Source organism: Acinetobacter sp. YH01003 (genome assembly GCF_013420525.1).
In the GTDB taxonomy this organism is placed as follows: Bacteria; Pseudomonadota; Gammaproteobacteria; order Pseudomonadales; family Moraxellaceae; genus Acinetobacter; species Acinetobacter towneri.
On sequence record NZ_VOXY01000001.1, the window covers coordinates 576,111 to 691,453 of the forward strand.

Annotated in this window: 108 protein-coding genes and 4 pseudogenes (2 of these 112 cut by a window edge); 82 read left to right on the forward strand and 30 right to left on the reverse strand. The window is 40.0% G+C overall.

Going from position 1 to position 115,343, the window contains the following annotated elements:
- From FTT70_RS02745 to FTT70_RS02790, 10 genes and pseudogenes are all read left to right on the forward strand, one after another.
- A protein-coding gene (locus FTT70_RS02745) for a UvrD-helicase domain-containing protein (RefSeq protein ID WP_180168250.1) crosses the window boundary here: on the forward strand, positions 1-285 show its 3' end. The gene continues 1,809 nt to the left of window position 1, outside the view; 285 of the gene's 2,094 nt are visible here — the last part of the coding sequence; its start codon lies off the left edge, out of view; the stop codon is at positions 283-285.
- Between the two features lie 135 nt (positions 286-420).
- Entirely contained in the window at positions 421-2,796 is a 2,376-nt protein-coding gene (locus FTT70_RS13770) for an AAA family ATPase (protein ID WP_180168251.1), read from the forward strand.
- A gap of 1 nt (position 2,797) precedes the next feature.
- Positions 2,798-4,114 (forward strand): McrC family protein, encoded by a 1,317-nt coding sequence (locus FTT70_RS02755; protein WP_180168252.1) that lies wholly within the window; start codon positions 2,798-2,800, stop codon positions 4,112-4,114.
- A gap of 394 nt (positions 4,115-4,508) precedes the next feature.
- A complete protein-coding gene (locus FTT70_RS02760; RefSeq protein WP_180168253.1) occupies positions 4,509-4,985 on the forward strand; it encodes a helix-turn-helix domain-containing protein in 477 nt (158 codons plus the stop codon).
- A gap of 255 nt (positions 4,986-5,240) precedes the next feature.
- Positions 5,241-5,614, forward strand: a pseudogene (locus tag FTT70_RS13610) (transposase).
- A gap of 94 nt (positions 5,615-5,708) precedes the next feature.
- On the forward strand, positions 5,709-6,251 hold the full coding sequence (locus FTT70_RS02770) for a hypothetical protein (protein ID WP_257229347.1): 543 nt from the start codon (positions 5,709-5,711) through the stop codon (positions 6,249-6,251).
- Positions 6,252-6,288: 37 nt separating this feature from the next.
- Positions 6,289-6,456: pseudogene (locus tag FTT70_RS02775) on the forward strand (helix-turn-helix domain-containing protein); the annotation flags it as partial.
- Between the two features lie 365 nt (positions 6,457-6,821).
- A pseudogene (gene ssb, locus FTT70_RS02780) lies at positions 6,822-7,193 on the forward strand (single-stranded DNA-binding protein); the annotation flags it as partial.
- A 238-nt stretch (positions 7,194-7,431) separates the two neighbouring features.
- Positions 7,432-9,651: an McrB family protein gene (locus tag FTT70_RS02785; protein ID WP_180168255.1), complete on the forward strand. Its 2,220-nt coding sequence runs from the start codon at positions 7,432-7,434 to the stop codon at positions 9,649-9,651.
- A 2-nt stretch (positions 9,652-9,653) separates the two neighbouring features.
- On the forward strand, positions 9,654-12,287 hold the full coding sequence (locus tag FTT70_RS02790; RefSeq protein WP_257229348.1) for a hypothetical protein: 2,634 nt from the start codon (positions 9,654-9,656) through the stop codon (positions 12,285-12,287).
- A gap of 65 nt (positions 12,288-12,352) precedes the next feature.
- Here FTT70_RS02790 and FTT70_RS02795 read toward each other — a convergent pair.
- The 3 genes and pseudogenes from FTT70_RS02795 to tehB all read right to left on the reverse strand — a co-directional run bounded on the left by FTT70_RS02795 (position 12,353) and on the right by tehB (position 16,161).
- A pseudogene (locus tag FTT70_RS02795) lies at positions 12,353-13,574 on the reverse strand (IS256 family transposase).
- 129 nt (positions 13,575-13,703) lie between these two features.
- Positions 13,704-14,972, reverse strand: coding sequence for an integrase family protein (locus FTT70_RS02800; protein WP_180168257.1), 1,269 nt, complete (start codon positions 14,970-14,972; stop codon positions 13,704-13,706).
- Positions 14,973-15,294: 322 nt separating this feature from the next.
- Positions 15,295-16,161 (reverse strand): SAM-dependent methyltransferase TehB, encoded by an 867-nt coding sequence (tehB, locus tag FTT70_RS02805; RefSeq protein WP_180168258.1) that lies wholly within the window; start codon positions 16,159-16,161, stop codon positions 15,295-15,297.
- A gap of 283 nt (positions 16,162-16,444) precedes the next feature.
- On the opposite strand from tehB, the gene FTT70_RS02810 reads away from it, so the two are divergent.
- From FTT70_RS02810 to FTT70_RS02835, 6 genes are all read left to right on the forward strand, one after another.
- Positions 16,445-17,071, forward strand: coding sequence for a 2'-5' RNA ligase family protein (locus tag FTT70_RS02810; protein WP_180168259.1), 627 nt, complete (start codon positions 16,445-16,447; stop codon positions 17,069-17,071).
- A complete protein-coding gene (cobU, locus tag FTT70_RS02815; RefSeq protein ID WP_096901203.1) occupies positions 17,068-17,589 on the forward strand; it encodes a bifunctional adenosylcobinamide kinase/adenosylcobinamide-phosphate guanylyltransferase in 522 nt (173 codons plus the stop codon). The genes FTT70_RS02810 and cobU overlap by 4 nt, the downstream gene beginning before the upstream one ends.
- On the forward strand, positions 17,586-18,644 hold the full coding sequence (gene cobT / locus FTT70_RS02820) for a nicotinate-nucleotide--dimethylbenzimidazole phosphoribosyltransferase (protein WP_004976913.1): 1,059 nt from the start codon (positions 17,586-17,588) through the stop codon (positions 18,642-18,644). Before cobU ends, cobT begins: the two co-directional genes overlap by 4 nt.
- On the forward strand, positions 18,641-19,246 hold the full coding sequence (locus tag FTT70_RS02825; RefSeq protein WP_131261637.1) for a histidine phosphatase family protein: 606 nt from the start codon (positions 18,641-18,643) through the stop codon (positions 19,244-19,246). The genes cobT and FTT70_RS02825 overlap by 4 nt, the downstream gene beginning before the upstream one ends.
- Positions 19,243-19,986, forward strand: a complete 744-nt coding sequence (locus tag FTT70_RS02830; protein ID WP_004976907.1) for an adenosylcobinamide-GDP ribazoletransferase — start codon at positions 19,243-19,245, stop codon at positions 19,984-19,986. Before FTT70_RS02825 ends, FTT70_RS02830 begins: the two co-directional genes overlap by 4 nt.
- 665 nt (positions 19,987-20,651) lie before the next feature.
- Entirely contained in the window at positions 20,652-20,861 is a 210-nt protein-coding gene (locus FTT70_RS02835) for a hypothetical protein (RefSeq protein WP_004976903.1), read from the forward strand.
- 85 nt (positions 20,862-20,946) lie between these two features.
- Here the strand turns inward: FTT70_RS02835 and bioB are convergent, their stop codons facing one another.
- Together bioB and queG are read right to left on the reverse strand one after the other, a co-directional pair.
- Positions 20,947-21,939 (reverse strand): biotin synthase BioB, encoded by a 993-nt coding sequence (bioB, locus tag FTT70_RS02840; RefSeq protein ID WP_104851863.1) that lies wholly within the window; start codon positions 21,937-21,939, stop codon positions 20,947-20,949.
- A 279-nt stretch (positions 21,940-22,218) separates the two neighbouring features.
- Positions 22,219-23,328 carry a tRNA epoxyqueuosine(34) reductase QueG gene (gene queG, locus FTT70_RS02845; protein ID WP_218951307.1) on the reverse strand — a complete coding sequence of 370 codons (1,110 nt, stop codon included), beginning with the start codon at positions 23,326-23,328 and terminating at the stop codon, positions 22,219-22,221.
- A 21-nt stretch (positions 23,329-23,349) separates the two neighbouring features.
- Here queG and FTT70_RS02850 point away from each other — a divergent pair, with 21 nt between their 5' ends.
- Positions 23,350-24,870, forward strand: coding sequence for an NAD(P)H-hydrate dehydratase (locus FTT70_RS02850; RefSeq protein WP_104851865.1), 1,521 nt, complete (start codon positions 23,350-23,352; stop codon positions 24,868-24,870).
- A 24-nt stretch (positions 24,871-24,894) separates the two neighbouring features.
- On the opposite strand, the gene ruvC is transcribed toward FTT70_RS02850, so the two are convergent.
- Positions 24,895-25,440, reverse strand: a complete 546-nt coding sequence (gene ruvC / locus FTT70_RS02855) for a crossover junction endodeoxyribonuclease RuvC (protein WP_004976895.1) — start codon at positions 25,438-25,440, stop codon at positions 24,895-24,897.
- A gap of 200 nt (positions 25,441-25,640) precedes the next feature.
- On the opposite strand from ruvC, the gene FTT70_RS02860 reads away from it, so the two are divergent.
- From FTT70_RS02860 to FTT70_RS02870, 3 genes are all read left to right on the forward strand, one after another.
- Positions 25,641-26,024 (forward strand): YkvA family protein, encoded by a 384-nt coding sequence (locus FTT70_RS02860; protein ID WP_180168260.1) that lies wholly within the window; start codon positions 25,641-25,643, stop codon positions 26,022-26,024.
- Positions 26,025-26,192: 168 nt separating this feature from the next.
- Positions 26,193-26,768 carry an FxsA family protein gene (locus tag FTT70_RS02865; RefSeq protein WP_004976892.1) on the forward strand — a complete coding sequence of 192 codons (576 nt, stop codon included), beginning with the start codon at positions 26,193-26,195 and terminating at the stop codon, positions 26,766-26,768.
- Positions 26,769-26,927: 159 nt separating this feature from the next.
- Entirely contained in the window at positions 26,928-27,563 is a 636-nt protein-coding gene (locus FTT70_RS02870) for a LysE family transporter (protein WP_004976890.1), read from the forward strand.
- A gap of 20 nt (positions 27,564-27,583) precedes the next feature.
- Here the strand turns inward: FTT70_RS02870 and FTT70_RS02875 are convergent, their stop codons facing one another.
- The gene (locus FTT70_RS02875) at positions 27,584-27,793 is read right to left on the reverse strand and encodes a hypothetical protein (RefSeq protein WP_154320816.1); all 210 of its coding nucleotides are present in this window, start codon (positions 27,791-27,793) and stop codon (positions 27,584-27,586) included.
- Between the two features lie 315 nt (positions 27,794-28,108).
- On the opposite strand from FTT70_RS02875, the gene FTT70_RS02880 reads away from it, so the two are divergent.
- Complete coding sequence (locus FTT70_RS02880) at positions 28,109-28,339, forward strand: hypothetical protein (RefSeq protein ID WP_372238839.1); 231 nt, start codon at positions 28,109-28,111, stop codon at positions 28,337-28,339.
- Positions 28,340-28,491: 152 nt separating this feature from the next.
- Here the strand turns inward: FTT70_RS02880 and FTT70_RS02885 are convergent, their stop codons facing one another.
- Positions 28,492-28,803 carry a monooxygenase gene (locus tag FTT70_RS02885; protein ID WP_004976884.1) on the reverse strand — a complete coding sequence of 104 codons (312 nt, stop codon included), beginning with the start codon at positions 28,801-28,803 and terminating at the stop codon, positions 28,492-28,494.
- Positions 28,804-28,961: 158 nt separating this feature from the next.
- Positions 28,962-30,128 (reverse strand): methionine adenosyltransferase, encoded by a 1,167-nt coding sequence (gene metK, locus FTT70_RS02890; RefSeq protein ID WP_004976883.1) that lies wholly within the window; start codon positions 30,126-30,128, stop codon positions 28,962-28,964.
- A 749-nt stretch (positions 30,129-30,877) separates the two neighbouring features.
- Here metK and tkt point away from each other — a divergent pair.
- From tkt to FTT70_RS02910, 4 genes are all read left to right on the forward strand, one after another.
- Complete coding sequence (gene tkt / locus FTT70_RS02895) at positions 30,878-32,866, forward strand: transketolase (protein WP_004976881.1); 1,989 nt, start codon at positions 30,878-30,880, stop codon at positions 32,864-32,866.
- Positions 32,867-33,018: 152 nt separating this feature from the next.
- Positions 33,019-33,234, forward strand: a complete 216-nt coding sequence (locus FTT70_RS02900) for a hypothetical protein (RefSeq protein ID WP_004976879.1) — start codon at positions 33,019-33,021, stop codon at positions 33,232-33,234.
- A 221-nt stretch (positions 33,235-33,455) separates the two neighbouring features.
- A complete protein-coding gene (locus FTT70_RS02905; protein ID WP_180168261.1) occupies positions 33,456-33,896 on the forward strand; it encodes a GNAT family N-acetyltransferase in 441 nt (146 codons plus the stop codon).
- Positions 33,897-34,032: 136 nt separating this feature from the next.
- A complete protein-coding gene (locus FTT70_RS02910) occupies positions 34,033-34,617 on the forward strand; it encodes a YceI family protein (protein WP_180168262.1) in 585 nt (194 codons plus the stop codon).
- 176 nt (positions 34,618-34,793) lie between these two features.
- Here FTT70_RS02910 and FTT70_RS02915 read toward each other — a convergent pair whose 3' ends face one another.
- Entirely contained in the window at positions 34,794-36,305 is a 1,512-nt protein-coding gene (locus FTT70_RS02915) for an aldehyde dehydrogenase family protein (RefSeq protein WP_045795779.1), read from the reverse strand.
- Between the two features lie 245 nt (positions 36,306-36,550).
- On the opposite strand from FTT70_RS02915, the gene FTT70_RS02920 reads away from it, so the two are divergent.
- Complete coding sequence (locus tag FTT70_RS02920; RefSeq protein WP_004976871.1) at positions 36,551-37,732, forward strand: hypothetical protein; 1,182 nt, start codon at positions 36,551-36,553, stop codon at positions 37,730-37,732.
- A gap of 64 nt (positions 37,733-37,796) precedes the next feature.
- Here the strand turns inward: FTT70_RS02920 and FTT70_RS02925 are convergent, their stop codons facing one another.
- The gene (locus FTT70_RS02925) at positions 37,797-38,792 is read right to left on the reverse strand and encodes an alpha/beta hydrolase (RefSeq protein WP_004976869.1); all 996 of its coding nucleotides are present in this window, start codon (positions 38,790-38,792) and stop codon (positions 37,797-37,799) included.
- Positions 38,793-39,038: 246 nt separating this feature from the next.
- The gene (locus FTT70_RS02930) at positions 39,039-40,211 is read right to left on the reverse strand and encodes an iron-containing alcohol dehydrogenase (protein WP_004976867.1); all 1,173 of its coding nucleotides are present in this window, start codon (positions 40,209-40,211) and stop codon (positions 39,039-39,041) included.
- 456 nt (positions 40,212-40,667) lie between these two features.
- Here FTT70_RS02930 and FTT70_RS02935 point away from each other — a divergent pair, with 456 nt between their 5' ends.
- The 5 genes from FTT70_RS02935 to FTT70_RS02955 all read left to right on the forward strand — a co-directional run bounded on the left by FTT70_RS02935 (position 40,668) and on the right by FTT70_RS02955 (position 48,121).
- Positions 40,668-42,671, forward strand: coding sequence for a hypothetical protein (locus tag FTT70_RS02935; protein WP_180168263.1), 2,004 nt, complete (start codon positions 40,668-40,670; stop codon positions 42,669-42,671).
- A 103-nt stretch (positions 42,672-42,774) separates the two neighbouring features.
- Complete coding sequence (locus FTT70_RS02940) at positions 42,775-44,487, forward strand: AAA family ATPase (RefSeq protein ID WP_180168264.1); 1,713 nt, start codon at positions 42,775-42,777, stop codon at positions 44,485-44,487.
- Between the two features lie 140 nt (positions 44,488-44,627).
- Entirely contained in the window at positions 44,628-45,611 is a 984-nt protein-coding gene (locus FTT70_RS02945; RefSeq protein WP_096901190.1) for an ion transporter, read from the forward strand.
- A 283-nt stretch (positions 45,612-45,894) separates the two neighbouring features.
- The gene (locus tag FTT70_RS02950; RefSeq protein WP_131261626.1) at positions 45,895-46,815 is read left to right on the forward strand and encodes a LysR family transcriptional regulator; all 921 of its coding nucleotides are present in this window, start codon (positions 45,895-45,897) and stop codon (positions 46,813-46,815) included.
- Positions 46,816-46,945: 130 nt separating this feature from the next.
- Positions 46,946-48,121: a CynX/NimT family MFS transporter gene (locus tag FTT70_RS02955; protein WP_154320808.1), complete on the forward strand. Its 1,176-nt coding sequence runs from the start codon at positions 46,946-46,948 to the stop codon at positions 48,119-48,121.
- Between the two features lie 85 nt (positions 48,122-48,206).
- On the opposite strand, the gene FTT70_RS02960 is transcribed toward FTT70_RS02955, so the two are convergent.
- Positions 48,207-48,662 carry a DUF441 domain-containing protein gene (locus FTT70_RS02960; protein WP_004976854.1) on the reverse strand — a complete coding sequence of 152 codons (456 nt, stop codon included), beginning with the start codon at positions 48,660-48,662 and terminating at the stop codon, positions 48,207-48,209.
- A gap of 159 nt (positions 48,663-48,821) precedes the next feature.
- On the opposite strand from FTT70_RS02960, the gene FTT70_RS02965 reads away from it, so the two are divergent.
- Positions 48,822-49,544, forward strand: a complete 723-nt coding sequence (locus FTT70_RS02965; protein ID WP_131261624.1) for a pseudouridine synthase — start codon at positions 48,822-48,824, stop codon at positions 49,542-49,544.
- Positions 49,545-49,645: 101 nt separating this feature from the next.
- Here FTT70_RS02965 and FTT70_RS02970 read toward each other — a convergent pair whose 3' ends face one another.
- The 3 genes from FTT70_RS02970 to FTT70_RS02980 all read right to left on the reverse strand — a co-directional run bounded on the left by FTT70_RS02970 (position 49,646) and on the right by FTT70_RS02980 (position 51,564).
- Positions 49,646-50,089, reverse strand: a complete 444-nt coding sequence (locus FTT70_RS02970) for a GNAT family N-acetyltransferase (RefSeq protein ID WP_004976850.1) — start codon at positions 50,087-50,089, stop codon at positions 49,646-49,648.
- A 93-nt stretch (positions 50,090-50,182) separates the two neighbouring features.
- Positions 50,183-50,539 (reverse strand): type II toxin-antitoxin system RelB/DinJ family antitoxin, encoded by a 357-nt coding sequence (locus FTT70_RS02975; RefSeq protein WP_004976848.1) that lies wholly within the window; start codon positions 50,537-50,539, stop codon positions 50,183-50,185.
- Positions 50,540-50,649: 110 nt separating this feature from the next.
- Entirely contained in the window at positions 50,650-51,564 is a 915-nt protein-coding gene (locus FTT70_RS02980; RefSeq protein ID WP_154320807.1) for a pseudouridine synthase, read from the reverse strand.
- A gap of 216 nt (positions 51,565-51,780) precedes the next feature.
- On the opposite strand from FTT70_RS02980, the gene tsaE reads away from it, so the two are divergent.
- The 4 genes from tsaE to hfq all read left to right on the forward strand — a co-directional run bounded on the left by tsaE (position 51,781) and on the right by hfq (position 55,794).
- On the forward strand, positions 51,781-52,257 hold the full coding sequence (gene tsaE / locus FTT70_RS02985; RefSeq protein ID WP_179988740.1) for a tRNA (adenosine(37)-N6)-threonylcarbamoyltransferase complex ATPase subunit type 1 TsaE: 477 nt from the start codon (positions 51,781-51,783) through the stop codon (positions 52,255-52,257).
- Positions 52,250-54,232, forward strand: coding sequence for a DNA mismatch repair endonuclease MutL (gene mutL / locus FTT70_RS02990; protein WP_004976842.1), 1,983 nt, complete (start codon positions 52,250-52,252; stop codon positions 54,230-54,232). The genes tsaE and mutL overlap by 8 nt, the downstream gene beginning before the upstream one ends.
- Positions 54,233-54,238: 6 nt before the next feature.
- Entirely contained in the window at positions 54,239-55,183 is a 945-nt protein-coding gene (miaA, locus tag FTT70_RS02995) for a tRNA (adenosine(37)-N6)-dimethylallyltransferase MiaA (RefSeq protein ID WP_180044057.1), read from the forward strand.
- Positions 55,184-55,275: 92 nt separating this feature from the next.
- Positions 55,276-55,794 (forward strand): RNA chaperone Hfq, encoded by a 519-nt coding sequence (hfq, locus tag FTT70_RS03000; RefSeq protein ID WP_180044055.1) that lies wholly within the window; start codon positions 55,276-55,278, stop codon positions 55,792-55,794.
- 294 nt (positions 55,795-56,088) lie between these two features.
- Here hfq and FTT70_RS03005 read toward each other — a convergent pair whose 3' ends face one another.
- Both FTT70_RS03005 and FTT70_RS03010 read right to left on the reverse strand, forming a co-directional pair.
- Complete coding sequence (locus FTT70_RS03005) at positions 56,089-57,687, reverse strand: PT dipeptide repeat lipoprotein (protein ID WP_180168265.1); 1,599 nt, start codon at positions 57,685-57,687, stop codon at positions 56,089-56,091.
- 88 nt (positions 57,688-57,775) lie between these two features.
- Positions 57,776-58,171: a hypothetical protein gene (locus FTT70_RS03010; protein ID WP_131261492.1), complete on the reverse strand. Its 396-nt coding sequence runs from the start codon at positions 58,169-58,171 to the stop codon at positions 57,776-57,778.
- 257 nt (positions 58,172-58,428) lie between these two features.
- Here FTT70_RS03010 and FTT70_RS03015 point away from each other — a divergent pair, with 257 nt between their 5' ends.
- On the forward strand, positions 58,429-59,241 hold the full coding sequence (locus FTT70_RS03015; RefSeq protein WP_178867737.1) for a DUF6502 family protein: 813 nt from the start codon (positions 58,429-58,431) through the stop codon (positions 59,239-59,241).
- Entirely contained in the window at positions 59,219-59,872 is a 654-nt protein-coding gene (locus FTT70_RS03020) for a hypothetical protein (RefSeq protein ID WP_131261490.1), read from the forward strand. Before FTT70_RS03015 ends, FTT70_RS03020 begins: the two co-directional genes overlap by 23 nt.
- Before the next feature lie 113 nt (positions 59,873-59,985).
- Here FTT70_RS03020 and FTT70_RS03025 read toward each other — a convergent pair whose 3' ends face one another.
- Positions 59,986-61,287 (reverse strand): peptidylprolyl isomerase, encoded by a 1,302-nt coding sequence (locus FTT70_RS03025; RefSeq protein WP_131261489.1) that lies wholly within the window; start codon positions 61,285-61,287, stop codon positions 59,986-59,988.
- The gene (locus FTT70_RS03030) at positions 61,287-63,734 is read right to left on the reverse strand and encodes an LPS-assembly protein LptD (RefSeq protein WP_180060635.1); all 2,448 of its coding nucleotides are present in this window, start codon (positions 63,732-63,734) and stop codon (positions 61,287-61,289) included. The genes FTT70_RS03025 and FTT70_RS03030 overlap by 1 nt, the downstream gene beginning before the upstream one ends.
- A gap of 120 nt (positions 63,735-63,854) precedes the next feature.
- On the opposite strand from FTT70_RS03030, the gene FTT70_RS03035 reads away from it, so the two are divergent.
- The 28 genes from FTT70_RS03035 to pyrF all read left to right on the forward strand — a co-directional run bounded on the left by FTT70_RS03035 (position 63,855) and on the right by pyrF (position 85,908).
- A complete protein-coding gene (locus FTT70_RS03035) occupies positions 63,855-64,868 on the forward strand; it encodes an aminoglycoside phosphotransferase family protein (RefSeq protein WP_180168266.1) in 1,014 nt (337 codons plus the stop codon).
- Positions 64,869-65,558: an N-acetylmuramate alpha-1-phosphate uridylyltransferase MurU gene (murU, locus tag FTT70_RS03040; RefSeq protein ID WP_180060634.1), complete on the forward strand. Its 690-nt coding sequence runs from the start codon at positions 64,869-64,871 to the stop codon at positions 65,556-65,558.
- Positions 65,559-65,642: 84 nt separating this feature from the next.
- Positions 65,643-66,275 carry a 16S rRNA (guanine(527)-N(7))-methyltransferase RsmG gene (gene rsmG / locus FTT70_RS03045; RefSeq protein WP_131261485.1) on the forward strand — a complete coding sequence of 211 codons (633 nt, stop codon included), beginning with the start codon at positions 65,643-65,645 and terminating at the stop codon, positions 66,273-66,275.
- A 22-nt stretch (positions 66,276-66,297) separates the two neighbouring features.
- Positions 66,298-67,080: a ParA family protein gene (locus FTT70_RS03050; protein WP_096901175.1), complete on the forward strand. Its 783-nt coding sequence runs from the start codon at positions 66,298-66,300 to the stop codon at positions 67,078-67,080.
- On the forward strand, positions 67,077-67,964 hold the full coding sequence (locus tag FTT70_RS03055; RefSeq protein ID WP_180168267.1) for a ParB/RepB/Spo0J family partition protein: 888 nt from the start codon (positions 67,077-67,079) through the stop codon (positions 67,962-67,964). Before FTT70_RS03050 ends, FTT70_RS03055 begins: the two co-directional genes overlap by 4 nt.
- Positions 67,965-67,995: 31 nt before the next feature.
- Positions 67,996-68,643, forward strand: a complete 648-nt coding sequence (locus FTT70_RS03060; RefSeq protein WP_004976814.1) for a MotA/TolQ/ExbB proton channel family protein — start codon at positions 67,996-67,998, stop codon at positions 68,641-68,643.
- 9 nt (positions 68,644-68,652) lie between these two features.
- A complete protein-coding gene (locus FTT70_RS03065) occupies positions 68,653-69,075 on the forward strand; it encodes a biopolymer transporter ExbD (RefSeq protein ID WP_004976812.1) in 423 nt (140 codons plus the stop codon).
- The gene (gene msbA, locus FTT70_RS03070; RefSeq protein WP_180005926.1) at positions 69,075-70,802 is read left to right on the forward strand and encodes a lipid A export permease/ATP-binding protein MsbA; all 1,728 of its coding nucleotides are present in this window, start codon (positions 69,075-69,077) and stop codon (positions 70,800-70,802) included. Before FTT70_RS03065 ends, msbA begins: the two co-directional genes overlap by 1 nt.
- 3 nt (positions 70,803-70,805) lie before the next feature.
- Positions 70,806-71,819, forward strand: a complete 1,014-nt coding sequence (gene lpxK, locus FTT70_RS03075; RefSeq protein WP_131261483.1) for a tetraacyldisaccharide 4'-kinase — start codon at positions 70,806-70,808, stop codon at positions 71,817-71,819.
- A gap of 11 nt (positions 71,820-71,830) precedes the next feature.
- Positions 71,831-72,592 carry a 3-deoxy-manno-octulosonate cytidylyltransferase gene (gene kdsB / locus FTT70_RS03080; protein WP_004976805.1) on the forward strand — a complete coding sequence of 254 codons (762 nt, stop codon included), beginning with the start codon at positions 71,831-71,833 and terminating at the stop codon, positions 72,590-72,592.
- A 14-nt stretch (positions 72,593-72,606) separates the two neighbouring features.
- Positions 72,607-73,596, forward strand: a complete 990-nt coding sequence (locus tag FTT70_RS03085; protein ID WP_180168268.1) for a DNA polymerase III subunit delta' C-terminal domain-containing protein — start codon at positions 72,607-72,609, stop codon at positions 73,594-73,596.
- Between the two features lie 10 nt (positions 73,597-73,606).
- Positions 73,607-73,948: a PilZ domain-containing protein gene (locus FTT70_RS03090; RefSeq protein WP_026438361.1), complete on the forward strand. Its 342-nt coding sequence runs from the start codon at positions 73,607-73,609 to the stop codon at positions 73,946-73,948.
- 24 nt (positions 73,949-73,972) lie between these two features.
- Entirely contained in the window at positions 73,973-74,746 is a 774-nt protein-coding gene (locus FTT70_RS03095; RefSeq protein ID WP_004976800.1) for a TatD family hydrolase, read from the forward strand.
- 93 nt (positions 74,747-74,839) lie between these two features.
- Positions 74,840-75,454, forward strand: a complete 615-nt coding sequence (locus tag FTT70_RS03100) for a TetR/AcrR family transcriptional regulator (protein WP_004976797.1) — start codon at positions 74,840-74,842, stop codon at positions 75,452-75,454.
- 6 nt (positions 75,455-75,460) lie between these two features.
- Positions 75,461-76,012, forward strand: coding sequence for a prepilin-type N-terminal cleavage/methylation domain-containing protein (locus FTT70_RS03105; RefSeq protein WP_131261481.1), 552 nt, complete (start codon positions 75,461-75,463; stop codon positions 76,010-76,012).
- A complete protein-coding gene (locus FTT70_RS03110) occupies positions 76,002-76,382 on the forward strand; it encodes a type II secretion system protein (protein WP_180168269.1) in 381 nt (126 codons plus the stop codon). Before FTT70_RS03105 ends, FTT70_RS03110 begins: the two co-directional genes overlap by 11 nt.
- Positions 76,379-77,002: a type II secretion system minor pseudopilin GspJ gene (gene gspJ, locus FTT70_RS03115; protein ID WP_180168270.1), complete on the forward strand. Its 624-nt coding sequence runs from the start codon at positions 76,379-76,381 to the stop codon at positions 77,000-77,002. The genes FTT70_RS03110 and gspJ overlap by 4 nt, the downstream gene beginning before the upstream one ends.
- 13 nt (positions 77,003-77,015) lie before the next feature.
- Entirely contained in the window at positions 77,016-77,999 is a 984-nt protein-coding gene (gene gspK, locus FTT70_RS03120; protein WP_180168271.1) for a type II secretion system minor pseudopilin GspK, read from the forward strand.
- 175 nt (positions 78,000-78,174) lie between these two features.
- On the forward strand, positions 78,175-78,771 hold the full coding sequence (locus tag FTT70_RS03125; RefSeq protein ID WP_104851897.1) for a 6-carboxytetrahydropterin synthase: 597 nt from the start codon (positions 78,175-78,177) through the stop codon (positions 78,769-78,771).
- Between the two features lie 37 nt (positions 78,772-78,808).
- Positions 78,809-79,522: a uracil-DNA glycosylase gene (gene ung, locus FTT70_RS03130; RefSeq protein WP_104851898.1), complete on the forward strand. Its 714-nt coding sequence runs from the start codon at positions 78,809-78,811 to the stop codon at positions 79,520-79,522.
- Positions 79,519-80,640 (forward strand): enoyl-CoA hydratase/isomerase family protein, encoded by a 1,122-nt coding sequence (locus tag FTT70_RS03135; RefSeq protein WP_004976784.1) that lies wholly within the window; start codon positions 79,519-79,521, stop codon positions 80,638-80,640. Before ung ends, FTT70_RS03135 begins: the two co-directional genes overlap by 4 nt.
- 27 nt (positions 80,641-80,667) lie before the next feature.
- Positions 80,668-81,159, forward strand: coding sequence for a tRNA adenosine(34) deaminase TadA (tadA, locus tag FTT70_RS03140; RefSeq protein ID WP_004976782.1), 492 nt, complete (start codon positions 80,668-80,670; stop codon positions 81,157-81,159).
- 101 nt (positions 81,160-81,260) lie between these two features.
- Entirely contained in the window at positions 81,261-81,692 is a 432-nt protein-coding gene (locus tag FTT70_RS03145; protein ID WP_019836521.1) for an SRPBCC family protein, read from the forward strand.
- A gap of 16 nt (positions 81,693-81,708) precedes the next feature.
- Positions 81,709-82,401: a (d)CMP kinase gene (gene cmk, locus FTT70_RS03150; RefSeq protein WP_154320795.1), complete on the forward strand. Its 693-nt coding sequence runs from the start codon at positions 81,709-81,711 to the stop codon at positions 82,399-82,401.
- A 119-nt stretch (positions 82,402-82,520) separates the two neighbouring features.
- Positions 82,521-84,197, forward strand: a complete 1,677-nt coding sequence (gene rpsA / locus FTT70_RS03155) for a 30S ribosomal protein S1 (RefSeq protein ID WP_004976774.1) — start codon at positions 82,521-82,523, stop codon at positions 84,195-84,197.
- A 159-nt stretch (positions 84,198-84,356) separates the two neighbouring features.
- A complete protein-coding gene (locus tag FTT70_RS03160) occupies positions 84,357-84,662 on the forward strand; it encodes an integration host factor subunit beta (protein WP_004976773.1) in 306 nt (101 codons plus the stop codon).
- Between the two features lie 17 nt (positions 84,663-84,679).
- Complete coding sequence (locus tag FTT70_RS03165) at positions 84,680-85,045, forward strand: lipopolysaccharide assembly protein LapA domain-containing protein (RefSeq protein ID WP_004976771.1); 366 nt, start codon at positions 84,680-84,682, stop codon at positions 85,043-85,045.
- A 182-nt stretch (positions 85,046-85,227) separates the two neighbouring features.
- Positions 85,228-85,908: an orotidine-5'-phosphate decarboxylase gene (gene pyrF / locus FTT70_RS03170; protein ID WP_019836519.1), complete on the forward strand. Its 681-nt coding sequence runs from the start codon at positions 85,228-85,230 to the stop codon at positions 85,906-85,908.
- 121 nt (positions 85,909-86,029) lie between these two features.
- Here pyrF and FTT70_RS03175 read toward each other — a convergent pair whose 3' ends face one another.
- Together FTT70_RS03175 and FTT70_RS03180 are read right to left on the reverse strand one after the other, a co-directional pair.
- A complete protein-coding gene (locus tag FTT70_RS03175) occupies positions 86,030-86,935 on the reverse strand; it encodes a lysine exporter LysO family protein (RefSeq protein ID WP_004976767.1) in 906 nt (301 codons plus the stop codon).
- Between the two features lie 67 nt (positions 86,936-87,002).
- The gene (locus FTT70_RS03180; RefSeq protein ID WP_154320792.1) at positions 87,003-88,481 is read right to left on the reverse strand and encodes an NAD(P)/FAD-dependent oxidoreductase; all 1,479 of its coding nucleotides are present in this window, start codon (positions 88,479-88,481) and stop codon (positions 87,003-87,005) included.
- Positions 88,482-88,650: 169 nt separating this feature from the next.
- Here FTT70_RS03180 and FTT70_RS03185 point away from each other — a divergent pair, with 169 nt between their 5' ends.
- From FTT70_RS03185 to FTT70_RS03205, 5 genes are all read left to right on the forward strand, one after another.
- Positions 88,651-89,658 (forward strand): AraC family transcriptional regulator, encoded by a 1,008-nt coding sequence (locus FTT70_RS03185; RefSeq protein ID WP_171501106.1) that lies wholly within the window; start codon positions 88,651-88,653, stop codon positions 89,656-89,658.
- Positions 89,659-89,747: 89 nt separating this feature from the next.
- Positions 89,748-90,902 (forward strand): cell division protein ZapE, encoded by a 1,155-nt coding sequence (gene zapE, locus FTT70_RS03190; protein ID WP_004976758.1) that lies wholly within the window; start codon positions 89,748-89,750, stop codon positions 90,900-90,902.
- 358 nt (positions 90,903-91,260) lie between these two features.
- Positions 91,261-93,426: a malate synthase G gene (locus FTT70_RS03195; protein WP_096901411.1), complete on the forward strand. Its 2,166-nt coding sequence runs from the start codon at positions 91,261-91,263 to the stop codon at positions 93,424-93,426.
- A gap of 199 nt (positions 93,427-93,625) precedes the next feature.
- A complete protein-coding gene (locus FTT70_RS03200; protein ID WP_180168272.1) occupies positions 93,626-95,068 on the forward strand; it encodes an aldehyde dehydrogenase family protein in 1,443 nt (480 codons plus the stop codon).
- Positions 95,069-95,183: 115 nt separating this feature from the next.
- The gene (locus FTT70_RS03205) at positions 95,184-95,861 is read left to right on the forward strand and encodes an SOS response-associated peptidase family protein (protein WP_096901413.1); all 678 of its coding nucleotides are present in this window, start codon (positions 95,184-95,186) and stop codon (positions 95,859-95,861) included.
- Between the two features lie 54 nt (positions 95,862-95,915).
- Here FTT70_RS03205 and FTT70_RS03210 read toward each other — a convergent pair whose 3' ends face one another.
- Positions 95,916-96,380, reverse strand: a complete 465-nt coding sequence (locus FTT70_RS03210) for a MarR family winged helix-turn-helix transcriptional regulator (protein ID WP_004976754.1) — start codon at positions 96,378-96,380, stop codon at positions 95,916-95,918.
- 777 nt (positions 96,381-97,157) lie between these two features.
- On the opposite strand from FTT70_RS03210, the gene FTT70_RS03215 reads away from it, so the two are divergent.
- The gene (locus tag FTT70_RS03215; RefSeq protein WP_004976753.1) at positions 97,158-98,681 is read left to right on the forward strand and encodes a TerC family protein; all 1,524 of its coding nucleotides are present in this window, start codon (positions 97,158-97,160) and stop codon (positions 98,679-98,681) included.
- Positions 98,682-98,948: 267 nt separating this feature from the next.
- On the opposite strand, the gene FTT70_RS03220 is transcribed toward FTT70_RS03215, so the two are convergent.
- The gene (locus tag FTT70_RS03220) at positions 98,949-99,809 is read right to left on the reverse strand and encodes an alpha/beta fold hydrolase (RefSeq protein WP_096901415.1); all 861 of its coding nucleotides are present in this window, start codon (positions 99,807-99,809) and stop codon (positions 98,949-98,951) included.
- A gap of 140 nt (positions 99,810-99,949) precedes the next feature.
- On the opposite strand from FTT70_RS03220, the gene FTT70_RS03225 reads away from it, so the two are divergent.
- Complete coding sequence (locus FTT70_RS03225) at positions 99,950-100,402, forward strand: hypothetical protein (RefSeq protein ID WP_004976749.1); 453 nt, start codon at positions 99,950-99,952, stop codon at positions 100,400-100,402.
- A gap of 173 nt (positions 100,403-100,575) precedes the next feature.
- Here the strand turns inward: FTT70_RS03225 and FTT70_RS03230 are convergent, their stop codons facing one another.
- A complete protein-coding gene (locus tag FTT70_RS03230; RefSeq protein ID WP_004976747.1) occupies positions 100,576-100,812 on the reverse strand; it encodes a hypothetical protein in 237 nt (78 codons plus the stop codon).
- 572 nt (positions 100,813-101,384) lie between these two features.
- On the reverse strand, positions 101,385-102,677 hold the full coding sequence (gene brnQ / locus FTT70_RS03235) for a branched-chain amino acid transport system II carrier protein (protein WP_180168273.1): 1,293 nt from the start codon (positions 102,675-102,677) through the stop codon (positions 101,385-101,387).
- A gap of 351 nt (positions 102,678-103,028) precedes the next feature.
- Between brnQ and map the strand changes: the two genes are divergently transcribed.
- On the forward strand, positions 103,029-103,823 hold the full coding sequence (gene map, locus FTT70_RS03240) for a type I methionyl aminopeptidase (protein ID WP_180168274.1): 795 nt from the start codon (positions 103,029-103,031) through the stop codon (positions 103,821-103,823).
- Between the two features lie 223 nt (positions 103,824-104,046).
- On the opposite strand, the gene FTT70_RS03245 is transcribed toward map, so the two are convergent.
- Complete coding sequence (locus tag FTT70_RS03245; protein ID WP_180096226.1) at positions 104,047-104,946, reverse strand: LysR substrate-binding domain-containing protein; 900 nt, start codon at positions 104,944-104,946, stop codon at positions 104,047-104,049.
- A 74-nt stretch (positions 104,947-105,020) separates the two neighbouring features.
- Positions 105,021-105,449: a guanosine-3',5'-bis(diphosphate) 3'-pyrophosphohydrolase gene (locus FTT70_RS03250; protein WP_180168275.1), complete on the reverse strand. Its 429-nt coding sequence runs from the start codon at positions 105,447-105,449 to the stop codon at positions 105,021-105,023.
- 120 nt (positions 105,450-105,569) lie between these two features.
- On the opposite strand from FTT70_RS03250, the gene FTT70_RS03255 reads away from it, so the two are divergent.
- Positions 105,570-105,899, forward strand: coding sequence for a hypothetical protein (locus FTT70_RS03255; protein ID WP_167845971.1), 330 nt, complete (start codon positions 105,570-105,572; stop codon positions 105,897-105,899).
- A 94-nt stretch (positions 105,900-105,993) separates the two neighbouring features.
- On the opposite strand, the gene glnG is transcribed toward FTT70_RS03255, so the two are convergent.
- Together glnG and glnL are read right to left on the reverse strand one after the other, a co-directional pair.
- On the reverse strand, positions 105,994-107,472 hold the full coding sequence (glnG, locus tag FTT70_RS03260) for a nitrogen regulation protein NR(I) (protein ID WP_096901419.1): 1,479 nt from the start codon (positions 107,470-107,472) through the stop codon (positions 105,994-105,996).
- On the reverse strand, positions 107,459-108,568 hold the full coding sequence (glnL, locus tag FTT70_RS03265; protein ID WP_004976718.1) for a nitrogen regulation protein NR(II): 1,110 nt from the start codon (positions 108,566-108,568) through the stop codon (positions 107,459-107,461). Before glnL ends, glnG begins: the two co-directional genes overlap by 14 nt.
- A 350-nt stretch (positions 108,569-108,918) precedes the next feature.
- On the opposite strand from glnL, the gene rimO reads away from it, so the two are divergent.
- The 7 genes from rimO to rseP form a co-directional block, all read left to right on the forward strand.
- Positions 108,919-110,262 carry a 30S ribosomal protein S12 methylthiotransferase RimO gene (gene rimO / locus FTT70_RS03270; RefSeq protein WP_096901422.1) on the forward strand — a complete coding sequence of 448 codons (1,344 nt, stop codon included), beginning with the start codon at positions 108,919-108,921 and terminating at the stop codon, positions 110,260-110,262.
- 84 nt (positions 110,263-110,346) lie between these two features.
- Positions 110,347-111,075: a UMP kinase gene (gene pyrH / locus FTT70_RS03275; protein ID WP_004976712.1), complete on the forward strand. Its 729-nt coding sequence runs from the start codon at positions 110,347-110,349 to the stop codon at positions 111,073-111,075.
- 88 nt (positions 111,076-111,163) lie between these two features.
- Positions 111,164-111,718, forward strand: coding sequence for a ribosome recycling factor (gene frr, locus FTT70_RS03280; protein WP_004976711.1), 555 nt, complete (start codon positions 111,164-111,166; stop codon positions 111,716-111,718).
- A 3-nt stretch (positions 111,719-111,721) separates the two neighbouring features.
- Positions 111,722-112,474, forward strand: a complete 753-nt coding sequence (gene uppS, locus FTT70_RS03285; RefSeq protein WP_004976709.1) for a polyprenyl diphosphate synthase — start codon at positions 111,722-111,724, stop codon at positions 112,472-112,474.
- Positions 112,475-112,477: 3 nt separating this feature from the next.
- Entirely contained in the window at positions 112,478-113,302 is an 825-nt protein-coding gene (locus FTT70_RS03290; RefSeq protein ID WP_136143951.1) for a CDP-archaeol synthase, read from the forward strand.
- On the forward strand, positions 113,303-114,499 hold the full coding sequence (gene ispC / locus FTT70_RS03295) for a 1-deoxy-D-xylulose-5-phosphate reductoisomerase (RefSeq protein WP_180168276.1): 1,197 nt from the start codon (positions 113,303-113,305) through the stop codon (positions 114,497-114,499).
- Between the two features lie 3 nt (positions 114,500-114,502).
- On the forward strand, positions 114,503-115,343 hold the 5' portion of the coding sequence (gene rseP / locus FTT70_RS03300) for an RIP metalloprotease RseP (protein ID WP_179996386.1). Its footprint extends 515 nt past the window's final position; 841 of the gene's 1,356 nt are visible here — the first part of the coding sequence; it begins with the start codon at positions 114,503-114,505; its stop codon lies beyond the right edge, outside the window.

Here is a 115,343-nt window from a genome sequence, read left to right on the forward strand (position 1 = left end):
CGAAAATTCCATAGAATTGAAACCTCTGAAACACATGCTCCAAAGGATGTTGTAAAAATTGCCACGATCCATCGTGTTAAAGGCTTGGAATTTGATTTAATTGTTTTAGCATCTTGTAATGAGGGGCTTATACCATTAAAGAATGCCGTCGAGCATAAAGCAGATGAAGTGTCTCAGATTGAAGCAGATGCTCATGAGAGATCACTTGTATTTGTTGCTTTAACGCGTGCTAAGAAGGAAGTCGTTATTTCTTCTTATGGGGTGAAGAGTAGCTACTTAGTTTAGTTCGTTTTCTCTCATGAGCAATAGGTAACACGATACCAGAGATCTACATGGTATTAAACTGTGAGCAATGATTGGTGTTTAGATTCTATGTCACTAATTTTACAGAATTTTTAATAATTAGTCGAGAAAAGAGCCGTGGAAGTTGTTGATAAAAATGCATGGGTAAATTTTTATAAAAATACCCTGTTTTCACATATATTGAAATTTGAAGGGAGACAGAATGAGTTAGCTCAAATTTTAAAGGATCTAAAAAAACAAGTTGATCAAAGTTTTAAGTCAGATAAAACACTCGATGAAAATGGCAATATCATTGAGGAACCAAAGCATCATACAGAAATAGATCCCTTTACTGTAATTAGTTTGATCAATGTGGGTACATTGAAGAAAAGATCAACATTGCATAGTGGTTTGCTAAATAGAGATGATTTTCGTGTTGATTTAACTGGCTGTGCCGAATCTGATGCACAAAGTGCATGGTATTACCCTTATAGAGTTAAACAAAATGGTAGTGATATTTACGAAAGACCAAAAGAAATCATATCTAGATTATGGGGATTGTTTAGAAAACTTGCGGAACTTAAAGATATCAAAGAAATAGAAAAAATTATTATTGAAATATTGCCACAAGATGTCATTGGGATTAATAAACTTTCAACCGGCTTATATCGTTGTCGACCAGATTTATTTTTTCCGTTAAATGCGACAGGAAAGGCTTTTCTAGATAAAAGTAAAATTAGTTACACAGATACTGTTGTTGAAACTGAAGATAAAGCTTTACAAGTATGGAATGATTATCTGGATACTTTAAAGCGAATAAAAGAGACATTCAAAGATCAAGAGTTTTATGACCTATATTATCAAGCTGTCGTTGATGTCAATCGTTCAAGATTAAATAAAGGGCATAAACAAGAAGACAATAATTTGAGCACGAAAAATAAAATAGAAACCAATATGCCACTGAATCAGATTTTATATGGCCCACCAGGTACAGGTAAAACGTATGCAACTACAGAACTTGCTGTTCAAATTGCTGCCCCAGATTGGTATGCCTCACTAACCGAAACGGACACAATTGAACATCATAAGGCCATTAAAGAAAAATATGATGAACTAATCAAGACAAAGCAAATTGCTTTTACTACTTTCCATCAAAGTTTTAGTTATGAAGACTTTATTGAAGGTTTAAAAGCATATGTACCTGAAGGTCAAACTAATTTTGCCTATAAAGTTGAAGATGGGATTTTTAAAAAAATAGCCATAAAAGCACAAAAGGCAGCGGGGATTAATAAGAATGATGTTTTAGGACTCAATAGTTCACCTAAAATCTGGAAAATTTCATTAGGTGAAACTTGGGATGTAGAACGCAGAAAAAAATATTTTGAGAATAGTGAAATACGTATAGGGTGGAATGCGACTGGCAATTTATTAACTGAGCGTAATGAAGATCAAATCAAGTATTTCGAATCATTAGGTCCTAATGATCAAACATCTTTAAATGATTTTAGTGAAGGAATGAAGATTGGTGACGTCATACTGTGTTTACGTGATAGGAAGAGTATCCAAGCTATAGGTGTTATCAGTTCAGACTATTATTTTGATGAACAAGCCTATGAATTAGATTCCGACTTTGCGCATGTCAGAAAAGTGAAATGGCTAGCAACGGGTATTAATTTCAATATATTAGCTTTAAACAATAATTTTCAATTGGGAATCAAATCGGTACATGAGTTAGCACGTATCAGTTGGGTACAGCTTGTTGAAGAGTTGAAAGCCCAAGATATCATTATTGAAGAAATTCATAACCCAAAGACACTCATAACTAATAGTGTCAATCACGTACTGATTATGGATGAAATAAACCGAGGCAACATCTCAAAAATCTTTGGTGAACTGATTACCCTGATTGAGGATGATAAGCGTGCGGGTAAGTCAGATGCACGTGAATTAACTTTGCCATACTCAAAGGAACCTTTTACTGTACCTTCTAACTTATATTTGATCGGTACGATGAATACGGCAGATAAGTCACTGACACAATTAGATTTAGCCTTGCGTCGTCGATTTGAGTTTAAGGAAGTTGGTCCAGATAGCCAAATTCTAGAGGATATGGAAGCATCGCAGCATGATGTGGATATTCCTCTAATGCTCAAAAAAATGAATCAACGCATTCAATATTTAAAAGGTAAAGATTATCAAATTGGTCATAGCTATTTCATGCCTTTGTGTTCGGTAATGGACGAAACTAAGTATCTGGAAACATTACGACGAATTTTTGAAAATAAGATCATTCCGCTATTGCAAGAATATTTCTTCAGTAATTTAAAACATATAGGTTTGGTATTGAATGATAATCCAGATGATATGGATGAGCGAAAGATAATTCAGGACTTGAATTTTGATGAAAATATCTTTGGCTATGGGCAGCAACCAAAAGGAAATCCATTGTTTGCAGTCGAACTAAATCTAGGCTGCTTTAGTGATTTAAAACGTTTCCAACAGATCTACCACTAAGATGATTACGGTAACAGAATACGCAGAGCTACAGTCTTATCAAAAGACTGTAGTGACTGAGAATACTTTAGCAACAGCAAGTCGTCGTGCTTATATTAGTCAAAAGACTTTGGATTGGATGATTGATAAGTATCAAGCTACTCGTATTGAAGAAACTGATCAGGTTCTTGTATTAGAAGAAGTACGGCGCAACAGTTTTAAGTTAGGTGCTTATGTTGGCTATATACAAAGCCCTTTCAATGAGGAGCAGATTCAGATTTTACCTAAAATTGAATTAGGTGATAGCCAAATTGAAAAATCTAAAAATATATTAAAAAACATGCTCTCTGAGGTTTATGATATACGACCTAAAGAGATGAGTGAAGCTGATTTAACGCAAACTGATTTGCCAATACATGAGTGGATTATTCGACGCTTTTTGGAAGAGCTCGAACAACTTATCCATCATGGGCTAAAACGTGATTACGAGTTAGTACAAGATGTGCAGCCTTATCTGAAAGGAAGGCTATTAGTTCAACAACAGATTAACCATGGAGTAGGTAAGGATTATCTATTTGAAATTGAATATGATGAGTTCCTGTTTAATGGTATTGAAAATCGCTTAATTAAAACAGCGTTAATTTATGCATTAGAAATGACTAGGAATGATCATTCTATCGCAATCGGGCATGATTTTACTGAATTAATGCATGAGATACCAACATGTCATGATCCCGTTGAAAGCTTAGGGCAATGGCGTGAAGGTAAGTTATTTAGTCAATACGAAGATATAAAACCATGGTGTGAGCTATTATTGCTGAATATCAATCCATCATTTCAAAATGGCGAACGCCGTGGCATGTCTTTACTATTTTCTATGCCACAGCTCTTCGAAAAATATGTGGCGAAAAAGCTACAAACTCAGTTAAAACCTTGCCATAGATTACAGATTCAACCGAGTCGACAAACATTGGTGAGTCACACACCTAAAAATAGAACATTACAAAACTGGTTTGCATTAGAACCTGATTTAGCTGTCTATAAAGGGGGGGACTGTCAGGTTATTCTTGATACCAAATGGAAATTTATTCATCAAGAGAAGGCTAATTCCACTGAAAAATATGGAATCAGCCAGGCTGATTTGTATCAAATGCACGCCTATGGCAATAAGTATTTAGGCCAAAAAGGTCAGTTGATTTTGATCTATCCAAAACATCAAAAATTTACAGTTCATTTGCCACATTTTAACTATTCAGATGAGCTTTGTTTATATGTACTTCCTTTTGATTTGGAAAAAGGTGTCTTGATTGGACAAGAACTTGTAGCAGCTATGATTTAAAGGAATTCTCTAAAACAATGTTATCCATAAATAAGCTAGAAATTGGGCAAAAACTTACAAATAAGGAACTGAACCGTACCGGGATTGTCGGAGACTTTTTATTTAAGTTAGGCCACCTGACCTAATATTTTAATCTTATCATAGTACATTGCTTCAAACTCAGAAGAGGCTAGTAAGTTCTCTTCTTTATGGGATTGTAGACTGGCATAAAAAGCAACTTGAATTGAGTTGGTTTTCTCAATCAATATATGAACTAAAGATTACAGTAGTAATCTTTAGTACCTAAAATTTTACTCGGGTAAAAATAGGTTAAACATTTTTATTGTCATCAACCTAAGTTGACAAAAACAACTAAACATGCAAAAAGACATTTTTGGTTAAACGATGTTTGCACATGCCATGGATTGTTACCGTCCCACTCAGCTTAGAACAGCGTGCACAACTAATTCTCCTGACTAAGCATGCAGCACATTGGCGTGAAAGACAACGTGCCCAAACCATTCTCTGGCTTTCCGAAGGTAAAACTGTTGCCGAAGTTGCTGCGTTACAAGAGCGTATCCCAGAAACCATAAGGCTACAACGCCGACATTGGGAGCTACATCAGTTTGAATCGATTCAAGAAGGTCATCGCTCAGGCCGTCCCAATACACTGACCTCAAACTATCAGGCTCAAATCTTAGAGTGGGTCAACACAAGCCCACTCAATGCAGAACAAATCCGAGTCAAACTGCATGAAAAACACGGTGTGTCCGTGTCTGTTGAAACTCTTCGCAAGTTTTTGCGAGATTCAGGCATGGTCTTCAAACGCATCCGCCACAGCTTGAAAAAAAAGAGACCCGACCGCATTTGGACAAGCGCAACAGCAGATTGAAGCATTACGTGAGCAAGCGGCACGTGGTGAAATTGTATTGGGCTATGTCGACGAAAAAGGATTTTCGGCTACGTCAGATATAGTCAAACTACTTTATTATTCATACAGGATTCGAAAAAACTCGAAATAACTCATCGACCGATTTGTATTATTTTTATAATGATTTGACTATAACCGTTACGCATGGACAAAGATAGGCGATGTTCATGCGGTTGATGCTGTAAGACTAAAGCGAGTTAATGTGATGGTTGTCTCCTGTCAACGGGTCATCTGATCATCAGGTGCCTACAGGAGTCCGTTAACAGTCGCTGGTTTTATGCCTATTTGATGGGTGTAGCAGCACAGGTGAAACGCAGCTATCAAGTTCCTTTGGTGTTGATTGTTGACAATGCCTCGATTCATCGCAGCAAACACAGATGGTAGATTGGCGAAAGCTTCTTGTACAAGAGTATTCAACGACTTTGTATTTTCTACCTGCGTAAAGTCCTGAGCTGAATAGAATTGAGATGGTTTGGAAGCAGATGAAGTATAACTGGCGGGATTTTAATGTGATGAAGGCAGATCAAATAGAGCGTTGGGTTGGGAAGATTTCAAAGGGTTTTGTTAATGAATACATGTTTACTTTTTAGTTGATACTTATGAGCCTTCAGTTCATTAATTTAGCCTTTTTAAGGCTACTTTTGCATAGAAAATATTCTGGATAGATTCTTAGGGGGCAGGTTTATGCATTTTGAAATTATATTGCTGAATAAGCCTTCCATGCTAGGTTTATGCAACAAAGCCTTTTTTATATTAAATAAATATAATAAGATACTACATATATTTTCAATTCTATCAGATTTAGTGCATATGAACTTTTTTAAAAAATTAAAAGATAAAATACATGAATTAAGACAAGAAACAGAAAAATGGCCTGAACAAGCTCAAGCTCAAGTAGCTGAAAATATGATAAAAAGCGAACAGTCTCTGATGAAAGCACGCTATGAATTTATGAACTCTATGTTACAAACTAAAAATTTACCTCTGTACAAATCTATGGATATATTTTTGGAACAGTTTGAGGAAAAGCAAAAAGAATATCTTTTAATTAAAGAAGAGTTTATAAAAAAAAATAAAAATTCTTCTTTAACTCAGGAACAAAAAGATTTTTTTATAGATCATAATGATATTTGGCTACCATTTTTAGCTAGCCAGGATGGCATTATTGACTTACATGATTATATTATAAATGATGTTATTAAAAAAAGGCGGCAGAGTAAAACTTGAAGTGCGACATAAACCACCTAATTAATTTAAAGGGTTTATGGAGTATATAAAATTGTCATACCATCATCTTAACTTTGAAGATCGTACTGCATTAATGCTTGAGTCAAGAAAAGAAGGCTTTTCAGCCAGAAAATTTGCTGAACTCATTAAAAGACATCCTAGTACGATCTATCGTGAGCTTAAAAGAAATAGCATCAATGACGTTTTGAACCGTACCGGGTTTGTCGGAGACTGAAATTCATGCACGTGTAGCAGTCCTCAGCAGATTTAAGGAATTAGGTCGACCACTTACCCAAGTTACGCCTTAAATTTGGCTCAATTAGGGGCCTTTGCAATTCAAATCTTTGTGCAACAAAGCCCAATATAAGTTAAAATACTCTATAATTATTTTGATTAACAGATCCTTATGATTTTGCAATAAATAAACTTGTTGCGTTAGTCAAATTTTAAATAGCCGAAAGCTATATTTTATGACGTTTTAGCCAATTCAAAAATTAGATAAAACTATACTTTCGAAAGAGGTCTAATCTATAGTTTTTTAGTGAAATATTCTGAAATAAAGAGGCTCTAATGGCTAGAGGCATTAATAAAGTTATTTTAATTGGTACATTAGGCAAAGATCCAGAAACCAAAAACTTCCCTAATGGTGGATCATTAACACAATTTTCGATCGCAACGAGTGAATCATGGAAAGATAAAAATACAGGTGAACGCAAAGAACAAACAGAATGGCATCGCATTGTTTTAAACAATAGATTAGGTGAAATTGCACAACAGTATTTGCGTAAAGGCTCGAAAGTTTATATTGAAGGATCATTACGTACACGTCAATGGACTGATCAAAATGGTCAAGAACGTTACACTACTGAAATTCGTGGTGAACAAATGCAAATGTTGGACTCTAGTCGACCACAAACGAGTACCGAAACTAGCTTAGAGCAAAACATTGTTTCTCCTCTAGGTATACCAAAAACTGTAAAAAGCCCCGTACCTGTATTCACACCAACAGATTTAGATGATGATTTACCTTTCTAGATCATATAGATAGGTAGTTTGTTAAGTTATTTGAGATAAAGTTGTATTGAACTCATGTAAATGATGAAGTCTAGTCAATAGCTTACAGTATTTAGATTAGACTGATGCACTCTATTGATTTGAAAATATACGCAAAGATGAATACATGAATGAAATAATTTATACAGAAGATGAATTGAAAGATTATTCAGATCAAGAGCTTTTAGCTATCTTAGCTAAATCTTGGGGGGTTGATGATGGTAAGTTTGAAGTGTGGGGGGAATTACAACCTGCTTTAGGTGATAAATCACATGGTTATCTACGTGATTCCTACTTAATTAAAACTGGCAAAAAACTTCATTATCCATTACAAGGTTCCGATCAAGAAGCTTGCAGTTTTTTTGTTACGTCTCAGGATGTAATACGCGATGGATCTAAGAAAAAAAGACGTTATATTCGATGTGAGTTAGAACTTGCTCCGAAAGCAGAACGTATTAAACATAAGAATCCACTAGAATTATGTGTAAAAAAAGGTTCAGGGGAAAATCTTCGTTATTTACCTAAAGAAATTCCGCAAGAGATTTTAATCGATCCACATGCAGATAATGAGCGTTCTCAATTTATCGCCAAATCAATCTATGATTTTTATTTTGAAAAAGCTAGGGATGATATAGATGAAGAGATTAAGCAAAAAAGAAGCGAGTTAGAGAAAAAGTTATCTGAGCAAGAAAATGAAGCGGATAAATTAATTAAAAAGAGTACAGTGGCTTTAGAGAAAAGCGAACAAAAAAGAGATGTGGTCAAAAAACTTGTTGATACATTAAATGCTAGACAAAAAGAGCTTGAGCAAATTAACGAAAAATTAACTCAAGATAAGGAAGTTAAGCATCAGGAAATACAGATGTTGACTAAAAGATTTGAACAAATAGAGGCTGAAATGAACAACAAAATTAAACGACTAAAAAGTTATGTGGCAGACAAGGCTCTGTTTCTTAAAACGTTTGAGTTTGTTGATGAAGAAGATTTGGAACTTTTTTTACTTGAATCTAAACCAGAGTCTCAATGTGTTGATGGGATCTCTTTTAGTGAGATACTAAATGGAGATTACCAAAAAGCAGTTTCTTATATTCAAGCACATTTGGTAAGCAAGGATATTTTGTATCCTCGTCATATTATTGAAAACTACCTGACTCTTCTCAGAACAAAAGACCTCATTATTTTGGCTGGAGACTCGGGATCAGGAAAAACTAATTTAGTTAAGTCATTTGCAAAGGCAGTCGGTGGTAAATCCATTATTGTTCCAGTGAAGCCAAACTGGACGAGCTCTGAAGACCTATTGGGCTATTACAACCCACTTGAGAAAAAATATTTAGCAACGCCTTTTTTAGAAGCAATGATAGAAGCTCAGCAAAATCCAGAGATTCCATACTTCATTTGTTTAGATGAAATGAATCTTGCACGTGTTGAATACTATTTTGCAGACTTTTTATCACTTCTTGAAACACGCGATGAGGATCCTGAAATCTCTCTTTATGCTGAGGATGAATCAGCACATGTACTGTCAGAGCTAAAAGCAGTTGTTGATATTATTCAATCAACCAAAGATAAATATAGCCAAAATGGTGTTGTTAATTTCATTGAACTTTTAAAAGATGAAAAACTAAATAGTCAACTTAGATTAGCATTTGGATTTAGTGATAAAGACTCACTGATTAAATATCATAACGAAATTCGTCGTATGCTTTCTGCTGTGATGACCATGCCCTCAAGTATCAAGATGCCTGCAAATATACATATTATTGGTGCAATCAATATTGATGAAACTACACATTACCTATCTCCAAAAATTTTAGACCGTGCGCATATTATGCGATTTGAGTCACCCCTATTATCTGATTGGGATGAAATTCTAGCAGAAGTTTCAGAGTACGAATTTGATGATATTTCAAAACCACTGATCTTCAATATTGATGCTTTAGGTTATCGAGCTAACTATCCTAAATTTGATCGTGAAAACCCATTCTGTAAACTTTTTATTGAACTTAATAAAGAGTTTTTCCATAAACTCGGGATTGAATTCGGTATGAGAACAATTCGTCAGGGGCTGAACTATCTTGACTTATTCCAAGATGTAAATAGCGATAATGAAATGGCAATTAATAATTTTCTATTGCATAAAGTGTTGCCAAAGCTAACCTTTGATGGAAATAAGCATGTTGGCGAGCAGACCAAGCTTGAACTTATAGAGCGTGTATTTGTAGAGAGGCTCAAGCAACAATTGCCAAACCATGAAAATTATAGTGAGATATTTTCGTCAATTCATGCACTCGAAAATGTTGTGAGAAATGCGAAAGCAAACGATGGAATTGTTAACTTCTGGTCATAATGATGAATCCATTTTTTGAAATTAAATATTTAGAACTTAAATGGTATGACCAAAAAACACTAACAAAAGTCACAGAATCTTTGGTTTCTCTAGATGTTGAGTATGATGAAGAGCGTGATTTATTTCAGGTTGAAACGACCATTTATCCCAAAGTAGAGGGGGTAAAAAAAGGTCTATTAGCTATTCGTTTCTTGAATCAAAAATCGGATAAACCATATATTGAAATGCCGAATGGAGAGAAAAACTATTTAACTCCTATTAAAGACCCTGAAACAGGTATGAATTGGTGGATCGCGAAAGATCAATGGGTAAAAGAGCATAAACAGTGGTCTAGTATTGCCCCCAATATTGTTGGGACGATTCGTCTTATCTTACAAGGCAAAGTTTGTGAAATAGCGATTAATGGCTCTGATTTTACCTTAGATCAGTTAGAACAATATTTGCGAACATTCAAGAATGACTTATGGGAACTGATTCTTGATGAAAATAGTGCTGTACAAGCTAAAGCTAAAGAAGGTCAAACAATAGGGATTGGCGAAGAGGCGATTGAGTGTATAACGAACCTCGCTGATCATGCTGAGAAAGTCCTAAAAAATCTTAAAGTTGAACTTCGTGAAATACAGACTTTGAAGCCTAGAAAAATGGTAAAGCCAGTCAACCGAACTTTCATGGAGCTTGCAACTAAAACCAATCAACGATTTTTAACAAGTCGTGCAACTGAACCATCCTACAATGTCGCTGAAAATCGCTATATCTTTTTTGCACTTGAACGATGCTATCGTATTATCAAGCAAATCGTGATACTTGCTGATAATAAAAAGCAACGCTTTCAACATATGGTTGAAAAACTTCAAGCTCAACATGATGCATTTAAAGATTATGTTAAGGTTGACCGTGATCTAGTAGTTTCAGATTTAAGAAAAATAGGTGAAAGAAGAAGGTTAGAATATTGGCAGAAAAAGCTAGACCAAAAAATTAAAGATATTGGTCTCGAACTTCATTCTAGTCCATCTTCTCAAGATATATTTGTCAAACTGGAAAATACAACAACCAATCCATATGGAAATAAGCCAGACGGATTTTTTGTACTTGTATGGAATGGAGAAGATTGGGTAAAGCCACAGAATAAAAGTGGTATTTTAAATCTCAGACATACCTTTTCGGAGCTTTTAAAAGTTCTGCAACCTGGGATGGTATTGAGAATTAATGGTGAGTGTACATTTAATCATACATCTGGATCTATAAGATATGGATTTTCTAATATTCAAGAGATTGAGTTATTAGATTGCCTAGATATTCATAAAGCGAAGGAAATTTATGAAAATGAAAAGGAGATAGGGATAAAGTTAGCAGCTAATGATTGGTTGAAACCTTTATCAAAGCAAGAATTAGAAGAACAAGAAAAAGAGAAAATTGCTTTACGTAACCGCATTAGATTCTATACTGAAAATCAGAAGCTATGTGGCTACGTTTTCGAGAAAGTGGAGCCGAAGTTTCGTCTTATAAAAGAGATTCTCAAGCAGTTTAAGAATTTGGGGATTAAGGCTTCTTCTTACTTCCCTAATTCAATGACTTTTGTGCAAAATCCGAATTATCAGGGAGTACATAATAATTATAAAGTCCTACGCAATGTTACGAATTTGCATGATGAAAATCTTTTAATCAGTCTCGAAAAAATTGAAGAAATTGGTTTAGTCAATATGCCATTACTTTATGAAAGATGGACTCTTATTCAAATCATTCTAGTTCTTAAAGAAACATTTCGTTTTATTCCGCAAGATGATTGGAAGTACAAAATTATTGATGCGATCAAAAGCAATCAAGAAGATATTCAAGTTAATCTTTCAAATGAAGGAGCTAAACGGTATATCACTTTATGGTATGAGAAAAGATTACTAAATAATAAAAAACCTGATTTTACCTTAGATTTAACCTGGTTTAAGGAAAATGATATTGAAAATAAGAATGCACAATTTAAAAGGTTTGTATTAGACGCTAAATTTTATGACAAAAATACTTTTAATAAAGCAGGAGGTATGATGTCTAAGATTAATGAATTGTATGAGCACAAAAATTATAGCGAAGATGATCAAAACCCTGTTTTTTTAGTTCATCCATGTAAGAATCTAATTGACCAGCAAGTGACTGCACAAGAATGGGGGAAATATAGTTTCTTAGGGGAGTTGGATTGTTTAAATGATGAGATATTTTACTCACATAACAAAGGTGCAATTTTCTTAAACCCAATTGATCGTAATTTGTATAGTGATGAGTTACAACGTTTATTGGGGATGTTCCTTCAATATAAATTAGAAACTAGTGAAACTGATCCAAATAATGATAGAACTTTCGCTGTACCTATCTGCATTCGCTGTGGTTCAAATCATATTATAAAAATTGAAAAATCTTCAGGCTACTATAACAAGGTAGGGGAATGGATCAAAAGGACGCCGAGGTCTGTTTGGATGCAGTGCGTAGAATGCGAACAAATGCAAATTTATAATCATTGTTCAAGTAAGACTCAAAATAGTACCCGATTAATAAAAAATGGGCTTTATTGGTCCTATCACTCAGCAAGAGCATTGGAGCCTTTTAATATGAAATGCCCAGAATGTGGTGCATGGGGAGCCTGGTAAGAAATGATCAGATCCATCAAATGCCGGGACTAAGAGGGTGTAAATAATTCTGTGTAAATACAGTTTTAAAAATACTTGGTTACACGCTCTTCAAACATGATACTAAAGCGATTCATGGCAGCTTTCCAATTCTGAATAGGCATCGTCCATTTTTTGCTTGCTGCCATAATTGCTAAATATACCACCTTTTTCACGGAATCATCAGTTGGGAAGATTTTTCTTTTCTTGGTTGCATGGCGGATAACGCTGTTCAATGATTCAATCGCATTGGTCGTGTAAATCGCTTTGCGAATATCCATAGAATAAGCGAAAAACGTGTTTAGATTCGACCAGTTGGCAAGCCATGACTTGCTGATTTGAGGATACTTCTCATCCCATTTTTGTCCAAATTCATCTAAAGCCTGTAAGGCTGCGTCTTCTGTAACAGCTTGATATATCTTTTTTAAATCGGCTGTGACAGCTTTGTAGTCTTTCCAACTCACATATTTAAGGTTGTTGCGTACCATGTGGATGATACACAACTGAATATGCGTATCAGGGTAAATTGTATTGATTGCATCAGGAAAGCCCTTCAGTCCATCTACGCAGGCAATCAGAATATCCTTTAACCCACGATTTTTCAGTTCTGTAAGGACTGAGAGCCAAAATTTAGAACCTTTTTTTTTGACATCCACATACCTAATAAGTCTTTCTGTCCGTCTGTATTGACACCTAATGCCAGATACACCGCTTTGTTAATAATCGTACTATCTTGACGCACTTTCACGACGATACAATCCATATAGACAATAGGATAAAGGGCATCCAATGGTCGATTTTGCCATTCTATTACTTGTTCTTTAACTGCATCCGTCACTTTGGAAATAAGCGTTGGGGAGACGTCCGCATCGTACATTTCCTTGAATGTGGCAACAATATCTCGTGTCGTCATGCCTTTGGCGTATAGGGATAGGATTTGGCTATCCATTTGTGTGATACGCCTTGCGAAGCGCTGCTTCTCATCTTCTTGATCAACTGGGGCTCAAAAGTGCCATCACGATCTCTAGGCGTGTCTAGTTCAAATTCACCATCATCAGTAAATAGCCGTTTGGTTGTATAGCCATTACGTGTATTTTTGCCTATACGAGGACTATTCTTCTCATAGCCTAAATGTTCAGTCAGTTCAGCATTGAGTGCAGTTTCAACGGTGAGTTTCTTTAAAGCTTTACTGAAATTATTCAGGTCAGCTTCTGTTTTTAAGTTCTTAGCAAATTCTTTTGCCAATGCCAGCATTGCTTCATCTTTCATGGTAAACACCTGTGTTGCCCCCCAACAGCGTTGAGGGATAGTTTAAGCGTTTACACAGTTTTATTTACAGTCTCAATTTTGAACGCCCTCGTTTGAATAGCGTGTAACCAAGTATCTTTAAAACTGTATTTACACAGAATTATTTACACTCTCATTAATGCCATTTCGCACTTGTTGCAAAATCCAGTCCTCATATTCTTGCAGTGTTTCTCGTAGCATATCCATAGGTCGTACGATATAGTGTCTTTCAACTAATGCACTTGGTTTATGACCTGATATCTGTGCTAAAGATCCTTCATTGATTTTTGCCCATATAGCTAATGTTTTATATGACCTTCTCAATCCATGGGGTGTAAGTTCAATATTTAGTTTTTTACATATTTTCTCTAAGCTATCGTAAGGATTGACAATATGACCACATTCAGCACCCTTACTGCTAAATATGAATTTAGAATCAGAATTTTTCCTTAGTTCTAAAAATAGGCTTTCAACATATGCCGTCAAAGGGATTAGGCGACCTTCATCTTCAATTTTATCTCTGACTTTTGCTGTTTTCCAACGAAAATCGACATCTGTCCATTTTAATGAAAGCAGCTCATTCTTTCTGCAACCAGTGATTAAACTACATATCAAAAAAATCGCTATTTTTCTATTAGTTAACTTATTTACCTCTTCAAACCATGGTTTTAGATGCTGTTTCATCAAACAATCATTCTTGGCTTTTGGGGAAGGGACTTTATCTTTAACTTTTTTTGAGTTGTATGATTTTGGAGGCACTAAGTTTTCATAATCCTCGTGTTCCTCACACCAATTCAGGAAAGCTCGTGTAAGTCTGTATGCTTTAGCTGATGTTGTTGGACGGAAGTCATTGTGATCAAGCCAATCGCATAATACATCTGCAGTTAATTCAGAAAGTTTGTACTCAAACAGTTGAAAAATGGGTTGATTAGCATAAACACTATTTTTTTCAGGATTGTAACCACCCCTAGATAATTCGATATGATCCTGATAGCTTCTTGGTCGCCAATTAGGTTGTCTTGCTTTTAAATATTCAAACCATACATCTTTAAATTTAATAGTTTTACGCTTTTCTTGTTTTAGCAGTTCTTTATTATCAGCTAAAGCTTTCTTACGCTCGATTAATGGGTCAATCCCTTTGTGGCACATAATCGCCAATTCTTGTGCATATTTACGAGCATCATCTAATTTCCATATATCAACGTCACCAATTTTGATACGACGGTTTTGAAGACCAATACGACCTTGGAAAATGTAGCTTTTATTATTTTTAGGTGTAACTTTAACACCAAATCCAGGTGTTTTCTCATCCCAAAAGAAAGTTGGTTTAGTTTGGTCTGAGCAATCAATTTTATCAATTGTGGGTTTTGTTAGTTTCATTCTAGTAAGCGTCTGGTAAGCAAGTAGTAAGCAAAATCAATATATATTAATCAACAAAAAGAGTGAATAGTAAACTTTGTAAATTAAATAAGTATATGATAATATTAATTTAATAGTTATATCTTTTTGATTTTTAATCTTTATATTAACGGACTCATAATCCGTTGGTCGACAGTTCAAGTCTGTCTGGGCCCACCATATAAAACAACCACATAGGTGTACTAATCCTAAGTGGTTTTTTATTTTAAGCTTTATGTAAGCAATTGAAATGTAGTCTGTGAGCAGCTCAAAAGCTTATTCATTTAAGATTCCACTTGCACATCTACTTCTTCCTCGCCAACAACGTCGCAAAACGCTGTTTAATGCGATTGCCATCTGCATCTGTGCGGTGCAACTCACCGACATTTTCATTGTATTTCACAATATCCCAATCAGCATAATATGCACTTAACTCACCCGCTTTAAAACTAAAAGGGAAGTCTTGTTGCACGGGGTAATCTTCAGTATCCATCGCGCAAACAATTAAGTTAAAGCCTTGTGGTTTGGTCGCTTGCTGCATGTGCTGAATAAGCGTAGGAATGGTTTCAGGCGCCAAAAACATCATTACTACGATACAGTTGATGAAGTCATATTCACCAGTAATAGTGGCATCCTGATTGAAATCCCGAACAGCAGTTTGAATAGATGAAATCTGTTCTGCAGCAATAATTTCATTTAATTTTTGGATACTCACTGGGTTCACATCCCAAGCATCCACTTGAAAACCATTTTGGCTCAAATATAGCGCATTTCGGCCTGTACCACAGCCAACATCCAAAGCTTTACCCGCGTTTAACTGCGGAAGCGCCTCTAAAATTTCAGAATGTGTTGGGCTTAATTTGTATTTTTTAACAAAATAATCTTGAGGCAAACAATAAAAACTGAGCTGACATTCAATATCATCACTGGCAGATACAATTTTATGCCACACTTGTGGTTCAATAAAAGGTGGTTGATTTTCCACAGAAAAAATATGCTCAGATTGTACTTCGCCAGATTCTTGCAGCATCGAAAAATGCAATTCGCCTTTTAAAATAGTCAACTTTGCCCATGTGCCGACTTGGGTATTGTGTTGTTTTTTGAACCCTTGTGGAATTGAGTCATAATTCCAAATTGGAAGTTGCTTATAACAGATCAATTCTTGTTGCATCATAAACTCCAGTTGTACCGATCCTGATGGGATATAACTTCACATTAATGTAATGTCTTATGTAGATTAGAAAATATCATCTTCATTTCAGCATAACATTGCAGACCTGTTTCAGCCATCTTATGAATTTTATCCATCTCATTAAAACTAAAATTATTTTTAGGGGGGGATTACCGCTAAAAATACTAAACTGAAAAAATATTCACCATAAATTGTATGATTTTCATGTCTATTCAGTTGTGAATGTTTTACCATAAGCCGTTTAAATTCATTGAATTATTCCGTGTTTATTCAAGCCAATCAGTACGTTATTCCAACAGAGCAGCACGATTATCCTGAATGGCATCGTGGGCGTGAGCGTTATGCACTTTGGTATTTGACTGTTCAAAATCTAGATTTAGAGCGCTATTTAAAAGAATTAAAACAGCAATTTTCAGACGTGTTATTTCGCCCAAATACACGTCAGTTTCATATAACTTTATATATTTGTGGATTTTATGCAGCAAAAAAATATTGGGAAGATGACTTTCTCGAATCACAGTTTCAACAACAAGTTCAGGCCTTACGGCAGATGCAACTCAAGCCTTTTCAACTAAAAGTGGGTGGCATTAATAGCTTTGATAGTGCTTTATTTGTAAAGGTGCGGGACCAATCACAGCAACTGGCACACATACGTCAGGCACTTAGCGTAGGCGGGGCTGAAATCGCAGCTTTACAGTATCATCCACATATTACTTTGGGTTTATATCAAACAGCGTGTTCAACCAATTTGATTTTGCAGCGTATTCAAAATCTCCCCGTGCAATATTTCGATTTAGATATCCATCATTTAAATTTTGGTTATTATCAGGCACACACTTTACAAGGTCAGCTATTTAGCACGCATCAATTTCCTTTGGAGCACATGTGATTCAACTTATTTTGGGCGGTGCGCGTTCGGGTAAAAGCCGTATGGCTGAGCAAACCGCGCAGCAACTTGGCAAATCCGTCATTTATGTAGCAACTGCACAAGCGGGCGATGCAGAAATGCAGGCGCGGATTCAGCATCATCAACAACAGCGTCCGCAGACTTGGCAATTGTGCGAAGAGCCTTTGTATTTGGCGGAGCAGTTAAAGATGCTGGATCATCCGAATGCTGTGATTTTAGTAGATTGTCTGACCTTGTGGATGAGTAATTTGTTGATGCAATCTGCAGAAAGCTTTGCCGAACAACAAATTTCAGCATTGCTCGAAGTTTTACCTCAGTTGCAAGCCGATATTATTTTAGTGAGCAATGAAACAGGTTTGGGCGTTGTACCGATGGGCGAAATAACCCGAAAATTTGTCGATGAAACAGGGCGATTACATCAGCAATTGGGACAAATTGCAGACAAAGTGCAGTTCTGTGTCGCAGGTTTTCCAATGCTTTTAAAAGGAGAGAAGAAATGACTTGGTGGTTTGCAGCGTGTCAAAAGCCAAATGAACAGATGAAACAACAGGCAATTGCACGACAACTTCAATTGACCAAACCAACAGGTTCATTGGCAGCATTGGAAAATATTGCGATTCAACTGGCGGCTTTGCAAGGAACAACGCAGCCGAATATTGAACGTCCGTGGATATGTATTTTCGCAGGCGATCATGGCGTGATGGAAGAAAATATTTCCGCCTATCCCCAAGCCGTGACTCGGCAAATGCTACAAAATTTTGCCACAGGTGGGGCATGTATCAGCGTCATCGCCCGACAATATCAGGCGCATTTACAAGTGGTGGATTGCGGCTCGGTCGGGGAAGCGTATGAATATGCAGGAGTAGAGCGGCATTGTATTCGTGCAGGCACAGCGAATTTTGCTAAAACCCGCGCCATGACTGAACAAGCGTGTGCAGATGCGATGGCACTTGGACGTCAAAGTGTGGAAGATGCCATCGCACAGCAGGCCTCGATTTATGTCGCAGGTGAAATGGGTATTGGAAATACCTGTTCGGCATCAGCCTTGTCTTGCTTTTTATTACAAGAACCTGCTGAAGCCTTGACTGGCATAGGCACAGGAATTGACACTGCACAATTGCAACATAAAAAACAGGTGATTGATGCTGCTTTAGCTCTACATCAGAACTATGTGCAAGATGATGCTTTTAAAGCCTTATGTGCAGTTGGTGGATTGGAGGTCGCTGCAATGGTGGGCGCGTATATTCGCTGTGCGCAGTTGGGCTTGCCGATGGTGGTGGATGGTTTTATCAGCAGTGCTGCTGCATTAGTTGCAGTGCGTTTAAATCCTCAAGTCCGAGAATGGATGTTGTTTGGGCATCAATCGGCTGAATATGGACATCGTCGCTTATTAGAAGCATTAGGTGCACAAGCCTTGCTGCATCTAAATTTACGCTTAGGTGAGGGCAGCGGTGCGGGCGCGGCATTGGGCATTATCCAACTGGCCTGTGCCTTGCATAATCAAATGGCGACTTTTGCCGAAGCTGCGGTTATTGGTGAGAAAGTATCTTTATGATCATGCTAGACCTATTAAGACATGGCGAAACAGAATTGGGTCATACTTTGCGTGGCTCAACCGATGATGCTTTGACTTTAAAAGGTTGGCAAGACATGCAGCAGACTTTAAACACGGCAATAGCTACAGGACAGCGATGGGATGTTGTGGCAAGTTCACCTTTACAGCGTTGTCTGCAGGTTGCTCAGACCTTTGCGCAAGCACAGCAATTGCCACTGTATATTGATGCACAATTTCAGGAAATGCATTTTGGTGCATGGGAAGCTATTTCCACTCAAACCTTATATGAACAATACCCTGAAGATTTAGCTAAATTTTGGATGACACCGACCCAATTTAGTCCGCCACAAGCAGAATCTTTGCTAAATTTTCAGCAGCGCGTTTTGCAAGGTCTGTCCGATCTCAACCAATATTTACAACAACTCGAGCAACAACCTAAACGTGTGTTATTGGTCACGCATGGCGGGGTAATTAAATTGCTCAAAGTATTGGCGCAGAAAAAATCTTTAGACGATATTTTAAAAATGTCTGCAGCGTTGGGGCAATTGAGTTCATTCCAGTTACATCCCAATGGCAACATTTGCATGCAGGGGCAAACATGACACCTTTTTGGATTGCCTTGCAATTCCTGAGCACTTTTCCTGTTTCTTTAAAACAGATGCCAACTGCAGCGCAAAATGCACAATCACTGCTGTTTTATCCGCTCGTTGGCTTACTAATTGGAGCTGCGCTGTGGGGGATGGCGCATTTATTGCAATTCTTGCCTTTGGTTCTGAGTAGCAGCTTAATTTTAGTGCTCTGGATTTGGCTGACAGGTGGTTTACATTTAGATGGACTGGCGGATACTGCCGATGCATGGGTCGGCGGTTTTGGTGATCCTGAACGTAGCTTAAACATCATGAAAGACCCAAGCAGCGGCCCGATTGGAGTATTGAGCTTACTGATCTGCTGTTTATTAAAATGGTCTGCGTTGTATGTATTGCTCGAACAACAGTATTTGGCATTTTTGCTGTTTGTACCCGTATTGGGACGATTAAGCGCTTTGGTTTTATTTTTAAGCACGCCTTATTTACGTGCCAATGGTTTAGGCACTGCTATTCAGGCACATTTGCCTAAAACAGGCACAAAAATTGTGATCGCATTGACCTTGCTTGCAGGAGTGCTTTGGGGATGGGTGGGTTTGGTGACCGTTCTGACTTTTATCCTTAGCACCTTGTATTTGCGATATAAATTTATGCAGCGTTTAGGTGGAATTACGGGCGATACCGTTGGTGCGAGTATTGAAATAACAGAAAGCATGATGTTATTGGCTATTGCGATTCTTTGGTTTTTAATAAATTAGCTTTTGAGCAGTTTTTCTTGTTTCGAGTGCGCTGAAAATTGAAATAATATAAGCGAATGAATTTACAGCTATTTATGCACTCAATTTCAGCAAGTATGCAGATGAATTTGTCATTTGTCGGAAAGTTCCTAAATTAGATTTGCTATTTTTTTTAAATATGATAATAGTAGTTTATGTCAATCAGCCTTGATGGCATTTGTATCTCAGGATGAGATCACAAACGTGATGTATAAAAATCAAAAGGAATGTCATTTATGATCAAACTGTTAAAGCAAATTTTCTGTATCCATATTTATGAATATGACGCAATGGAAGAAATCGGGGCGCATTTAGAGTGTCGTAAGTGTGGGGATTCTAAGACACAATAATGTTAAGTATTGAATCTGTATTAAAACCAAGTGAGTCTTTATGACTCACTTTTTTATTTTAGGCTAATAGCCTGAATATTTTGCTTAGTCTTGCCTGCATGTATAGATTAGACTGCACTTATCCATCTTCAAAACTACATATATCATTCCCACCTCTTTTGGTGGGGAGACTTCTCATGCTATACGAAGTTTGATTTATACAAGTGCACAATTAAATTTTCTATCCTCCGCACACTTTATCCCACAAGGTATTCCGCTTAAAATCCAGTACCTAGAAATATTGAACTGACCGTATTTATGGCTAAAAACTTTCAAGAAAAAACGTATATTGTAGATGACAATCTAGCAGATACTTTGACGTGGTTGCTGCATCATCAGGACTGTTATGATCGGTTTTATTATGATGCGATTCAGCAACAACTGACGGTAGAACATGCCAACGGGGTAGATATTATTAAAACAGGGCAGTATTTAAATGCCAGTTACGGAATTTTAATCACCTCTTAAAAGCATTGCCGCATAAACTTATTTTGCTGCATAAAAAACAAAGTCCCTTTGCGGGACTTTGTACATTTGGATGGATGCTAAAACTTTAAGCCATTGCCATCGCATCTACCGACAATTCAGAAACCGTTGGTTTAGCACGTTCAGGCACTAAGCCTAACTTTTGGAACAATTGTTTGTCTTTGCCTTCGCCTGCGTTTGGTGTAGTTAAAAGTTTTTCACCTGAGAATAACGAGTTCGCACCTGCCATAAATGCCAATGCCTGATCTGAATCAGACAACGATTCACGCCCTGCAGACAAACGAATATAGCTGTTTGGCATGATAATACGTGCAACTGCAATAGTACGAATCCATTCAATCACATCTAGCTTTTCGACTTCAGCCAGTGGTGTACCTTCAATCGGAACTAACATATTGATTGGCACAGATTCAGGGTGTAACGGTAAAGTCGCCAATTCATGTAACAAACCAATACGGTCTTGGGTATCTTCACCTAAACCGACAATACCGCCACTACACACTTTCATACCTGTTTGACGCACAATATCTAAAGTATTTAAGCGGTCATCAAAGCTGCGAGTACTAATCACATTGGGATAATACTCACGCGATGTGTCTAGGTTGTGGTTGTAATAATCCAAACCTGCATCTTTTAAGCGTTCTGCTTGAGATTGATTCAACATCCCTAAAGTCATGCAAGTTTCTAAGCCCAATGCTTTGACTTCACGTACCATTTCTAGAACATACGGCATATCGCGTTCATGCGGATTACGCCATGCAGCACCCATACAAAAGCGTGAAGAACCTGATGCTAAGGCTTCTTTAGCTTCTTGAATGACTTTATCCACTGCAATACGTTTTTCAGCTTCAAGCTGTGAATCATAATGCGCAGACTGCGAGCAATATTTGCAGTCCTCAGGGCATTTACCTGTTTTAATCGACAATAAGGTACTGACTTGTACAGTATTGGCAGCAAAATGTTGGCGATGCACACGCTGTGCTTCAAAGACTAAATCCAGAAAAGGCTGTTCATATAACTGCTGAATTTCTTCTCGAGTCCAATCATTGCGTACTGACATAAGTAAAAGTCCATCATCCCTATTATTCATAGTCTGTATCATACACAAATAGTTTGAATCAGAAAGGCATAATCTCCCAATTTCGTGGCAAATATTCGACAGAATAGAATTAAAATCATGCAGTCTATTTAGTTGCAAACTTAAGCAATTTTTCTGATATTTCGCTGCAAAATTAAATTTTATGGATTATTATTTTTGTGATGAATTGGTTGCTAAAATTTAGTTATTTGCATAAATTGGCAAGAAAACTGCACTTAAAATATCGCACTATTTTGGTGGTCATTTTTGTTTAATTTTAGGCTGTTTAAGCAATTGTTCCTGAATCGCCCAATCCATATGGATTTGCACAATCTCATCATGCTGTGTTCGCGTTTGCTGCAAAATTTGTAAAATTTGTGCTGAAAAAGGGGCATTACCAAGCCCGATGGCAATATTACGCATAAAACTTTGATAGCCTGTACGTCGCAATGGACTACCTTCAGTTTTGGCTAAAAACGTGCTTTCATCCCATTGCCATAAATCTAGCAAGCTGATCTGATCTAAGGCATGTCGAGGATGAAAATCATCCACCGTGGTGACTTGGGCAAAGCTATTCCACGGGCAAATCAGTTGGCAATCATCACAACCAAACACACGATTACCAATGCCACGGCGTAATTCTTCAGGAATCACCCCTTGATATTCAATGGTCAAATACGCAATACATTTACGCGCATCCAACATATAAGGTTCAACAATGGCCTGTGTTGGGCAAATGTCGATGCAGGCTGTGCAAGAACCGCAATGCGGAGTTGCAGGTGGATCAAAAGGTAAATCTAGTGAAGTAAACAGCTCACCCAATACAAAAAAAGACCCAGATTTTTTATGAATTAGTAATGTGTGTTTGCCTGTCCAACCCATGCCTGCACTTTCTGCAAGCGACTTTTCAAAAATTGGGGCTGAGTCGGCAAAGGGGCGTGATTCAAACTCGCCCACTTTTTCACGAATACGTGTCGCAAGGGTTTTTAGGCGTCCGCGCATGACTTTGTGATAATCGCGTCCACGTGCATAACGGGCTATAATTGCAGAGTTAGGTGCATCGGGAATATGTCGTGGACGTGGTGTTTCCACCAAATAATTCATGCGCACACAAATAATGCTTTTGGTATTCGGGACTAATAGTGTGGGATTGGCGCGCTTGTCTAAATTTTCTTCCAGAAACTTCATATCGCCATGATAGCCACGTTTTAAATATTCCTGAAAACGTGCTAATTCTGCTTGAGCATCTGGTTTGGCAATGACACAATCAGCAAAACCAAGCGCCAAAGCTTGAGCTTTAATCCACGCTTTCAAGGCGGCTGGATCGTCTTGATGCAGAGAAATATGTGCTGAAGTGGTGGATGTTGCCATAACAAAATAGAAGGGAAGAAAATGCCGCAGCAAGTGTACCATAGCCCTGTTTATCATAGTCAAAGTATTCAAGCGTGGGAGCAGCGCTGGTTTGCCCGTCAAAATAGTTCTTACGGTTTAATGCAGCAAGTGGCGTGGACACTGCATTTACAAATTCGCAAAATTTTTGCAAAACAGCCATCTACAATACAAAAAATTGCTGTGTGTTGTGGACAAGGCAATAACGCAGGCGATGGCTATTTAACTGCAAAATATTTAAAACAAGCAGGTTTTCAAGTCGATATTTATGCCGCAACACGCGGTTCATCGGCAGATTTACATCAGGCTTTTTTAGAAGCTCAGACAGAACAAGTCAATATAATTCAAGGTTTTGCATTTCAACAAAGTTATGACTGCTATATTGATGCATTATTTGGTATTGGTTTAGATCGTCCTTTAAATGATGAGTGGCAGTCGCTTATTCACGCAATGAATCAACAAGCGGGTTTAAAAATTGCGGTTGATATTCCAAGCGGTTTAAATGCCAACACGGGGCAGCCATTGCCATGTGCAATTAAAGCCGATTACACCTTTACAGCTTTGGGTTTGAAAGCAGGGTTATTTACAGGGCAGGCACAGGAATATACTGGACTGGTCGATGTGCTGGATTTGATTCCAGCCGATGCAGAACTCAAAGCGTTGGCCCAACTCACACCACATTTGATTCAATTACCCGCACGGCAGGCTTTTGGACACAAAGGCAGTTATGGGCATGTGTTGATTGTGGGCGGACATGCGCAAATGGGTGGTGCGGTGATGATGGCTGCAGAAGCCGCATCAAGCGCAGGTGCAGGGAAAGTGACTGTGGTCTGTCATGCCAAACATCATGTGGCGATATTAAGCCGTGCGCCGAATTTAATGTTGCGGGATATAGACGCACTGACAGGCGCAGAAATTCAGCACTTAATTTCACAGGTCGATGCCGTGAGTTTAGGGATGGGACTAGGACGAGATGCTTGGGCAGAACAGCATTATGCAGACTGGTTTGCCGCACTAAATCAGTCCGAGGTAGAAGTAGTTTACGATGCCGATGCCTTGTGGTTTTTGGCGAAACAAGCGCATTCATCGCATCATCCAGCCCAACTAAAACCGAACAGTTATGCCACACCACATTCAGGTGAGGCTGCGACCTTGCTCAATACTACGGTTGCAGCCATTGAAGCAGACCGTATTGCCGCGATTCAGCAATTGCAGCAACGCTATGCAGGCGATTGGGTGTTAAAAGGTTCAGGTAGTTTGACTTTGCAAGCTGCATCTACAGAACCGCAAGCAAGTTCATTGTGGATTTGTACCGCAGGCAATCCTGGTATGGGTACAGGTGGTATGGGCGATGTGTTGGCAGGCATGATTGCCAGTTTAAAAGCCCAGTTTCATCATAAAATTCAATTGCATGAAATTGTCATGTTACATGCCTTGGCGGGGGATGTATTGGCACAGCAGGGCATGCGCGGTTTACAGGCACAGCACATGAGCCAAGCGATTTATCAGGTTGTGAATCGGTAAAATATAAGCGATGGCGATGCTGATTTAGCGACGTCTGGAGCTTGAGCGACTGCGCCCGCGAGCCATACCGCCCAAGGCATTGAGCACAGCCAATTTGGTCATGCTGCCTGATGCATGAGCATGGCAAATTGCAGCAGCCAAAGCATCGGCAGCATCTTGTTGTGGTTTAATGGATAGATTTAATAGTTTCATGACCATCATTTGTACTTGTTCTTTATCGGCAGCGCCATAACCCACGACAGATTGTTTAATTTGACGGGCGGTATATTCCGCCACTTGTAAATCTAAATTCACCAAAGCGGCAATCGCTGCACCACGAGCCTGTCCCAATTTCAAGGCAGAGTCTGGGTTTTGCGCCATAAACACTTGTTCAACTGCAGCTTCAGTCGGGCCATGAAATTTCACAATCCGTTCAATCCCTGCAAAAATCCGTTTTAAGCGTTCAGGCATTTCACTGGTTTCGGTACGAATGGTTCCTGCATCTACAAAACGTAATTTAGCGCCATCACGTTCAATAATGCCGTAGCCCGTTAGACGAGAACCAGGGTCGATTCCAATAATAAGTGACATGCCAAGCCTTAAAAAATTACATCAAGTTGAATTATAGGAGTTTAAATCTCTTTTGTGTGGAGTAATTTCAAAACATTCGGTCAGTAAGCTGCTGTTTAAACCATTGGAATGTATCCCACGCCACATTTTCAATTTTGGACTTCATTTTATTTTAAGTTTTGAGGTGTATATTTTATATACGGTAGCAAATGAGAGTGGCAATGAAGTGGATTGATAGGCTAAAACAGTGGGCGAAGCAAATTAAACGAAATGTTTATGCGGTTTGGTTTGTCGCACGTGATCCTGAAACGCCGTTTATGGCAAAGCTTTTGGCATTGTTGGTCGCTGCTTATGCCATTTCTCCCATTGATTTAATTCCAGACTTTATACCTGTTTTGGGTTATTTAGATGACCTGATTTTAGTGCCATTGGGCATCATGTTGGTATTGCGTTTAGTACCTGCTGAAGTAATGCAGCGTTGTCGCTTACAAGCCGATGCGATCAGTCAAAAACCGAGCAGTTATATTGCAGCATCAGTTTTTATTGCGTTGTGGTTATTATTGGCTTATGTCGCGTATTTTTATCTTTATCGTTTAAATATATAGACGTATTAAGTCTGTTATTGGGTGATGATGAAAATATTAATGACAGACTTAACCTTTAAAAATACAATAATGCCCATATTGAAACAACAGCGAATCAAAAAAGCTTGATCCCGATGAAGCACTTGGTTACTGCATTTTATTTATTTTGTTGAGATTAGATTAATTTTCATGAAATTATTTCTTATTGTTCTAATTGGCTTAGTTCTTGAAGTCTTCGTCTGGATTGGTGTGGGCGACCTAGTGGGGAGCATGTGGTACGTGTTCTTTTGGTTTGTCGCTGCTTTCTTCATTGGTTTGAACCTGATTCGTAAATATTCTGCAGGCGTGATGCCACAAATGCAGCAAATGCAAATGGGGCAGATGAGTGCCGATCCTGCGCTGAGCAATAATTTACCTAAAATTTTTGCGGGTTTTTTATTGATGATTCCAGGATTAATTAGCGATGTTTTGGCATTGCTGGTGATGATTCCTGCCGTACAAAATGCCTTTAAAGCGGCAATGATGAAAGCCATGATGAAACGTCAGCAAGCCATGATGGATCAAATGATGGGTGGCATGATGGGCGATATGAATGGCATGGGCGGAGCAGGTCAAAACCCGTTTGCAGATTTAATGCGCCAAATGCAAGACATGCAAAATCAGCAGGGTGGTGGTCGTGATTCCAGTATTATTGATGGTGAAGCACGTGAAATTACCCCCGATGCGAAAAAAATTGAAATGAAAGATGTCAATCCACCTAAATAATATAGGTGATGCTTGATATCAAACCGAATCGTGCTGATTCGGTTTTTTTTATGTGTGTTTTTGGGTAAATATTCAAATATTGAGAGGCCTATTTTAAAGCCTTATTTATTCTCTTGCTGCACAAGGTATAATCGGACTTTCAATTCTCCTAATGTATTTATGTCTTTGTTATTCACCATTTGTTCGCTGCATTTTGTGGCACAGCTTAGTCCAGGACCAGATGTTTTATTAATTGCCAAAAGTGCAGCCAGCAATACCCGCCGTAATACCTTGCAGATTATTGCGGGTATTTCATCAGGGATTGTGGTGTGGGTGGTGCTGACCTTATTGGGTTTTACGGTTTTGGTGCAGCAATTTCCTTGGATTCAGCAAGTCTTAATGCTGATAGGCGGTTTATTTCTTGCCAAAATGGGATGGGGCATGTTGTCGGGCGGTTGGCATAGTTGGCAGCAGCGCAAACAGTTTGATGATACTCAAGTGCAAATTCCAGCCGCAAAAAACTACTTTTTATTGGGGCTATTCACCAATTTATCTAATCCGAAAACCTTAATTTATTTTAGTAGTGTATTTGCTTTGGCGTTGAGTTCATCGGCAAGTGCATCTTTGAAAGCCCAATTGGCAGTTATTATTCCAATCCAAACTTTTGTGACATTTACACTATTTATGTTGCTACTTTCGACACCAAAAATGAAAAAGTTATATCAGCGTTCAGGCAGTTATATTGATATGGTCTCGGGCGGATTATTTTTATTATTTGCTGTGTGGTTGTGGTTAGATGCACTGCGTATGTTTTAAAACATAGGTTTTGATGCCAATTAGTTAGATGATTTGATGTTGTCCAAAGCCAAGTTTGACGATTTTTCATTCAGTATTTCGGTTGCAGTCGTGTTTTCAGTTTTATCTAAATGATTGGGCTGATAAGTACGGTTTGATTGCAAAGTTGCTTCGGTATTTTCCGAACCTTGGTATTTACGACTACGGTTGGCACGTTCTCGCAAGCCACCTTTTTTAATGAGTTGCACCACTTTAACTTTACTCCGTGTAATAAAAAAATATGTGCTGAAAGCCAAGCTTGAGTCTAAACTTCAAGTAATCGAGCATGCAGAATTTTAGCATGGCATACCTATTTTAGATGGATAAAGTGACTGTTTATTCAAAAATACGATTTGCGCGAATAGCAGAACTTTGACATTCTAATTCACAAGCGATTGTGTCAGTTAAATCATCCAAAGGATGCAGGCTACAAAGTGTCACAGTTGCTTAAACAAAATTACACTGCATCAGGGTAGATGGTGTAACAATAAAAACAAGAATTACAGTGAAGTAGGAGAATACCTATGCTGTATCATCAGTATCGTTGCGCATGTTGCAATCGGGTGGTGGAATCATCAGAAAAAGAATGTGGTACTTGTGGTTCACACAATATTCGTAGTCCTTATGGTTTCTGGTTATTCTGTATTTTGGCATGCTTGGCAGCAGCCGTTGTGTTTAAAGTCGTGCATGTTTATTTGCAAGATCATCAAGAAGTGCCCGTGCAACAATCGGTGCTTGAGGTGATTCGTACGCAATAAGTGCTGCATCCAAGCTTAACGCTTATTTCGTCTATACAAGATTTCAAAAAATCCTGAATCATTAAATGGCTCAGGATTTTATTCAACTGTTTTTTCAATATTGAAGAGACTCACCATTTTATTCTTCAATATGGATGAGCAATTTAAAAAGATTAGCGACTTAAGAAGTCAGCTTGGTTGATTGCAGACAGTGCAGCATTCACCTCAAAAATCTTGCCACGAATATTCTTCACGCCAAAACTTTCTAAACGTGCAGTGTGCATTTTTAAATAGCGTTCAGCATTGGCCGCATGATCAAACAGATAGATTCCACCTGCTTCCTGTGTTTGACTGTTCTCAGTCCAAATTTTCCAAAGCATGCCAGTTTCTAGGTTAATGCTTTCTGCAAGTTCACGGTACGCTTGGCTCATGCTTTCGCCAAATGGGCCTTCAGAAGGGAAATCGACTTGAAGAATAACCGCCATAATAAACTCCTACATCATTATCTTAGATGAGTATTTAAAAAATCTCAGGAATGATTCACTATAACATATTCGTATTTTGTATATTGTGGTTTGACAGCTAAATTTTAGGCATAAAAAAGCCCACCGAAGTGAGCTTGATAAAACTGAAAAGTTTTACATTACAGACCTGCAGAGGCTTTTAATGCTTCAACTTTGTCGGTTTTTTCCCATGTAAATGCAGTGTCAGAACCTTGACGACCAAAGTGGCCATAAGCTGCAGTCTGTTTATACATTGGTTGTAACAGGTTCAACATGTTGGTAATGCCGTATGGACGTAAATCGAAGTGTTCACGTACTAAAGCAATAATCAACTCATCTGCCACTTTTGCAGTGTTGAAGGTGTTGATTGAAATTGACGTTGGCTCTGCAACACCAATAGCATAAGACACCTGAATTTCACATTTGTCTGCCAAGCCAGCTGCCACAATATTCTTTGCAACATAACGACCTGCGTAAGCAGCAGAACGGTCAACTTTAGATGGGTCTTTACCAGAGAATGCACCGCCACCATGACGTGCCATGCCGCCGTAAGTATCGACAATGATTTTACGACCAGTTAAACCGCAGTCACCGACAGGGCCGCCAATCACAAACATACCTGTTGGGTTGATGTGGAATTTGGTGTCTGCATGGAACATTTCTGCAGGAATCACTTTTTTCACAATTTCTTCAATTACCGCTTCTTTAAGCTGAATTTGCGAAATTTCAGGATCGTGCTGAGTAGATAACACCACCGCGTCCAAACGTACAGGCACACCATTTTCATAAGCAAAAGTCACCTGACTTTTTGCATCTGGGCGTAACCACGGCAAAGCACCACTGCGACGTAATTCAGCTTGCTTTTCCATTAAGCGGTGTGCGTAAGAAATTGGGGCAGGCATTAATACATCAGTTTCACGGCTGGCGTAACCAAACATCAAACCTTGGTCACCTGCGCCTTGATCTTCAGGCTTTTGACGGTCTACACCTTGTGCAATTTCAGGTGATTGTTTACCAATCATGTTAATGACCGCACAGGTTGAACCATCAAAACCTAAGTCAGAATGATGGTAACCAATGCCATTTACGGTTTGACGAACAACGGCTTCAAAATCGACATTTGCAGTTGTTGTGATTTCACCTGCCAGTACAACCGCACCCGTTTTTACAAGCGTTTCACAAGCAACCCGCGCATAAGGGTCTTCTTTTAAGATTGCATCCAAAATGGCATCACTGATTTGGTCAGCCATTTTATCTGGATGGCCTTCGCTTACAGATTCCGAGGTAAATACAGCGTACTCGCGCATAAGTCCTATCACAGTTAAATTCAAAAGACGCAATATGTTACATCGAGTTAGACTTTAGGACTAGCGCATTACGACTAAATTGGCTGAATTTATTTCAATTCAATGACTTTTTATCGCATATCTTTAGCTAAAAAATAGATAAAGTATCGGTATGACTATATTGTGACTCAAAAATATTCATGTTGGCTAAAGTATGCTGTCATAATTTTAAACTAAGGAGCACCTTGTTTTTAAGTGGTGAATCATCTTTAAAAACAATATTGTAGATGGGTAATTTAAAGACTTTGAATTGACTTTATCTGCATCAAGCTGCATTTTCAAAAGCTGTTTTAAAATTTTGGACGATGGCTGTGATTCAATTTATTGTGTGAAAAGTGAATAAAATTCAAGATGTGTTAAAATCTGTCTATTATTTCTACAGAATACTGTTGTGTTTTAACTTGTTGCTAGGCATTTGATTGGAGTTGCTGCAAGAGCGACATCACAATTCCATCCTGCGTCTATAAATTGAAATATCTATACTTTAGAATTTTGCCAAGAATAGAGCTTAACACGGCAATTAGCTATTTTCTTGTTGTTATAAACGTGAAAACGTCTTTATATTTGCACGAAAAATACCCTGAATGGGAATTAATGCGGAAATATTGTTGCATAGGCTTTACCCCTCAGGCGTTTTTTTGAGAGAATAGCGGCTGTTTTGAATTCTATTCATCTTCTTCTATTTAACGATTTTTTGTGGACTCTGACCTATGACGACCCCGCTTAATGAACGTCGTATTGCAAACGCAATTCGTGTATTGGCAATGGATGCTGTGCAAAAAGCAAATTCAGGACATCCAGGTGCACCGATGGGGATGGCAGATATTGCCGATGTGGTGTGGCGTGAATTTTTGAATCACAACCCAACCAATCCACAATGGGCAAACCGCGACCGTTTTGTACTGTCTAATGGTCATGGTTCAATGTTGCAATATGCGTTGTTACATTTAACAGGTTATGATCTTTCAATCGAAGATTTAAAAGCGTTCCGTCAGTTACACTCTAAAACACCTGGCCACCCAGAATTAGGTTATGCACCAGGGATTGAAACCACCACTGGTCCACTCGGTCAGGGGATTGCCAATGCTGTTGGTTTTGCTTTAGCAGAAAAAACACTGGCTGCACAATTTAATAAAGAAGATATTCAGGTTGTAGACCATTTCACTTACTGTTTCTTGGGTGATGGTTGCTTAATGGAAGGTGTTTCACACGAAGCATGTTCATTGGCAGGTACTTTAGGTTTAGGCAAGCTGGTTGTTTATTATGATGACAACGGCATTTCTATTGATGGTGAAGTAGAAGGCTGGTTCTCTGACGATACCGAACAACGTTTCTTATCTTACGGCTGGCAAGTCTTAAAAGTTGATGGTCACGATGCCGATGCAATTCGTGCTGCAACGGTTGAAGCAAAAGCTGAAACGCAAAAACCGACTATTATTATTTGTAAAACTGTTATTGGTTTAGGTTCGCCAAACAAACAAGGTAAAGAAGACTGTCACGGTGCGCCATTAGGCCATGATGAAATCGCTTTGACGCGTCAAGCATTAGGCTGGACAGATGAAGCATTTGTTATTCCTGAAGATGTATATGCCGCTTGGGATGCTAAAGCGAAAGGTGCAGAAGCAGAAGCAGCATGGAATACAACTTTTGATGCCTATGCAGCAAAATATCCAACGGAAGCTGCAGAACTTAAACGCCGTTTAAGCGGTGAACTACCTGCAGAATTCATCGCGCAGGCAGATGCGTTTATTGCTGAAACCAATGCTAAAGCTGAAACTATTGCAACGCGTAAAGCCAGCCAAAATACTTTGCAAGCATTTGGCCCATTATTGCCTGAATTATTGGGTGGTTCTGCAGACTTGGCAGGTTCAAACTTAACCCTTTGGAAGGGTTGCCAAGGCGTTCAGGACAATGCAGCAGGGAACTACGTGCATTATGGCGTACGTGAGTTTGGTATGACTGCTATTGCAAATGGTGTAGCACTTCACGGTGGTTTCATTCCTTACGTTGCAACATTCTTAATGTTTATGGAATATGCGCGTAATGCCGTGCGTATGTCTGCATTAATGAAGCAACGTGTGATTCATGTGTATACCCACGACTCGATTGGTTTGGGTGAAGATGGTCCAACACACCAACCGATTGAACAAATTGCATCTTTACGTGGTACGCCAAACTTAAATACATGGCGTCCAGCAGATACCGTTGAAGCGGCTATTTCTTGGAAATCTGCATTAGTACGCAGCGAAGGTCCAACTGCTTTAATTTTCTCACGTCAAAACTTGCCATTCCAAACTCGTACTCAAGCGCAAATTGAGAACGTGGCAAAAGGTGGTTATGTCTTGGCTGAAGAAAAAGGTGAATTGAAAGCCATTATTATTGCAACAGGTTCAGAAGTGGGCTTGGCAATGGAAGCATACGCGCAGCTTGAAGGTGTACGTGTTGTGTCTATGCCGTGTGCAGAAGAATTTGTGAAGCAAGATGCAGCATATCGTGAAGCGGTATTGCCATCACATATTCGTGCACGTGTTGCGGTTGAAGCAGCGCATGTAGACTACTGGTGGAAGTTTGTCGGCTTAGACGGTAAAGTTATTGGTATGACAACTTATGGTGAATCTGCACCTGCAAAAGACTTGTATCAGTACTTTGGCATTACCACTGAAGCGGTTGTTGCTGCAGTAAAAGAATTAACAGCTTAATTTTTTAATCCAGTGTTTTTAAAGGCGTTCCTGCAAAGGGACGTCTTTTATTTTTGCATATTTGTTTGGTATTCGATGTGATGATCCAACAAATTTTGTCAGTGTAAGTCAGGTTTGTGAATAAACCTCTGTGTAATTGAGTGAGATGAGAAATGAGTTTGTACGAGCAAATTAATGATGAAGTCACTTTAATGGATGCGGGTGAGCAAAAGTGGATTGGACAAGATTTACCACTTGAAGCTATGGTGGCGGTAGAGTTGTTGTTACAGGATTTGGCTGAAGATCAGCAAATCAAAATTCGCCGTAAGAACCATGAAAAGCAATCAGGCTTAAAGCAAGTTGATCGTATTTTGATTGAGAAGCTTTAATCTATTGCGATGAATGCGGTGCATTAAATGGTGTATCGTCAAAAATAGCTTTATTCTATGCGTAGGGTAAAGCTTTTTTTATTGCTGAAAAATAGTTTATAAAATAGCCTAAGCATAATATTCAATGTGAATCATCAAGCATTTCAAGATATAACAATTAGGCAATATCCAAGCATGCAGACAACACAAGTACAGCATAACTAAGTCAAAAAATAGATATTGTGCCGTTAAGCGGAATTCAGTTTGAACAATGGCAAGCACTTTGGCAAGGCTATCAGCAATTTTATCGGGTGCAACTCAGTGATGACGTGACACAACAGACTTGGTCAAAACTAACTGATCCTCAACGACCCTATATTTATGGCTTGGCTGCCGTATATCAAACTCAAGTTGTCGCCATTGTGCATGTAATTGAACATGACAGTTGCTGGACGCTTAAACCTTATGCCTATTTGCAAGATTTATATACCTTGCCTGAGTACAGAGGGATGGGAATTGCTCAGCAGCTTATTCAGCAGGTGAATCAAACAGCGCAACAGCGTGAATGTGATCGGGTATATTGGCTGACTCATGAAGATAATTTACAGGCACGGCAGTTGTATGATCGTGTCGCAAAAAGAACAGGTTTTATTCAATATCGAAGTCCTACAGTCGCTATGTAAATTGAGCAAGCATATTTTTACAAATTTATCGTTTCAGTCATGCAACATACTGTTTTATCTTTAATCCTGTATTTGCAGCAAAAATCTATAAACTAAACCTCATTGAAACGTATCAACACTTTTAGAGATGAACAATATGAACATGAAATCAATTGCTTTAGGTTTGGCTATCGCGTCTGCAGCAACAATGACAATGGCTAAACCAGTGGCTTATCAAATTGACCCAACGCATACGGCTACTGTATTTACTTGGGATCATTTCGGTTTTTCTACGCCATCAGGTAACTTCTCAAACATTCAAGGTACCATCAATATTGATGAGAAAAAACCAGCGAACTCATCTGTGAATGTCACGATTCCATTAAGCAGCATCAACACCAACGTAAAAGCTTTAGATGAGCACTTAATGGCAGCAGATTGGTTTGATGCAGCAAAATATCCAACCATTACTTTTAAAAGTACAAAAGTTGAAACTCAAGACAAGAAAAACTTTAAAATCACAGGTGATTTAACGGTTAAAGGTGTAACTAAGCCAGTTGTTCTTGATGCGGTTTTGAACAAACAAGGTCCACACCCAATGACTCAGGCAGCGACTGTTGGTTTTAATGCTACAACTTCATTCAACCGTTCTGCATTTGGTATTGCCAGCTATGTACCAAACGTAGGTGATAAAATTACTGTAAACATCACCACTGAAGCATCTGTAGCTGCAAAAAAATAAGCAGATATGATGTGATAAAAGCACCATTGATATGGTGCTTTTTTTTGTGTCTGTATTTTAGATGTATTTATATGTGTGGCAGATTTTGAGTCTAATATTGAAATGGATGAAATAAAAATGCGAACCGAAGTTCGCATTTTTATATAGGAGCTTTAGCTTTTAAAATTTAACAAAGCTTAGAAGAAGCCCGCAGGTTTAGTTGAATAGCTCACCAACAAGTTTTTGGTTTGTTGATAATGCTCTAACATCATCTTGTGGTTTTCACGGCCAATACCTGATTTTTTATAACCACCGAAAGCTGCATGCGCAGGGTAAATGTGATAACAGTTCGTCCAAACGCGACCCGACTGAATAGCACGACCTGCACGGTAAGAAGTGTGCGCAGAACGTGACCAAACACCTGCCCCTAAACCGTAAATGGTGTCATTGGCAATTTTAATGGCTTCATCGAAGTCTTTAAATGTGGTCACAGAAAGCACTGGGCCGAAAATCTCTTCTTGGAAAATTTTCATGTCGTTGGTGCCTTTGAAAATTGTCGGCTCAATATAGAAACCGCTGCCAACTTCATGACGCTCACCACCACCTGTTAACACTTGTGCACCTTCGGCACGACCTGTCGCAATACAACCCAAGATTTTGTCCTGTTGTTCTTGCGATGCTTGCGCACCAATCATCGTTTCAGTATCAAGCGGGTGACCTGTTTTAATACGTTTAACACGTTCAATGGCTTTTTCAAGGAAACGGTCAGCAATACTTTCCTGCACGAGCGCACGCGATGGACAAGTACAAATTTCACCCTGATTCAGCGCGAACATAGCAAAGCCTTCGAGTGCTTTGTCTAGGTAGTCATCATCTTGCGCCATAACATCTTCAAAGAAAAGATTTGGAGATTTACCACCAAGCTCCAAAGTCACTGGAATGATGTTTTCAGTGGCGTATTGCATGATCAATTGACCGACCTGAGTCGAACCTGTGAATGCAATTTTGGCAATACGTGGATTGGTTGCCAATGGGCGACCAACTTCTACGCCGTAACCATTGACTACGTTTAATACGCCTGCAGGCAATAAATCTTGAATGAGTTCGACTAAAACTAAAATACTGGCAGGCGTTTGTTCTGCAGGTTTAAGTACAATACAGTTACCCGCAGCCAAAGCAGGTGCAAGTTTCCATGTTGCCATTAAAATAGGGAAGTTCCATGGAATAATTTGCCCTACAACGCCCAATGGCTCATGGAAATGATAGGCAATGGTATCTTCATCAATTTCAGAAATTCCGCCTTCTTGGGCACGAATACAGCCCGCAAAATAACGGAAATGGTCAATCGCCAAAGGAATGTCGGCAGCCAATGTTTCACGAACAGGCTTACCATTATCCCAAGTTTCGGCAACCGCCAGTAATTCTAGATTTTGTTCTAAACGATCTGCAATTTTTAACAGAATATTAGAACGAGTAGTTGGAGATGAACTGTTCCATTGAGCTTTGGCTTTGTGTGCAGCATCTAAAGCCAGTTCAATATCTTCTGCAGATGAGCGTGGGACTTTGGTAAATACTTTGCCATCTACAGGAGAGATATTTTCAAAGTATTCGCCTTTTACAGGGGCGACCCACTCGCCACCAATAAAGTTTTCGTATTGTGCTTTAAATTGAACTTTTGAACCGGGTTGATTGGGATCTACGTAACGCATAATTCTCTTCCTTTGATGGTTTTTTATAATCTGCCGTCATCTTTACCTTTTATCACAATCCTGTGTCTAAAATCAGGTTAAATTTACGGCTAAGGTATAAGGTACTTTAGTACGTTATTTGATTAGCATACCAATATAAGGTTGGAAAAAGGTTGGAAAGTTGCAGGTTTACAAGCAGCGAACAAATCCTTACAAAAGTAAGCAGTACAATGGATGTAATGCCCACAGGATTGTGAGAATCAGTCATGATGAAAAAACAAGATCTATTGGAAAAAAAACTGCATATTGAACGGTTTAGACAAAGCAGTAGTTTATCGCCGCTGCATGCGCAGCAAATTCAGCAGAGTATTTTAAATTCTTGGCAACGCTCTGAAATTGCAGAAATTCCTGTAGATCGGCAGGCTGCTCCGTTAAATTCCAGTTTATCGCATCCGCAAGGCGGTTCGGCTTTACAGAGAGCTGTGCAAAATTGCGCAGAAGATTTAAAACATATCGCGCAGCAGTCCGACATGGTGGCAGCCGTGGGCGATGTGGGCAGTACGATTATTTGGACGGCAGCGAGCGCTCAAATGCGTAATGTGGCGGAACGAGTACATTTTGTAGAGGGTGGACAGTGGCGTGAAGAGTTGGTGGGTACCAATGCTTTGGCTTTGTCACTCAAAACTCAGCAAGCCAGTTGTGTGTTTTCCAGTGAACATTATATGTCATCGTTACATGACTGGGTTTGTTATGCCGCACCAATTTTAGACCCACATTCCAAACAAGTGTTGGGCGTGATTGATTTATCGACCACTTGGAAAAATCATAACAGTTTGGGTTTGTTGGCAGCAGAGCGCTGTGCTTCTTTAATTCAAAATGCGTTGCTGGAACAGCAAAAACAGCAGCTTTATATTCGCGCGTTTCGTGTGCCACAGGTGTTATTTAATGGCAAAGTGGTGGTGATGACACCGCGTCAAATTGAAATATTGGTGATTTTGGCACTTTGCCCACAAGGCATGAGTTTAGACACTTTACACCAAGCACTATATGGTGAGCGTAAAGTCAGCATGGGAACGCTAAAAGCTGAAATGTCGCAATTACGCGATATTTTAGGGGGGATGCTCGGCTCGCGTCCTTACCGAGTTTTGGCGCATATTGAAGCCGATTTTTTACAAGCTGAGCAGGCTTTAGATGCAGGTTATGTGCAGTCTGCCTTGCAAACGTGTGCAGGGGTATTTTTGGCGAAAACTGAAAGTCCATTTTTATGCGCATGGCGAGATTGTTTAGAATCACGCCTGAGTGATGCCATTTTTAATGCACAAGATACCGATGTATTGCTGAAACATTTGGCGCATAGCCCTGAAGCGATTGATGCGGTAGAGCGTTTAATTGAACTGATGCCAAAGCATCATCCTGCACATCAAATTTTATTAAAATACAAAGCCTAAATGACGAATCAAGTCTTTAGGCTTTCATTTCACTGTCCTTTAGTCTTACTGTTTTTTTTAGTTTTTACAGCCCTTTGCGGTTTAACCAGTCAAACAAGGACTGATACACTTCCGCGCGGACTTCTGGCGCAGAAAGCACCAAATCATGCACGCCATCTTCAATTTGGCAAAGCTGAATATCACCATGCATGTGATGCCCATATTTTTGCATATCTGCAACATCCAAAATTACGTCAGTGCGTTGCGCAATCTCATTCCATTGGCGTGGATAACTACTTTGACTCGCATGCATAATTAAGGTTGGTACACCCAAATGTACGCTAGCATGAATTTCTTTTTGTGCTTCATGAATTGCACGTACAAAACTTAATCGCACTTTAGGATAGCGCGGTTTCTTCCATTCCAAATTAAATAACCATTCACCATGATATTGTTTGTGTAGACTTGGTACATAAAATGGATTAAGGCGGCTTGGAAATTTCATTTCTGGCAGCAATTTGCCCAATTGGCTTAAACGAGGAATGCCGAATTTTTTCTCAATCTCGCTCATATTGAAATCATAAAAAGGGCTGTTGCACCATAAACCACGAATCAGTGGATGATTGGGATGATGTGCCACATATAACGTGGTGATTAATCCACCTGTTGAATGTCCTGCCAAAATTACTGAGTCATGTTCTTCTGTGGCAATTTGCTCAAGTGCAGCGGAAATTTCTGCATCATATTCAGACAAGCTGCGCACATTGTACCAATTTTGATGTGACAAATGCGAACGCCCATATTTACGTAAATCTAGGGCATAAAAGTCATAACCATGCTGATTAAACTGGTCTGCCATTTCTGTTTGAAAAAAATAGTCAATAAAACCATGAATATAAAGTACGGCTTTACGGGTTTCCTGTTCGGCTTTTTTGCGTACCAAGGTAGCAATCACTTTGCCTTCATAATCCGAAGGAAAATCCAGCGTCATTTGTTGGTAATCGGCACCCAAAATATCGGGTTGATAGCTTGGTGTTGTTTTTTGTTTTTTACTTAACAGCATAAGGTGTTCGTCATCCATTTTATTTTGACTATATCCTTGATGAGCTGTGCGCATTTGTCAAATTGAATTATGCAAACCCTCTGCATCTAAATCGCTTTAGTTTTATGCTGCGAGTTCATTTTGTTCTGAACAGCAAAAAAAGCAGAACGCATCTGAGATGGTTCTGCCAAAGGGAAGGATAAAAATAAAACAGCAACAGACGAAAATTGAAAAAAGGATGGGAGATGCTGAGCAAATCGTGATTCACTCAGCAGGAGATTCAAATTACATCGCGGCTTTAAAAATTTCGACCACTTGTGCATGATTGGCTTTACGTGGGTTGGTGAGCATGCAGGCATCTTTTTGTGCATTTTCAGCCATAATCGCCAAGTCATCTTCTTTCACGCCTAACTCTGCTAAACCTGTTGGAATACCAATTGAGCTAGATAATTCACGAATTGCATCAATTGCGGCATAGGCGGCTTCTGTGGTAGTTAATCCATCAGTATTTACCCCCATCAGTTCTGCAATATCTGCATAACGCTCAGGGCAGGCAATCAGGTTAAACTCGCAAACATGCGGCAATAAAATTGCATTACATACGCCGTGCGGCAAGTTGTAGAAACCACCGAGTTGATGCGCCATGGCATGCACATAGCCTAATGAGGCATTGTTGAATGCCATACCTGCCAAATATTGCGCATAGCTCATGGCATCACGTGCTTCAATATTTTCACCATTTGCCACAGCAGGGCTGAGCCACTGGCTAATCATACGAATAGCTTTTTCCGCACAGGCATCGGTAATAGGATTGGCTGCAGTTGAAACGTAGGCTTCTACAGCGTGAGTTAAAGCATCCATGCCTGTTGCTGCGGTTAAACCTGCAGGTTTGGCAATCATGAGTTTTGGATCATCAATGGCGATGAGTGGTGTGCAGCGCCAATCGACAATTGCCATTTTAACGTGCGTGTCAGTGTTGGTAATGATACAGAAACGGGTCATTTCCGATGCTGTACCTGCTGTGGTGTTAATGGCAATTAGCGGGGTCATTGGCACGGTACTTTTATCAATGCCTTCATAATCACGAATATGCCCACCACCTGCGGTAACTAAGCCAATGCCTTTGGCGCAGTCATGTGAAGAACCACCACCTAAAGACACAATAAAGTCGCATTGATTGGCATTGTAGGCATCGACACCTTTATGTACGTTAATGTCGGTTGGGTTTGGCTCAGCACCTGCAAAGATATGGCTAGCAACGCCTGCTTCGGTGAGATAGCCTGCAATGGTGTCGGCAACGCCAAATTTAAACAGTCCTTCATCTGTCACAATCAGGGCTTTTTTAGCGCCTAAATTTTGTGCTCTTACGCCAATTTCTTTGGCACAACCAGGGCCGAAGAGAGACACACAAGGAATATAAAAACCGTTGGTTTGATCTGCAATATTTTTAAAAGCCATGCTCAGATTCCTTCTTGCATTGGGTATTGGAATAATGTGTTGTTATCGCGGTGTTGAACCGTGATTTGAGTATTCAATGCTTTGTGGTGAAATCCTACCTACCAAACACCAACCCTATTTTCTGAGTAAATAATGCAAACTAATCAATTGAAATTTATTTGTTTTTTAATGGGTTTTTATTTTTTCTGAAGTGATGCGCAGGCTATAGGCAAGGGCTTAAATCTTGTTTATAGTGTTTTTGTATCTCTAATTTTAAGGTGTAGATACCGTTCACATAAATTTCAGGTGTAATTCAATTAATAAGTGGCTTAAGCTCGATTGAAGAATTGTCCACTTTTTGCAGATGGAAATAAAAAACAAAAAATAGGGATGTATCACGTGATGGGTCTAGTCGGTGCAATCAAATAAAAATAAGATGACACTTAGATAGACCGCACTTAAGCATGAGGAGCGTATATGCAGCCAATTTGCCAGCATAGCCAGTTGCATGCCGTTGCACAGCAATTGGTTCGTATTTCCAGTGTGGCCGCAGAAATCTATCAAGATCAAATGGATTTGGTTGGACATTTTACAGCACAAAATTTGTTTCGGATCGATCCTTTGCAGCATCGGGTCGAATTGCTGAATGGTCTGTTTAGTCTTGAATTTTATCCGCCAAAATCGCATACAAATTTAATAGAAACTCACTTTGAATTTGCGGGGGAACAGCAAGAAGCATTTGAAGATTTTTTCTTACATGATCTGCATTTTTTGACTGGGGATTTAAAACCGCAGCATTCTTTATTTTTGCGTAATCAGGCGCAGCAATTGCGACAATTGATTCTGCAGCAAGTTTACCTGTGGGTAGATGGTGCAGCACGGGTTAAGCAATTGTTATTGCATTTAGATGCAATGCAGGCACAAATTTTAGATCAGGCATTAATGCAGGCAGACGATCAGTATCAACCAGTATTGACCAAATTTGTGCAGCAAGGGCAGCACATTCCTGAAGATGTTTTAACTAACTTATCGATGCTGTGTGCTTTGGAATTTGTAGAGGGTGAAACCTTTTTGCCAGTGCAAGCACTGATGCAAAGTTATGATGATTTTTGTTTTAGTGCGGCAGAATTTTTACCTAAAGCCATGCATCGTATTTTAAGTATTTCATTTCCTGAACGATTTAATTTGCAGGATTTAATCGATCATCAGGATGATATTCGGTTGTTGTATCGACATGCCGAAGAACATGGGCATTTATTGGGTTTTGCGCGTTTAATGCACCGTGAGGTGTGGCAGCGTTCCGATGCTTTGGCGAAACCGCATTTTTTAAAATCTTGCCCTTTAATTTGGCAAAAGAAAGTCGCCAAACTGCCGTTATTTGATTATCCACGTGCGGTGAATTGGCTGTTTAAACAGTCTGCACAAGTGTTGGATTGGCTTAGTTTAAATATTCATCATACCAGTGTGCGGGTGGCAGTGACTGCGCTCAGTTTTGTCGATTGTAGTCAGGCACATCCACGGATTATTTTGGCAACTTTGCAATATTTTCAATATTCAGCCGCACGTATGTTCATTCAAAGCTGTAATGTATATGCGACACAGCAAGCGTGGTTCGCACATGCGCATAATGTCAGTTTAATGCCGCATGGCGAAAAACAATCGTTGGATGATCCGCGAGTTGCCATTAGTCCTTCTATTTTGTATTTGGATGAGTGGATGACTTTGCTGAAAACCGTGGCACAACATGATGAGCATTTGGTCAAGCATGTATTTCGGCGTTTAAGTCGTGTCATGCAAAGCTATATGTTGTATTTACAGCAAATCACTCAAGATTTACCGACAGCTTTGTTGGACTATATTCAGTCAGAAAGTCAGCAGCAACGTGATTTTTATACGGTATTGCAGCGTTATCAGATTCAGCCTGATGATTTTCGGCAGCGTTTTTATTTACGTGCACACAATACACGTGTTTCGGTATTTGACAGTTATGTGCGCGACTATTTACTGGAATATTTCGTAGCGCATACACATATTCCAAAAAGTTTGAGTTGGTTGGGGTTGTTTCATCAGGCGGTGCGTTGGCATCAACAAGTGTATAAAGCAGAGCTATTTGCCAAACTGAAAAAAGAAATTCCGTGTAGCACATGGCAGGCGAAAAGCCCGCAGCAAATATTGTACTTTTCAGGTTGGTGTTTTGAAGAACTGACCGATTTAGACCGTATTATTGAAGAATCGAAAAACTTTAAACACTGTTTGGCACTGAGCTATGCCAAAGCCATGAGTGAAGGACAATATGTGGCGTTTCACATGGCATCACCACATTATGTGCAGCAATTGACCTTGGGCTGTCACTTTAGGAATGGGCAACTTGTGTTTGATCAATTGGAATATCCTAATAATCAAAAAGCAGAACAATTGTTGGTTACCATCGCAGCGCAGTTTATTGCATGGCTGAATCCACAATTACCATCAAAGTCATAAGTTACAAGTCATAAGACAACCGTTGTCGTATTCACGGACTTGAGCCTTAACTTTTGGCTCAAAACTCGTTAGGCTATAGCCGTTCAATCATGGTATAGGTCTTATGAAACAGGAAACTGCACTTAAACTTTTAAAAGCAGGCGAAAATGTCTTTTTAACAGGCTCGGCTGGTGCGGGTAAAACCTATACCCTGAATCAATACATCAATTATTTAAAAGCGCGTAAAGTGCCCGTGGCAATTACGGCATCTACAGGCATTGCAGCAACGCACATGAATGGCATGACCATTCATACATGGGCAGGCATAGGCATTAAAGATTTTTTGTCCGATGCCGACCTGAAAAATATGAAAGAGCGCAAATATCTCAAAGAACATTTAGAAAATGCGCAAGTGCTGATTATTGATGAAATTTCGATGTTGCATGCCAAACAACTGAATTTAGTCAATCAGGTTTTAAAATATTTTAAAGACAGTGATGAAGCCTTTGGCGGCATTCAGGTGATTGTTGCGGGAGATTTTTTCCAGTTACCGCCTGTGGGAAAAAACGATGAGCGCAATCGTGACAAGTTCTGTTTTATGTCAGATGCGTGGGTCGAAGCTAAATTTCGGGTCTGTTATTTAACCGAGCAGCACCGTCAGGGCGATGACTACTTAAATGACATTCTCAATGCGATTCGTGCACAAAGTATTGATCATCAACATATTCAGGCTTTGGAACACACCCGTCATCAAGATATTGGCGACACTTTCACGCGTTTATATACGCACAATATGGATGTGGACAATATCAACTTTAAGCATTTGAATGAAATTGAAACTGAGAGCAAGCAGTTTGATGCCGTGTGTGATGGCAATGAAAAGTTGATTGAAACGCTGAAATCATCCGTACGTGCGCCTGAAATTTTAAATCTAAAAAAACATGCCAAAGTGATGTTTGTTAAAAACAACTTCGATATGGGCTATATCAACGGCAGTTTGGGCGAAGTGATTGGCTTTGAAGAAGATGACGATCACGGTATTTTGCCTAAAGTAAAATTGACCGATGGCACAGTATTACTGGTCGAGCCTGAAACTTGGTCGGTGGATAATGATGCAGGCAAAACCATTGCCAGTTTCCAGCAAATTCCGCTGCGTTTGGCATGGGCAATTACCATCCACAAATCACAAGGTATGACCTTAGAAGCGGCAGAAATCAATCTTAGCCATACTTTTGAAAAAGGGCAGGGTTATGTGGCGTTGTCACGATTAAAATCGTTAAGCGGTTTGCGTTTATTGGGATTTAATAGCCAAGCTTTGGAACTCGACAGTTTAGCGATTAAGGCTGACCGCCGTTTTCAGGAATTGTCTGAAGAAGCTGAAACGCACTATGAGCTGATGGATTTAACACCACAACATAATGCATTTATTCGTCACTGTGGTGGCACGTTGAACGAAACCGAAATTTTGCGCAATGAAAAGAAAATTGCCAAAGGTGGAAAAACCAATTATGCGACTGCCACGTTAGATGAAACCCGCGCTTTATTTGAAGAAGGTTATGATATTCAGGATATTGCAGTAGAGCGAGGTTTAACTCCTGCAACTATTATCAACCATTTGGCACGTTTGCAAAAAGAACAAAATCTGGATATTTCAGTGGCACATCCAGGTGAAGAAGTGGTGGAAGAGGTCCGTAAAATTTATAAGCGATTAATGAAGCGTCAAAATGCAGAGCACTTCAGCGATGATGGCGCAATTAAACTGCGCCCGATTGTTGAAGCGACTAGTCCACGCATGGGCTATGATCAGGTGCGTTTAGCATTGCTGTTTATTCAGTAGTTTAGTCATTTGGATAATGATGACTTATACTGCAATTCTGCATTAAAAATGCCCGCTTAACGTCACATAAAATACTATCGTTTTGAGAAAAACTTCGGTTAAACTGCCATCACTGTAAGCCTTAAAATATAATATTCGGTATGGCATTTACACCGTGGTACACATTTCGAAAATTTGTCTATAACAACTTACACGACGATGACTATGAAACATGGTTTAGTCGTTGCATTAACTATTTTTTAATTTTACTGATTTTAGGCAATGCCAGTGCGGTTATTTTAGAGTCGGTGAATGATGTCTATCTTGCCTATCAGGTATTTTTTGACCATTTTGAAAACTTTTCCATCGCAGTGTTTACGCTTGAATATTTGCTGCGGATTTGGAGTATTGCCGAAAAAGACCCGTTTATTTCGCCGTGGAAACAGCGTGTAAAATGGCTTACCAGCGGTGGGGCAATTATAGATTTGTTGGCGATTCTACCTGCTTATATTAACTTCTTTGTGCATCTAGATTTACGGTTCCTAAGAATTTTACGTTTGCTGCGTTTGTTAAAACTGACACGTTACTTTGTATCATTGCAAATTTTATTAAGAGTGATCGAACGGGAAAAAGGATCATTTCAGGCAGTCATTTTTATTCTCTCTATTATGATTGTGATGTCTGCCGCAGGTGTGTATGTGGTGGAAAGCAAGGCACAGCCTGAAGCCTTTAGCTCAATTCCCGCTTCGATGTGGTGGGCAGTGGTGACTTTAACCACAGTCGGTTATGGCGATGTCACACCAATTACCCCTTGGGGCAGAATTTTAGGTGCGTTAATTACGGTATTGGGTGTCGGCTTGGCAGCATTGCCTGCAGGTATTTTAGCCACAGGTTTAGCCAACGAACTTGAACAACGTAAGCAGCATTTAGGGTTGAAATTTAGAGAGCTATTGCAAAATAGTGAGATTGATCTGTTAAATGATCAAGAAAAAATTGAAGATTTACGCAAACAAGTCGGTTTAACCACTGAGCAAACCCAAGATATTTTATTGCAGTTAATTCGTGAGCGTCGTGAAGAAGAGCTGCGTTTAGAACAGGAGCCTTATAAATACTGCCCACATTGTGGAGAGAAGTTGTCGGAGTAAGCGAGGCTTGGGTTAAGAATTTCAATTCTAGTTTGGCTCTGCACGTTGGAAGCCTAAAACATGCTTGCTGAAAGCCATATTATTTTTATGGAATTGTATTGATTTCGTAGTAAATATCATCGAATAAAAACTAAGATGAAGAAAACTCATTATTTACATGCTAAGATTAAATTAATTCATTATTAAATTGAATCATGTTTGGCTTTGTTTCTTATTTTGCAAAATAAAAATGCGACCTAGGTCTAAACATGCAGTCAATAACTTGAAAAACTAGGAACAAGCAATGCTTGAAATTCGCCACTTAAAAACGCTATCAGCCCTGCGTGAACATGGTTCTTTGGTTGCTGCCGCCAATGATTTATGTCTGACGCCATCTGCCATTTCTCATCAACTCAAAGAACTAGATCATTGGTATGGCGTAGAAGTGGTGAACCGTCGTAGTCGCCCTGTGACATTTTCCAATGTCGGACAGCGTTTATTGAAACTGGCGGATGATGTCCTGCCACAAATTCAAATCACCCAAACTGATATTACCCGCATTGTGCATGGTCAAACGGGGCGAATTATTTTTTCTTCGGAATGTCATAGTTGCTTTGACTGGTTGATGCCGCTGCTGAATCAATATCGTCAGCAATACCCTGATGTAGATTTAGATTTTGCTTCAGGTTTTGAAGCCAATCCGCATGAATTATTGCAAAACGCAGAATTTGATTTATTGATTACCGCAGACCCGATTGCCTTAAAAGGTATCGAATATTTTCCAATTTTTGAATATGAATCGCGTTTGGTGTTGTCAAATACTCATCCTTTAGTACGTGCCGAGCGCATTACCGTACAGGAGTTGGCAGAAGAAACCCTGATTACCTATCCTGTCGATAAACACCGTTTAGATATTATGTCTAAGCTATTCATTCCAGCCAATATTCAGCCAAAAGCTATTCGTACTACAGATTTAACCCAAATGTTGATTCAACTGGTGGCGAGTGGGCGAGGGATTGGCGCATTGCCAGATTGGGTGGTGAATGAATATGAGCAAAAAGGCTGGGTAACTTCACGTCGTTTAGACTGCGTTGCTGCGGGAGGATTACGCCGTACCTTGTATGCGGGTTATCGTAGCGAAGAAAAAGAAAAGTGCTATTTTGAAGGCTTTTTGAAGCAATTAGAGAAATTTTCCCAAAAACGCACGCAGTATTATTCAAGTTAAAAATCGTACGATCAGCATCGTAAAGAGAATGCTAATTTATCGCTAAAAACACTAAGCTCATCTAAATCTCCACTAAAAACAGTGAGATGTTCTTGCTAAGCTTGCCTTGCGAAAATTAAGGGAGAGCGCAGTGAGTTCGGTACGTTGGCTGACAAAGGATTTGTGGATTGTTGCTGCGGGTTTTATGGCAGCAATGCATATTGGCAAGTTGCCACCGACTGTACCCATCCTACAAGCTGAACTCGGAATTAGTTTGGTTCAGGCAGGTTTTTTGCTGTCTTTGGTACAAGCTGCGGGCATGTCTTTGGCGTTGTTGCTAGGCAGTTATACCGCAAAAATTGGCTTAAAACGCTGTGTACTTTTGGGTTTGTCTTTATTGGCAGGTGCAAGTTTTGTTGGTGGTTTTGTACATAGCTTTTCCGCACTATTAAGTCTGCGTGTAATTGAAGGTTTTGGCTTTTTACTGATTACACTCAGCGGCCCTGCATTTATTCGTCAACTGGTTGCAGTGGAGCAGTTGCCTGCCAAAATGGGGCTGTGGAGTGCCTATATGGGCGGTGGGATGGGTATTGGTTTACTAAGTACGCCGTTTTTACTGCCCATCTTGGATTGGCAAGGCGTGTGGATGTGTTTGGGATTGTTATCCTTTGCGCTCGCAATCATCATTTATAAAGCCGTACCAAGTGTGCAGATCAGCACGCAAGCCATTGCCATCTTTGAACTGATTAAAAGCACTTTGAGCCATCCACCCGCATGGATATTGGCTTTGGTTTTTGGTGTTTATGCAGGGCAGTGGTTCAGTTTGGTGGGTTTTTTGCCGACCATTTATCAGCAATATCAAATATCTTTACAAACCGCAGGTGTGCTCACAGCTATGGTTGCAATGGCAAATGCGGTGGGTACATTTGTATGTGGGTTGTTATTACAGCGTGGGCTGAGAGCGCAAGTGTTGATGCAAATGGGTTTTGCGGTATTGATGCTATGCGCACTGAGTTTTTATATTTTGCGTGATGTTTTACCATTCATTGTGCAGTTTTTATTGGTCATCCATTTCTCTTTATTTGGTGGTTTAGTCGCAGCTGTGGTATTTGCGCAAGTACTTAATTTTGCACCACAACCGATTGCGATTAGTACCACCGTAGGTTTGGTGTTGCAGTGCTCGGCAATTTCACAATTTTTATTGCCGCCTGTGGTCGCAGCTATCGTATCTGCCACAGGAACATGGCTTTGGGTTGGTATTTTAATGGCCGTTTTATCTGCAATGGGAATGATATTAACATCTATCTTGTTTCGCAAAGTGGCTTAGATTTGGATGGTTTTTATTGAAATTGGTTGATACAAGACGATGAATTCAAGCAAAACCATCTAAACCAAGCGTCCCTAAATCTATGTTAAGAATAGCCAATAAACAAGGTGAGAATTCCTGCTGCAATCAGTGGTCCCACAGGCACGCCACGTAGCACAGCAACACCTGCGACTGTACCAATCAATAAGCCTGCGACCACATCAGGCTGATTGGTCATGAGCTTGACACCACGCCCGCCTAACCATGCCACAAAAACACCAATTGCAATCGCAAGTAAAGATTTCCAACTCAGGAAAGATTTTAGAATTGCTTCGCCTGGAAGTTTGCCACTGGCAATGGGTGTCAGTACGCCAATGGTGAGAATGATAATGCCCAGATTTAAGCCATGCTGCTGCAATAGTGGGAAAAATTCACTTAGCGGCGTAATTCTAAAAACAATCAGTACTGCTGCGGCAATGGTCACAGCCGTATTTTGGCTAAAAATACCGCATGCGAGTAGAACGATCAGCACCATCAGGTTAAGGTCTAATTGAGAGAGCATGGTGATCCATAAAAGGGGAAATAAATTGGAAAAGTGCAGTTATTGTAACTGTTTTGAACTACAAGCGGGCAAGGTACGCAATGTGTTCAGAATTTACGGTGTATTTGGTTTAGAATAGCAGCAAATATATTTATACTTTTTATCATTAGGTCGCTCATCATGTTGTTGGAAAAAATGTTGCAATCACAAGGCTTTGGATCACGTAAACATTGCCAACAACTCATTAAAAATGGTGCAGTCACCATTATGGGCGAAACCCAGACCAATCCTAAATTCGCGATAAAAATTGCGCCTGAAACGGTTTTGCAATTTTCGGTGTATGGGGAAAATTATCAATATCGTGAAAAGGTCTATATCGCCTTACATAAACCACAAGGCTATGAGTGTTCGCATCAGGCGACCCATCATTTTAGTGTGTTTGACTTGTTTGATGATGTATTGCTGAATCGTGGTTTGCAGTGTGTTGGACGCTTAGATCAGGACACCACAGGGCTGTTATTGCTGACGGATGATGGACAGTTTTTACAAGCATTGACCCATCCTAAAAAGCATGTGGCAAAAGTGTATGCTATGCACACCGCAGACCCGATTAATGCAACACAAATCCAGCAACTTGAGCAGGGTGTCGCATTGCGCAATGAATCAGGGACATTTGCTGCAACAGAGGTACAACAGCTTGCTGAACATGAATTGCAGATGACCATTCATCAAGGTGTTTATCACCAAGTTAAACGTATGCTGGCAGCAGTGGGCAATAAAGTAGAACAATTACATCGTCAGCAAGTTGGTGCATTAAACTTGACTGATTTGGCTTTAGATGTGGGTGAATGGATGTATTTAAGCCCTGAACATGTCGAGTTGGCAAAAAGCCGTATGGAATAACATGAGTTTAGCTGAGCTTTCATCAATAGCTCATGAGCAATGGCTTGGGCTAGGTTAAATTTAAATCCATTGTCTAACTCTGCAATCGTCAGATCAGATGACTATTTTAAAAAGCAGTGATAGGTTTGAAATTCATCATCTTTGACAAAACCCATCTTTTCATACAATTGGTGGGATTGGTAATTACTTTTCTGTGTTTCAAGGCTAATCCGTAGCGCATTTTCATGTCGTGCAAATAAAATTGCAGTATCAATGAGCTGTTTGGCCGAACCTTGTCGTCTAAAAACAGGGGTGACATAAACGTCATCTAAAATATAGTAGGTCGAGCAGGCAACCGAAGAAAAGCCTAAATAAAGTAATACAAATCCAGTGATTTTTTGATCTTTGATATGAATGAAAATCACACTTTCCTGATTTTCAAAACGCTGTTTTAAGAATGCTGCTGAAAGGCTTAAATTCGAGGATGCACCATAAAACTGACGATACTCATCGAACAATACAGCAAGCTGGTCTAAGTCTTCTAAAGTGGCACGTCTTACAATCATTACGATACTCCATGCTTTTTTATTGTCCTTGCATGAAGCATAGCTAAGTTTTTAAAGTAAATTTTTAAAGAATTGTTTAAAAATGCAACACTGTTAATTTTTGTCAGTTTCACCCAAAATTGCATTGAGTTCATCAAACAAGTCTAGATGTTCATCATCCAGTTCAAAATCTTCAACACTATTATTGCCAGTTACAGATGCTTCATTGCTTGGGGTTGCATCCACTAGCGTTGCTTTTTGCTCTTGTTTTAATTTGCGTAACTTAATCAATTGTTCCAGATTAATATTCTGATTTTCAATTGAAAAGGGAATTGATTTAGTCAGCACGACTTGCTTAAAAAACAAACGTACCGCTTGCGCAGGCGTAATCCCCAACTGTTTAAACACAGCAAAGGCTTGTTTTTTCTCTTGAGAGTCCAAGCGTACTTGATAGACTTCAGTTTTTCTCATAATTTTTAATAGAAGGAAATAGATTTAAATTTTAGCAATATTGTAAACAATTCATTTGTAATTTCAATATGACTACAACGAAAATCCACTATTTTGTAATGACAAACATATTACAATGTCAATTCTTGCTGTGCGCTAAAGTGGAATTGTTGCTGGCTAATCGGGTCAAAAAAACTTAAATGCTTGGCAAGCAATTGTAGCGGTGCAGAAAAATCATCTGCTTGTTTGTGCTGTAAAATGGGATAAAACGGGTCGTTCTTAATCGCAATACCTAAGCTATTTAAATGCACACGCAGTTGGTGCTGCTTGCCTGTTGTAGGCTTTAATTCATATTTTGCCCATGTTTGATTATGTTCAAGCAAACGAATTTCTGTTTCGCTGTTAGGTGTGCCTGCCACGACGTGCATCAAATAAAAAGGTTCACCTTTTTCCATGCGTAATTGCACAGTACATGGTAGTGACAAATTAGCTTGATAAGGCGCAATGGCATGGTAGGTTTTTTGCACCTGACGTTCTGCAAATAATTGCTGATACACCGCCCGAGTTTCTGGTTGTTTGGAAAACAGCACCACACCCGCAGTTTCGCGGTCTAAACGATGAATAGGTGTGAGCTGCTCATTCTGTGTTTGTTTTTTTAAGCGTACTAATAAGGTTTCTTGTACATATTGCCCTGTAGGGCTCATGGTCAAAAAATGTGGTTTATCTACAACCAATAAGTGTTCATTTTCAAATAAAACTTGATGCTGAAAAGGCACGGCAACTTCATGCGCTAAAAAACGATAATAAAAAATATCCTGATGTGCGCTATAAGGTGTATCTAAATCTAAACGCTTGCCTTCGGCATCATAAACCAGACCATCCTCAAAGCGTTGCAGCCATTCCTGTGCAGAAATATGGGCAAACTGGGCACATAAATAACGAAAAATTGATTCAGGCTGTGTGCTTAATTTGGGTAAATGCAATTTGCTGGCGCTCACACCATCTAGCATGGGTGGAACAAAGGTGTTGGGATGAGTCGACTTCATCTGCAAATTGCTCATATTCAGGTGTGAGAGTTTCTTTTTCATCATATTGAAAATAGCCTAAGCAGTTTGGGTGCTAAGCTTAACAATCTTGATTCATTGCCTTGTCTAAAATTGTTATAAATTGTCCACATTTACACAGTTTTATCCATCAGTACATAGGCTTTAAAGCAGTGCGATGCTATCATAATTGGTCTTTTGAATCATGTCGTGAGCGTTATGCAGTATTCATTTAATTTGGCTTTAAATAATGAGCAAGATACCCAAAATCTGGCGCAGGTTTTGGCAACGCATTTTCGGTCGGGTGTGATTTATTTAATTGGTGATTTAGGCGCAGGAAAAACCACTTTATCGCGTTATTTTCTACAGCATTTGGGGCATCAGGGCGCGGTTAAAAGCCCGACTTACACCTTGGTGGAACCTTATCAAATACAAGGACAAGATATTTTTCATTTTGATTTATATCGTTTAAATGATCCTTATGAATTAGAGCTGATGGGCATTCGTGATTATTTAGAAACCCCAAATGCCTTGTTTTTATTTGAATGGCCATCAAAAGGTGGCGATGAAATTCCGCCCGCAGACTTGATCATTGAAATTAAAAAATCGGAAGATGAATTAAGCCGTACAGCAATGCTAAGTTCGTCTTCGGTTGCATTACAACAAGCTTTGGAGCAACAATTTAATCATGCCTAATGATGTGTTAAATCTACGTCGGATCCACACGCTTGAACCTGCCTTAGCCAACCAAATTGCTGCGGGTGAGGTAATTGAGCGTCCTGCCTCTGTGGTCAAAGAGTTACTAGAAAACTCCATTGATGCAGGTGCAACCGAGCTGATTATTCGTGTGGCACAAGGCGGCAGTACACTCATTGAAATTATTGATAATGGTCGTGGCATTCATGCTGAAGATTTGCCTTTGGCGGTGACTCGTCACGCGACCAGTAAAATTCAAACGGCTGATGATTTACATGCTATTGTCAGTTTAGGCTTTCGTGGTGAAGCACTGGCATCAATTGCAGCAGTATCGCGTTTGACTTTGGTCAGTAGCCAAACTGAAGATGGTGTCGGTTATCAGGTCGAAGTCAATGGCACTGCCTTTGACCATCAAGATATTCAGGCCGTTGCTGCACAAAAAGGCACACATATTCGGGTACAGGATTTATTTTTTAATGTGCCTGCACGACGTAAATTCCTGAAAAAAGCGGGTACAGAATTCGGACATATTGAAGAAATTGTGCGTCGTTTGGCACTCACACATTTCGATATTCGTTTTGTTTTGGAACACAACGACAGCATCAAACTGAATTTACCCATTGCAGACAGTGGCGAATTGCGTTTTCAGCGCGTGCAGCAACTTTTAGGACGAAACTTTGTCGAAAATGCCTATTGGATAGATGCTGACAGTGTCACCATGCACTTATCGGGTTGGTTGGGGCATCCTTCCGATGCACGTTCGCAAGCCGACTTGCAGTATGTGTATGTGAATGGGCGCATTGTAAAAGACAAGACCATCTCCCATGCTTTGCGTATGGCATACGAAGGTATTTTGCATGGACATCAGCATGCTGCGTATTTACTGTTTTTAGAGGTTGAGCCTGAAAATATTGATGTCAATGTGCATCCGACCAAGCATGAAATTCGCTTTTTAAATCAGCGGGAAGTGCATGAGTTTGTACGACATTATGCCAAAGAAACCTTGGCGCAATTTCAAACTGCAACAGCAGATTTAGCCACTGCTATGAAAGCTGATCCTGTCGAACAAGCTGCGCCTTATGTGGTGCAACCGCGTTATCAGGAACAATTTTTACTGCACAAACATGCCGAGGCAAATCCTTACAATTCCGCTGACGATGCAGTAGATGCGTACACGATGCAGCCCGCTTCACAAGCGGGAAGTGAGTTACTTACCGATTTTAATCAGAGTCAGCCGCAGACAGTTCAATATAACCGACCTGTGCAGAGTAATTATCAAGGTTCGCAACAGCTCAACAATGCTTTAAAAAGCTATCTCGCGCCTTTACGTGATCTAGATCAAGACTCAGCCAATCTTACGCAAACAAACACAACACCTGCGGTGGATGAGCATCCGCTCGGCATTGCAATTGCGCAATTGCATGGTATTTACATTCTGGCGCAAAATAGTGAAGGCTTGATTATTGTAGATATGCATGCCGCCCATGAACGAATTGTGTTGCAACAGATGAAAGCCGCTTGGGATAAACCTGAGTTTTGGACTTCGCAGCAATTGCTGATCCCCAAAGTTATCAGCATTAGCCGCATGCAAGCCATGCGGGTGGATGATTTAAAAGAACAATTGGCACGACTGGGCTTGGAAATAGACCAATATGGCGATGAACAGGTCATTGTGCGCGGTGTGCCCGCGATTTTGCATAAGGCAGATTTTGCCGAATTAATTCCTGAATTACTTGATGATTTAGACCCGAATGATGAGGCGCAAGCCTTGTTGCAAAAGCGTGATCATATTTTGGCGGGAATGGCATGTCATAGTGCAGTACGTGCACATCGGATGTTAAGTCTTTCTGAAATGAATGCCTTATTGCGTCAAATGGAACAAACCGAATTTGCTAGCCAATGTAATCATGGTCGCCCGACTTGGCGTGCCTTTCCATTGGCACAACTAGATAAACTTTTTGCTCGAGGAGAGTAGCGTTACATGTCAAATCAATTGCCGGTCATCAATTTAATGGGACCAACTGCAAGCGGTAAAACTGCTTTGGCATGTGAGCTGTATGAATTGGGGCATTTTGAGCTGATTTCAGTCGATTCTGCGCTAGTTTATCGAGATATGGATATTGGTACAGCCAAACCAACTAAAGAGGAACAGGCGCGTTATCCGCATCATTTGATTGATATTATCAGCCCGCTTGAAGTGTATTCTGCTGCACAATTTGTCGAAGATGCCTGCGCCTTGATTGACGATATGCACGCGATAGGAAAAACCCCAATTTTAGTGGGCGGAACCATGCTGTATTTTAAGGCATTGCTTGAAGGTTTATCTTCAAATTTACCCAGTGCCAATTACCAAGTACGTGCTGAAATTGAAGATAAAGCCGCGCGTGAAGGTTGGGAGGCTGTATATGCAGAATTATGTGCGGTAGATGCATTGGCGGGACAAAAGTTTAAAGTGTCCGATAAGCAACGTATTATTCGTGCTTTGGAAGTTTATAAATTAACAGGCACACCAATTACCCAACTGCAAGCAGAACAACCTAAAAATGTACCATATCGTTACACTTTTCATAACCACGCCTTAGTGCCTGATCGGGTAGAATTACATCAGCGTATTGAAAAACGCTTAGAGATCATGTGGGAAATGGGTTTTTTAAATGAGGTGCGTCATCTTATTGAAAAATACGATTTAGATGCAAATTTACCTTCCATGCGCTCTGTCGGTTATCGTCAAGCTTTAGAGTTTTTACAAAAAGGTGATGAAAGTCGCGGAAAAATGCAGGAAATGGAGGATAAGGCGCTATTCGCAACACGACAACTTGCGAAACGTCAATATACTTGGCTCAGATCGTTGCAAGAATCGCATAAATTTCACACATATTTTACGATAAAGCAGGCTCAAGAAGACTTGCGAAACTGGTACGGATAAAGCAAAATTTACACACTGTCTTTTTTATAATTTTTAATTGAAAAATAAAGATAGTTTTTGCGCTGATTTTTAATTATTTTTGGAGTTATAACATGTCTAAAGGTCAAACTTTACAAGATCCGTTCTTAAATTCTCTCCGTAAAGAACGTATTCCTGTTTCTATCTTCCTTGTGAACGGTATCAAGCTACAAGGTCATATTGAATCTTTTGACCAATATGTTGTTTTATTGAAAAACACGGTAAGCCAAATGGTTTACAAACATGCAATTTCTACAGTTGTTCCTGCACGTAATCCACGTCCAGCGGGTGCACCAGCAGGCGGTCAAGGCGCAGGCTTTGGTGGTCAAGGCGCAGGCTTCGGTGGTCAAGGTGGTGGCTTCGGTGGTCAAGGCGGCTTCGGTGCTCAAGGTGGTGGCTTTGGCGGTCAAGGTGGCTTCGGTGGTCAAGGTGGTGGCTTCGGTAGTCAAGGTGGCGGCTTCGGCGGTCAAGGTGGCTTCGGTGGTCAAGGTGGCGGCTTTGGCGGTCAAGGTGGCTTCGGTGGTCAGTCTGCAAGCGGTTTTGACAACGATTCTAAATTTGAAGAATCTCAAGAAGACGACAACAATCGTTAATTGATATTCTGAAAAAAAGCCTCTCATTTTGAGAGGCTTTTTTTATGTCTTACTCTTTTTCTGGTCAATTTACATACTCTGATTTATAAGCTTAAGTGTAAGCGTGTGCTGAACCTCATACCTATTTTTTGATTTTGGTCGGGTTGCCACTGATTTGGCAGGGTAATCCTCCCATAAATAAGTGCCCACTAAAATTTAAGTGGACACTATTGGGGCATTGCATTTTAGCGAAAGTGGGGGTTCACTGGATGCTTACTGCTTATAGTCTCTTTATGCAATCGTGCCCATCTAAAATTATTCAATTATTTGAAAATCATTGAGATCTGCCTGAATAGATTTTGGATTATTTGCGTATACAAATTCTGCATTTGTATACAACCAGCCTATTTGACCTTGCTGATTAAAGCGTTTATTCAAATATTTAAGGATAGGAGTATTTGAGAAAATCTCTTCTGAAAATACTTTAAATTCTCCTACATCTAGCTCTTCACTATCTTTCATAAATAATAAGCCATTTTTTTTAGTGGCAGATATATCTAAAGAGCGACTAACTAAACGATACCCATCCTTAGCCTGAGCATTTATCATACTTTGCAATGCTAAAGCACGTTCAAGTCTTGTACTCTCTGTTGGATAATCTTTGTATCGATATGTGTAGGTACCATTATGTTTACTACTATTTATACAAGTTACTATCTTAGGTTGATTTTCTTTATTATCTAAAATTTCTACATGATTTCCTGTAAAGTATTGTTTAAATTGAATAATGCGACAACCTTCTTGACCTAATTTATTAAGTACATTTATTAATTGATTAGTGTCAACAAGTGGGGAAAGATAACCACTATCATAAGTGTATGATGCATTATCATTTTCATTTTTTAAAAAATAGTCTTTAAAATTTAAGTCAGTAGAAGGCCTTACAGAATGAAGAAATTGGTATCCAGATTTTCCATTCTCATTAAGATTACTTAACCATGAAAAATAGATATTGCTAATAGAGCTTGCAGTTCGATCAGACACAATAGCAGAGTAGCGAGTATTCTGATTAGCTAACTTCATATAGCTATTTACAGTTTGATTTCCATACACCTTATTATTGTATGCGACAATTTTATATCCATTTTTCCCCATTTCATTAAGCTGAGATAGGAATGCAGTACTACTGGTTGAATTAACCGCATCTACATTTAAAAAATTTGCTGTTGTAATAAGGGTCTTAGGTTTTTCTGCAGTAAATAATCCGACATTACTTTTTACATAACAGCGATTATCCTTGTAGGGGTTAGATATAGAATTCCTTTCTAACTTAATGTAAGCAGGATTATTACTAGTTGAATTAATAATACAAAATGAGTCATCATTTAAAAAAGTTAAGACTCTATTTTCTTCTGAAGTTGTGCTATATTTTTGATATTTAACAGGATAGTAAAAGAAATTATCATATTTAATACCAGTTTTAATATCTTTTAGTATTAGATCTCCAAGTAATTGATAACGCTTGCTAACCAATTCACCTCCACACATTTTTAATGAAGGATTATATAGAGAATATTGAACACCTTCATTACTGGCTTCTACTGAATTATTCCCAGTTTTAGTAATTTCAATCTGAGCTAAATTACAATCAGAAATACCTAAGTTAGATGAGCCTTGAATCCACTCTCCAGCCAATTTATCCGCTACTGTTGTTGGTGTTGGTGTTGGTGTTGGTGTTGGTGTTGGTGTTGGTGTTGGTGTTGGTGTTGGTGTTGGTGTTGGTGTTGGTGTTGGTGTTGGTGTTGGTGTTGGTGTTGGTGTTTGTGTATTGGAATTATCTGAGCTGTCACTGTTACAACCAACCAAAGCAGTAATTATTACAGTCACAAAGCCACTTTTAATTATCTTGTTCATAATAAGCTACTCACTAGAAATATTTTTCACAGAGATAGCCATCAAAATTCTGATAGCTATGTTATCACTATCGCCCCCATTTTAAGAATTAATGAATTAAATGAGACTCTACCCATCCATTTCCATATTCTGTTGTTACTTCGATTAATCCATTTGAGCTGACATTACCTGCATAAATAATGTCAGAATTTTTAGAAAGCTTAGTTTTTACTTTGCTTGATTTATTAGACGTTTCATAAAGCGGTAAGTTGTTTAGTTTTGGGGTTAATTTTTGTCCTATAGTACGTTCAATATCTTTAGATGTTTCATCATTACCACGAAACTTAGTCATTTCTTTGGCTGTACCTGCTACTTCTTTGGTCGTTTCGTTAATTTGACTTAAGGTTCCTCTTAGATCTCTTAAACTGTCTGCAAAGCCAGCATAAGAAGACGTTGAACTAGCATAAATGGTAAACAGAAGAATCAGGGGTGAAATTTTCATCATACTTACTCCTTAACGATGATTATTTAAATTGAATACTTTGTTTAGGAATGCGAAAAATTCGCATTTTTATGATAGAATATTTAATTAACAGTTGTAAATAGATGAACGTTAAATAGTAAAAAATTAAAAAGTGATATAGTGAGAGCCAGGTTGTGAGTATTTTTATTTCACAAGATATGAAAATTCATCTGATATAATTTGTAAGAGACTAAAAATAGTGAGAAAATTTCAATTGTAATTCTATTGCTGTTGGTGTAATGACTAAACTTCCTACTAATGATGCTGAGTTTAATTTAAAGCAAGTGCTTGCACTCATGGATTATCTTAGCCAATGGTTAATTCGTTCTGGTGTTGGATATACAGAATTTTCAGCTGCTTTAAAACCAATTTTTTATCAACAGGCTCTTCAAGAATTAGAAAGGATTGATCAAAAGCCTACTATTTCTGCTATTAGTTTATTATCTGGTCTACACCGTAAGGATGTCAGTGCATATAAAGAGACAAAGCTGGCGGGTAAGCCTTTGACTGAAGCAAATATCTCTGAACCAATTAGTGTTCCTTCTCGGGTTATAGGTTTGTGGTTAGCAGAAGGCTGGGGAGAATGTTTACCATTCAGTAGTGATGAAGAAAATAATTTCGAAATTCTGGTAAAAAAAGTATCTACTGAACGCCATCCTAGGTCTGTGTTAAATGAGTTGATCCGATTAGGCATAGTACTTGAAAAAGAGGGTAATATTTTCTTGCAAAAAGGACAGTTTATTCCTGATCCTTCTTTACAAGAAGCTCGTAAAATTTTGATTAAAAATTTACAATCCCATCTGGCTGCAGGTTTACATAATTTATTTGAAAATAATCAGACAAACTTTTTAGAACAAGCTGTGTGTGCGGATGGCTTAACAGAAGCATCTGTTCAGTTTTTACGTGATCAAAGTCTAAAATTGTGGCACGAATATTCACTACAACTACTCAAGCTAGCTTCTGAAAAATGTACAGAGGATGAAGGCAAGCTAGATGCTTCTAAAACTTTTATATTTGGGGTTTATCAACATGACCGTGAAGAAAATGGTTAAGCTATTTTGCTTTAATGTTTTATTTTTAACAATGATTGGTTGCGGACAGGATTTTAGTGTAGGGGGAGCTAGTTTAGAAGGTACAGGTAATGGGCTTCCACCTCCACCTGGTCTTGGGAATGCTAACGACAGCAATAGTGATGATGTCTTTAAACAGGATCAATATACGTTAAGACTATCTGGGGCTGCAACTGATTTGTGTGGTCTAGTCGTTCGTGAAATTCAATTTTTGGATTTATATCAAAAAACAGATTTACGTAAAGATGCTTCGTATGATCTAAAAGTTGATAAAGATAAAGGTACTCCTATAGAGATTAAATTATCTTTTCTTAATAATTATTCGGATAAAGTGATATTAGAATATCCTGATTGCAATGTGCCTTTAGATTTTTATAATACTGAAACAAAAGATCAATTATTTCCTGAGATGCAGTGTTCCATTATTAAAAAAGTTGAATTAATGCCAGATGAAGAGCGTATTTTTCAGCTTAAATACAAGTTATTTGAACCTGTAAAAGGAGTATGGCAGTTAAATAATCAAGTCAAAATTACTATCCCATCTGAGCCAGAAGAAGAGTGTGGAGAATTGCAGCTACCATTGGAACTAATAGAAAATAAAAACTTTTCTTGATGAAAGTCGAACGGATGAGGACATAAGTTTGAGCAGATACCCTTGCAAATAAAAAAACCAGTGCGGTGGCACTGGTTTTGATTGTGATCTAAAGCTCTAAAAGCTATATGCGCTTAGGAGTTCTTTTTACGATCTAGGCTTGGGTCTTTGATTTCTACAAAAGCATTGTTTCGTGTTTCACGTAACCAACTGTCCAATTCAGTATCAAACTGGCGTTCACCTAGTATTTGACGTGCCATACGTTCTTGGTATTCACGAGTCATATCTTGCTGGCGTGTATCGGTCACTTGCAGTACATGCCAACCAAACTGGGTTTGGAATGGTGCGCTAATTTCACCTTTTGCAGTATTTTTCATTTGGTTTTCAAATTCAGGTACCATCACCCCAGGATTAACCCAACCCAAGCTACCACCATCACGTGCAGAGCCAGCGTCATTAGAGAACGTCGCTGCTAAGGTTGCAAAGTCTTCACCCGCTTTTAAACGGTTGTGAATACTGTCAATCATGTGTTTCGCATTTTCAGGGCTTACGACTTCACTTGGCTGAATCAAGATATGTCGAGTTTGATATTGTGGAACTAGTGCACGTTGCTCAGTACTTTTGCGCTCCAGTAATTTTACGACATGAATACCATCACGGACTTCAATCAGTTCACTGGTTTGCCCCACATCTAATGGCGTAATACGTGCAGCAAGTTCCGCGGGAATATCGGTCAAGTTACGTAAACCCATGTCTGCAGACTGAACGGTTACACCATTGCCTGTATATTTTTTACTAATGGCTTGAATGTCATTGTTCTGCGCCAATTCAGCTTTGACTTGTTGCGCAACTTGTGCGGCATTTTCTGCTCCAGAAACACGCACATGCAAAATATGGACTTGGTTGCCTAAGGCAGCCTGACCTTGTGGGGTTTTCAGAAAGTTATCAACGTCTTGATCGCTAATTTGAATACGTGACATCACCACTTGCTGACGCAAACGATTCATAGCTAAATCTTCGGCAATACGATTACGTAAAAACGCATAACTGCCAGGAGATGATTTATCTAACTTTTGCTGAAAAGCCTCTAAGCTATTGCTTCCATTTTGCTGTGCAACTTTTAACACAGCTTCATTCAGGGATTTTTCATCAGCTTTAATGTTATAGCGTTTGACTTGTTCTAATTGCGCTTGGCGTACAATCAGTTGTTCTAAAGCTTGTTGTTCTAAAATGTGTTGTGGCGGAACAGGGCGCTTTTGCATTTCAAGTTGTTGTTTGAGTTCAACCACGCTTTGCGCTAAATCACTTTTTAAAATGACACTATTGTCAACTACAGCCACAATTTGATCATTCGCAGCAAATGCAGGCAGCGCTGCTGTCATGCAAAGTGCCAAGGTAGATGCTTTTAAAAATCGTTTTAACTGTTCTGTTTTCATTAACGTTGTGTCCAAGATTGATTAATTTTATTAAAACCTAAAATACGGTTTTCAAGTAAAGATGCAAGTTTATTATTGAAACTGCCTAAACCTTTTAAATTTAACTCTGCCATAATGGCACGTTTGGGTTTAACGCCCGCATCCGTCACATCATCCAAGTCGTTATAGTAAGAGCGACCATAGACTGAGATGCCCCAACAGCACGACTCATAGTTCACACCTAGCAAATATTCACGCGCAACGCTGTTGTCTAGGTCATATTGAGCATGACCTAAAATGCGCCAGTTGTTGTGAATAGGTTGAATAAACGATGCCACGACTTGATCATAATGATCTTGACGGTTTGGAATAACACGGCGGTTAATATAACCAAAGCTATATAAGTTGCCTTGATCACCCGTGTAAAGCATATTGACACTGCGCTGTGCATTGTCGCCATTTGACATCCATGCAGCATTGGCACCCACACTAAGGTTTTGGCTTAGCTGACTGGTTAGGCTAACAATTGGCCCAGTACGGTTTTCCGTATTAAATTCGTCTTCGGTATTATCCAGCGTGACACGACGATCTTCAAAGTAAAAACTTTGACCAATTCCTGCTCTAAGGCGTTCCAAACCAATTTCATCAAATAGGCTATAGTTTAAACCCAAAGACAAAAAGTTGTTGTCTTCTAAACGGTCATGACCATAGAAACGGTTTGGACTGAACAACTGGTCATAATTAATCGAAGCTGTTGCAGAGTCAAAGTTTGGGTGGTCGTTTTGATTGCGGTACGGTGCATAGGCATAGAACGCGCGCGGGGTAATGGCTTGCAAGAAGCGACCATCTTTTTCAAAGGTAATCCCTGTGTCTAAAGTGAATTGCGGAACAGTAACCGACTCACTTTTACTTGAAGATTTATACGTGTCTGTACTTAGAGTTTCTTTATCATAGAAGGTGTTGATGTTGCGTAACGATACTTCTGGAATCACAAATGACCACGGGTTACGGTAGTTGTAACGCACTGCAAAGTCATTATAAATACGCGTACCACTTGGTTCCCCATCTTGCGCAGCTAGATCTTTTTTGAAGTAAGCTGTGTCGTTATTAAATTCGACTTGGAAGCCTTGAGGATTGCCCGTTTTATAGTTCAATAAAAATTGTGGTAGGCGTGCATAAGGGCGATCCACAGATGGAATCGTCTTATCCAGGGTTTGGAAATCTTCAACTTTGAGCTGTGCTTTTAAACCCGGTATGCCGTTACGATAATTCAACTCCCAAGCACGACGTAAATTTAGGTCGGTTTTAGAGTTCGGGTTGTTATTTAAATCGGCAAAGTAGTCTTTGTCCGATGCATAGTTATATTCTAAGTTGGTTGAAAATTGTTCGTTGATTTGCCAGCCGTGTAAAAAATGTAAGTCTTTACGGTCTTGGTCATCATATTTGGCATCCGATGCTAAATAACCGCCCCAAATTTTACCTGAACCAAAATTTTCAGTTAAATAACGGAATTCACCTTCTAGCATCGCGCCACGATCTGCAATATAACGTGGGCTAACGGTAGCATCAAAATTCGGTGCAAGGTTTAAATACACAGGCACAGATAGCTCGACACCACCATCATTGGTAAAGCCAAAACTAGGCGTCAAAATACCTGTGGTACGGCGGTCATCAATTGGGAAATTGAAGTAGGGTACAGCCAAAACTGGTACATTTTTCACATACAATTTGGTGCCACGTGTTTCACCGCGTCCCGTTTCCTGATTCAGCTTAATTTCATTGGCTTGAATTTTCCAAGTCGGGGCTTGTTCAGGCGGGCAAGTACTGTAAGTGGCATTATTCAGCACCATCGTATTGGTTGAGGTGCGTGCAATTTTTTCTGCCATGCCGTGTGCATGTTGTTCTTCGGCAATATAAAAACTGTTGTTTAAGTCACCTTGCTGGGTTTTTAGGTTGTAATTAATTTCATCACTTTGCGCCAGTAAACCCGCTTGCGCCATTTGTACCCGACCTTCGGCTTTGGCAAAGGTCTGAGTTTGATCAATGGTAATTTTATCGGCACGAATTTGACGACCTTCTTGGTCAATCACCACGTTGCCTTCTAAGACTGAATCACCATTTGGGTCATAGTGCCCATAATCGGCAGTCACTGTAGAAGTGGCATTTGCAGCATCTACCGCAACAGTACCTGAGCTGATCGGCGTTAGCCACGCACCCTCACAATAGGCAGAACTTTGGCTGTGACCAAATTGTTGTTGTGCTTCAGGTGCAGCTTTATCAACATAATATTGCTCAAAGAACTGCTGCCCAGGATAAGCTTCCTGAATGGTGTGCTTAAGCTGCTGGTTATTGAGATTTGTGACAGATGAAGTCTGATCTGTGGTCTGCGCATAGCTGGAAACAGAGTGACCACATAACAGAGTTAAGACCGCAGTCGCTAAAGGATTAAATTTAAACTGATGCTTCATTTATCTCATCAACCAAGAGTGCTTAATCGCAATTAATTATTGTCGCATCATAGAGAAAAAGCGCAGAAGTAGCTACACTTAGCACTTTAAAAACTCAGCCTGTATTAGAATTTATTGCAAATGAATACACAACGCGAACAATTGATACAAACATGGATAACATCTGTACTTGGTTCAGATCAATTTGAAACTCATTTTTTAGCAGGCGATGCAAGTTTTCGTCGTTACGCACGAATCAAGTTGAATAATAAAACATTTATGCTCATGGATGCACCACCAGAAAAAGAAGATTGTGGTCCTTTTGTGTCGATTGATGAATTTTTTGCTGCCCATGGCGTGCGCGTGCCAAAAATTGTAGCCAAAGACTTGACACAAGGCTTTTTGTTGCTTGAAGATTTTGGTGATGTCTTGTTATCCACCTTGCTGAATGATCAGACTGTAGATGACTACTATGCGCAGTGCTTTAAGCAGTTAATTCAATTACAAGATATTGATGGCACTGCACATTTCCCTGAGTATTCCTATGACAAACTCATCAGTGAAATGGAATTGCTCACCGATTGGTTATTGCCTGCCTTACAGATTCAGCCAAGCGCAGAAGAAAGTGCCTTAATTAAACGTACTTTTGCTATTTTAGCCAATGCAGCTGTGGCACAGCCGCAAGTGATTGTGCATCGTGATTTTCATAGTCGTAACTTAATGAAAGTAGGCGATGACACGGAACTTGGTGTGATTGATTTTCAGGATGCGGTCATTGGTGCAGATACATACGATTTAATTTCGATTACCCGTGATGCTTATGTGCAGTGGAATGCTGAGCATGTGTATCGTTGGTTTAAAATGTTCTATGATTTGTTGCCAGAAGTATCTAAGCAAGACCGTGATTTTGAACAATTTAAAAAAGATGCTGATATGATGGCAATTCAGCGTCATATTAAAATTTTAGGCATTTTTGTGCGTCTGTTTGAACGTGATGGTAAGTCGGGTTATCTCAAAGACCTACCTAGAGTAATGTGGTATTTGCTTGAAGAAAGCAAGCCGTATCCTGAATTACAACCATTTATGCAATTCATTCACAATACAGTAATGCCAAAATTTACAGCCAAATATGGTCAGTATGAGGTGGTTGCCTAAATGAAAGCCATGATTCTTGCTGCAGGCATGGGTAATCGTATGCGTCCTTTAACGTTGCATACACCTAAGCCATTATTGGAAGTCGGTGGTAAGCCTTTAATTGTGTGGCACATCGAAAAATTACAAAAGATGGGTGTGCAGGAAATTGTCATCAATACGGCATGGTTGGGTGAAAAACTTGCAGATGCTTTGGGTGATGGTTCGCAATTTGGTGTGAAAATTTTGTGGTCGCATGAAGGCGAAGGCTTAGAAACTGCAGGTGGCATCATCAATGCGTTGCCATTATTGGGCAATGAACCTTTTATATTGGTGAATGGCGATGTTTGGACCACCATGGATTTTGCGCCATTATTAAATGTGCAGCTTCAAGATGACTTGGCACATTTGGTTTTGGTGGAAAATCCAATACAGCATCCACAAGGTGATTTCATTTTGGCTGCAAACAAAGCCTATACTTTTGAGCAAGCACGTTCAGGTGAAAATCTGACTTATAGTGGCGTGGCGGTGATGCATCCGCAAATGTTTAATGGTTTGGAATCGGGTAAACGTCCACTTGCACCATTGCTTAAACAAGCCATGCAGCAAGAAAAAATTTCTGCACAGAAATTGCAGGGTGTTTGGGTGGATGTTGGCACTCCTGAACGATTAAATGCGCTAGATCAACAAATTCAGCAGGGTGTGTACGCTTAAGTGCATATTCACTAAGCATTCGCCCCTATGACTGCAACTATAAATCGGTATACTTCCATTAACTTTTTCGAGATGTGAATTGTGATGCATTCGTTTTTTCAGGAACTCAAGCAAGGTAGTCAGGCTTTAGGTTTAGAGCTCAGTGATGAGGCTTTAAATTTATTACTCAAATACCAAGATGCTTTGGTGCTATGGAACAAAGCGTACAACCTCACTGCAATTCGTGACCCGAAAGAAATGCTAGTGAAGCATTTGCTAGACAGTCTGAGCATCCTCAAAGACTTGCCTGCAGGTCGTTTACTGGATATTGGTACTGGCGGTGGTATGCCGGGCATGATTATTGCCTTGTGTCAGCCTGAGCGCGATTGCGTGTTATTGGACTCGAATGGTAAAAAGATTCGTTTCTTAAAACAGTTTATTGCCGATTTAAAACTGAAAAACGTCGTGGCAGTTCAGACCCGTGTTGAAAATGAAGACAGCATCCGCGAGTTAGGTCAGTTTGATGTAATTACCAGTCGTGCTTTTGCATCTTTAACTGACTTTGTAGCCGCGTCAAAACCATTTATGCATGAGCAAAGTATTATTGCATCTATGAAAGGTTTGATTCCTGCCGATGAAGTAGAGGCATTGAAAGATGAATTCAGCTGTGAAATTATCGAGCTTAAAGTTCCGCGCTTAGACGAACAACGTCATTTACTTTTATTAAAACGTATCTAATTTTCAAAGGACTGGGGTGATCATGGCACAAATTATTGCGATTGCGAACCAAAAAGGTGGTGTCGGAAAAACCACAACCGCAGTAAATTTGGCAGCATCTTTGGCTGTTTTGAAAAAGCGCATTTTATTGGTCGATATGGACTCACAAGGCAATGCCACCATGGGTTCAGGCATTCAAAAAAATGATTTGCTGTATTCAGTGACCGATGTATTGTTGGGCGAAGTGCCGATTGAAACTGCAATTAGCAAGGCAGAAGTTGGTTATAAAGTCTTGGGTGCCAATCGTGATTTGGCAGGGGTTGAATTGGTGATTGCTGAGCAAGAAGGGCGCGAGTTTATTTTGCGCAATGCCTTGCAAGAAGTTGCCAAAGACTTTGATTATATTATTGTCGACTGTGCACCAAGTTTAAGCTTAATTACAGTAAACGCTTTAGCAGCAGTGCAAAGTGTGATCATTCCAATGCAGTGTGAATATTACGCACTTGAAGGTTTGGCTGACCTGACGCAAACCATTGACCGTATTCAACAAGCACTCAATCCTGATTTAGAAATTATTGGTGTATTACGCACCATGTATGATGCGCGCAATGCCTTAACCCGTGACGTGTCTGAAGAATTATCGCACTATTTTGGTAAAAAATTATACGATACCGTGATTCCGCGTAATGTACGCTTGGCAGAAGCACCTGCACACGGTTTACCCGTCATTTATTTTGAAAAAAGCTCGAAGGGTGCAGTTGCCTACCTGAATTTAGCAGCTGAAATGTTGAAAAAAAGCAAAGTGAAAAAAGGAAGTAAAGCATGACCACAAAAAAACGCGGATTAGCCAAAGGTCGTGGTTTGGATGCCTTATTGGGGTCAATCCAGAAAGAAAAATTACAACTTGAAGTGCAATCTTTAGATCATGGTCAGCTAAAACAAATTGATGTCAATTTATTAAAACGTGGTGAATATCAACCGCGTCTCTTTATTCAAGAGCAAGATTTACAGGAATTGGCGGCATCTATTGAAAAACATGGTGTAATGCAGCCAATTGTGATTCGTCCGATAGATGACGAACAACATCCTTATGAAATTATTGCAGGTGAGCGTCGCTGGCGTGCTGCACAGTTGGCAGGTTTAACTGAAATTCCTGCAATTGTGCGTGATTTGACCGATCAGGTCGCGATTGCTTTGGCATTAATTGAAAACATTCAGCGTCAAGATCTCAACCCAATTGATCAGGCAATGGCGTTACAACGCTTTCACGATGAGTTTGGCTTGAGTCATCAAGAAATTGCCGAAACAGTAGGTAAAGCACGTACCACGGTCAGTAATTTATTGCGTTTACTCACTTTGGCTGAGCCTGTTAAAGAGTTGATGCAGCAAGGCTTGCTAGATATGGGTCATGCACGTGCTATTTTAACTTTGAAAGCTAAAGATCAGCTCAAAGTCGCGCAGCATGTAATTGAAAAGAATTTATCGGTACGTCAAACCGAACAGTTGGTACGTGACTTTAATGCGCCAAAACAAGAAAAGCCGAAAACGGCTATTGCGCCTGATATTCAACAACTCACGCAACGTCTTTCTGAGCGTTTTAGTGCAGATGTTAAAATTGATTTTAACAAGCAAGGTAAGGGCAAATTGACCATCAGTTATCACTCTCTGGAAGAGCTGGATGGTATTTTAAATATTTGCCTGTCCGATTAATTTTAATTCGTATTTTATTGGGGAAAAGCGAATGTGGGAATTGGTAAAAGCAGGTGGCTGGCTGATGCTGCCGTTGGTATTGTGCTCGGTATTTACCGTTGCAATTACCATTGAGCGTTTTATGCGTTTAAAGAGAGCAGGTATTTTGCCCAATGCGTTGTTGCTCAACCGCGGGCAAAGTTTAGCGACTGTGTTGCAACAACTGAATCAAAGTGCCAACTTAAAAAACAGTACATTAGGCCGTATTTTTGAGGCGGGTGCGCGTAACAAACAACAATCAGAACACTATGCGCGTGCACAAATGGAAGCGACAGCTTCACAAGAAATTGGTTATTTAGAAAAAAATATCAACTTCTTGGGTACGCTCAGTGCAGTTGCGCCATTATTGGGTTTATTGGGTACAGTGCTTGGGATTATTGAATCATTTTTAGTGATTGATGTGGGTGCAAGTAATCCAACCTTAATGATTCCAGGGATTTCTAAAGCCTTAATTACCACTGCTGCAGGTATGTTAATTGCAATTCCAGCCTTATTTGCCTATCGTTATTTTCAGCGTTTGGTGCAAGAATATACTGCTGAGTTAGAGCAGCAAGCGACTTTGTTTCACGCAGGATTATTTCATCAGAGTCAACCTCATCAGCTTGATGCGGATGTGCAAGATGTGAAAAAAGTAAGCTAAGGTGAGTTTATGAAATTCAAACGCTCGCAAGTTGAAGATATTCATATTAACCTGACTCCAATGATTGACTGTTTACTGTTCATCTTGGTGTTTTTGTTGCTTTCGACCACATTTAACCAATTTAGCCGTATGAATTTAACTTTGCCAGATGCGCAAGGCGTACCACCAAAATCTTATGAACATAAAATTGAAGTCGTGGTAGATTCTTCAGGGCATTATTCTGTCAATGGTCAGGCACTTTCGACTAAGGAAGTGGCAGATTTAAGCACAGCAATTAAACAAATTTCTCAAGATCGACGTGATTTAATGTTTATCATTGCTGCAGATGCCAAAGCCACTCATCAAGATGTGATTCGAGTGATGGATGTCGCAGGACAACTTGGTTTCGTCAACATCAATATCAGTACGAAAGTCCCAACTCGAGGTTATTAGTGAAGAAGGATTTACAGGTCTATCGCCGTCTTCTGAGATATTTGCTCCCATTTTGGGGCTTGGCAATCTTGGTGATTATCGGTTTCGCCATTAATGCAGCCACAGAAGTATCTGTGGCAAAACTCTTGGAAAAAATTATTAATGCCATTCAGGAGCGTGACCAATCTTTCACCACACTATTTCCGCTATTAGTCATTGCACTGATGTTTTTCCGTGGTTTGGGAACTTTTATTGGCGGTTACTATACCGCAGTGATTTCACGTAATTTGGTATTCAATATCCGTCAGGAAGTCTTTGCTAAATTGCTGCGTTTACCTGCACAGTATTACTTAGATAATACCAGTGGGCACATTACTGCCAAAATTATGTATAACGTAGAGCAGTTGACCGCTGCATCTACAGAATCGCTGCGTACATTGGTACAACAGGGTTTGATTACACTCGGCTTGCTCGGCTATTTGCTGTATACCAACTGGCGTTTGACCCTCTGTATTTTGGTATTTGGCCCATTAATTGGCTTGCTGATTCGTAAAGCTGCAAAACGCATGCGTCGTTTATCTATTCAAGTACAAGACACCATGGGGGATGTAAACCACGTGGTGCAAGAAACGGTGAATGGTAATTTGGTCGTCAAAGGTTTTGGTGGTCAGACCTATGAACAAAGCCGATTTAAAGAAAACTCTTTAGAAAACCTGCGTCGTGGTTTAAAGATGGTGGCAGTGCAGCAATTGAACAGCCCTGTGGTGCAGTTCATTATGTCCATTGCTTTGGCAATTATTATCTGGATTGCCTTACGCCCAGAAATTCTACGTGATATTTCAGCAGGCGAGTTTGTAGCCTACATTACTGCCGCAGGTATGTTGAGCAAACCAATTAAAGCCCTTACCGATATTAATGAAAAATTACAACGCGGCTTGGCAGCAGCACATTCAGTCTTTGAATTGCTCGATATGCCTGAAGAAGACAATCACGGGACGCTTACACCAGACCTAAAAGGCAATTTGCAATTTAAAAATGTGAATTTGGTGTATTCCGATGGACACCATGCCATTCATGATTTCAATCTAGATGTCAAAGCAGGCGAGACAGTGGCTTTGGTCGGTCGTTCAGGTGCGGGTAAAACCTCATTGGTCAATCTGTTGGTACGTTTTCAGGAAGTATCTTCAGGGCAAATTTTGTTTGATCAGCATGATATTCGTGACATTGAGCTGAATAGCCTGCGTTCACAAATTGCTATGGTCAATCAGCAAGTGGTATTGTTTAACCGTACGGTGCGTGAAAATATTGCCTATGGTCAGCTTGAAGGTGCGAGTGATGAAGCAGTGATTGCTGCAGCCAAAGCGGCTTATGCACATGACTTTATTATGGCTTTACCGCAAGGCTACGACACAGCATTAGGTGCGCAAGGTTTGAATTTGTCGGGTGGTCAGCGACAGCGTATTGCCATTGCACGTGCAATCTTGAAAAATGCACCGATTTTAATTTTAGATGAAGCCACCAGTGCTTTAGACAATGAATCTGAATACTTTATTCAACGTGCATTTGATGCGGCCATGCAAGACCGTACCACCATTGTCATTGCACACCGTTTATCTACCATTGAAAATGCTGACCGTATTGTGGTGATGGATCAAGGACGTATTTTAGAACAAGGTACTCATCAGGAACTCATAGCGCGAAAAGGTGCGTACTTCCAGTTGCATCAACGTAACTTCGAGGAACATTAATTCATGTCTTTGGCACAATTTATTCAGGACGCTTGGCAGCAACAAGCCAAATGGCTGGTTGTGCTTAGGCCCTTGTCTTTATTGTACCGTGGTGTGAGTTTGCTCAATCAAAATTTATATCGTTCAGGTATTAAAACCGCTTATACCGCGCCCGTACCTGTGATGGTGATTGGCAATATTACTGTGGGTGGCAGCGGCAAAACCCCTTTGCTGATTCACTTGGTCAAATATCTACAAAGTTTAGATGTTCGTGTTGGCGTGATTAGCCGTGGTTATGGCGGAAAAGGCCCATTTCCAGCCTATGTCAGCATTGACGCTAATGTTGACGTAGTGGGCGATGAACCGACTTTGATTGTGCAATCTACAGGCGTACCGATGGCTGTGGGGCCAAATCGTCAAAAAAGTATTGAATTGTTACTTGCACAGCATGAATTGGATTTAATTATTAGTGATGATGGTTTGCAGCATTTGGCTTTAAACCGTCAATTGGAATGGATTGTTTTAGATAATAATCGTGGTTTGGGTAACGAGAAAATATTGCCCGAAGGTTATTTGCGTGAACCAAAATCTCGATTAGAGCATGCCACGGTGATTGAACATGCAGCGCAACCGAGTTCTGAATTAAATATGCATTTGGCCGTTGCAGCGCCATACTTATTGCATCCCGCACAAGAATTAATTTTTGATCCGACCCAAAATTTTTATGCTGTCGTGGGCATTGGCTTTCCTGAGCGGTTTTATAAAACTTTAGAGTCGATGGGTGTGACCCAATTTCAATGTCATGAGTTTCCAGACCATCATGACTATGAAATTACCGATTTGCAGTTTGAAGATTCGCAACCGATTATTACCACAGAAAAAGATGCAGTAAAGTTATTGCCTCTGTTAAAACAATATCCAGATTTTCAGCGTGAAATTTGGGTTGTACCTGTAGATGCAGTATTGTCATCGGCCTGCTATGTCACCTTACATCAACAATTGAAACAATTGGGTTTAAACCTGCCTGAAAGACCATGATAAGGAAAATTATGAAGCACATTGTTATCCCTGCACGTTATGCTAGTTCACGCCTGCCAGGCAAACCTTTACTGGAAATTCATGGTCGTGCCATGATTTTACGTGTGGTTGATCAGGCAAAAAAAGTGGCAGGTTTTGATGACTTGTGTGTGGCGACCGATGATGCTCGTATTGCAGAATTATGCCGTGCCGAAGGTGTAGATGTAGTGCTGACTTCGGCAGACCATCCATCAGGTACAGATCGTTTAAGTGAAGTGGCGCGCATTAAAGGTTGGGATAAAAACGATATTATCGTCAATGTGCAGGGCGATGAGCCACTTTTGCCTGCGCAATTGGTGCAACAAGTGGCGCAGTTGTTAGAAGCTCAACCTGAATGCTCGATGTCTACGCTATGTGAGCCGATTCAGCAACTAGATGAATTTACTCGCGACAGCATTGTTAAAGTGGTCATGTCTAAACACAATCAGGCTTTGTATTTTAGCCGTGCCACGATTCCTTATGACCGCGATGGTGCGAAAGCAGCGACACCACAATTGCATGCACATGCGTATCGCCATTTAGGTTTGTATGCGTACCGTGTGGAATTGCTGCAAGAATATGTGACTTGGGAAATGGGAACATTGGAAAAGCTGGAAAGCCTAGAGCAATTGCGTGTCTTGGAAAATGGACATCGTATTGCCATTGCAGTTGCAGAAGCCAATTTACCACCGGGTGTAGATACCCAAGCAGACTTAGACCGTTTAAATGCAATGGATATTGCCCATTTTGAGTAAGTGAATCACCGACCATGCAACGTGATGTAATTGGACAAGTATATCCTTGGCAGCAACAAGTTTGGGAAAACCTGACAGGGCGATTTCCCAAAATGGGGCATGGTTTATTGTTTTTTGGCAAACAGGGTTGTGGTAAAGAAGCCTTTGCACAGCAATTTGTGGCTTGGATTTTATGCCAACAGCGTGATGTGCAGTCACAGCCTTGTGGTGAATGTAGCAGTTGTCAGTGGTTAAAATCAGATACACATCCGAATTATGTCTATATCAGCACCGATGAAGAGAATAAAAAGCAAAACGCGAAAATTAAGATCGAGAAGATCCGTGATTTATTACCTTTTGTCCAGCAAACGGTAGATGGCTGGCGGGTGATTGTGATTGAACCTGCTGAAGCCTTAAATATTGCATCTTCCAATGCGTTGCTGAAAACCCTCGAAGAACCGGGTGATCGCATCGTGATTATTTTGCTGGCAGATCATTATCTTAAATTACCTGCAACCATTCGTAGCCGTTTGCAGCATTTTGCTTTAGACCGTATTGATGCTGCACAGGCTACGGCATATTTGCAGCAGCATTTGCCCGATTTAGATGCGAACAAACAGCAATTGTTGATGAATTTGTCTAATCAAATGCCATTGCAGGCTTTGCAGTTGGCACAGGCAGAATGGCTGGAACAGCGTACAGATTTTCTCAAAGACTGGTATAAACTGGTGACGCAAAAAAATATGCCGCTGGCAATCGCAACCAAGTGGAACAAGGCGCTGAGCTTTACTGATTTTAGTCAGATGTTTGAATACTTGTTGTGTGATTTAATTTGTGTCAAGCTAAATCAAAGCATTAAAAATTTGGATTTAAGCACCGCTTTGCAGCATTTGGCTGAACAATATGACTTGGAAAGTCTGTTTGGTTTATATGCAGAATTACAGCAAGCCAAGCCAATGCTTGAGCAAAACGTGCAAAGTAATCTGGTGCTTGATCAGCTATGTATTAAGTTAATGAATATTTAAGGGGAACATGATGCAACCACGTATGGGCGGTATTATTCAGGCCAATATTCCTGATGTCGAAACGCTATATTTAAGTTATATGCCATACGTTGTGGGTGGTGGCTTATTTGTACCCTCAAAACAACCTGTAAAAATGGGTGAAGAAATCTTCGTACTTGCAACTTTGCCTGAACAATCACAAAAAATTCCACTTACAGGAAAAGTCATCTGGATTTCGCAAAAGCAAAATGGCATTAAATTGCAGGGCTTTGGCATTCAACTGAGCGGTGAAAAAGGCGTTTATTACAAATCTGAAGCCGAAAGAATCCTTGCGGGGCTTAAGTCTGACAACCGTAACAGTTACACTATGTAGGTTGTTTGCTTTTAGGAAAAAATCGTGTTTGTAGATACACATTGTCATTTAACGATGCTGGATTTAAGCCCTTATGATGGTGACTTAGACGCAGCAATTGCTCAGGCACGCCTAGCGGGGGTGTCTAAAATTATGGGTATCTCTGTCGATTTAGACGATCATATTGCATTGTCAAAAATTGCAGCACGTCATGCCGATGTCGGTTATAGCGTGGGTGTGCATCCTTGTGAAAACGCTGAAAATATGGCACGCGCCACCACCGAGCAACTGATTGCTTTGGCACAAGCAGACAAAGTCTGGGCTTTGGGCGAAACAGGTCTAGATTATTTTCACAGTACCGATTTTGTCGCAGAGCAAAAAGCCTGTTTTGCACGGCATATTCATGCGTCACAAGCTGTAAAAAAACCTGTGGTGGTACATACCCGTGCTGCTAAGCAAGATACGGTAGATATTATCCGTGCAGAAAAATCGACACATGGTGTATTACATTGCTTTACTGAAGACTGGGCAACCGCCAAAGCGGTGTTAGATTGCGGTTATTATGTGTCGTTTTCAGGCATTGTTTCCTTTAAAAATGCACAAGATTTACGTGATGTGGCTAAGCAAGTACCTTTAGACCGTGTCTTAATTGAAACTGATAGTCCATATTTGGCACCTGTGCCATATCGCGGTAAGACAAATGAGCCAAAATACGTTCCGTATGTAGCCAAAGCCCTAAGTGATGTATATGATAAGTCCTTAGAGGAAATGGCTTTCATAACAACACAAAACTTTGAAAACCTGCTCAAAGGACATTAATTTGCATAGTGGAATGATGCAAAAATTTAATGTTCTGGTGATATTAAAAATTTCCATTGATTGAATAGTGAAAAGAGAGTTTATCGGGTGAAGATGGATCGTCAGGCTCAGTTTCGAGCAAGAGAAACGTTAATTTTCCAAGTGGCAGAGCAGTTGCTTTTGGAAAATGGTGAAGCAGGAATGACCCTTGATGCTTTGGCAGCAGAACTAGATTTGGCCAAAGGTACTCTATATAAACACTTTCAAAGTAAAGATGAACTATATATGTTGCTTATTATTCGTAATGAGCGCATGTTGCTAGAAATGATTAAAGATGCGGAAAAACAGTTTCCTGAACATCTAGCATTTTTTATGCTGCATCACTTACATCATCCTGAACGTACTGTGCTTTTTCATCAAATTGAAGAACGCCTTTCTACAACGGGTGTTGGCATTGGCTTGTTGTTTAGTGAACTATATCAGGTTCGTAAAAGCCGATTACGCATCATTATCCGTATGACTGAACAATATTTGGAATCTATTAATAGTCACATGGAAGTGCGTGATTATCTGGCTTCAATTTGGGCACTTACGCATGGTGCGGCAGCCATTTTAAACTCAAGTTTCTATCAGCGTTATTTAGGTTCCCGGGATACTTTACGTGTGGCCTATATCGATCAAGCGTTGGCGATGCCCAAACAAGCACAATCTTTCGAGCAATTGAATTAATACGCTATGAACACACCACTATCTTCGGTTCGCGGTTTTACGCTCATTGAATTGATGGTGGTGATAGTCATTATGGCGATTATGGCATCGCTGGTTTTAATGAATATCGGTGGTGTTGATCAGCGTAAAGCCATGCAGGCGCGGGAAGTGTTTTTATTGGATTTGCGTAAACTGAATCGTGAAGCCAATGATCAAGCGCGTATTTTTGCACTCAATTTGCATCAAGCAACCGATGTTTCACCTGCGCGATATGATGTACTGGAATATCAGCCTTATGCTTCAGAACAACAATTAACCCTGCAAAATAATCAAAAATGGCAAAACTATGGCGAATTTAAAAGCAGAACGTTGCCTGAACAAGTTTCTATCCAAATTTTATCTTTAGAACAAAGCTATCCGAATGCTAACAATAGTGAGTTGCTGCAAGGTAATGCACCCGCACTGATTTGGCTGGGCAATGGTGAAGCCAAACCTGTGCGTATTCAGTTCTATTTAGAACAGCGTCCTGTAGGTGCGGAAATAGAGGTCGATCATTTAGGAAAAATCCATGAAAGCTAAAGGATTTACACTACTTGAAGTTATGGTGGTTTTGGCAATTTTTGCAACAGCAGCTATGGCAATGACCAAAGTGGCGATGCAATATACCCAATCCACCGCCAATGCAATTTTAAGAACCAAAGCACAATTTGTGGCTTTGAATGAAGTGGCATTGATGGAAATGAATCGGCAATGGTTAAGTGGAACAGAGTCAAAGCAAGTGACACAACAGGGCGAAACATGGCAAATTGACAAGTCCACACAGCCAACCATTAGTCCGAATGTGCAACGTGTCGATCTTCAAATCAGTTTATATAATCAAGACACAGGACAAGTTGAAGCAGGAGTGACTTCTTTGGTGTTTTTTAATGCCCGTGAGCAGCAATCATGAGTACAAAGAAAGGCTTCACTTTAGTTGAGTTGCTAGTCGCTATTGCAATTTTTGCAGTGCTGTCTGCTTTGGGTTGGAAAGTATTTGATTATCTCGCCAAAGTCAAAGATCGCAATGCGATGCATGAAGCCAATCTAGAACAGTTGCAAGAAAGCTATCAACAAATATTACGTGACACGATGCAGGCTGTTCCATTAACGGCCAATGTCAAAGGGCAGCAACAACCTGCTTTGGTTTTACAAAATGGACGTTTTAATTTCAGTAAAACAGGGGTGACCGATCCTTTGCAGCAGAGTATTTCACCCCATGAGCGTGTTGAATATCAATATCGTGCCGATGAAAAAAAATTGTATCGTTTAAAATATCGTAATTTGCATCAAACGGGCAATGATCAGCCTGAGTCGAGCGTGATGTTGGATGAAGTTGAAGCCTTTGAGATTATGGTATTGAATCCAAATGAATTAAGTAGTTGGCCTGAAAGCAATATTGATCCTCAGCAAACTGAACAATTAAGGCTACTCCCGAAAGGAATAAAAATAAATTTAACCGTGCGTGACGTGCAATACGAATGGATATTTAGCTTATTGCAGACTGATTTTTTAAAGAAGAAAGACAATTAAAGGCACAGTGGCAATGTATTCAAAATCGACTCAGCGCTTAGGTAGCATCATCAAATCACAACAAGGCATCGCCTTGATTACGATTTTGATGTTGGTTGCCTTAGCTACGATTTTGGCAGCGACCATTGCCAAGCGGCAAATGTACACCAGTGAAAATACCGCCTATTTGATGCGTCAAAATCAGGCATTGTTATATGCCAAAAGTGCCGAAGTATTTTTTGCAGAATTACTGCAAGATGATGCTGAAAATGCTGGTCAAGTTGATCATTTACAAGAGAACTGGGCAAAACCGATGCCGCCATTTCCAGTCGAAGATGGTTATGTATCGGGCGTATTGCAAGATGAGTCGGGGAAATTTAATTTAAATAGTTTGCTGACAACCGAAGATCAAGTGAACGAAAAAGCAAAAAAATATTTTGAAAAGCTGTTGCAGCGTGTTGGGCTACCTGCTCAATTAAGTGAAGCCGTGATTGACTGGCAAGATGCAGATGATGAGCCGAGTGGTGCTATGGGTGCAGAGTCGAGTTATTACCAAGGTTTAGCAATTCCTTATTTACCGCCCAATAGCTTATTTCACAGCGCAGAAGAATTAAAACAAGTCCGTGGTTTTGAAGGTACGAAGTATCAGCAAATTGCGCCTTATGTGAGTGCCTTGCCAAAACGGGATACCACTATCAATATTAATACCGCACCTGCTTTGGTTTTGGCGAGCTTAGATGAAAAACTGGATGTGGTTGTAGTGCAAAATCTACTTGATCGTCGTAATGCCAATTTGGAACACTTTAGCAATGTAAACGCTTTGTGGGAGTTAGATGGCTTTCAAGCTGTCGATAGCGCGATACACAATGAATTTACAGGTTTATTGGGTGTACAATCCCATTATTTTAAAGCCAAAATTGAAGTGGTATTGGGCGAGCGCAAACGTCAATTTAGCAGTGATTTGGTGCGTAGTGAAAAATCTGTCAATGTTAGTGGGCGAAGTCTGACGCCATTTTAAGTATCATCATTAACCTTGTGCTGCTATTTAGATGTAAATGCATTGCATGTCTGTGCTGAAACTGATCATTACGATTTTTGTCTGGCAATCTGTGGGCTAAAATTGGCTTATTGTTCACGTTTTGCATTATACTTAAAAAGAATATCCCCCAAATATTTTGATGACGTTAAGACCCATGTTAATTCGAAAGTTATTTAAGTTTGAAAATGCGCATATTGTGCGTAATTGCACTTCAGACCGCTGTAAGCGCTCGATTCATGGTCATAGCTATAAAGTAGAATTGTTACTGAAAGCTTCAAAACTCGATCATGGACAAATGGTGTATGACTTTGGTTTGCTTAAAGGTGTAATCAAAGAATTATTTGATGCTTTTGATCATGCCATTTGTTTTTGGGAGCAGGACGATCCTGCATATATTCAAGCCTGCAAAACGTTCAGCGCACGTTGGGTTTCTTTACCAGTATCGCCATCAGCAGAGCAGTTTTCACGTATTTTCTTTTATTTGGCACAACAAGTTTTGGCATCAACCATCACGCAAAATGGGGAGGGTGATGTAGAGGTCTATTCTGTAATTGTGCATGAAACCGATACTGGCTATGCACAAAGCTTTTTGGAAGATATTGAAAATGCGCAGATGGGATTGCTGAGTCTGGATCAAATTCATTTCTCTGAGCAAGTACAGACAGAGTGGTCAGACCCACAAATGTATGAAAAATTAAAACAGGGGATGACATTCCAAAACCCGAATGTCGAGTTACAAGTTAAACTTTAAATCACATCATTAGACATCAACAAGGATTGATAGCGGTATGTCTTTTACTGAGCAGCAATATGCGAGCTTAAATAAAGTTCAGTTAGATGAGAGTTGGAAATACAATCTAGCTGAATTTTTATTGAGTCCACAAATGGATGCGCTACGCGGTTTTTTGTTGCAGGAAAAACAACAGAATAAGGTGATTTATCCACCAAGTTCACTGATATTTAATGCTTTAAATACCACGCCTTTAAATCAGGTGAAAGTCGTGATTATTGGGCAAGACCCTTATCATGGACCTAATCAGGCACATGGACTTAGTTTTTCTGTACAAAGAGGGGTTGCATTGCCACCATCTTTGCGTAATATTTTCCATGAGTTACATACAGATTTAGGTGTGCCTATTCCAAGACACGGTGATTTAACCCATTGGGCAGAGCAAGGAGTATTGCTGCTCAACAGCGTGTTAACGGTAGAAGCAGGACAACCAACCTCGCACCAAAAGCAGGGTTGGGAAGATTTTACAGATCATGTGATTGATGTGTTAAATCAACAACGTGAGCATATTGTGTTTATTTTGTGGGGCGCGTATGCACAACGTAAAGGACAACGTATAGATCCAAATAAACATCTGATTTTGAAGGCAGCGCATCCATCCCCATTGGCAGCAAACCGCGGTGGTTTTTTTGGATGTAAAGTATTTTCAAAATCAAATAATTATCTTAAACAAAATGGCATTGAGCCTATAGACTGGCAGCTGGACGCATGACACATTCTCCCATTTCTAAAGAATATCATCCGGATTTAATTGTCGAAGAAGCAAATAACGGTTGGCGCATTGTACGTTTGAATCGCCCAAAATCTTTGCATGCTTTAGATGAATCTATTGTTTCTGCATTATTGGCAGTATTTGAAGACTTTCATACCGATGATAGCGTAAAAGCAATTTGGCTAGATTCGACCACACCAAAAGCATTTTGTGCAGGCGGTGATGTGCGTAAATTACGTCAGCTTGTCATTAATGATGAGGTTGCAACTGCCAATAAATTCTTTGAGCAAGAATATGCGTTGGACTTGTTGCTACATAACTATGCCAAGCCTGTTTTAGTGTGGGGTGAAGGTTATGTCATGGGTGGTGGCTTAGGTCTATTTATGGCTGCACCATTCCGTTTGGTGACACCGTATTCACGTTTAGCTATGCCAGAAATTAACATTGGTTTATACCCAGATGTAGGGGCAACTCGTTTCTTGGCTGACCGTGGTGCGATTGGCTTGTTCACAGGTTTAACGGGTTCAATTATGACTGCTGCAGGTGCGTATGGTATTGGTTGGGCAACCCATATTTGTGATGCACAACGCGCTTCTGTATTAGAAAAAGTCATTAATATTGACTGGAATCATTACCCTGCAGGTGACTTCCGTGCCATTGATGATACCTTGAACAGCATGCACCGTCCTGTAGGGCCTGGGCCGCTACAGAATTCTTTGGATGTGATTCAAAGCGTGTGCCGTGGTGTGAGTTTTGAAAGTGATTATGAATCCATCATTGGTCTAAGCGATGCACGTAGCGATTGGTTACGTCAAGCCAGTGAAAACTTGCAAAAAGGTTCACCAACCACAGCAGCTTTAACGTGGTTACTATGGCAATGGGGTAAGAAGGTTCACGCTTGGAATGAAGTGTTTGAACTGGAAACGCAAATTTCAGACTGGAAAATTCGCCACGCAGATTTTGTCGAAGGTGTGCGCGCACGTTTGGTCGATAAAGACCTTGCACCAGCTTGGCAGCAAAATGGGCCAGTGCAGCTCAAAACCATTTTTGCAGACAATCCACCTGTGACGAGCATTGAAAGCTGGAATGAGTTATTGAAACAATACGAGATTATTTAATTCGTATTGATTTTTACTCATATTTAAATGTCAGAACAGAACTATAGTGATGAAGACTGGATGCAGCTTGCCTATGCGCAGGCTGCTTTGGCTGCAGCACAGGGGGAAATTCCTGTGGGGGCTGTCATCGTTAGTCAAAATCAAGTGATTGGCGCGGGTTATAACGCGCCTATTTCCTTACACGACGCAACCGCACATGCCGAAATTGTGGCAATCCGTGCAGCATGTGATCATATTCAAAATTATCGTTTACCTGAAGATGCCACGCTTTATGTCACACTGGAGCCTTGTACCATGTGTGTGGGTGCGCTCATTCACGCGCGAATTAAACGAGTAGTGTTTGGAGCAACTGAACCCAAAGCTGGCTCATTGATCAGTGCCAGAAAGCTTTTAGAGTCGGGTTATTACAATCATATTTTTGAGTATCAATCAGGTTGTTTAGAGCAGCAATGTTCAGCCCAGTTGAGTGATTTTTTTAAGATGCGCCGTGCGCAAAAGAAACAACAAAAGCAGCAATAGTTGATAAATGACCTCCATGATCAAAACCAGTTCTGAGTTTTAGGCTTGATTTGCGTTAAACTAAATCAAACACAACATAGCATTCATCATCAGGGCAAACCATGCACGCTATTCAAATTAAAAAAGAATTTAATGCGCCAGTTGCGCAAGTATTTGAATTACTTTCTAAACATGCAACTTATAATATTGCATTTGCACCAATGCAAGTGGTGCGCATTAAAGACTCTGCTGACCCTGAACGTCCAGATGGTGTAGGTTCGGTGCGTCGTATGGGGATTGGGCCAATTAAACCTTTGCAAGAGCAAATTACCGTGCTTGAACCGAATCAGCGGATTGAATATAAAATCATTAAAAATCCATTGATCAAACATCATTTGGGTACAATTGAATTTCAGCAAGTGGCAGATCACAAAACCTTGGTCACGTATAGCATTGAGCTACAAGCGCGAGTTCCGTTTGTGAGCAAAGCTATTCTTGCGCAGTTGAAAACTGCAATTAAAATTGGTTTATCCAAACTCGCAAAATCTCTCTAATCATTTCGGAAACAGCATGACGGTTCAAATTATTACCATTGATGGCCCTAGCGGTTCAGGTAAAGGCACACTCGCGGCAAAATTGGCAGCATATTATCAGTTTCATTTACTCGACTCTGGTGCGTTGTATCGTTTGTTGGGTTTGGCGTTACATAAGCAGAATTTGCTAGATCAACTTGATACTGAACTGAGTCAATGCGTTGCCATTGCAACACAGCTCAATATTCAATTTGTGACCCAGCCAGATGGCACACAAGTGTTGCTTGATGGTGAAGATGTCACGCAAACCATACGTACCGAACGTGTGGGGGAATATGCCTCAAAAGTTGCGGCAGTACCTGAATTGCGCACAGCATTACTTGCACGTCAGCATGCCTTTGCCCAAGCACCAGGCTTGGTTGCAGATGGACGCGATATGGCGACCAGTATTTTTCCAAATGCGCAGGCTAAAATTTATTTAACTGCTTCGGCAGAGTCGCGTGCACAAAGACGAGTAAAACAGTTGCAGGGTATGGGGCTGGATGCTAAAATAAGCGACATTTTAGCGAATATACAGGCTCGCGACAAACGAGACATGGAGCGCACAGTTGCTCCGCTCAAGCCCGCAGAAGATGCTTACATCATTGATAGTTCTGAGTTGAACATTGATGAAGTGTTTGCATTAATGACGGCTTATGTCGATCAGAAGCTTGCTATTTGCCGCGCTTAACCGCGTGAAATAAACCTATTCAGCGAACGCATAGCTTGATCAGTTCTATACGGACTATGTAGACGCTTAACTAAACCGGCCTTGTCTGATCCAAGACCGCTGACTTTATCAGGTATATCATGACCGAATCTTTTGCAGCCCTCTTTGAAGAAAGCGAATTAAACCTCAACGTTGAAAAGGGTGCTGTCATCCAAGGCGTTGTAGTAAGCATCGACTCTGACTGGGTAACAGTTGATACTGGCCTTAAATCAGAAGGCGTTGTTGACCGCGCTGAATTCTTAAACGAACAACGCGAACTTGAAGTTCAAGTTGGTGACACCGTTGATGTTGTTGTTGAAGCACTTGACAACGGTATGGGCCAAACTGTTTTATCACGTGAAAAAGCGAAACGTGCTGAAACTTGGACTAAACTTGAAAAAATCTTTGAAGACGGCGAAATCGTTACTGGTGTTATCTCTGGTAAAGTTAAAGGCGGTTTCACTGTAGACATCGGTCCAGTTCGTGCGTTCTTACCAGGTTCTTTGGTAGACACTCGTCCTATCCGTGACACAACTCACCTTGAAGGTAAAGAGTTAGAGTTCAAAGTTATCAAACTTGATGCTAAACGTAACAACGTTGTTGTATCTCGTCGTGCAGTTATGGAAGCTGAATCTTCAGCTGACCGTGAAGCGCTTCTTGCTCAGCTTGAAGAAGGTCAAACTGTTACTGGTACGATTAAGAACCTTACTGACTACGGTGCATTCGTTGACCTTGGCGGTATTGACGGTCTTCTTCACATCACTGACATGGCTTGGAAACGTATCAAGCATCCATCAGAAGTGGTTGAAGTGGGTCAAGAAGTTACTGTTAAAGTACTTAAATTTGACAAAGAGCGTAACCGCGTATCTTTAGGTCTTAAGCAATTAGGCGAAGATCCATGGTTAGCGATCATGAGCCGTTATCCTAAAGGTTCTATCGTTAAAGCTCGCGTAACAAACTTAACTGACTACGGCTGTTTCGCAGAAATCGCTGAAGGCGTTGAAGGTTTAGTACACGTTTCAGAAATGGACCACACTAACAAAAACATCCACCCATCTAAAGTTGTTCAGATTGGTGACGAAGTTGACGTTATGGTTCTTGAAGTGGACGAAGAGCGTCGTCGTATTTCTCTTGGTATCAAACAAACTCGTGCTAACCCATGGGAAGAGTTTGCTAAGAACCACGACAAAGGTGAAAAAGTTTCAGGTACAATCAAGTCAATCACTGACTTCGGTATCTTCATCGGTTTACCAGGCGGTATCGATGGCCTAGTTCACTTGTCTGACATTTCTTGGAACGAGCAAGGCGAAGAAGCTATTCGTCGTTACAAGAAAGGTGACACTGTTGAAGCGGTTATCCTTTCTGTAGACGCTGAAGGCAACCGTATCAGCCTTGGTATCAAGCAATTGAACAGCGATCCATTCAACGATTTCTTAGCTGCTAACGAACGTGGTGCTTTGGTTAAAGGTACTGTAACTGCTGTTGATGCTCGTGGCGCAACTGTTAAGTTAGCTGACGAAGTTGAAGCAACACTTAAAGCATCTGAAATCAACCGTGATCGCGTTGAAGATGCAACTAAGTTCTTGGAAGTTGGTCAAGAAGTTGAAGCGAAAATCATCAACGTAGACCGTAAATCTCGCTCTATCAACTTGTCTATCAAAGCGAAAGACGAAGCTGAAGAGAAAGAAGCTGTTGCTAACTTGAAAACTGCAACTAGCGGTCAAGACAATGGTCCTAAGACAATTGGTGACTTGATCAAAGCTCAAATGGGCAACTAAGTTGCGGGTAAACTGTATGGTTAATGTAAATTAGCACATACTTTTTACACAAATACTGTAAACGGTAGCGTAGTATTCAATTATTACGCTACCGTTTTGTATTTAAACAGGTTATTATCAGTTTAGGTAAAAGTAGCTTGATAATTAAAGAGGTCGCAGATGACTACTGAAGCACTTAATAAGTCTGACTTGATAGAACGAATTGCTTTGAAAAATCCACATTTGGCTGAGCCATTGGTGGAAGAAGCTGTGAAGATCATGATTGATCAAATGATTGCATCACTATCGGCAGATAACCGAATTGAAATTCGTGGATTCGGTAGTTTTGCATTGCATCACCGTGAACCACGTGTAGGTCGTAACCCAAAAACAGGTAAGTCTGTAGAAGTTGCGGCTAAAGCTGTACCGCACTTTAAACCAGGTAAAGCACTACGTGATGCAGTAAACGAGTCTGTAAATAAATAAAATTCCTAGGGGTGTTTATGCGTTACGTTCTAGTCGCTATTTTAGTTATTCTATTTGGATATTCTCTGGCATTGGTTTTGCAAAACGGCACTGAACTTTCAGTTGACCTGCTATTTACTCAAGTGCCTGCAATGCGTTTGGGTCTATTGCTACTGATTACATTGGCACTTGGTTTGGTGCTAGGGTTATTGTTGGGCGTGCAGGTTTTCCGTGTATTCCAAAATAGTTGGGAAATTAAGCGACTACGTAAAGATATTGAATACCTACGCAAAGAGCAAATTCATGCAGCTCAACTGGCTGCTGCTGAAGCTGCTGCGCATACTCGTCATGAAAAAACGGTATTAGATGTGCATACTGAAGATCGTTCTTCTAATGCACTTTAATTTGCTCTGTTGACTGAATTGATCATCAACACCTCAAGGTTATCTTGGGGTGTTTTTTTATGTGTGCCTTTGACGAATGGCTGATTATCGCTGCGATGGTGGATAAGCTGTCTTTTTGACTATCTGCTTGGCACGAATCACTTTATAATAGCGACTCTTTGTCAAATCCATAGGTAATTCTCTTGAGTATCATTGTTGCCCTCGATGCTAAAAGCCAATATGACGCCTTAACCATTGCAGAACAATTAGACCCTGCATTATGTCGAGTAAAAGTTGGTAAAGAGTTATTTACCCATGAAGGTCCTGCAGTCGTGAAAGCCTTGCATGACAAAGGTTTTGAGGTTTTTCTAGATTTGAAATTTCACGATATTCCAAATACAACGGCTCAGGCTGTATGTGCTGCAGCAGATTTAGGCGTATGGATGGTCAACGTGCATGCCTCAGGTGGTCGTAAAATGATGGAAACCTGTGTGGAGCGTTTAAAAGCAGGGAATTATCAGACTCAACTGATTGCAGTGACTGTACTAACCTCTATGGGGCGTGAAGATTTAAAAGATTTAGGTTTAGATATTGAGCCTTTTGAGCAAGTTCAGCGTTTAGCTAAACTCACTCAAGAAAGTGGTTTAGATGGTGTGGTGTGTTCTGCGCAAGAAGCCAAAATGTTGCGTGAAATCTTAGGGCAGGATTTTGCCTTAGTAACTCCAGGGATTCGTCCTGAAGGCTCAAATGCCGATGATCAAAAACGTATTGTGACTCCCAAACAAGCTATGCTGGATGGTTCTACGCATTTGGTGATTGGTCGTCCAATTACAAAATCTGAAAATCCACGTCAGACTTTGAAAGATATTTTAGCGACGCTTTAATTTTACTATCGCTGACTCTCTAAAAGGGAGATAAGCCCTCTCTCTAACTCTCGCCTAAATAGAGCGCAAACCCTCTCTCCAACTCTCTCCCAGAGGGAGAGAGGACAATTGTTGATTCTTTTTAAATAGCAGCCAATACACTTACAGCAATGGGTGCAAGGATTGACAATACAAATCCACTGACCATGGCATGTGGAATAAAATCGTTGCCACAGGCTTGTTTTACCATGGGCAAAGTGACGTCCATGGCAGTTGCGCCTGCGGCAGAAATTGCAGCACGTGGATAACGCCATCCCAAAATATACATCAGCAATATCGCAAAAATCTCTCTGAATAAATCATTCATTAACGCAATACTACCCAATTCGGCATTGCGAAGTTCCGACACCACAATCCCGCTCATGGAATAAAATCCATAACCTTGTGAGAGCATAAGCAAATCTTGTAGAGCGATGGGGAGCCAAAGTGCGCAAAGTAGTACCCCTGCAACTGAACCGAAAATACAGCCTACGGGCACCATTAAAATTTTCCAATTCAGCCAAGAACGATCTAAAGGCGAATAAGCGAGATCGAGTCCAATCATCCACATAAACAGCAACAGTAAATACCAAGTGTTGATCTGAACTTGGAAATCCATAGCACTAAAAAGTAGATGCAGCACGTAGCCTGCCAAAAGTGCAAAAAAGGCATAACTGATGTTGATGCAGGATTGAATCAACAACTGTAATGAAACTTTGCCTTGCGTTGCTTGCAGCCCCAAACCTTTGTAAAGCAAATAACAACACAGAAAAGCACCAATTGATGTAGCAAATGCAATCTGTAAAGCTGTAGATAGAATATGCGATGGCTGCTGTAGTGAACCGAGCGTTTGTGAAAATTCCATCGCAATTGCAATTAGCAGGATATAGCTAAAATATGGAAGCAGTTGAAACGCAATTTTTTCGATTATTCGAGGGAGGCGTTTTGCCAGTACAAAGCCTAGACATAAACAGCAGAGTAATTGGAAAATCAGCCAAAGAGATTGCATGAGATCAACAGGTGGGAGATAGATAAAAACCTGTTGATTATGCCAGTTTGCTTTTAAAAGCGGAAATTTATGCCGCTTTACTGATTAATCTGAAATCACTCGGATGCAGCGACTTGGTTTTTAGCCAATATTTCCAAGTATAGGTTGGCCAAAGTGCAAAGTTTTTTCCACCATCTTGTTGATACCAACTTACACAGCCAGATTGCCAAACCGTGTTATTTAGCATGTCTTGCACATCGTGGTTAAATTGATCTTGTACTTGATCTTTTACTACAATTGCATTGCTCTGTGATTGTGCCACCAAATCCATCATTTGCAGAATGTAATCGACTTGCGATTCGATCATAAAAATAACCGAGTTATGCGCCAAAACTGTATTTGGCCCAAGCAACTGAAACAGGTTCGGAAAACCTTTGTGGCTAATGCCGTAATAGCTTTCTGCGCCATCTTTCCATGCCTGTTTTAATTCAACGCCATGTTCACCAATGCAGCTAAATGGCTGTAGATAGATACGCGGATCGGTAATAAAGCCTGTGCCATAAATCAGACAATCAATTTTTCGCATTTTACCATCTTTGGTGATGATGCTGTCTGCAGTCAATTCCTGTATTGCATCAGTCACTAATTCGACGTTGTCACGGTTAAAAGTTGGGAAGTATTTATTGGACACTAAAATACGTTTACATCCCATAATGTAGTCAGGCGTGAGTTTTTGTGCCAATTGTTTGTCTTTGACCTGAAAACGAATAAAGGCTTCTGCCAGTTTTTGGGTATATTTCATCACGCTAGGTTGCATGATTGGAATTGCACGTGATTCATTCGACCAATACAAACGCGCACGATGCAATTTTCTAAACCAGTCTGCTTGTTTAAACAGTTTTTTCTCAATATTCAGATATTTGCGTTCATCTCGTGGAATGACCCATGCAGCTGTACGTTGCATGACATATAACTGTTTAACTTGAGGTGCAATTTCAGGAATGTATTGAATCGCGCTGCCGCCTGTGCCAATAGATGCCACAACTTTGCTATTTAAGTTGTATTGATGATCCCATTGAGACGAGTGAAAAACCTTGCCCTGAAACTTTTCAATGCCTTTAATGTGCGGGATTTGTGGCACATGCAGTGGGCCAGAAGCAAAGACTAAATATTGGCAACTCAATTGTCTGCCATCTTTTAACGCAACATGCCATACACAGTCTTTTTCATGGTATTCGGTATGCACCACTTCGCTGTTAAATTGGCAATATTCACGCAGATTAAATTGTTGCACCACATCTTGAATATATTGAAAAATTTCTGGTGCTTCGGCATAGCGTTTTGACCAGTCAGTTTTGGGTGCAAATGACAATGAATACAGATGCGACTGCACATCACAAGCCGCACCAGGGTATTGATTTTCACGCCAAGTACCACCCACTTCATCAGACTTTTCTAAAATCACAAAGTTATGAATATTGCGTTGTAGTAAACGAATCGCCATGGCTAATCCGCCAAAGCCTGCACCAATAATTGCGACTTGATAATACGCTGCTGCATCCTGCATGAAGATATCCTTATATTTATTTTGTTTGATTTGAGTTTGTTTGAGTCAGGATAGAATAAGCCAGCATGCGGTAACATGATCGTGCTGACATAAAAATTGATATTTTCGGCAATTTCTATCTGTGGACGAATCGGGTAAAAAGGATATTCCGTTTCGCACTGTTCATTTTATGAAAAGATCCATACTTGGCTTAATGTATTTAATACAAGGCATGCGTAAAGCAGGCGTTGATGTCGATGCAAAATTGCAAAGTATCGGCTTGCGTGCAGATGCGCTAGATACCAGTTCAATCATTCATCCGAGTTTGGAATGGGATATTCTAAAAGTCATTGGTGAAGATGTAGAACCTGAAATGGGGCTGTTTATTGGACAGCATTATGCTTTGGCAGGTTATGGTCCTTTATTGATGTTATTGGTGACCAGTCCAGATATTGCCACTGCATTAGAAAAAGGGATTCAATATCAGGGATTGACGCATTTAAGCGGGAAACTAAGTTTACAACATAGCACGCGACATATTGCATTGTGTTATCAACCCAATGATTTACATAGTAGTTTAGGTGTATTACGTGCGCAGTGTGAAATTTCAGGCACATTCAAATTTATTCAAGACCTATATAAAATGATGGGGATGAGTGCGCCACGTATTCGCATAGAATTGCCATTTGTACAGCCGCAGCAAAGTGAAGTTTTGCAAACTTTTTATGATTATTACGGTCAAGATATTGTTTTTAATCAATCACAAGCAGCATTTTGGTTTGATGATGCAGTTCTCACAGCACGTATTCCCTCTGCCGATGCAGTCACTTTTAGCAGTTATGAAGCCAAGTGTGTGATTGAGTTAGAGCGACTTAAACTTGAAGATGATGCGCCTTCGGTAGTGCAGCGCGTAAAAGATTATTTGGAGTTACAACAGGGCAGTATGCCGAGCATGGCAGAAACAGCACATGCTTTGCAAATTCCTGAACGGACATTGCGCCATCAACTGCAACAACTGAACACCAGTTATAAACAAATTCGTGAAGATCTCATCAAAGATAAAGCATTGCGATTAATTGAATATCAGGAATATTCAATTGAAATGATTGCAGAGTTACTTGGTTATTCAGAACCCGCAGCATTTAATCATGCCTTTAAGCGGTGGTTTGGACAAAGTCCACGCCAATATACAAAATAGCCTAAGTATTTTGCAAACTATGCCAAAGTGCTATATCTCGTGATTCGATCTTCGTTATAATCTACAAGCCCAAATAAGTACTGATGAATATGTCTGATTTTAATTCGCCACAAACCACAGCCTTTACTCCATTATCGCCTGCGGAGCGTTATGCACAAGCGTTAGCCTCTGGACAATTTATGCCAGATGATGCGCAGGCGCAGGCTGTACACGAACTTGAGCGTGTGTGGCAGGAATTAATTCAACGCTATAAAGCATCAAAAAAAGCGTTCCGCCGTTTCCGCCGCCAAACAGCACCACAGGGTGTTTATATGTGGGGTGGTGTAGGTCGTGGTAAAACATGGCTCATGGATCAGTTTTACGACTCGATTCCATTTAGACGTAAAACACGTATGCACTTTCACCACTTTATGCAGCATGTGCATCGTGAACTGAACAAACTTTCAGGGCAGCGTAACCCGCTCGATTCTGTTGCAGACCAAATTTATAAAGATGCAGTGGTGATTTGTTTCGATGAATTTTTCGTATCTAACGTGACTGATGCGATGATTCTGAGTGACTTGTTCCAAAAATTATTCCATCGTGGCATTACTTTGGTGGCAACATCTAACATCGCCCCAGACGGTTTATATAAAAATGGTATCCATCGAGATCGTTTTATTCCAACCATTGAAATGGTCAAAAAACATTGCCAAGTGCTAAATGTCGATGCTGGTGTAGATTATCGCTTACGTGTTTTGAAACAGGCGCAATTATTTAAATCGCCTTTAACGCATGATAATCAAAACTGGATGGCACAGCGTTTCAGTGCTTTGAGTAATACACAACATTATTCTTCTGAGCCAATTATTATCAACCAACGTATTGTTGAAACAATTGCGCATACTGAAGATGTGTTGTGGTGTGAATTTTCAGAACTGTGCTTTAAACCGCGTAGTCCTGCAGACTTTATTGAAATTGCCAACATCTACAACACGGTTTTGGTGAGCAATGTACCGCATTTAACAGACTTCTTGTCTGAAGGAACACGTCGTTTTATTTATTTGGTCGATGAATTTTATGATCGTGGTGTCAAGTTATTACTGACTTCTGAAGATTCGATTATTGAAATTTATCAGGGCGAAAAACTGGCATTTGAAATTGAACGCACACGTTCACGTTTATTGGAAATGCAGTCTGATGATTACTTAAATGAAGAACATCGACAGATACAGGCCACCGAAGCCAAACATCAAATCAGTTGATCTTTTAAGCGCCTAGAACTAGGCGCTTTTTTATGATAGAAAAGATGTGACTGTTGGTTTTATCGACATTTTGTCATAAACATGGCTTAATCTTGAAGGGTTGCAATAAGACTGACGCCGATTTTTACAACAAAATCTGAACTTAAGTCTAATTTCGACATTTCAAAAACTTTATACACTGTAAAAGTGTATTTAGATGAGTAATAGTGTCGTGTTTCTGATCAGGATTTATGATGATTGTTGTCATTCATCTTGTAATAAATGATCGTTATTTTGAAATGTGATAATACTATTCAGCTAAATATAAATCAGTATACTAGAATCTCTTGTATAAAAAGTAGCAATATCAGGAAAGACAATGACTGCACGTATTCAAAAAGGCAAGTTAGCGATTGCTAAAGAACTTTACGATTTCATCGAAAATGAAGCATTACCAGGTTCTGGTTTGGACAGTGATACATACTGGAAAAACTTTGAGCAAGTCGTTGTCGATCTTAGCCCTAAGAACAAAACATTACTCGCAAAGCGTGATGAGCTTCAGGCTAAAATTGATGAATGGCACCGCAATAATACATTTGAATTAGAAGCTTACAAAGCTTTCTTGACTGAAATTGGCTACTTATTACCAGAAGTAGAAGATTTTCAAATTACCACCGAAAATGTTGATGAAGAAATCGCATTATTGGCTGGTCCACAGCTCGTAGTACCTGTACGTAACGCACGTTATTGCTTGAACGCAGCAAACGCACGTTGGGGTTCGTTATATGACGCACTTTACGGTTTTGACGTTATTTCTGAAGAAAATGGCGCAGAAAAAGGTAAAGGCTACAACCCAGTTCGTGGTGAAAAAGTAATTGCATTCGCGAAAAACTTCTTAAATGAAACTTTCCCATTGGCGCAAGGTTCACATGCCGACGCGACTCAATATGCTGTAGAAGCAAACAAACTTGTTGTTCGCCTAAAAGATGGTTCTACAACAACTGTTGCGGATAGCTCTAAATTCGTTGGTTACAATGGCGAAGCTTCTGCACCAACTGAAATCGTACTGAAAAATAACGGCCTGCACGCAATCATCCAGATTGATGCAAACAGCCCAATTGGACAGACAGATGCAGCTGGCGTGAAAGATGTTGTGCTTGAAGCGGCTGTAACGACGATTCAAGACTTGGAAGACTCTGTTGCAGCAGTTGATGCTGAAGAAAAAGTTGAAGGCTACCGTAACTGGTTAGGCTTGATGAAAGGTACGCTTGAAGAGTCTATCGAGAAAAATGGCAAGACCATTACCCGTAAACTAAATGCTGACCGCACCTTCAAAAATGTTGAAGGCGGTGAGACCAAGGTTCATGGCCGTTCATTGATGCTGCTTCGTAACGTGGGTCACTTGATGACAAACCCGGCGATCCTTGTAGATGGCGAAGAAATTTATGAAGGCATCATGGATGCATTGGTCACTCCATTGCTTTCTGTGGCTGATATCCGTGGTGAGAACACGATCAAGAACTCACGTACTGGTTCTATGTATATCGTTAAGCCAAAAATGCACGGTCCAGAAGAAGTAGCATTTGCGGTTGAGCTGTTTGAACGTGCTGAACAAGCGCTTGGCTTACCTGCTAAAACCCTGAAAATCGGTATCATGGATGAAGAGCGTCGTACCTCTGTTAACCTGAAAAACTGTATTGCTCAGGCGAAAGACCGTACCATCTTTATTAACACCGGTTTCATGGATCGTACAGGTGATGAAATCCATACCTTCATGGAAGCAGGTCCATTTGTTCGTAAAGGCGAAATCAAAGGCCAAAAATGGTTCCCAGCTTACGAAAACCGTAACGTCATGGTAGGTCTACAAACAGGTCTACGTGGTAAAGCACAGATTGGTAAAGGCATGTGGCCAAAACCAGACATGCTGTTAGACATGTACAAAACCAAGACTGAACATCCTGAAGCAGGCGCAAGCTGTGCATGGGTTCCGTCTCCAACAGGTGCAGTGATTCACGCGATTCACTACCATCAAATTAATGTAGCAAACCGTCAGCAAGAATTGCTTGCAACTGAAGCATTGCCTTTAGATGATTTGTTAACTCCACCTCTTGCAACTGATACCAACTGGTCTGAAGAAGAGAAACTAAAAGAACTGGAAAATAACTGCCAAGGTATCTTGGGTTATGTCGTTCGTTGGGTTGATCTGGGTGTAGGTTGTTCTAAAGTTCCAGACATCAATGATGTGGGCCTGATGGAAGACCGTGCAACTTTACGTATTTCTTCTCAGCACGTTGCCAACTGGTTACGTCACGGAATTGTAACGCGTGAACAGGTTGAAGAAGTAATGCAGCGCATGGCGAAAATTGTAGATCAACAAAATGCTGATGATCCACTATACACGCCTATGTCTAACGACTTTGCTAATAACATTGCATTCCAAGCTGCATCTGACTTGATCTTCAAAGGTGGCGAGCAACCTTCTGGTTACACAGAGCCACTTTTACACGCAGCGCGTTTAAAGTTAAAAGGTTATACAGGTGATTAATCCTTTAGGATTTGATTTACTGATTGTGTAATACAAACAAATGAGCCTCTTCGGAGGCTTTTTTGTTGCCTGTATTTTGCTTATGGTTTTTTGAAAATTTTGCAGCTGAATAGTTACAGGATGTACTTGCTGCTAGAAAAACATCAAGCTGCGGAGTAGAGTGAAAGTCATATATAAAAAGTAGCGCAAGGACAAATACATGCCAGCATATCAAGATTTGAATCAACAATTTATTGGCGGCAAGTGGTCGGTTGGGACATCTACTAAAACCATTCCAAACTTGAATCCATATCATCAAACTACAATTTTTGAGATGCAGGGCGCCAGCGTGGTAGATGTTGATAGTGCCTATAGTACAGCGCAAAAAGCTTTTGATGAACAATTGATTCAATCCACAAGTCTGCGTCAATACATCATTAAGAACTTAGAGCAAGTCATTCAGCAACGACGCGAAGAAATTATCCAGTGGCTGATTGATGAGTCGGGCAGTACCCGTTTAAAAGCCAATATCGAAGTCGATGCTGCTTTAGGGATTATTCAAGAAGCTGCACAATTTCCCGAGCAAATGACCACGACGCAACTGGAAAGCAAAGATTCGAAAGTCCGTAGTGTTGTTTTGCGTAAACCTTTGGGTGTTATTGCTGTGATCAGTCCGTGGAATTTCCCTTTCCATTTGTCTATGCGTTCAGTGGTTACAGCGATTGCTTGTGGTAATAGTGTAGTGCTCAAACCTGCCAGTGATACGCCAGTCACAGGTGGAACTATACTCGGTAAACTGTTCGAAGAAGCAGACTTGCCTGCAGGCGTACTCAATGTGGTGGCGGGTGCGAGTCGTGAAATTGGTGATTACTTTGTTGAGCATGCAACTCCTAAAATGATTTCATTTACAGGCTCTACAGAAGTTGGACAGCATGTAGGGCAACTGGCCGTTGCGGGTGAGCATTTAAAACGTGTCGCCTTAGAACTCGGTGGCAATGCACCTTTAGTCATTTTGGATGATGCAGATATAGATTTGGCCGTAGAACTAACTGTGATGGGGCGCTTTTTGCATCAAGGTCAAATTTGCATGAGTACCAATCGGGTCATTGTCGATCAGTCTATTTATGCAGCCTATCTTGAAAAATTGTTAGCAAGTGTGTCGCAATTAGTAGTAGGTGATCCGAATAAAAATGACACCTTGATTGGGCCAATTATTAATGCAGAACAGGTGAAAAAGCATCAGCATATTATTCAAAAAGCACAGGCGCAGGGTGCAGAATTGGTTTATGCGGGCGGGGTTACGGGGAACTTAGTTGCACCACATGTTTTTGTGAATGTCGCTGCCGATTCAGAAATTGTACAAAATGAAAGTTTTGGACCTATTTTACCGATTCTCAAAGCAGCAGATACCGCACATGCCTTACAGTTAGCGAACGATACACGCTATGGTTTATCTGCTGCTGTATGCACTACAAATGTAGAACGCGGTGCAGAATTTGCAGCACAGTTTGATGTTGGAATGACACATATTAATGGTATTACCGTTGCCGATCATGCCAATGCACCGTTTGGTGGTGAGAAAAACTCAGGCTTAGGTCGTTTTAATGGGCGCTGGATATTTGAAGAATTTACCCGCACGCATTGGCTGACATTGCCAGCTTAACGGTAATTATTTGTCCTGCGTTTTGTTTGAGTAAGAAGGAATGCGTGGGTGCGCACTTACTGTTCATGATCAAAACGCATAATATAGTGCGTGTGTCTAATCATCCAATTTGTATATGTGTGCCAATTTTAAACCAATAAGCATAGCGCAATTATCTGCATTAGGTCTGCCTGAAATTCCGTTTGAATATGCTGAAGAAGCGTATCCAAATTCGAGTGTGCCACTATTGTTTAAGTCTGAACAAGGTTTAGAGTGGCGCTCGGTGAATTTTGGCTTGATTCCCAAATGGGCGGAAGACAGAAGTATTGCGCAAAAAACCTATAATTGCCGTAACGAAACTTTATTAGAAAAACCAAGTTTTAGTGAAGCTGCTTATAAGTGTAAATTTGGCGCGATTGTTGTGTCAGAATTTTATGAATCCAAATATATAGACAGTAAACCGCAGCGTTGGGGTGTACGTCGTAAAGATGGACAGGCCTTTTTTATTGCAGCACTGTATGAAATTTGCCGTTTAAAGGATGGGCAAGGCACGGAAGAAATTGTCCGTTCTGCGAGTATGATTACCATGGACGCAATTGATCACGCGATGATGAAGGAATTTCATGAGCCTGGGCCAGTCAAACGTTCTGTTATTGTTATTCCACATGCACGTTTAGATGAATGGCTAAGTTTGAAAACACCGAACATACACAGCTTTGTGCAGGGCTTTCCTTTAGACGAGTTTGAGTGTTCACATGTACCAAAAGCAAAGATCGAAAAAGTAAGCCCCCAGCTCAATTTTTTCGATCTTTAAGTACATCTTGTGCTTATATAGGATAAGAACAGATGTGGAACAATAACGTGATGTTTAGCGTGCTAAATTATTAAAAATATGACGTAAACTTTCCATCATTTTTTCAATTTGTAGTGGAGTTAAACCATCAAATGACTGCTCTAAAACAACGCTAGTCAGATCATTAATTTTGTTGGTCATCTCATTACCTTTTTCAGTAAGCACGACACGAGTGATACGCGCATCATCATCACAAGAATAAGTTTCAACCAAACCTTCATCTTTTAAACGATAAACAATTTTAGTTGTAGTTGACATTTTTGACACCACCATGTCTGACAAATCAGACACACTCGCATGTGCTTTTGACCTTAATGCCAATAAAATACGACGGCGAGAATTATCTAAACCATACTTTTTAAGTGCCTGATCGACATTCTGTACATATTGAGCATGTACTTGTGTGACCCAATAATACGGAAATTGTTCAATATCATATTGGTCGGCGGATGGTAGAAATTTTGAATATTTCTTGGACATTGCATATTCCCTGCATTGTTTTAATTGTATTTTTGATATTTCACATTTTATGTGAAAACTCATGTGCTTAGCAAGATGCTTTCAGTGGCTAAAATTTGGTTGAAATCTGACGAAATATGATGAATCTCGATTTAGAAGCTGGCTTTGAAATGGTTATTTTTCCAAGCGCGTAGGCATTTGTTTAACTTCAATCCATATTCATGTGTCATATCAATTAATCCTATAGAATTGTTTTAGTTTGGATTAGTAGTGAGTTATCTGGTTTTATAAGTTGAATTATCAATTTAACCATCAACTTAGGCTGCATTTTAGTTAAAAAAATACATTTGTACACTTGGCTTTTAGGTAAAAGTGCGGGTTATTGCGTTGAATTTTGCAAAAAAATTATAAGCTTTGGTCTAATCTTTTAACAATAGTTGTTTTTTATCAATATTTTAAGTTTAGATTAAAGTGTGGGTTGGCTTACAGTTGTAATCTATGACTAATGCGTCTAAAAATACATTACAATTCATTTGACATTTTTAATCCATTCTCACGGCTTTTGTTTGGCTGTCATCGCTCTAAAAAAATTAAGAATGTGAAAAATAAAGTAAAAACCATCTTATAGATCGTACTGTTTAGTTTTATTCAAAAAAATTAAAAATTTAATTACAAATGTTCAAGATTGTGCATAATTAAGCTATCTATTGCTAAAAAGGTTACTTTTATGGATCCGTCGCCGTGCGCAGGTCTACTTTATATTTCGATTTCTGCTAACTATCTCGGAGCTATGAACTAATGGAGTTTTTATTAGATCCGGGAATATGGGTTGGTTTAATTACACTTATTATTCTAGAAATCGTATTAGGTATTGATAACCTAGTCTTTATTGCAATTCTTGCAGAAAAATTACCCCCAGAACAGCGTGATAAAGCCCGTGTGATTGGCTTATCTTTAGCGTTGTTTATGCGTTTAGGATTGTTATTTGCAATCTCTTGGTTGGTTACTTTAACCGAACCGTTAATTACCTTATTTGAAAAAACCTTTTCAGGGCGTGACCTCATTCTCTTGGGTGGCGGTTTGTTCCTCGTCTATAAGGCGGTAGGAGAGTTGCATGAGAAGATGGAAGGCAAACCCGAAGTCAAAGTCACGACCAATGTGGTTTATGCAAGTTTTGCCGCAGTTGTAGCACAAATTGTTGTTCTAGATGCAGTTTTCTCTTTAGACTCAGTCATTACCGCAATTGGCATGGTCGACAACATCTATGTGATGATGGTTGCCATGGTGGTTGCAATGTTGGTGATGTTACTTGCATCTAAGCCATTAACTGCTTTTGTGAACCGTCATCCAACAGTGGTGATTTTGTGTTTAAGCTTCTTACTATTAATTGGTATCAGCTTGATTGCAGAAGGTTTTGGCTTCCATATCCCTAAAGGTTATATCTATTCGGGTATTGGTGTTGCGATTGCTATTGAAGCGTTTAACCAATTTGGTCAGCGCAATGTTGCAAAACATGAAGCAAAAATTCCGTTACGTCACCGTACTGCAGATTCAATTTTAAAATTGATGGGGGGGCGAGTTGAAACCAGTAGCCCTGATTTGCATAACGAAGCGCAAGAAGCGTTTGCAGATGAAGAACGCTACATGATTGGTGGTGTCTTGACCTTGGCAGAGCGTTCAGTCGCATCAATTATGACGCCACGTAGCCAAATTTCATGGGTCGATATTGAAGATTCACCTGAACAAATCCGCGAACAGATTCTATCTGTACCACACAGCTTATTCCCAGTGTGTCGTGGTAGTTTAGATAAAGTCATTAGTATTGTACGTGCCAAAGAGTTGTTGGATGTATTGGACGAAGAAGAAGAGCTTAAAGCTTTAATTAAACGTCAGCGTCCAATTTACATTTTTGAAAAAATGAAAGTGATTGATGCGATCAATACGTTACGTACCTCTAAAGGTTCTTTGGTTTTAGTCAGCGATGAGTTTGGTAATGTTCAAGGTTTGATTTCACCGCTTGATGTGTTTGAAGCGATTGCAGGTGAATTCCCTGATGCAGACGAACAGTTAGATTTGGTTAAAACCAATGAAAACGAATGGAAAGCAACAGGTATGCTGGATTTATACCAGCTTGAACTTGAACTGGGTATGATGGATCTGATTGAAGAAGATGCAGGCTACATTAGCGTTGCAGGTTTGATTTTAGATAAAACCCAAGGTGAAGTTCAGGTCGGCACGCAGTTGGATTATCAAGGTGTGCACTTTGAAGTGACAGAACTTGATGGTAACCGTATTAAAACTGTGATGATTCGCTTACGCTAATTACTAAGCTTTGAATTAAATCACTCAAAAAGCTCTACCGAAATGGTGGAGCTTTTTTATGGTGTAATAAAAAGATTGTGATGTTTCATCCTGAAAATGTGTATCAGCGATAAGTCTGGATTTTAAAAGCTGAACATGAAATGTGGCATGGAATAGAAAAAAAGAAACAACCAAACAGGATTACAAATTTGGTTGCTTAAACAGGGAAAAGAAAAAGCGAGAAACTAAAACAAATGTTTAATTTGTATGTGACTTCGCCACTAAAAATTAAACTGCCAATTGATTTTCAATCACATTCCATAAATTTCGATGTGACTTTTTAAACATCGCCATATGCCCAATGGCTTTATGCTGATAACGCTTTGGTTTAAGTTCAATCATATTAGTCGATGCATGGGGATAGAGACGGAGTAAATCTTTCACATTGGCTTCGGTGGCAATCTCATCATCCGAACTCCAAATAGCAGTAATCGGGCAACGAATTTCATCGTGATAATGCTGTGAAACTGTTTTGCCTATAGCATTGATGACATAGCCGGGTTTGCTACAAAATTGTGCCCATTGTTGGGCCACATTTTTAGGTAGGTTTTCGCCCATGCCAATTGCATTGGTTGGGCCATAACCATGTGTGATTCTGGCAAGTGGAAAAATAACTTTAAACATCACAGGGGCAAGTAGGCGAGTACGACCTTTTAAACCTTTTGTGTGGCCTGTAGAGCCTGAAACAGCTACGACTTTTGCCACTTTATGATATTCAGGATTAATCCCCAGTAATTGTCCGCCTGCGCTGTGTCCCAATAAAACCACTTGTTCAGCTTGCGTTTTTTGCAGCAAAGTATTTACTGCTGCAGGAATATCTAACTGCCCCCAATCAACAATACTGGCTTCACATTGTTTCAATGGTTCGTGTAACGAATCACCAATACCACGAAAATCAAAACACAGCACAGCATAGCCTTGTTCATTTAGCCATGTGGCAAAAGCGTGATAAAAATTCTTGGTAATGCCTGTCGCGGGACAAATCAAGACGGGTAGACGCTGTGCTTGTGTATATTGATTTGGATAATAACGGGCAGCGAGGGCATAACCATCTGCACATATAATATTTAAGCTTTCAAATGTGCTCATAATGTTTTAAGGATGATGAGAATAAAGTTACTTTACACGAGTTCCAAAAAGAAACTTGTATTTATTCTGACTCTAAAGTCAAGCTTAGTAGTCTGCGAGTGTAGTTAAATAGCCACACGAAAAATAAAAGAGTGTTAAACATGGAAAGTTTATCTTTGGCAGTGCGCCTTGCGATTATTTTCAGTGGAATATTTTTGTGGGTGGGGATGCTTACAGGCGTGTGGAAATATTGGCAAATTCGTGCTTCTGCCCAAGCGCGTGCTCATTATTATGTGGATATCGCACATCGCAGTAGTTTGTTATATGCACCTGCAAGTTTAATTTTAGCGGTCTTGGCTTATTTTTGTATTTGGGATGCCACTGTAATTTTAATTTGTGTGATTCTAAATTTAGTATTTTTTAGCTTTTCTATTCTGAGTTATATCTTGCATGGATTGCTTAAAGATACCACTAATCAATTTAAACAACCGCATCAAATTGCAGCATGGACATTGCCAAGTTGGTGCATGAGTTTGGCGATGCTGTTATTGATTGTGGCTGAATTGGGTGGGACTAGTGTGTTATTGCTTGGCGCAATCTATGGATTGTTGTAATTCTAATTGCTCAGTTTAATTTTTTCTTGGTAGCCCGTAGAAGATTTTGAGATTTTTGCTGTAGATCAGGAATGATGATTAGAATCTACTTTTTGAGTTTGGCGGCAGAGGAGTGATCCATCTGCCGCAAAGTGAAAGCGAAAAAGCTAAAATGAGTGGGTGCTAGGGTAAGATTAATGAACTTCTACGTTTTTATGTTCACGAAACTTTTGGTCAATGGATGTCCAAATCGCAAAGGCTATACATACCAATAAGGCATATAAAAAATAGGTTGGTTTCAAGTTGCCTTGAATTGAGCCTTGGAGCAATAGGGTCAGCATCAGTGCAAAAGTGGTGCTTAAAAAAGTAACTAGATTTTGGTTAGCCTTCAGAGCGTTAATGAAGACTTGCGTATTGAAATGTGAAAACATCTCCATCCCTCCTTGTTATAAATCACTAAAATCAGAGCATTTTAGTCAGATTGGTTTTATTGTTCTACCTTGTTTAGCAAACTATTTCAAGTCCTTATAGTCATATTTTGATAAAAAACATCATTTTCATATGAAATACTACTATTTATTATCATTTATTTACAAAATAATAAAAAGTAGTGTGTTTTTTAAGCCATTTAAATACGATTTCAATCGTACTTGCATATTTTATGCCAGCTAATTTTGAGGGCGACTATACGACTTTAGCGTTAATTTGAGCTCTGCTTAAAATGGGTGAATGATTTATTTTGTTTTAGTTTTTTATTGAAAATATTTTAATTTCATTTGTTTATTTATACCAAATAATTATTTGGGTTGCTACTATCATGACTGATAAATTGCCTTAAAAAGAGGCAGTTTTAGCACAAGAAACAATAAGTGCGGGTTTGGGTAAAACCTGACAATTATTGTCTAAATTAAATTCGTATTTGGATAAAACACGACTTTAATACAATACAGCTCGAAAATAGAGCATGACTTGAAAAAATAGCCGAGCTCGAAGTCCGTACTGGCTATTTTTTCATTCGATCATGAATTGCAGCGAATACAAAAATCAGTAATGCAGGAATTAACCAAGCGAGGTTTTGTTCACTCAGGGGAAAATTGGTCAGTGTGGTTGGCAAGAATCTAGCTAAGTCTGCGGCCTTCATTGCATCAATGATGCCAAAGAGCAATGCAACTGCGGCAGTAGGTGCAATCACGCGGGTTGGAATACGGAATAATCCCCAGAAAAAGCTGAGTAGAATGACCACAATTGCAGGTGGATAAATCGCGCTTAAAATAGGCACTGAAACTGCAATGAGTTTGGTGAGTCCAAGATTGGAAATAACAAAGGCAAAGCCCACTAAAATAAATACCCAACGGCGATAATGAATTTTAGTAATTTGCTCAAAATATCCCGCACATGCGCATGTCAGTCCAATTGCAGTAACCATGCAGGCAATAAAAATCATTGCAGCTAAAAATACCGAGCCAAATCTACCAAAGGCATGTTGCACATAGGCATGTAAAATTATTGCACCATTACTGGCATTGGCGGCAACATCGTGACTGCTCATCCCCAGTTTAAATAGGCTTAGATAAACTAACGTTAAACCAACCCCTGAAATTAAACTTGCCCATACTGCATAGCGGGTGATGAGTTTTTTATCAGTCACGCCACGTGAACGAATCGCATTAATAATCACAATCCCGAATACCAATGCACCTAAAGTATCCATGGTGAGATAACCATTAATAAAGCCTTCAGATACAGGACTGTTCACATAATTTTGAATTGCAGGTGAAATTGTACCTGTCGGAATAATAAATGCAGTGATGCCTAAAATTAGTAATGACAGAATTTTAAGCGGGGAAAGTACATAGCCCACTGTATCTAAAATTTTGTGTGGATACAGTGAAACTAACATCACCAAGGCAAAATAGATGGCGCTATAAATGAATAAGGTGTTCGCGGAATCGCCAAAATAGGCAGAGAAACCAATTTCATAAGAGACGGTAGCTGTACGTGGTGTAGCGAAAAGCGGGCCAACCGCTAAATAACAGACGACTGTTAAAATTAAGCTCGCGATTTTACCCAACGGCGAACTTAAAATTTGTATAGAACCTTCGACACGTGACAACGCCATAATGGTAATCACGGGTAAGCCAACAGCGGTAATGAGGAAACCGAGCGCAGCAAGCCAGACGTGTTCGCCCGCTTGTTGTGCCACGATAGGTGGGAAAATAATATTACCTGCACCAATAAACAGCGCAAAGGTCATAAAACCCAAGGCAATAATATCCCGTGTGCGTAAATTCGTCATGGGAGAGAAAATAAGATGTAAACAAAGGAAAGCGATTTTAGTAGATCGAGCTATGATTTTCTAATTTATTTTATAGGTCGTATGAATATTTTTTATGATATGTGTTTGTAGGCTATTTTAATCTTCAATATAAAAATTAGATAACTTGCTGTTTGTCAGATGTATTTTTGAAAAATGCTGATCCCAAATAATAGAGTTGGCTTATCTCGTGTGGGTTTGGGATGGTATTTTAAATGCTCAGTTCTTAAACAAAACTGTTAGTCGTTTGAAGATGGATACTTGTTTGGCAGCTTGAGCTGATTTTACAAGCTGAAAGGGCTATAATCTCAGGCTTCAGGTTAGGAGTTCATCATGCGCGCCCTTAAAGTCAGCATTAAATCAGAGCAAGATATTGAGAGATTACGCATTTCAGGGCGTTTGGCTGCTCAGGTGTTGCAGATGATTGGCGAGCATGTCAAACCCGGAGTCACGACAGAATACTTAGATGATTTGTGTCACGATTATATTGTAAATACCTTAAAAGTCATTCCTGCCAATGTGGGCTATCACGGTTATACCAAAACCACCTGTATTTCGCCCAATGAAGTGGTCTGTCATGGTATTCCATCATCCAAAACCATCTTAAAAGATGGCGACATTATTAATATTGATGTGGCGGTAATTAAAGATGGTTTTTATGGCGATACCAGTCGTATGTACTATGTGGGACAGGTGAAACCAGAAGCGAAAAAACTGGTGGATACCACTTATGAGGCGATGCGTGCTGGGATTCGTGCTGTGAAACCAGGCGCGACTTTGGGTGATATTGGTTATGCCATTCAAAGTGTAGCGCATCGTGAAGAGTATAGTATTGTGCGTGAATATTGCGGACATGGTATTGGACAGGTTTATCACGAGCAACCAAGTGTGCTGCATTATGGTCAGCCTGGACAAGGCTTGGTGCTTAAAAAAGGCATGGTGTTTACTATTGAGCCGATGGTGAATGCGGGCAAAGCGCGTGTGAAAGAACTGAAAGATGGCTGGACGGTGGTGACGACAGATAAATCACTTTCTGCACAATGGGAACACATGGTTGCTGTGACTGATACAGGCTTTGAAGTGTTATCGCCGTGGCCAGAAGGTACGGGGAGTTATCCTGAAATTTAATGCACGAATGCTTTCAGGTTAAGACTGATAGATAAAACATCTTAGACTTTAGTTTTAAACTATTTGTTAAAAAATGAACAATCGCTATAATTGAAGTCAAAGATACTTGCTGTAGTTTCTTTGTTTTAGCTTTCTTATTTTAGATTGTAGTTTTCAAAGCTTATCTGTCTTAGATAAGCTTTTTTTTTGCTGTTTCGTATCTGAAATCAAAAGATCCTATGTGCTAACGAATGGTTAGCTTTTCGACCAAATAGTCGATAAATACACGTACAGCAGGTAATAAACCACGGCGTGATGGATAGACGGCATGGAAAATACCATGCGGTGCGTGCCAGTCGGGTAAAACACGAACCAATTCACCCGATGCAACATAATCTTCAACAATCGTGTCAGGCAACAACACAATGCCACAATTTTGTCGTGCCAATTGCGCTAGCATCATTAAATCTGAACCCATGACTGTAGGGTTGACCTTAATTTTTTTCGGTTGCTGTTGTTGATCATGCACAACCATGTATTGATCTAAATGCTCATCCGACATGCTTAAAATTTTATGATGACTTAAATCTTCAGGTTTTTTCAAATCGCCAAATTCATTCAAATAAGCCTGACTGGCAAATAGATGTTGTTCGATGTTGCTGAATTTGCGAATCACCAAACTTGGATCATCATCTAAATTTGAGCGGACACGCAGGGCAATGTCGATCCCTTCGTTGACGATATCGACACGACGGTTGCTGACAATTAGCTGTACTTTAATTTCAGGGTAGGCTTTCAAAAACTCAGGCAAGATTTTGGCAATTTCATTTTGTGCAATTGAAACAGGTAAGCTGACTTTAATTACACCACGCGGTTGAATACTTAGGTGATCGACCAAGTCGTGCGCGGCTTGGGCAGCATTCATCATTACTTGCGCATGCCGATACACATTCATACCAATTTCTGTGACCGCAAAATGACGTGAGCTGCGCTGAATTAAACGCACACCTAAGCGTTCTTCTAGGTTGTGTACGCGTCGGCTAAGTTTGGATTTTGGAATATCGGTGGCGCGTTCTGCTGCACTAAATCCACCATGTTCGACCACTTGGGCAAAACAAGAAAAATCATCCAAATCTGTAAGCATGACTAAATTCCATTTATGCAACAATACTTAAATTAAAGTGGCATCGTTGCATGTTGTCAATCTTTAATTGTGCTTTATTGCTGTGCTTTTTGCAGAATCTCTAAAACTTGTCGGTATTCTTCTAAACGGGCTAAATCACGTGCTGTAGGATTGGGAATCCGCGTTAAATTCATGTTGTCTTGCACATCTGCAATTTTTACAGCACAGGCAAGCGGGTTTTGTGCAGTACGCATAGCCGCTTGAACACGAGTTTCATGCGGCAGTTTGGTGAGCACCTGAATTGCTTGAATAATATGCGTTTGAAATCCTAAATTTTGCAGGTCTTGTGCTGTGGTGTGGGTATCTTCAAGAATGTCGTGCAGTACAGCGACAATTTGCTGATCGGGCTGTTGTAATTGCAACATTACACGTAAGGGATGCAAAATATAAGGCTGACCGCCTTTATCTAGCTGCCCTGTATGTTGTTGTACTGCAAGTGTAATTGCATTTTCTAGAGTTGCCATAAGTATAATTAAAAAAATTTCTATAATTATAAGCCGTGCTTAGCGCAAAATATAGAAATTGCTTGTTATGATGCAAACAGATTTTATGTTTATCTATTTTACTATTGGTGATGCTGCTCTATGCCATATCAACTCATTGAACTGAATACGCCTGCGACTGAAAATTTGCTTTGCCCACATTGCCAACATGCTGTTATTGATTGGGCAGAAGAACAATATATTCAGCCTTGCGAGCATACTTTGTTTGTCGCAATGGATTTGGGTTTTGAATATGCCTCAGATGTATTTGAACAAACCATGCCACGCAGTGTCGATGAAATTCATGCACATGATGATCAGTTGGATATGTGGCAAGAACTGACTTCAAGTCGTTATCCGCAATATTTGATTTATAAAACGGATTTAGGCGTGCAAGGTTTATCTCGCTATGTTGGATTTACCGCGGCTTAATTGCACTTAACTTAGAGAGTCTAAGATATAAAAATAGGGAAATTCAAAAGCTGAATTTCCCTATATTTTGATGGATTAGATATTTTTTCTGCGTTTAGCTCTCCATATCTTCTTCTATTTCATCATCGGCACTGTCCATTCCTAATTCTTTGAGTTTTCGCGTCAAAGTATTACGTCCCCAACCCAATAATTCAGCGGCATGACGTTTACGTCCACGGGTTTGTTGCAGTGCAGCATTAATTAAGGTGCGTTCAAACATTGGAATGGCGATATCCAGAAGTTTCATCTCGCCATTTTTTAACTTTTGTACTGCCCATTGCCCAAGTAATTCATCCCAATGCTGCATAGATACCCGATCTGCCACATGAAGCGCAGAATGTTCGGCTAATTTTTCAATTGGAATTTGCTTGAGTTCGGTTGGTAAATCTTCAGGATAGACCTCACGTCCTGTAATCATCACGGTAAGCCAGCGACAAGTGTTTTCCAATTGGCGCACGTTACCTTGCCACGGCAATTGCTGCATATATTCGACTGTTTCAGGACGCAATATTTTTGGACTCACGCCTAATTCTTTGCCTGCACGTGCCAAAAAGTGCTGTGCCAACATTGGAATATCTTCACTGCGATGCGCCAGTTTAGGAATATGAATCCGAATGACGTTCAGGCGATGATATAAGTCTTCACGGAAGCGTCCATCTTGTACCAGTTTTTCCAAATCCTGATGTGTTGCTGCGACAATCCGTACATCCACTTTGACAGGAATATGTCCACCAACCCGATAAAATTCACCATCTGCCAAGACGCGCAATAAGCGGGTTTGGGTTTCAAAAGGCATATCACCAATTTCATCTAAAAACAAGGTGCCGCCGTTGGCTTGTTCAAAGCGTCCCTGACGTTGTGTATTGGCACCTGTAAATGCACCTTTTTCATGTCCAAAAAGTTCGGTTTCAATCAAATCTTTCGGAATGGCTGCCATATTCAGCGCAATAAATGGTTTGCTGCTACGCGGTGAGTGGCGATGCAGTGCATGCGCCACCAACTCTTTGCCTGTACCTGATTCACCATTAATGAGCACAGTAATGTGTGATTGCGATAAACGACCAATCGCACGAAACACTTCCTGCATGGCAGGCGATTCACCAATAATTTCTGTCGATTGAATTGGCTGCACTGTCGATTTTGCAGATTCTTGCTGTTGTAGTTTGGTGATATGCAAAATTGCACGATTGACTAAAGCAAGTGCTTCATCAATATCAAAAGGCTTGGGTAGGTATTCAAATGCACCTGTTTGATAGCTAGATACTGCCGATTCTAAATCGGAGTGCGCAGTCATAATAATCACAGGCAAGTCGGGATAACTGACTTTGACTTTGCCAAGAAAAGTTAAACCATCAATTCCAGGCATGCGAATATCGGTCAAAATTACATCGGGTGCATCTTGGTTTAACTCATCTAGTGCAGACTGTGCTTCTTCAAAACTGGTGACTTCAAAACCTTCTTCTCTAAAAGTTTTTTCCAGTACCCAGCGCATTGCACGGTCATCATCAATCACCCAAATTTTATTTCGCGACATGACTCGCCTCCCAAGGTAAATATAAGCTAAATATTGTTTTTCCTGGAATGGATTGGCATTCAATCATTCCGTTATGTTGATGCATAATATTTTGTGCGATGCTCAAACCAAGTCCTGTACCGTTTGCGCGTCCAGTCACCAATGGATAAAACACGGATTCTAAAATGTCTTCAGGTACGCCTGGGCCGTTATCTTCAATATCAACACGTACGGTAGAACGATTCAGCACACCATTAATGGTAACCAAGCGTTGAATACGAGTTCTTAAAATCAATTCAGGTCGATGCTCGGTAAAGAAATCGGGATGTTCGGTCATGGCTTGTACTGCATTGGCGCAAATATTCAGCATGACTTGAATCAATTGATCGCGGTCTGCCATGACTTCAGGTAAAGAAAGGTCATAATCACGGATAATATTTATTTTGTTTTTAGTTTGATTGACGATCAGGCTGCGCACCCGTTCTAAAGGTTCGTGAATATTGACCAGTTCATAGCTTGGTAGTTGGCGTGAGCCGAGCATGGTATCGGCCAAGTTTCTTAAACGATCTACCTCGCTAATAATAATGTCGGTAAATTCATCATATTTCGGGTCATTTAAACTTCGTGCTAACAGTTGTGTCGCACCACGAATTCCTGCAAGCGGGTTTTTAATTTCATGTGCCACACCACGAATCAGCTGACGTGCGACTTGATGCTGTTGAATAAAGTTTTCTTCTTTGGAAATTTTGAGCATCCGATCAATCGGATTCAATTCAATCAGCAAAAGAGGATGATAAGGCTTGCCTGCATTTAACTGTGATGCAGTGTAATCGACATGAATATCTTTAAAATTGACATTAATGGTCGCTTCACGGCGGGTGTAGGGTTGACCTGTTTTGATGGTATTCAGGAAAGCCTCTTGCGTATTGAACTCATCATCAGGCATGTGCAGCAAATTTAAAACGGGTTGCCCCGAAGCGCGAATTAAACTGATATCAAACAATGCTTCACAAGACGAGTTTAAATAAAAAATATTCAGGTCACGATCAACCAGTAAAATTGCGGTGCTGAGGTTATCCACCAAAAGACGATAGTCAATGCTCTGGGTCTGATCCATTCGTGAATGCTTCCTGTATGAAATATTGTGCAAGGGCATTGTCATGTGTCAGCCATGTTCCAAATTTGGATCGAATTGAGGCGAATTAAGCAAAATGCACGCCAACTTTTCGTTTTTAGTGCATTTATCACTGAAGAATCGGAAAAATGCGCAGGAACTGGACTGAATTTTCAAGATATAACGGATAACAGAAACACTGTAAATAAAAAATGCATTAAAATGGTGCAATATTTAAATCATTCAGCCTGAATGGTTGTATTTTGGTGCATTATGCAAAGAGTCGGCTATTTCTCTATTTTTATGCAAAGAAAAGTCATACAATACGCGCATTCTAGTGGAGTGCAGATTCTATGAAATCCCCCAAAGTCGGTTTTGTTTCTTTAGGTTGTCCTAAGGCATTGGTAGATTCCGAACGAATTTTAACTCAGTTAAAAACTGAAGGTTATGATGTCGCATCTGATTATGAAGGTGCTGACTTAGTTGTTGTCAATACATGTGGTTTTATTGAATCTGCAGTACAAGAGTCCTTAGACGCGATTGGCGAAGCCATGAATGCCAATGGTCGTGTCATTGTGACAGGTTGCTTGGGTAAAGATGAAGATAAAATTCGTCAAATGCATCCCAACGTATTAAAAGTGACTGGCGCGGCTGCTTATCAGGACGTGATGGAAGCGGTGCATCAATATGTTCCTGAGCCACCAAAACATAATCCATTTATTGATTTGGTACCTGAACAAGGCATTCGTTTGACGCCTAAACATTATGCCTATCTTAAAATTTCAGAAGGCTGTAACCATCGCTGTACTTTCTGCATCATTCCAAGCATGCGTGGCGATTTAGTTTCGCGTCCTGTGGGTTCGGTATTAGAAGAAGCTGCAGCACTGAAACGTGCAGGCGTAAAAGAAGTATTGGTAATTTCTCAAGATACTTCTGCCTACGGCGTAGATACCAAATACAAATTGGACTTTTGGAACGGTCAGCCTGTTAAAACCAAATTCTATGATATGTGTGAAGCCTTAGGGCAATTGGGTATTTGGGTGCGTTTGCACTATGTCTATCCATATCCGCATGTGGATGCTGTAATTGATTTAATGGCACAAGGCAAAATTTTACCTTATTTGGATATTCCATTCCAACATGCCAGCCCGAAAGTATTAAAGTTGATGAAGCGACCTGCGCACAGCGAAAACACGTTGGAGCGTTTAAAACTTTGGCGTGAAAAATGCCCTGAGTTGGTGATTCGTTCAACCTTTGTGGTGGGTTTTCCAGGCGAAACAGAAGAAGATTTCCAAATTTTGCTCGACTGGCTAAAAGAAGCGCAATTAGACCGTGTTGGTTGCTTTACTTATTCACCTGTTGAAGGTGCGGCAGCAAACGACTTGCCAGATCATGTGCCAGAAGAAATCAAGCAAGAACGCTATGAGCGTTTTATGCAGGTTCAGCAAGAAATTTCAGCAGCTAAACTGCAAAAACGTATTGGTCAAACCATGACCGTGTTGGTAGATGATTTGGAAGAAGAATTTCCAGTCGCAGTGGCACGTTCTTATGCAGATGCGCCAGAAATTGATGGCAACGTCTTTGTAGAAGATATTGACAAGAGCGTGATTAAAGCAGGTGATTTACTTGAAGTTGAAATTACCGATGCCGATGAATACGACTTATTTGCCAAGCTGATTCAGGTCAAATCTGCATAATGCTTTGCAGATTTGGATTGCTAGCTGTAAGCCATACAAATTGTAAAAAATTAAAGTTTAGAATTTAGAATTGGAGTAATGACAATGTTAGATTCAAAAAAGCCACGTTATGCACGTATCTTGTTGAAACTATCGGGTGAGGCACTTGCGGGTAATAAAGACATGGGGATTGATGCGCAAGTGCTCGATCAAATGTCTTTGGCAATTGCACACTTGGTCGGTTTAGGTGTGCAAGTGGGTATTGTTGTCGGTGGTGGTAACTTATACCGTGGCAGCCAATTACAAAAAGATGGCTTAGTTGGCCGTGTAACAGGCGACCAAATGGGTATGTTGGCAACGGTGATGAACGGTTTAGCCATGCGTGATGCCTTGGTGCGCCGTAACATCAAAACCCGTTTAATGTCTGCATTGCCTATTGGTACAGTGGTTGAGTCTTACTCAAGCCGTGATGCGATTCGTCACCTGACTCAAGGTGAAGTGTGTGTGTTCGTTGCGGGTACAGGCAATCCATTCTTTACCACAGATACAGCAGCATGTTTACGTGGTATCGAAATCGAAGCTAACTTGATCTTAAAAGCGACCAAAGTAGATGGCGTATATAACAAAGATCCAAGCAAATACGAAGATGCGGTGAAATATGACACACTTACATTTGACCAGGTGTTGGATGAAAAATTAGGTGTTATGGATTTAACTGCAATCTGCTTATGCCGCGATCACAATGTGCCGTTGCAAGTTTTTGATATGAATAAAGCAGGTGCATTGCTTTCTGTAGTGATGGGCGAAAAAGAAGGAACTCACGTTACGAACTAATGTACGTGAGCCACAAAGCTCTTTATACTACGGTTTAATTTAACCCTATATTTTGACTTAAATTTTAGAATACAGTAAGGAAGATCTTATGATTAACGATCTTAAAAAAGACAGCGAAGAACGTATGAGCAAGACTTTAGAGTCTTTAGAACATGGTTTTGCCAAAGTACGTACAGGTCGTGCACATCCATCAATTTTAAATGGTGTGATGGTTTCTTACTACGGTTCCGATGTGCCACTTAACCAAGTAGCCAACATTGGTGTAGAAGATTCACGTACCTTATTGGTTCAGCCATTTGAGCGTTCAATGGTGTCTGCAATTGATAAAGCAATTCGTGAGTCAGATTTGGGTCTAAACCCAATCACAGCCGATGCAATTCGTGTACCGCTTGCAGCATTGACTGAAGAAACTCGTCGTGACATGCAAAAAGTTGCGCGTTCTGAAGCAGAAAATGCCAAAGTTGCTATTCGTAACATCCGCCGTGATGTATTGGGCGACATCAAAGCATTATTGAAAGAAAAAGAAATTTCTGAAGATGATGAGCGCCGTGCAGCAGATGACATCCAAAAAATCACAGACAAATACGTTGCAGAAGTAGACAAGCGTCTTGCTGCAAAAGAAGCTGAGTTGATGAAGGTCTAATCAATGACCACATCGGAAGACAGCGCGTCTTTGCCAAAACATGTTGCCATCATTATGGATGGCAACAATCGTTTTGCAAAAAAAAATCAAATGCAAAAAGGGGAAGGACATCGCTCTGGTAAAGATGTACTTGACCCGATTGTTGAACATTGTAGAAAAAAACACATTCAAGCTTTAACCGTTTTTGCTTTTTCGAGTGAAAACTGGAATCGTCCGCAGTTTGAAGTGGATTTACTCATGCAATTGCTGGAAACCACAATTCATGAGCAATTACCACGCATGGAAAAATTCAATATTGCCTTACGTTTTATTGGTGATCGTTCACGTTTGTCGCCGCATTTGCGTGAGTTAATGTTGCATGCCGAACAAAGGACTGCTAATTTCAACAGCATGACACTCACAATTGCCATTAGTTATGGTGGTATGTGGGATATGGCACAAGCTGCAAAACAAATTGCAGCAGATGTTGTGGCGCATAAAATTGATATTGAACAAATAGATACACAACTTTTTGGTCAATATGTCAGTCTGGCAGACCTACCACCTGTCGATCTGTTGATTCGTACAGGTGGCGATTTTAGATTGTCCAACTTTTTACTTTGGCAAGCTGCGTATGCTGAATTGTATTTTACCCAAACCTTGTGGCCTGAATTTAGCATAGAAGAATTTGACGATGCACTGGCAGTATTTGGTGGTCGCGAACGTCGTTTTGGTAAAACTTCTGAGCAAATTCAACAAGAGAAAATTGAGAATTAATACATGTTAGAGCGGATTATTACCGCATTGGTATTGGTTGCTGTGGTGTTGAGTTGTATGTTTGCAACTCAGTCGCACTATCCAATGTTTATGCTGATGATTGTTGCAGCAGGGGTTGCGGGCTATGAGTGGTTCAAACTCATGCCAAGAAAAACTAAATATGTCCTCAAACCTGTGGCTTGGGGCTTTGGTGTATTGACTGCCGCTTTGGCAGCAATGGCACTTTATTTTAGTGATATTGCCTTGTTACTTTGGGCAGCTTCTATTTTGACATGGTTACTCAGTATTTATTGGGTCAAGTCTTATCCAGAATACGATGCATGGTATAACCCAAGCTTAAGTTTTATTGGTTTTATTCTAATTTCTGCTGCGGTCACTGCAATTTTTTCCGTATGGAATAGTTCGCCGTGGTGGTTAATGTACTTGTTCTTGTTGGTTTGGGGTGCAGACTCAGGTGCTTATTTTGTTGGGCGTAAACTGGGCAAGAAAAAACTTGCACCGAATGTCAGTCCAAACAAATCAGTAGAAGGCTTATATGGCGGTGTTTTTACTGCCATGCTAATCGTGATTGTTGTTGAAGTGGTGTATTTAGACCTGACTTTGGCACAACATATTTTATTCCTGATTCTTTCGGTGATTACGGTATTTAGCTCGGTATTGGGCGATTTATTTGAATCCATGATCAAACGCCGTGCAGGTATTAAAGACTCTGGGCGCGTCTTGCCAGGTCATGGTGGTGTGCTAGATCGGATTGATTCTTTGCTTGCAGCAGCTCCAATTTTTGCTGCGGGTATGTATGTTTTAAAACTTATTGGCGTAGATTTATAAATGTCACAAGCTGTTTGTATCTTGGGTGTGACAGGTTCAATTGGACAAAGCACCCTAAAAGTACTGCAACAACATCCAGAGCAGTATTCAGTTTTTGCCGTGACGGCGCACAGCCGAATTCAAGAACTGGTTCAAATATGCAAACAGTACCATCCTAAAATTGTGGTTGTACCTGCGTCAAAAGTTGATGAGTTACAGCAATCACTTGCACAGCAACATATTTCTGAAATTGAAATTTTAAGCGATGAGGCGGGTTTAATCGCAGTTGCCGAACATCCTGAAGTGGATGTGGTGATGGCAGCCATTGTCGGTGCGGCAGGTTTATTACCTACACTGGCTGCGGTTAAAGCGGGTAAGCGCGTGTTATTGGCCAATAAAGAAGCCTTGGTGATGTCGGGCGACATCATGATGCAGGCGGCACGTGAACATGGTGCCTTGTTATTACCTGTAGATTCTGAACATAACGCGATTTTTCAATGTTTGCCTGAACATTATTTACAAACCGAAAGAAATGGACAACCTCAGCTAGGTGTATCACAAATTTTACTGACTGCTTCGGGCGGCCCATTTTTAAATCATAGCCTAGAAGAACTGCAACACGTTACCCCTGCACAAGCCTGCAAACATCCAAATTGGTCTATGGGACAAAAAATTTCGGTAGATTCTGCAACCTTAATGAACAAAGGTTTGGAATTAATCGAAGCGTGTCATCTTTTTGCAATTTCAGAACACTTTGTTACAGTTGTGGTTCATCCACAGAGTATTATTCATTCCATGGTTCAATATGTGGATGGTTCAACTTTGGCACAAATGGGTAATCCTGATATGTGTACGCCAATTGCGCATGCTTTGGCATGGCCGCAGCGTATCCAAACGCATGTTCCGCCTTTAGATTTGTTTGTCAATCATCAGCTTGATTTTCAAGCACCCGATACCACACGTTTTCCTGCCTTAAGTCTGGCACGTCAAGCCATGCAAGAAGGTGGTCTGGCGCCTGCTATTTTAAATGCAGCAAATGAAATTGCAGTTGCAGCATTCTTGCAGCAAAAAATTCGTTTTACTGAAATTGCGACAGTGGTTGAGCATACCTTGAACCAAATACAAAATTCAGCCGCAGAAAGCATTGAACTGATTTTGCAGGCAGACCAAAATGCTCGTGCTATTGCACAGTATTTTGTGTTGAATAAAGGAAGCTAAAGCATGAGTGCCTTATTTATTGTGGTTGCAGCGATTCTTTTGCTAGGACCTTTAATTGCAATTCATGAGTTTGGGCACTACTTTGTTGCACGTAAATTAGGTGTCAAAGTTTTGGTGTATTCCATAGGCTTTGGGCCAACCATTTTAAAATGGACGTCTAAAAAATCGGGGATTCAATATCAGCTTTCGGCACTGCCTTTGGGTGGCTATGTCAAAATGCTTGATGAACGCGAAGAAAACGTTGCAGAAGCAGACCTACCTTATGCCTTTAATCGTCAGCATCCGTGGAAACGTATTGCGATTGTGGCAGCAGGTCCGTTAATCAACCTGATTTTTGCCATATTATTGTTCTGGCTATTATTTTTACCCTCTCAAGAACAGTTGAATACCCGTGTGGGTAAGGTACTGGCAGATACACCTGCGGCGGCAGCGCAAATGCAAGTAGGTGATAAGATTACCGCCATTGATGGTACGCCTGTGACGACATGGGAAAAGCTGAACTTTGCCTTGGTAGATCGTGTAGGTGAAACAGGCAAGATCCAGGTACAGGCGGAACGCGCAGGTGAAATCAAAACATTTAGCTTACCCATTCAAAATTTCTTAAATGATCAATCCCAATCACCTTTAGATATCTTGGGTTTTACACCGTATCGCCCACAAATTCCTGCAATTGTCAGTAAGTTAAGTGAAGATGGTGCGGCCATTCGTCAAGGTATGCAAGTCGGCGATCAAATTATTGCGATTGATGGCGTCAAAATGAATGACTGGTACGATGTGGTACAAGTTGTTCAAGCATCGCCAGAAAAATTACTGAAAGTAGATGTGCTGCGTAACAATCAAGTAC

What these genes read in the sequence shown, in the direction of transcription:
- FTT70_RS02755 (WP_180168252.1), top strand. Translation starts at nt 2,798, where the DNA reads ATGATTACGGTAACAGAATACGCAGAGCTACAGTCTTATCAAAAGACT.
- FTT70_RS02760 (WP_180168253.1), top strand. Translation starts at nt 4,509, where the DNA reads ATGCCATGGATTGTTACCGTCCCACTCAGCTTAGAACAGCGTGCACAA.
- FTT70_RS02770 (WP_257229347.1), top strand. Translation starts at nt 5,709, where the DNA reads ATGCATTTTGAAATTATATTGCTGAATAAGCCTTCCATGCTAGGTTTA.
- FTT70_RS02785 (WP_180168255.1), top strand. Translation starts at nt 7,432, where the DNA reads ATGAATGAAATAATTTATACAGAAGATGAATTGAAAGATTATTCAGAT.
- FTT70_RS02790 (WP_257229348.1), top strand. Translation starts at nt 9,654, where the DNA reads ATGAATCCATTTTTTGAAATTAAATATTTAGAACTTAAATGGTATGAC.
- FTT70_RS02800 (WP_180168257.1), bottom strand. Translation starts at nt 14,972, where the DNA reads ATGAAACTAACAAAACCCACAATTGATAAAATTGATTGCTCAGACCAA.
- tehB (WP_180168258.1), bottom strand. Translation starts at nt 16,161, where the DNA reads ATGCAACAAGAATTGATCTGTTATAAGCAACTTCCAATTTGGAATTAT.
- cobT (WP_004976913.1), top strand. Translation starts at nt 17,586, where the DNA reads ATGACTTGGTGGTTTGCAGCGTGTCAAAAGCCAAATGAACAGATGAAA.
- FTT70_RS02825 (WP_131261637.1), top strand. Translation starts at nt 18,641, where the DNA reads ATGATCATGCTAGACCTATTAAGACATGGCGAAACAGAATTGGGTCAT.
- FTT70_RS02830 (WP_004976907.1), top strand. Translation starts at nt 19,243, where the DNA reads ATGACACCTTTTTGGATTGCCTTGCAATTCCTGAGCACTTTTCCTGTT.
- FTT70_RS02835 (WP_004976903.1), top strand. Translation starts at nt 20,652, where the DNA reads ATGGCTAAAAACTTTCAAGAAAAAACGTATATTGTAGATGACAATCTA.
- bioB (WP_104851863.1), bottom strand. Translation starts at nt 21,939, where the DNA reads ATGTCAGTACGCAATGATTGGACTCGAGAAGAAATTCAGCAGTTATAT.
- queG (WP_218951307.1), bottom strand. Translation starts at nt 23,328, where the DNA reads ATGGCAACATCCACCACTTCAGCACATATTTCTCTGCATCAAGACGAT.
- FTT70_RS02850 (WP_104851865.1), top strand. Translation starts at nt 23,350, where the DNA reads ATGCCGCAGCAAGTGTACCATAGCCCTGTTTATCATAGTCAAAGTATT.
- ruvC (WP_004976895.1), bottom strand. Translation starts at nt 25,440, where the DNA reads ATGTCACTTATTATTGGAATCGACCCTGGTTCTCGTCTAACGGGCTAC.
- FTT70_RS02860 (WP_180168260.1), top strand. Translation starts at nt 25,641, where the DNA reads ATGAAGTGGATTGATAGGCTAAAACAGTGGGCGAAGCAAATTAAACGA.
- FTT70_RS02865 (WP_004976892.1), top strand. Translation starts at nt 26,193, where the DNA reads ATGAAATTATTTCTTATTGTTCTAATTGGCTTAGTTCTTGAAGTCTTC.
- FTT70_RS02870 (WP_004976890.1), top strand. Translation starts at nt 26,928, where the DNA reads ATGTCTTTGTTATTCACCATTTGTTCGCTGCATTTTGTGGCACAGCTT.
- FTT70_RS02885 (WP_004976884.1), bottom strand. Translation starts at nt 28,803, where the DNA reads ATGGCGGTTATTCTTCAAGTCGATTTCCCTTCTGAAGGCCCATTTGGC.
- metK (WP_004976883.1), bottom strand. Translation starts at nt 30,128, where the DNA reads ATGCGCGAGTACGCTGTATTTACCTCGGAATCTGTAAGCGAAGGCCAT.
- tkt (WP_004976881.1), top strand. Translation starts at nt 30,878, where the DNA reads ATGACGACCCCGCTTAATGAACGTCGTATTGCAAACGCAATTCGTGTA.
- FTT70_RS02900 (WP_004976879.1), top strand. Translation starts at nt 33,019, where the DNA reads ATGAGTTTGTACGAGCAAATTAATGATGAAGTCACTTTAATGGATGCG.
- FTT70_RS02910 (WP_180168262.1), top strand. Translation starts at nt 34,033, where the DNA reads ATGAACATGAAATCAATTGCTTTAGGTTTGGCTATCGCGTCTGCAGCA.
- FTT70_RS02915 (WP_045795779.1), bottom strand. Translation starts at nt 36,305, where the DNA reads ATGCGTTACGTAGATCCCAATCAACCCGGTTCAAAAGTTCAATTTAAA.
- FTT70_RS02920 (WP_004976871.1), top strand. Translation starts at nt 36,551, where the DNA reads ATGATGAAAAAACAAGATCTATTGGAAAAAAAACTGCATATTGAACGG.
- FTT70_RS02925 (WP_004976869.1), bottom strand. Translation starts at nt 38,792, where the DNA reads ATGGATGACGAACACCTTATGCTGTTAAGTAAAAAACAAAAAACAACA.
- FTT70_RS02930 (WP_004976867.1), bottom strand. Translation starts at nt 40,211, where the DNA reads ATGGCTTTTAAAAATATTGCAGATCAAACCAACGGTTTTTATATTCCT.
- FTT70_RS02935 (WP_180168263.1), top strand. Translation starts at nt 40,668, where the DNA reads ATGCAGCCAATTTGCCAGCATAGCCAGTTGCATGCCGTTGCACAGCAA.
- FTT70_RS02940 (WP_180168264.1), top strand. Translation starts at nt 42,775, where the DNA reads ATGAAACAGGAAACTGCACTTAAACTTTTAAAAGCAGGCGAAAATGTC.
- FTT70_RS02945 (WP_096901190.1), top strand. Translation starts at nt 44,628, where the DNA reads ATGGCATTTACACCGTGGTACACATTTCGAAAATTTGTCTATAACAAC.
- FTT70_RS02950 (WP_131261626.1), top strand. Translation starts at nt 45,895, where the DNA reads ATGCTTGAAATTCGCCACTTAAAAACGCTATCAGCCCTGCGTGAACAT.
- FTT70_RS02960 (WP_004976854.1), bottom strand. Translation starts at nt 48,662, where the DNA reads ATGCTCTCTCAATTAGACCTTAACCTGATGGTGCTGATCGTTCTACTC.
- FTT70_RS02965 (WP_131261624.1), top strand. Translation starts at nt 48,822, where the DNA reads ATGTTGTTGGAAAAAATGTTGCAATCACAAGGCTTTGGATCACGTAAA.
- FTT70_RS02970 (WP_004976850.1), bottom strand. Translation starts at nt 50,089, where the DNA reads ATGATTGTAAGACGTGCCACTTTAGAAGACTTAGACCAGCTTGCTGTA.
- FTT70_RS02975 (WP_004976848.1), bottom strand. Translation starts at nt 50,539, where the DNA reads ATGAGAAAAACTGAAGTCTATCAAGTACGCTTGGACTCTCAAGAGAAA.
- FTT70_RS02980 (WP_154320807.1), bottom strand. Translation starts at nt 51,564, where the DNA reads ATGAAGTCGACTCATCCCAACACCTTTGTTCCACCCATGCTAGATGGT.
- tsaE (WP_179988740.1), top strand. Translation starts at nt 51,781, where the DNA reads ATGCAGTATTCATTTAATTTGGCTTTAAATAATGAGCAAGATACCCAA.
- mutL (WP_004976842.1), top strand. Translation starts at nt 52,250, where the DNA reads ATGCCTAATGATGTGTTAAATCTACGTCGGATCCACACGCTTGAACCT.
- miaA (WP_180044057.1), top strand. Translation starts at nt 54,239, where the DNA reads ATGTCAAATCAATTGCCGGTCATCAATTTAATGGGACCAACTGCAAGC.
- hfq (WP_180044055.1), top strand. Translation starts at nt 55,276, where the DNA reads ATGTCTAAAGGTCAAACTTTACAAGATCCGTTCTTAAATTCTCTCCGT.
- FTT70_RS03005 (WP_180168265.1), bottom strand. Translation starts at nt 57,687, where the DNA reads ATGAACAAGATAATTAAAAGTGGCTTTGTGACTGTAATAATTACTGCT.
- FTT70_RS03010 (WP_131261492.1), bottom strand. Translation starts at nt 58,171, where the DNA reads ATGATGAAAATTTCACCCCTGATTCTTCTGTTTACCATTTATGCTAGT.
- FTT70_RS03015 (WP_178867737.1), top strand. Translation starts at nt 58,429, where the DNA reads ATGACTAAACTTCCTACTAATGATGCTGAGTTTAATTTAAAGCAAGTG.
- FTT70_RS03020 (WP_131261490.1), top strand. Translation starts at nt 59,219, where the DNA reads ATGACCGTGAAGAAAATGGTTAAGCTATTTTGCTTTAATGTTTTATTT.
- FTT70_RS03025 (WP_131261489.1), bottom strand. Translation starts at nt 61,287, where the DNA reads ATGAAAACAGAACAGTTAAAACGATTTTTAAAAGCATCTACCTTGGCA.
- FTT70_RS03030 (WP_180060635.1), bottom strand. Translation starts at nt 63,734, where the DNA reads ATGAAGCATCAGTTTAAATTTAATCCTTTAGCGACTGCGGTCTTAACT.
- FTT70_RS03035 (WP_180168266.1), top strand. Translation starts at nt 63,855, where the DNA reads ATGAATACACAACGCGAACAATTGATACAAACATGGATAACATCTGTA.
- murU (WP_180060634.1), top strand. Translation starts at nt 64,869, where the DNA reads ATGAAAGCCATGATTCTTGCTGCAGGCATGGGTAATCGTATGCGTCCT.
- rsmG (WP_131261485.1), top strand. Translation starts at nt 65,643, where the DNA reads ATGCATTCGTTTTTTCAGGAACTCAAGCAAGGTAGTCAGGCTTTAGGT.
- FTT70_RS03050 (WP_096901175.1), top strand. Translation starts at nt 66,298, where the DNA reads ATGGCACAAATTATTGCGATTGCGAACCAAAAAGGTGGTGTCGGAAAA.
- FTT70_RS03055 (WP_180168267.1), top strand. Translation starts at nt 67,077, where the DNA reads ATGACCACAAAAAAACGCGGATTAGCCAAAGGTCGTGGTTTGGATGCC.
- FTT70_RS03060 (WP_004976814.1), top strand. Translation starts at nt 67,996, where the DNA reads ATGTGGGAATTGGTAAAAGCAGGTGGCTGGCTGATGCTGCCGTTGGTA.
- FTT70_RS03065 (WP_004976812.1), top strand. Translation starts at nt 68,653, where the DNA reads ATGAAATTCAAACGCTCGCAAGTTGAAGATATTCATATTAACCTGACT.
- lpxK (WP_131261483.1), top strand. Translation starts at nt 70,806, where the DNA reads ATGTCTTTGGCACAATTTATTCAGGACGCTTGGCAGCAACAAGCCAAA.
- kdsB (WP_004976805.1), top strand. Translation starts at nt 71,831, where the DNA reads ATGAAGCACATTGTTATCCCTGCACGTTATGCTAGTTCACGCCTGCCA.
- FTT70_RS03085 (WP_180168268.1), top strand. Translation starts at nt 72,607, where the DNA reads ATGCAACGTGATGTAATTGGACAAGTATATCCTTGGCAGCAACAAGTT.
- FTT70_RS03090 (WP_026438361.1), top strand. Translation starts at nt 73,607, where the DNA reads ATGCAACCACGTATGGGCGGTATTATTCAGGCCAATATTCCTGATGTC.
- FTT70_RS03100 (WP_004976797.1), top strand. Translation starts at nt 74,840, where the DNA reads ATGGATCGTCAGGCTCAGTTTCGAGCAAGAGAAACGTTAATTTTCCAA.
- FTT70_RS03105 (WP_131261481.1), top strand. Translation starts at nt 75,461, where the DNA reads ATGAACACACCACTATCTTCGGTTCGCGGTTTTACGCTCATTGAATTG.
- FTT70_RS03110 (WP_180168269.1), top strand. Translation starts at nt 76,002, where the DNA reads ATGAAAGCTAAAGGATTTACACTACTTGAAGTTATGGTGGTTTTGGCA.
- gspJ (WP_180168270.1), top strand. Translation starts at nt 76,379, where the DNA reads ATGAGTACAAAGAAAGGCTTCACTTTAGTTGAGTTGCTAGTCGCTATT.
- gspK (WP_180168271.1), top strand. Translation starts at nt 77,016, where the DNA reads ATGTATTCAAAATCGACTCAGCGCTTAGGTAGCATCATCAAATCACAA.
- FTT70_RS03125 (WP_104851897.1), top strand. Translation starts at nt 78,175, where the DNA reads ATGTTAATTCGAAAGTTATTTAAGTTTGAAAATGCGCATATTGTGCGT.
- ung (WP_104851898.1), top strand. Translation starts at nt 78,809, where the DNA reads ATGTCTTTTACTGAGCAGCAATATGCGAGCTTAAATAAAGTTCAGTTA.
- FTT70_RS03135 (WP_004976784.1), top strand. Translation starts at nt 79,519, where the DNA reads ATGACACATTCTCCCATTTCTAAAGAATATCATCCGGATTTAATTGTC.
- tadA (WP_004976782.1), top strand. Translation starts at nt 80,668, where the DNA reads ATGTCAGAACAGAACTATAGTGATGAAGACTGGATGCAGCTTGCCTAT.
- FTT70_RS03145 (WP_019836521.1), top strand. Translation starts at nt 81,261, where the DNA reads ATGCACGCTATTCAAATTAAAAAAGAATTTAATGCGCCAGTTGCGCAA.
- cmk (WP_154320795.1), top strand. Translation starts at nt 81,709, where the DNA reads ATGACGGTTCAAATTATTACCATTGATGGCCCTAGCGGTTCAGGTAAA.
- rpsA (WP_004976774.1), top strand. Translation starts at nt 82,521, where the DNA reads ATGACCGAATCTTTTGCAGCCCTCTTTGAAGAAAGCGAATTAAACCTC.
- FTT70_RS03160 (WP_004976773.1), top strand. Translation starts at nt 84,357, where the DNA reads ATGACTACTGAAGCACTTAATAAGTCTGACTTGATAGAACGAATTGCT.
- FTT70_RS03165 (WP_004976771.1), top strand. Translation starts at nt 84,680, where the DNA reads ATGCGTTACGTTCTAGTCGCTATTTTAGTTATTCTATTTGGATATTCT.
- FTT70_RS03175 (WP_004976767.1), bottom strand. Translation starts at nt 86,935, where the DNA reads ATGCAATCTCTTTGGCTGATTTTCCAATTACTCTGCTGTTTATGTCTA.
- FTT70_RS03180 (WP_154320792.1), bottom strand. Translation starts at nt 88,481, where the DNA reads ATGCAGGATGCAGCAGCGTATTATCAAGTCGCAATTATTGGTGCAGGC.
- FTT70_RS03185 (WP_171501106.1), top strand. Translation starts at nt 88,651, where the DNA reads ATGAAAAGATCCATACTTGGCTTAATGTATTTAATACAAGGCATGCGT.
- zapE (WP_004976758.1), top strand. Translation starts at nt 89,748, where the DNA reads ATGTCTGATTTTAATTCGCCACAAACCACAGCCTTTACTCCATTATCG.
- FTT70_RS03195 (WP_096901411.1), top strand. Translation starts at nt 91,261, where the DNA reads ATGACTGCACGTATTCAAAAAGGCAAGTTAGCGATTGCTAAAGAACTT.
- FTT70_RS03200 (WP_180168272.1), top strand. Translation starts at nt 93,626, where the DNA reads ATGCCAGCATATCAAGATTTGAATCAACAATTTATTGGCGGCAAGTGG.
- FTT70_RS03205 (WP_096901413.1), top strand. Translation starts at nt 95,184, where the DNA reads ATGTGTGCCAATTTTAAACCAATAAGCATAGCGCAATTATCTGCATTA.
- FTT70_RS03210 (WP_004976754.1), bottom strand. Translation starts at nt 96,380, where the DNA reads ATGTCCAAGAAATATTCAAAATTTCTACCATCCGCCGACCAATATGAT.
- FTT70_RS03215 (WP_004976753.1), top strand. Translation starts at nt 97,158, where the DNA reads ATGGAGTTTTTATTAGATCCGGGAATATGGGTTGGTTTAATTACACTT.
- FTT70_RS03220 (WP_096901415.1), bottom strand. Translation starts at nt 99,809, where the DNA reads ATGAGCACATTTGAAAGCTTAAATATTATATGTGCAGATGGTTATGCC.
- FTT70_RS03225 (WP_004976749.1), top strand. Translation starts at nt 99,950, where the DNA reads ATGGAAAGTTTATCTTTGGCAGTGCGCCTTGCGATTATTTTCAGTGGA.
- FTT70_RS03230 (WP_004976747.1), bottom strand. Translation starts at nt 100,812, where the DNA reads ATGTTTTCACATTTCAATACGCAAGTCTTCATTAACGCTCTGAAGGCT.
- brnQ (WP_180168273.1), bottom strand. Translation starts at nt 102,677, where the DNA reads ATGACGAATTTACGCACACGGGATATTATTGCCTTGGGTTTTATGACC.
- map (WP_180168274.1), top strand. Translation starts at nt 103,029, where the DNA reads ATGCGCGCCCTTAAAGTCAGCATTAAATCAGAGCAAGATATTGAGAGA.
- FTT70_RS03245 (WP_180096226.1), bottom strand. Translation starts at nt 104,946, where the DNA reads ATGCTTACAGATTTGGATGATTTTTCTTGTTTTGCCCAAGTGGTCGAA.
- FTT70_RS03250 (WP_180168275.1), bottom strand. Translation starts at nt 105,449, where the DNA reads ATGGCAACTCTAGAAAATGCAATTACACTTGCAGTACAACAACATACA.
- FTT70_RS03255 (WP_167845971.1), top strand. Translation starts at nt 105,570, where the DNA reads ATGCCATATCAACTCATTGAACTGAATACGCCTGCGACTGAAAATTTG.
- glnG (WP_096901419.1), bottom strand. Translation starts at nt 107,472, where the DNA reads ATGTCGCGAAATAAAATTTGGGTGATTGATGATGACCGTGCAATGCGC.
- glnL (WP_004976718.1), bottom strand. Translation starts at nt 108,568, where the DNA reads ATGGATCAGACCCAGAGCATTGACTATCGTCTTTTGGTGGATAACCTC.
- rimO (WP_096901422.1), top strand. Translation starts at nt 108,919, where the DNA reads ATGAAATCCCCCAAAGTCGGTTTTGTTTCTTTAGGTTGTCCTAAGGCA.
- pyrH (WP_004976712.1), top strand. Translation starts at nt 110,347, where the DNA reads ATGTTAGATTCAAAAAAGCCACGTTATGCACGTATCTTGTTGAAACTA.
- frr (WP_004976711.1), top strand. Translation starts at nt 111,164, where the DNA reads ATGATTAACGATCTTAAAAAAGACAGCGAAGAACGTATGAGCAAGACT.
- uppS (WP_004976709.1), top strand. Translation starts at nt 111,722, where the DNA reads ATGACCACATCGGAAGACAGCGCGTCTTTGCCAAAACATGTTGCCATC.
- FTT70_RS03290 (WP_136143951.1), top strand. Translation starts at nt 112,478, where the DNA reads ATGTTAGAGCGGATTATTACCGCATTGGTATTGGTTGCTGTGGTGTTG.
- ispC (WP_180168276.1), top strand. Translation starts at nt 113,303, where the DNA reads ATGTCACAAGCTGTTTGTATCTTGGGTGTGACAGGTTCAATTGGACAA.